We start from the raw sequence: 88,353 nt of genomic DNA on the forward strand, positions 1-88,353 counted from the left end.
ATGGTATCAGAAAAATTTACGATGCCAGCCATCAAACATCCACCCGGTTGAGCCTGGGATGGGCATGGCGATCTTGAGATTTCCCGACGCTGACGGAAATTTCCCTGGAGCAGGACTAAGGCAAACGGTGCCTGCCTTGTTTCTGCTTCAGTCAGGGCCGGAAGGCGGCCGGTTAGGTTTTTCATGGACACAGGATGAAGGTAAACGTCATGCAGTCGGGTGTTTCATTACTCCGCGGATCCAGGAACTTTTCGAACGTTTCAAGGAAAATGGGGTGGACATTATCGGCGACATTCGGCAGACGTGCGGTCCAAACCTGCTGTTCGCCGATCCCGACGGCAACTTGTGGGAAGCGTGGCAGCCGTAGAGCTTTGCAGGGGAATGGGGCAGTTGTGGGGGCCAACTGTAACGGACCCCAGAGCCGTTATTTGCGGCAAAACGGCGGTTTCCGAGCTGTAACGGATTGAGGAGGCGCTATTTCGCAAAAAATGATTCAATCTTACCGCAAATACGCCAAATAACGGCTCTCGAGACCGTTATGATGCCGAAAGCCCGATATTTGGCCGAATAACGTCATCTCAGTCCGTTACGCAGCGCATCAGGTGGCATAAGCACTATACCTTGCGGCCAAGGAAAATCCAAAGCGCAAGTTTCATGCACTGTACGACAAGGTTCATCGTGTGCGATGGAATATGCTGAGCGTGGGGCGATTGAACAAAGTTAAGAAAAGTTCCTTGGTTCCGTAATAATGGGTCAAGGAACTTTGTTCATTTAACCTTTACGTACATACCCGCCCAGCCATCTTGAAACGACAAGACCGCAAAAAAAGTCAAAACAAGCTCATTGGATTTTGCTAAGCTAAAGTTGGAAAGGGGGTAATTTTGTGATGAAGTATGAACCGTCGATTCAAAAAACGTTGGACTTGATAGAATCTCAATTGCACGAAAAGATGTAGGCCGATGACATAGCGGAGCGCGCTGGTTTTTCAAAATACCACTTCCACCGAATTTTTCAAGCATCCGTCGGAATATCCGTTGCCGCTTATATTCGCATGAGGCGGCTTGCGAACGCGGCCGTTGCCCTTCTTCAATCCGACATACGAATCATCGACCTGGCAATGTATTACCATTTTGAATCACAAGAAGCGTTTACGCGCGCATTTAAAAAAATATACAATTTGCCGCCCGGACAATATCGAAGGCTCATGTCAAAGGTTGCAACCAAAAAGGAGGAAAAAGGGATGAAAACGGAGATTAAAGGGTGGATTTTGAGCGGAAGTCATCCGTTTCATTATGAAGTAGGGATTGACCGGGAGGTTGTCCATCAAGGAAGCGTGTCCGGTTATATCAAATCGAAGTCGGCGCAGGATGTTCCGCAACAATTCGGAACGATGATGCAAGAATTTAAGGCAGATCAATATAAAGGGCAAAGACTGAAGCTTTCATGTTTTATGAAAACAAAAGACGTCGATCAATTTGCGGGCTTATGGATGCGGGTGGACAGCGCGTCGGAGGAGGTCCTTCAATTCGATAATATGAGCGACCGGCCGATTGTCGGAACGAACCTTTGGAATCAATACGCCGTTGTTCTGGATGTGCCCGAGAACAGCGCCGTCATTTCGTTCGGAGTTCTATTGCACGGTACGGGGCATGTGTGGGTGGACCGGTTTTCATTCGAAAAGGTGGACAAAAGCGTGGAAACGACAAACGTGGAGCACCGCGCGGAACTTTTGGACGAGCCGACGAATTTATCGTTTGAAGAAACGTTGGATGAACCGCTCAATCGTTAAATAAGGGTTTAGGGGGTTGCGAACATGAGTTATATCAAAACGTTATTCACAAGTTTAATGGAAATCGGGGCGGTTTGGTATGCTCTGATACCGGGGGCGATCGTTGCGATGTATTATTTGTACCGCACACGGAAGAAAGCTAAACATACGGAGAAATAATTCGGGCAAAACAGTGGAGCAGCATGCCGTGGCAGCTGTTCCACAACTTCATCGACAATCTGACATTTTCGTAAATTTGCGGCCTATTTTTATGCGTTAATTCCTCTTATAATGATGCTGTCAACCAATGATTGCGGCATATTCTCCATTATTACTTTCATTCGTTTCACGCTTCCGTTCCTCTGAATTCCTTCTTCACTCTTCTAGCATTCCCGAATACTTATTCGTTTTAATACTCGCTTTTTCCTGTATGAAAATTTCGTACTTGGAGGTGAGTTTATTTGTTTTGCAAAATATTGACGAGAGGGGTGGTGTTTAGTCTCTAGATTCTCGAATTTTGTGTATCCGCTTTCATTAACGATAAGGAGGAATTTGTATGCCAAAGCGTCCTCTCATTTTTGGCTTGATGCTCTGCCTCATGTTGTTGATGATTTGGCCAACGACGTCGAATGGCGCGGGTTTGACCGAAGGCGAAAGGGCCCGGCTCACCGACAAACTCGATGCATTGGTGAACGCAACGAATCGCCCTCAGTTGAAACAATACCTGGAAAAGGTGCGCAATGAAGCAAGCCTGACGGCAACCGCTTCCGAAGTTTCGAAAGAAAGCGAAACGGAAATCGAAAAAGCGCTCTCCTATGCCGTTAAGCTCGGAACGGACATCCAGGCCGCCGGCAATTCGCTGTGGATGAATTCCCCGTTTATCGTGTACAACGTGCCGGCGCTCAGTCCCGAGAAACGGCTGCCGGACATTGTTCCAAGCGATGGCAAAATCAGCGATCAAGTTGCGGTCGTTTCGGCGCAAAACGAATACGAGGCGGCTTCGTTCGTGCTTGTTCCGCTGGCCGACGTAAGTGCGGTAACCTTCACGGTACATAACCTGCAGGGAGATTCAGGCACAATCCCGGCCAGCGCCGTTGATATGCATGTCGTCAAGACGTGGTACCAAGGCGGTACGGCTTGGCAGAGCTATTTCTTCGATGATACCAAGGATGTACTCACGCCTGAACTCCTGTTGCATGACGAAAACTTAATCCATGTTGATCACGTTCAGAAGAAAAATTTCCTGCGCGTCGATTATCCGGCAGGCTCACAATACGTGAATATATCCGGGAGCCCGCCCGCTGCGTTTAATTCCTATACGGCACCGGTCGAAGACAGCCCTTCTTTATTGCCGGTCGCCTTGAAACAAGGCGAATCGAAGCAGATGTGGATTACGACGAAAGTGCCGGCCGGAACGCCGGAAGGCGTGTATACCGGAACGATCAGCATTACCGCGGACGGAGCGCCTGCGGGTGAGCTTACGCTGAAGATTCGCGTGCTGCCGTTCGAGCTTCCGGCTCCGAAGACGTATTACGATTTGAATAAAGACTTTTATGTCATGATGTATCATGGCTCCACGATGAAAAATGCGTTGGCCGGAACGGGAGGCAATACGGCGCTGGCGGAAACGAGGCTTCTAAATCAATATCGCAACTTAGTCGAACATAATGTGATCAATTTGCCGCCAAACGCAGTCTACGAACTCAATTCACCGCAAACCTACCTTCGCCAGCTGCAGCTGATGCAACAAGCCGGCATGAATTTGAACCCGCTCTTTGGCGTAGGTCCGGCGTTTACGTCCAATGAATACTACAGCGTATATAGCAGTTACCTAGTAGCCAAGAAAGCTTATGAAGCCAACCCGACGGACGCGAACAGAATCACGATGGAAAATAAATATGCCGCTTATTTGGCAACGCTTGCGCCCGCGAAAAATTACATTCAAACGGCGTTCAACGATGTTTCGGCAGCCGTCGGCCATACGAACCTGTATTTTGACGGATGGGATGAAGCGGATTGGAATCGGCTCATGTGGCAGCAGGAACTATGGCGGTATGCCAAAGAAAACGTTGGAGCGAAGATTTTTGCGACGGGCAATGATACCCACCTGAACTTAGCGGTAAAAGAAAATTTTCTGAACTGGGCCGGCGAACCGACGCGCGCGAAAGCAGATGTCTGGCATGCGCAAGGCAGCGACAAGATCATCACCAACTATGCGTACCCGCACTCCGGACCCGAAAATCCGGATTTTATGCGCCAGCGCCACGGCATGTGGATGTATAAAGCGAATTATGATGCTGTGTACAACTACATCTGGTATTTCGAAAGCCAATACGTGAACGTTTGGAGCGAGTACATCGATGCAACGTTCCGAGCCTTCAACTTCGTATATCCGACGAAAACGGATGTCATCGATACGATGGCATACGAAGGGTTTCGCGAAGGCATCGACGATATTCGTTACGCGACGAAGCTGAAGCAGCTCGCCCAGGAAGCCATCGCCTCCGGCGTTTCCGCCCGCGTTGCAGCCGCGAACAAAGCATTAACTTGGCTCGAAGCCGTTAATGAGCGATCGGCCAATGCGAATCTTGTCAGGAACGAAATGATCGCCCATATTATGAAAATGATCGATTTGGCCGCATCGAACTAAGGAGGGGACGTCCATGCCGAATAAAGCGAAGCTTATCGTATCGATGCTGCTCACGTTTTTGCTTATTTTCACATGCCTCGAGCCCGTGTTCGGAGCGACGCCGGTAACCAAGCTCGAATATAAAGTGAAATATGCCGCCGAGCACTTGTCGACGCCGATGGAATGGTACAACAGCAGTTATTTCAACAATCCGGACTACAAGGAGAACCGGTTCGTGCAATATTGGACGGAGACAACGATCGCTCCCGGAGGCCCTCGCGATACGGGCTTTTATATGACGTACAACGAAGAAGGACTGCAAATCTTTTTTCAATCGAATGAGGCGGAAAGGGAAGCGAACGGCGTATTGAAGAACAGTTCGATCGAGATGTTCCTTCAGCCCGGACAGGGTGACAATACTTATCATCAGATGATTATTCAAACGAATGGCAGCCCGATCGAATATTACGAATGGCAAACGGAAAATCGTAATAACCTGCCGTTTCAGGGAAACGTAACCGTGGTCAACGAAGAAATCCCGACGGGGTGGGGGACGGCGGTTACTATCCCATGGGAAACGTACTATCAGTATGTGCCGCTGAATGGAGAAGACTGGGGTTTCATGATGATCCGTTGGGCACCCTCCAACTTTTCCCCGACATGGGGCGGTCATGTACATCAGATCGGACGGTTTAACGTGCTCGACTTTCAGGCGCCGACGGTAGAGCAGCGCACGGCCATTCAGAAGAACATCATCCATAAGGCATGGCAGAAGTTTAATCTGGCGGCTGCGCAATTAAACGCCACGTGGCTGAATGGCGATTCGGACGATGCCTACTTCTTCAACCAACGTATTCAGCCATTGATCGCCAGCGGTCAGGCAAGCGGGAGCCAGATTCCGAATCTGGACAGCTTGAGCGCGGCGGAAATCGCAGCTTTGTACACGCACGTCGGAGAATGGTTCGGATTGCCATATGATGCGGAGGATGCGCGAAATTCCTATTTGAACGATAAGTTCTTTTCGAACGAGTCGCCGGGCGCGATCAATCCCCCTTCGGGGTTCACCGCAAAAGGGGCGCCGAGCGGCGTGGATTTAACATGGGCAGCAAGCACGAGCCCCAATGTCGTTGGTTACAACATTTATGCAGACGGCTCGAAAATAAACACGGAGCCTGTCAGCGGCACTGCTTTTCATGCGAATGGACTCTCATTCGGCACAACGTACAACTTTCAGGTTGAGGCGGTAAGCGGGAGCGGCGGCGTCTCCGACAAAATTTCGGCGACGGGCACGCCTTCGCATTATTTGATCGAGCTCGACCGTTGGGGGATCCATAGCGACGGCACAGACGCTTTAAATACGGTGAACGGTTTGAATCAAGCCATTCAATGGGCGCACGGCCAAGGGATAACGGCGGTTTATTTGCCCGTGGGCACTTATTTGATTCCAGTGGCCGGCGAAGTTCATATTTTAAGCAATCTATTGTTTGAGATGGCGCCGAATGCCATTGTGAAGAAGGAAACAAACGGCAAAGAGTCTTATCGCGTCTTTTATGTCGGCTACGGGGACGATCAAGTGACCATCAAGGGAGGGCAGGTTGTCGGTGACCGGGATACCCATGATTATTCGAAGAAAGACACTCCGTATTCTTCCGGCACGCATGAAAACGGGCATGGCATTTTCATTGAAAGCGCCAAAAATACCGTTGTCGACAGAGTAAAAGCGTATAATTTCACCGGAGACGCTGTTGTCGTTGGCACGCAAGCCGTAATGGGAAGCGCCGTGAATGCCGGAAACTTCGAATCCGGAGCATTGGACGCGAATGGACAGAAGACGCCCGATGCCTCCAAAATTCGGACCAATAAAACATTCCCGCTGACGAATGCCCGTTTTCAAGCGGAACGTTGGTTTGAATTATCGAACTGGCGCAATGCGATAGTCCCGATTCATGTGTTTTTCTATGATAGCGCTATGAACTTTATTTCCAGCGCCGATGCCAATATTCGCGAACGCGTTTCGATTCCGAACGGAGCCACGCAGATGCGCCTCACGGTCGATCAAGCTTCAGCCGACGGAATATACGGCGAGTATTGGAATCGCGCACCTTCGACAAACACGATCATTCGCAATTCGGAGCTGGCTTCAAACCGGCGCCAGGGAGTTACGGTTAGCGGCGCAACGAACATGCTGATCGAGAACAATATCATTCATGACACGAATGGAATTGCGTCGATGTCCGGAGTTAACGTGACAGCTGCCAACGGGGCGAAGAATGAAGACGTGACGATCCGTGGAAACACGTTTTATGGAAACGTCCGGAACGATGTCTTGTTGTATGACGGCTACGGTGCATTAATTGAAAACAACCAATTCAACTCCATAGGGGCGTACGGGGTATTGGAGGGCGAAGCGTTCGCAGGCGGCGCAACCGTGCAAAACAATACGTTTGAACAAACGAACATCAAGGCGAGCAAAGACATCCAATTCGTTAACAATACGATGTCGGGAGGGGCGGCAACCTTCACGGGCAATCAGATTATCGTTGACGGCTTGAATGCGACAGACACCCGCATCAGCGTAACCAACAATGTGTACGGCGGGATCCAGCTTGCAAATGTAAACCTGAACATTACAAGTTCCGATCGGGACACAGGTCTGAGCATTTGGGGGGATGCCGGAACTAGCTTTAAGAACGTCACGATATCTGGCAGTCCTTCCCTTCGTTCCATAGGGGGCGGTGGTGCGGCATATCATGAATTCGACAACCTGCGGGTTGTCGGCTACAACCCGGTTCAAGGCATCAATCTGCTGGACGGCAATTATACCAACAGTTATTTCGAAGCCGGGGAGGGCGGCAAAGCTTGTGTTCTGTTAAAAACGGGCGGCAAATACGTCTTTGACCATGCGACTTTTGCAGGAAATACAAGCGGCGGCGGCGGGCTATGCGGGGAAAGTCCCAATCTCGACCTGACCGTCACGAATTCGAATTTTGCGATGAAAGGTCCCGGCTCGGCCATATCCATTCGTCAAGACAAAAAAGTGCTAATCGATGGCAACACGATTACGGCAACTGGGGCATCGGCCGCCGTTCCGATCGTTTATATCGGCTACTACTGGGACCGGATGAATCCGGCGAAAGTCGCAGACACAACGATCCGTAACAACCAGGTTACATCGGATATAGCGGGAATTACGGGGATTTCGACGGAGTACGCCGGCGTAGGCGCCGAACCGTTCACGATCACGAACAACACGTTAAATCATGCTGTCATGAAGCTCAAATCCAATGATATTTCAAGCGGCAATGTAATCAATCCATAAGTAAGCCGTTTTCCCGGCTCGGCATGTTCAGCCCCCAAACGTGCTCCGTATGAAGGAGTTCGTCTGCGAGGCTACATGTCATGGATTTTTTTGGTACTCCGTTCTCATGCGGAATTGTGCAATTATGGTATAATTTGATGGTTCGTCGCAATGATTCGCCGTAATTATCGAATGATCAAGTCCAAACAGATGAATGAGGATTTCCTATGCAGATGCTGAAACAAAGAATATTATACATGTTTCTGACCGGTACCGTCGCTGTCGTCATCGGGGGCTGCCAATCCGGGGCCGGAGAAAAACCTGTAATGCCGCAGGAGGAGGTAGCCTCGAGCACGGCGGCAGAGGGAACGGGCCAACCGGATTTGATCGATTCGGGAACGGGAGCGACTCAACCGGAATCGAAGGGAGTTGAATCGAAGGAGCCGGAGCCGGAGCCGGAGCCGGCAAAAACAGAGCCGTCTACATCCGCAACGCCGTCCTCGACTCCGCAAATCCCGACGGAATCGCCGGGCACCGAACAAAAGGCGCCTTCCGATTCTAAGGGGACGAACGCCTCGATTGCAATCGTCGAAGGTGTATACAAGGTTGCGGGCGATAGCCCGCTTTGGTTCGGGGAAGCCATCGTCACGAAGAAGAAGAAAGGCCTTTACCGGTTGGAGGTGAATATCATGACCGGGCTATCGCATCATATCGGCTCGATCGAGTCGGATTTCACCGTTCAGGGAGGCGTCGTCAAGCTGACCGACGAGCAGTATAAAGCCGTGACCGTTACCGTCGAGGATAATCGCCTTGAGATCGACTACCCTGAGTCGGAATCTTTTGGCGGGGCTAATGCCGAGCCTAAAGGCTATTTTTATTTGTTCCGGTCTGCCGCGGAGGATACTCCGTTTCAAAAGAAGCTGTACAATGCCGTTCAATTGGAAGAAACGTACCGCGAAGGCTTTACCGATATGCTGACGATCTATTCGGAGGAGGGCAAGCAGCTGCTTCTGCTGCAGTCGCACAGCACAATCCATCGCGACGTTATCGTTTCGGAATATCTCGTTCAATATGACGAGCGGAAGAAGTCGTTCTTGAACATAGGGGAGATTGGGCCTGGTGGGGAACGCACCAAGCTGAGCAAAGCGTTGAAGAGGCTTGGTTATGGCGATGACACCATATACGAAGCGACGCGCAAGGCGGAATTCGACCGGTACCAGGAAGTTTTGATGGAGCGGTTCGACGAGAACATGACGAACATGGATGCGCCGCTGACGGACGAGGAAGCTTTTTATGTCGCGATGGGCATCGATGGCAAGACTCGTGCCGAGAACAATACCCGCGACGAGCATAATATCGGCTCGATTTTTATCCAAGAGTTGGATTCGTCAAACGATAAAACCGTGACGATTCACATCTACGAGCTGGTTCGCAATAGCGATGACGACGAACATACGGCGACTGGCGCATGGCTTGAAGTGGATCGGGCGACGGGCAAGGTGACGGATATGCTGGATGACCTGTGAGCGGGAAGCAAGAGCGTCAATTAATAATAACGCCACACGATATAAGGAAGGTGATTGAAATTGGGTATGCTTTACGAAATCATTCATCGCGCTTTACATCAAAGCACGAACCAGAACAGCGACTGTGCGGCGGATGAGGCGGCGGAGAAGCTCATGCAGATCAGCCATCACGTAGCGGATCGGAAGCTGATGGAGTTTTATATGCAGGAAACGGACATTCGTTCGAAGACGGGGGTCTTAAGCGGAAAACGATAATATGGAGCTTAAGTAACAACATGCCGCACGGAAGGGACAACATGGTCCCCTCCGCGTGGTTTTTTGCGTTCCGACTGGCATTTACGGCAAACGGTAAAAAGCAAGCGGCTCCCCGCTGCGGAATGGCCGGCTCAGGTGCGCTAGCTGCTGCAGCGTATCCTCGTCAAGCGTTAAGGAGGCGCTGGGCAAATTGTCGGCCAGCTGCGCGACGCTTGTCGCGCCAACGATTACGGAAGACACCGCCGGCTGCCGAATGAGCCAAGCAAGCGAAAGGACGCCGGCCGAACAGCCGAGCTGATCGGCGAGCGCGCTCACGCCTTGACCCAGGGCGATCGTGCGATCGTTGATAAACTTGGCGAAATTCGGCTCTTTCTCGATTCGCGAACCGGCCGGAACGCTGCCCGGCGTGTTGTATTTGCCGGTCAATATGCCCCCGGCCAGCGGAAAATACGGGATGATGCCGACGCCTTGATCCAAGCACATCGGGACAAACTCTTGCTCCGGCGTCCGGTCCGCCAAGGAGTAGCTGATTTGCGTGGAAACGTAACGGTTCAGCCCCTTAAGCTCGCTTATGCCAATCGCCTTCATCAGCTCCCATGCGGCATAGTTCGAGGCGCCGATATAGCGCACTTTGCCCGATCGTACCATGTCGTCCAAAGCGCGAAGCGTTTCCTCCAGAGGCGTGTTCGGATCGAACGTATGGATTTGGTACAGGTCGACGTAATCGGTTTTGAGCCGCTTCAAGCTGCCTTCCAGCTCCAGCATGAGATGATAACGGGACGAGCCCCGTTCATTGATCCCCGGACCTTTCACCAAGCCGGCCTTCGTCGCCAATACGACATTGTGACGTTTTCCCGTCAATGCGTCGCCAATGATGCTCTCCGATTGGGAGCGGGTATAAATGTTGGCCGTATCGATAAAATTAATCCCCTGCTCGAGTGCAAAATGGATGATATCGGCCGAAGTTTGCGCGTCGGCGCGTCCGCCGAACGAATTCGTGCCCAAACCGAGCGCGGACACATGCAGCCCGCTGCCTCCAAGACGATGGTATTTCATCGTGAGCTTCCCCTCGCTTTGCTGCTGGAATAAGTACATACTTCGAGTGTATTGAATCGAAGGGCAAATGTCTAATCGAAATAGCCGCGCGTTGACGTGTGTGATGCTTTTTTATGGATAGAAGCTCTACTAGTAGTTCACGAATGTTTGATGGAATTTTCCATCGTAAAACTGCTCCTCATATCTATCATTTGTATATTCCGAAATGACATTACGCCAGAAAACTTGTGCCGGCATATTCTTTTCAATTTGGGTCACTTCCCACGATCCTCTATACATATCGAATATTTTTTTAGCAATATTTTTACCGTACCCATTTCGTCTATATCTCTTCGCAATAAAAAACTCTGCAATCTTGTTTATTTCCTTTCCATTCTTCTCTACTCTTTTAACCAGGACAAAACCTATTATTGTATCGTTTAATTTGACGATGAATGAAGAGTGATTGACTTGATCATCCCAGTATGGATCTAACGAATAAAATCCGAAATTCCCGTTTTCCGATAATTCAATGTCCAAGTACTCGCTAAAATCATACACATAGTATTCAATAAGATGTTCCAGTACTTGTCTTTCTTCAACCGGAACTTTATGCAGGTTGATATCCAGTAGAAACTCCCCCTTTTTTAATCCTAATTATATATTTGGAACCTTTTGACATGAAAGTGCGAGTTTCATTGAAGTCATATTCCCCATGGAAGCTTCATATATTCATTTTGAATTGTAATATTATGGTAATATCCATTGCTGCCCTTCTCCATCGGGACTATAATAATAGCGAAAATATGTAGCCGGAAGAAATGGACGGACATCCATTCGGCGTCAGGCAGAGGAGGCCGATCATGCGCGGGATATTGCCCTTTTTGAAACCGTACCGCCTTGCTATGGGCGTAGCCTTGTTTCTAATGCTCGTGGAGTTGGTCGTCGAGCTGCTCCAGCCGTTGTTCATGTCGAAGATGATTGACGACGGCATCTTGAAGGGAGATATCTCCGTCGTCCTGTTGTGGGGCGGTGTCATGGCCTTGTTCACGATCGTTTCATTCGCTTCGGGATTGATTAACTCGTTTTATGCAGCCCACGCGAGCCAAAGTTTCGGTGCGGATATCCGGGAAAAGCTGTACGGCAAAATACAATCGCTTACATTCGCGGCATTCAGCCGTTTTGCGACCTCATCTTTGATTACGCGATTGACGAACGATGTCACGCAAATTCAGAATACGTTGTTTATGGGCTTGCGTATCGCCATGCGCGCTCCGCTGCTCGTCATCGGCGGCGTGACGATGGCATTCGTCGTTCATGCCAAGCTTGCGTTTATCGTAGCGGTTATGATCCCGGTTGTTGTTCTGTTTCTGCTGCAAGTGATGAAGCTAACGGGCAAGCTGTTCCGCTCGGTTCAGGAGAAGCTCGATGGCGTGAACGGCGTCATGCAGGAAAATTTGTCGAGGATGCGGCTGATCAAAGCGTTTCTTCGGCGGAAGCACGAGGTGCAGCGGTTCACCCGGGCGAGCGGCGAGCTGATGGATCGGACCGTATCCGCGCTCCGCATCGTTGAATCGTCCATGCCGGTAGTCCTGCTCATTATGAACGTGAGCGTAATCGTCGTTTTATGGTACGGCAGACATCAGATCGACAGCGGCGGTGCCAGTGTCGGAGCCGTCGTCGCCGTCGTCAACTACGCGGTGCGCATTACGGCTGCGCTATCGATCGTGTCGATGATCATCATGGCTTTTGCCCGGGCCAAGGCTTCCGCCGCCCGCATCTCCGAAGTGCTGGAAACCGAGGACGTAACCGGAGTTGCCTTGCAGTCGAAGATCGGTGCGGTAAGCGGAAATAGGGGAGAGGGCGATGTTGAATTTGAGCGCGTTTCGTTCCGTTACCCGGGCAGCCGGGCTGAGGTGCTGGATGGCGTCAGCTTCCGGGCAAGAGGCGGGGAACGAATTGCGATCATGGGCGCGACGGGATCGGGCAAATCAACCCTGTTCCAGCTGCTGCTGCGGCTTTACGATATCGAGCAAGGAGCGATCCGAGTCGACGGCGTCGATATTCGCGACGTGAGCCCGGGCGAAGTGCGTCAAGCTATCGGGTATGTGCCGCAGGAGGCGATGCTGTTCAGCGGAACCGTAAGGGAGAATATCGCCTGGGGCAACGAATACGCGTCGGAGGACGAAATCGTCGAAGCGGCCAAGCGGGCGCAAATCCACGATACGATCGCGAAGCTGCCGCAAGGGTACGATACGGTTATCGGGCAGCGCGGCGTCAATTTGTCCGGCGGACAGAAACAGCGGTTATCCATTGCCCGCGCACTTGTTCGCAAGCCGGCGGTGCTGCTGCTCGACGACAGCACGAGCGCGCTTGACGTCAAGACCGAGGCGAAGCTTCTTCAAGAGCTGAAGGCGTTATCCTGCACGACGCTGATGATCACGCAAAAAATAAGCACGGCAACGGGCGCGGACCGTATCGTGCTGCTGGAGGACGGCGCCGTTCTTGCTGCGGGAAGCCATGACGAGCTCGTGCGTCACTCCTCCTTATATCAGCGCATATACCGTTCGCAGGTCGGAGAGGAGGGCGCTGAGGATGCTCAAGGAATTAAGCAAACCTTTTCAATATCCTAGAGGAAAGCAGCAGCCAAAAGGGAAACAAGCTATGGGCCAAACCGCTCCCCAAGCAGGGGACACGGCCAAGGGCAAACGGGGAGCCAAAGATTGGCGCGGCACGTTACAACGGATCTGGGCTTACCTTGCCGCAAGCAAAGGCAAGCTGGCAGCGGTTCTATGCATGGTGGTGGCAAGCTCGCTGCTGGCACTGCTAGGTCCGTTCCTGATCGGCCGCGCCATCGACGACTACATCGTAGACCGAAGCCACGACGGCCTGCTGCAGCTTCTCATCGGACTGGCCGGCGTATACGCCTTTTATTCGCTATCGCTCTGGCTGCAGAACGTATGGATGATTGGCATCGCGCAAAACACGGTATACCGGATGCGGACCGAGCTGTTCCGGCATTTGCACAAGCTGCCGATTTCGTTTTTCGACAAGCGCCGCCATGGCGAGCTGATGAGCCGCGTGACGAACGATATCGATAACGTGAGCTCTACGCTGAACAGCTCGTTCATTCAGGTGATCTCCAGCGTGCTGACCCTGCTCGGAACTTTGTCCGTCATGATTTGGCTGAGCCCGCAGCTCACCCTGCTGACCTTGATCGTCGTGCCGTTATTAATTTACGGCTTGCGCTGGATCACTTCTCGGACCGGCCGGTTATTCAAGGAGCAGCAGCGGAATTTGGGCGATATGAACGGATTTATCGAGGAAACGATGTCCGGGCAAATGATCGTCAAAAGCTTTTCGCTGGAAACCAAATTGATGGCCGAATTCCGCGGCAAAAACGAGCGGCTGAAGGTATCCGCCTTCTGGGCGCAAACATTCACGGGCTTCATTCCGAAGCTGATGAACGCATTGAACAACTTAAGCTTCGTGATCGTGGCGGGCATCGGAGGCGTGTTTGCGCTGAACGGCGCGATTACGATCGGAACGATCGTTATTTTCGCCGAATATTCGCGGCAGTTCACAAGACCGCTGAGCGACCTCGCGAACCAGTTCAACACCGTGCTGTCGGCGGTGGCCGGCGCGGAGCGGGTGTTCGAGCTACTGGACGAGGAAGAGGAGCGCAACGATGAACGAACGGCGGTATCGCTGGAACGTGTGGAAGGGCATGTACAATTCTCGGATGTTTGCTTCTCTTACGAGCAGGATGGCGAGACGATCGCCGATTTGAGCTTTGAAGCGAAGCCGGGGGAAACGATCGCTTTGGTCGGTCCGACCGGAGCGGGCAAAACGACGGTGATCAACCTGCTCTCGCGGTTTTACGACGCAGATAGCGGCGTGATCCGCATCGACGGCCACGACGTCAAGACGATCCGGCGCGAAAGCCTTCGCGCGCATATGGCCTTTGTGCTGCAGGATTCGTTCTTGTTCCGGGGAACGATTCGGGACAACATTCGTTACGGGCGGCTGGACGCAACCGACGAAGAGATCGCGGAAGCGGCGAAGGAAGCCAACGCCCATTCGTTTATTATGAAGCTGCCGGACGGCTACGACACGATGCTGAAGCACGAAGGCGCAGGCATCAGCCAAGGCCAGAAGCAGTTGATCTCGATCGCGAGGGCCATTGTGGCGAATCCTGCCGTTCTCATACTGGATGAGGCGACGAGCAGCATCGATACGATTACGGAGCTTCAAATCCAGGAAGCGTTGCAGCGTCTGATGCGTGGGCGAACTAGCTTCATTATAGCTCATCGCTTGAATACGGTTAGGAATGCCGACCGCATTATCGTTCTGAAGGAAGGAAGACTTCTCGAGCAAGGATCCCATGAAGAGCTGCTTCGTGAACATGGTTTTTACCATGAGCTTTTCACCCAGACGATGAAATGATTCAATTCCGTGGGTGATATTTGGAAGGATTATCCGTCGCCTTGTAGAATCCAATAAGTCGGAGGTGCTGCGGATGCCCATTCAATATCCATTGCGGGAAGAACCCGGCAAAACGATGTTTGTATTCGAGAAGCAAGGCAAGGTATACGGCCATATCGTCAAAAATCGGACGGATAAAGCGCCGGCCAAGTTTTTGTTCGAAACGCCGAAGTTCGATTCGATCGAGCAGCTCAAGGCGGAGTATCCCGAGGCGGAATAACCAGATTATGCATCTTTCACATCCCCGGGTTTCTATGCTATAGTACGGATAACTAAAGAAGAAATCCGGAACCGGCGAGCCTCCCGCTTGCCGTTTTCGGGAGAGGTTCGCGAACTCCCTCTATAAAAAACTAAGGAAAACGATATCGCGCAAGGTATCGTTTTCTTCCTTTAGGGTTTCTTTATAGCACGTTCCAAGAATCTCTTCTTCTCAAGTTCAACGATGAGAAAAAGAGGAGATTGACGATGAAACAAAACAAAGCGATCGTCGTATTCAGCGGCGGTCAAGACAGCACGACCTGCCTGTTCTGGGCGCGGGAACGATTCCAAGAAGTCGAAGCCATTACGTTTAATTACGGACAGCGCCACAAGATCGAGTTGGAATGCGCCGCAAGCATTGCCAAGGAATTAGGGATCAGACATCATGTGCTGGACATGTCCTTATTGAATCAGTTGGCTCCCAACGCGCTTACGCGGGATGATATCGCGATTGAGGAGGAGCCGGGAAAGCTTCCTACTACCTTCGTCGACGGCCGGAATTTGCTGTTCTTGTCATTCGCTGCCGTCTTGGCGAAGCAGATCGGGGCCCGGCATATCGTCACGGGCGTATGCGAAACGGATTTTAGCGGTTATCCGGACTGCCGGGACGTGTTCATCAAATCGCTGAACGTGACGTTGAATTTATCGATGGATTACCCTTTCGTTATTGAAACTCCGTTAATGTGGATCGATAAATCGGAAACCTGGGCGCTGGCGGATCGTCTTGGCGCTTTCGAATTTGTGCGCCATAAAACCGTCACCTGCTACAACGGAAGCATTGCCGACGGCTGCGGGGAATGTCCTGCTTGCCGGCTTCGCCGCAAAGGCTTGGACGAGTATCTGGCAACGCGAGGCGAGGTGGACAAGCGATGATTCAACAAATTTATCCTTCGATCCAGCATTCTTTCAAGTATGAATTGAACAAGGACATTCACTTCGCGGCGGCTCATTATATCCCAAGCGAAGATGCCGGCAAATGCCGTCAGATGCATGGACATACGTATTTCGCCAATATCACCATTGCCGGAAATGAACTGGATGCGTCGGGGTTCCTCGTTAATTTTGCGACGATCAAGCAGCTGATTCACGACCGTTTTGATCATACGCTTTTGAATGACGATATCGCCTGCTTCGACGACGGGGATTCCCGCCGATTTCCGACAACCGAGATCGTCGCGAGAACAATGGCCGACCTCATTCAGCGCCACTTGGACGATACGGCCAATCGGCCTGTTTGCCTGCAAGTTTTTTTGAGGGAAACGCCAACCAGCTATGTCGTATACCGTCCGAAAGCGGGGGATCGGCATGGAGAATAACCGCATTCCCGTTCTCGAAATATTTGGTCCCACCATCCAGGGAGAAGGCATGGTGATCGGGCAAAAAACGATGTTCGTCCGCACGGCCGGCTGTGATTATGCCTGCACTTGGTGCGACTCCAGCTTTACTTGGGACGGATCGGCGAAGCATGAAATCCAGTGGATGACGGCAGATGAGGTTGTGAATGAACTGCGCCGCTTGGGAGGAGCGGCTTTCGGCCATGTTACGATTTCCGGGGGCAATCCCGCTTTACTCAAGCAGGTCGGGGACTTGGTCGATGTACTGCATGAGCAGGGGATCGGCGTTGCGCTGGAAACGCAAGGAAGCCGGTGGCAGGATTGGTTTTTGGACATCGACGACTTAACGCTTTCGCCGAAGCCTCCAAGCTCTACGATGGAGACCGATTGGCAGAAGCTTGACGATATCGTGGATCGGCTCTTGAACCAGAAGCGGAACTTCAGCTTGAAGGTCGTTGTTTTTGACGAGGGAGATTTAGAATACGCGGTAAATGTGCATCTCCGTTATCCTAAGGTACCTATGTATCTGCAGGCGGGTAACGACGATGTCGCGGAAGCGGACTGCGATGTGCTGCGGAACCGCCTTATCACGCGTTACGAATGGCTGATCGCAAAGGTCATGGCATCCGAGCAATTGAAGCAGGTCAGGGTACTGCCGCAGCTTCATACGTGGGTTTGGGGGAACAAACGCTGCGTATGACCGGGAGATAGAACTAGGAAGTCCATACGACGCTAACATAAAGAAGCTTCAGGTCAGTCGAAATATTTTCGGCAGCCTGAAGCTTTTTATATTAATGCGATTGCAGCTTACGTTTTGCAATGAGGCCTTTCTTCACTTCAAGCTCTCGCGCGCGGCGCGGCAGAAACGTTCCAGCGCTTCCTCCACGATTGCCCGCGGACAAGCCAAATTGATTCGCAGGTAGCCTTCGCTGCCGAATACCGACCCTTCGCTGAACGCGACTTTTGCTTGCTGGAACATGAGCTCCTTCAAGCCTTTCACGTCTTTGCCGAGTCCGCGGCAGTCAACCCATAACAGGTATGTGCCTTCCGGCCGCATCGGCTTCACTTCCGGCAAATGCTCCGCCAAATACGAGATGGCGTAGTCGACGTTGCCTTGAATATAAACGAGCAGTTCGTCCAGCCAGCCTTCGCTTTCGTTGTAGGCGGCGATTACGGCATCCGGGAAGAAATAGTGCATCATATGCAGGCTGAGCGCTTTGATCCGGGAGTCGAGCTTGCGTTTCAGCTCCGGATTCGGCGTTACGACATAGGATGCTTGCAGGCCCGGAAGGTTGAACGTTTTCGTCGGTGCGAGGCAAGTAAGCGTCCGGTTCGCATGGTCTTCCGACAACGACGCGAACGGATAGTGCGTATGACCCGGCAGCGCAAGGTCGCAGTGAATTTCGTCGGATACGACGATGACGTCGTATTTGCGGCACAGCTCGCCGAGGCGAAGCAGCTCTTCTTTCTCCCATACGCGTCCGCCCGGGTTGTGCGGGCTGCACAGCAGCATCAGCTTCGCTCCGCCGCGCATCCATTCTTCCAGGTTGTCATAGTCCATCTCGAATCGCCCGTTGCGTTCGATAAGCGGGCTTTTGGCCACCTCGCGCCCGTTCAACTTAATGACATCGTAGAATGGGTAATATACAGGCGATTGCAAGATGACTTTGCTCCCCGGCTCGCTGAATTGCTCAACGGCCAAGCTTAACGCAGGCACGATGCCCGGCGTATCGGACAGCCAATTCGGATCGATCACCCAGTTGTGGCGTTTCCGAAACCACTTGACGATCGCATCCACGAAATCTTCCGTCCGGATCGTATACCCGTACGTGCTTTGCGAGGCCCGTTTCATAATCGCTTCGCGAACGGCGGGCGGGCTTTCGAAATCCATGTCGGCAACCCATAGCGGAAGAATGTCCTTCTCCCCGAACAGCTTCTCCGACTGGTCCCATTTATACGAGCGCGTATTGCGCCTGTCGATCGAGCGGTCAAAATCATAACGTTTCGTGCTCATATGATCCATTCCTCCGTCCTCAATTTACGTCAGCTAGTCGCGACTTTCATCTCCTAGTTTACCTCAGAGCGGAGGGCAGGTCTACTGCTTGGGGGAACGCATTTTCATCCAGCGACAGCCGCTCAATTTTCTTGACCGCGAACCGCGCGCTCCTTGATTATCGGCTTAGGCTTTACGCCGGATTTGCTGCCTCCGAGCTTATTCGCCCCCACGACGCCCGCAATAATCAGCACAGAGCCGACGACATGATAACCCGTAATGCTTTCGCCGAGGAACAAAGCCCCCGCCAGCATGGAAACAATGGTCGACAGGTTGGAGAATACGCTCATTTTCGAAGCTTCCATCTTGGACAGTATATAGTTGCTCGTCAATGCGGTGACGAGAGACGACGCGATGCCTAGGAACAGAATCGCAACAAGAAAAGTGCCGCTTGCGAGCGGGACGAAGAAACGGTCCATTGTATTCAACGATGCGTGTTCGGCAAGAGATACGACCAGAAAAGTGACAAATCCGAGACCGAGCATGAAATAGCTGATTTCAGGCGGACTGAACTGCTTCGACAGCGAGCGGGCAAGCACGCCGTAGCTTGCGAAAGCGACGCAGGTCAAGAACAGCAGCGAAATGCCGAGCATATTCGACAGGTCCAGGCGTCCCCCTTTCATGACGAAAATAAACACCACGCCGAACACCGAAAGGAAAATCGATAGCTTCTGCAAAAGTGTGGTCGTTTCCTTCAAAAATAACGCGGCGAACAGCATCGTGACGACAGGCGTAAATGCATACAGAATGCCGCCTTCGGCAGAGGAGGCGTGCTGCAGTCCGAACGCCTGCAGCGTGAAGAAAGCGAGCGGATACGTCAGCGACAGCAGCATCAGTTTATGCAGCGGCTTGCCGCGATAGCGGAGCTTCACCCAGCCGAATGCTACGGGAATCGACATGACCAGAAACGATGCGGCGAAGCGAAAGGTCAAGGTGTCGAGCGGCGAGCCGTGCTCCAGCGCCGTCTTCGCGAACAGAAACGAAAAGCCGATAATGACGGCATTCAGTACGGCAAGCAAATAAGCAAGCTTTAGTCCGTTGTTGGTGTTGGTACTCATAAGACAACATCCTTTCCTTAAAGCAAATTTCGGGAGTTGTGCCGGCGAACGACGTTCTCCATTAGGATCAATGTAAGGCAGTACGGAACTGCTAACAATAACGAAAATCGAGTACTGTATCGATACAGTTGAGAGAAGCACGCAACGAAAGTGCCCTTTTATGGTATATAATAAAACTACCACTTAACGAATCAGGAGAACGCTATGAAAACAAATGCCGCCCGCATGCTGGATGCCGCCCGCGTGGCCTACCGGCTCATGCAATATGAAATCGATGAAGACAATTTTAATGCCGCAACCGCCGCGGATAAGCTCGGTTTGCCCGCAGCGTCGGTGTTCAAGACATTGGTCCTCAAGGGCGATCGCACAGGTCCACTCGTCGTATGCCTGCCCGGCGATCTGGAGCTGAACCTGAAAAGCGCCGCCGCCGTTAGCGGCAACAAGAGCGTAGCGATGGTTCCGGTAAGCGAAATCTTGGCGTTGACGGGTTATGTTCGCGGAGGCGTATCACCGCTTGGGATGAAGAAGAAGTTTCCGACTTTCATCCACCTGACGGCGCTTGAATTGGACGAAGTGGGCATTAGCGGAGGCAAATGGGGGCTGGAAATCGTATTAAGCGGCACCGATCTGATCGCCGTCACGCAAGCGAAAACAGCCGACCTCGGCATGCCTAAGCCATGAGAAAATACGACCTGATCCTGACGGACATGGAGCGCCGGATGAACGAGGGGGCCTACCGCCCCGGGCAGAAGCTGCCTTCGGTCCGCTCCGCCGCAGCGTCGTACGGATGCAGCGTCAGCACGATATCCCGCGCTTATTCGGAATTGGAACGGCGCCATCTCATTTATTCCATCCCGCAAAGCGGATACTACGTTGTGGGGAAACCGGAGCGGCCGCTGGACCAGGAGCATGCGAAGATTGACTTCACATCGGCGTCGCCGGATTTGCACGCTTTTCCTTATATTGATTTCCAGCATTGCTTGAACAAGGCGATCGATATATACAAATACGAGCTGTTCACATACGGTGACGCGCTGGGGCTCGAATCGCTGCGGCATACCCTTGTGTCTCACCTCGCGAATGACCAGGTTTTTGCAAAGGTTGATCAAATCATCATAACATCCAGCGTCCAGCAGGCTTTAACGATTTTGGCCAAAATGCCGTTTCCGAACGGCAAGCAAACGATCCTCGTCGAACAGCCGACCTATGATCTATATTTGCGATTTTTGGAAGAGGAAGGCGTCCCGGTAGCCGGCCTTTCCAGAACGGCGGCAGGGATCGATTTGCAGGAGCTGGAATATCGATTCAAGCATGATGGGATCAAATTTTTTTACACGATGTCGCGTTACCATAATCCACTGGGAACTTCGTACTCGGAAGAGACGCGCAAAGCGATTGCGAAGCTGGCCGGCAAATACGACGTTTACGTCGTGGAAGACGATTATATGGCCGATCTTGGGGAGGAACGCGGATTCGAGCCGATTCACGCTTATGACCGGACTTCGCATGTCGTTTATTTAAAAAGCTTTTCCAAAATCGTGTTCCCCGGCTTGCGTTTAGGCGCCGCAGTGTTGCCCGATCAACTGATACAGCCGTTCCATCGCCACAAATCATACGTCGATACTTCATTACTGTCCCAAGCGGCGCTGGAGATTTACATCAAGAACGGCATGTACGATCGCCATAAGCACCGGATCAGAGACATATATGCCCAGCGAATTCGCGCTTTTTACGAGGCCATATCGGATTATAACAACGACGGTTTGCTGGAGGTCCCTCAGGGGGCATCCGGCGTTCATATGCATGTTAAAGTTCCGCGGACCGCAAATTTGGACCAACTGGTAGCCAGGCTGGCACGAAGGGGAATTATTATGGTACATGGCGGTCGCTTCTATTTGTCCGATTATTTGGACCGGGAAAAGTTTCTGCGAATCAGCATCTCCAGGACGACGCCGGAGCAAATCGCCATCGGGGTGAACGCCATTGTAGAGGAAATTAGAGGAAACAAGCTCGACTACGGATACACGAAATAGGGACTTATGGCACATAGGCCGTAAGTCTCTTTTTTTGTCGATTTTGTTCTTTTGCCGTGATATCATTCCAATATTGTCCACATATATGTTGCTAGATGGGAGAGAGTTACAGGGATGAAAAAGCTAGTGTTTGGGCTCGTTTTGGCTATGATGGTCCATGTGTTGGCGGCCTACGCGTCTTCTGCGGAGACTGCGGTGGGAGGCAAGTCCAAGATCGTTTCGGTTCTCGACAAAGAAACGTTCCTGATGGACGACGGTTCGATGTGGGGGCAAACTTCGATCAGGGCGTCTAGCACGCCAATCAAGATATCGTTTCGATTGCAAGCGACGGGCATGACGGCTGTGCGTTGACCCGATCAGGCAAAGTATACGGCTGGTCCGTGGTTGGGAAGCTGCAGGAAGAGAAAGACATGACCGATGTCGGCAAAATTTTCAACGGCGGCTAGGGGGCGGGCCGCTAGTTCAGGAGCGAGTTTGAGCTTTTGTCGGTATCCCGCTTGCTCAGGAGCAGGCTGAGCTATGTCGATATCCCACTTGCTCAGGGACGAGTTAGAGCTTTTGTCGATATCCCGCTTGCTCAGGTACGAGTTAGAGCTTTTGTCGATATCCTGTTTGCTCAGGTACGAGTTAGAGCTTTTGTCGGTATCCCGCTTGCTGAGGAGCGAGTTAAAAGCTTTTGTCGATATCCCGCTTGCTCAGGAGCGAGTTAGAGCTTTTGTCGATATCCCGCTTGCTCAGGAGCTTGAGCTTTTGTCGATATCCCGCTTGCTCAGGAGTGAGTTTGAGCTTTTGTCGATATACCGCTTGCTCAGGAGTGAGTTTGAGCTTTTGTCGATATCCTGCTTGCTCAGGAGCGAGTTAGAGCTTTTGTCGATATCCCGCTTGCTCAGGAGCAAGTTGAGCTTTTGTCGATATCCCGCTAGTTCAGGAGCCAGTTGAGCTTTTGCCGATATCCCGCTAGTTCAGGAAATAGTGGGATTTTTGTGACCGTTCGCTAAGTTAGAAAGGTCCCGTTTTCAAGGCTCGCATTCATTTAGGATTCAATCATTGTTAAAGACATGGCAGCGTGATTCGATGAAGTCAAAACAGTTCGATGGTTTCATCCAAGCTTTTTCTTCCTGAGCCAACGGGATATCGACATAAGGACGGCATCAAGCGGAGATTGCTGCATGCTGCCAGGAAGGTGCTTCGTCTTCAAATCCCGCGTTCCCTCGTCATGCGAATTGGAAGGAGGGACCTGAGTGAAAGGGATATCGACAAAAGGGATGGTTTTTAAAAGGTTGGTTTTTCTATGAGGAATATTTATCCAAAATACTCCTGCCGACAAATATCCCGGATTCCTTCGTGATCCGAATGCTGCCGGTTTCTTTCATAACAGCCTCGACGAAGCTTTTGAATTCCTCCGCGCGTTCCGGGGCAAGAACGATCTCGTCCTCTTGGAGTCCGTTGCAGGATAAGACATAATTCACGATGGCGTCGGCTTCCGTGACAATTAATCCGTCTTCGTAGTAACGTACCTCAACGGAGTCGAAATAACGTTCCAACTGCGCCTGCCCGTTATCAAGGGAGAAGTTGGCTTCGATGGACCCGAGCACGCGGTCGTATTTCGTATCGGGGTCGAATTGCCTCATCAGCTGCTTCATCTCCAGCATGTTATTCGATCCGATGGTTGTTGCGTAGAACGAGCCCCCCGGCTTCAGAATGCGGGCTATCTCCGACAAACCTTTAGGCCGGTCGGACAAATGGTAGAGCATATGGTTGGCGATGACGGTATCGAATGTATGATCCGGGTAATGAATGCTGTGGGCGTCGATCGCTTCGTATGTGAAGTCATGGGAGACTTGCTCCAAGCTCTTCCGGGTTGCATCCAGCATGCCTTCGGAATAATCGGAAAGGGTGATGTTCCAGTGGGCGGGGATTCTGCCCGCATTCGCCATCCACAAGAGTCCGTTGCCGCAGCCCAGCTCCAGAACGTTGGCATGATCTCCCGCATGGATTTGGTCGAACACCCATAGCGGCCATGGATATTTGTTCGTGCTGAAGTTTGCGTGGAGGTAGATTCGCGCCTTGAATTTATCGGCGGTGGCGTATTGCTGCCTGCTAAACGTTGCGGCATCGCTTGGTTTTTCGGTCATTTGGGTATTCTCCCTCGTTTGGTTTTTTCGGCTTGTACCGCCTGCGTCCGAGATTGTCTCCATTGTTTCATCGTTTCCCCGTACCGCAGCAGCATCGACGCGAGGCCCTGCACATCTTCTCCGCTCCAATCCTTTAAGATCCCCGCAAGTCCTTCAATACTTCGCTCAAGAAAAATGGTGAGCTGGTCTTCGCCGTCCGGCGTTATCCGGATCAGGCTGGAGCGCTGATCGGCAGGATCGGTCGTCACGGCGACTTGACCGGCTGCCTCGAGTGTTTGAATCCGCCGCGTTACGGAGGAAGGATTGAACTGAAGCTCCTCGGCGATATCCGAAGGTCGCAACTGACCGCGAATTTTGAGCTGCATCAAAATTTCGAACGTGATCCGGTCCAGATCGGACCGCATGTCTTGCGCTTTCTTGAACTCCTGGATGAGAAGCAGCGTCCCGTGGGCCAGCTTCTGCAAGTCGTCTCGTTCTATCGTCATTACGGTTTCCTCCTTATGGAAATGAGTATACGAAATTTATTTGCTTCGTGCAAGCAAATAAAAGTACAGGAGATGATAAATTATTTCATCGTTTCACTTGACAAATATTTTTATAATGTCATAATGATAATATCAAAACGAATCAAAAGGGGGTGCCTACCATGACGACGGATGAAAGCAAAACGTATTCCGCCGCAAACTACCGGACGCCGGACGGCGCGCCAGCGGATATCGTTATTTTCACGATTACGTCGGAAGCGCAAAAGAAAGGAACCAAAGCGCTGCCGAAGCGGGAGCTTAAGGTGCTGCTGATCCAGCGTAAAGTGTGGCCCTTCGCGGGCATGTGGGCGCTGCCGGGCGGATTTTCAAGGGATACCGAATCGATGCACGAAACGGCAAGGCGGGAGCTGCAAGAAGAAACGGGCGTTGACGGCGTTCATATCGAGCATTTTAACGTATATTCCGCTCCGGGTCGGGACCCTCGTGGCTGGATTATTTCGAACGCCTACCTGGCACTCGTGAATGAACGGTTTCTCAAGGATCGCCGGGCATCGGACGATGCGGCCGACGTCGGATTGTTTACGGTGGAGGAGGCATTAAACGAGCTGGAGCTTGCTTTTGACCATAAGCAAATCATTCAAGATGCGCTTGCGAGGATCAAGGAGAAAATGCTCGTCACCCCGATCGCCAAAGAATTTCTGCCGGAAACGTTCACGCTGAGCGAGCTGTACCAGGTCATCCAGACCGTCGTGCCGGAATTCGAGGAGGCGAACTTCATCCGCAAATTGAAGTCGACGCAAAGCCGCAGCGGTTTGCTGGAGGAAGTCATCGACACTCAAGGAAATCCGTTAAAATCAAACGAATATTCGCAGCGGGCCGCGCAGCTGTATCGGTTCAGCGGGGAAGTGCCTACGTTGTCTTTGTATAGCTAAATTTTTTTAAACATTGATATTGTCGTAATGATATTATCGATTTGAAATTCAGGAGGAGATTCCGATGAACAAATGGTACACGATGCCGATTCTAATGATCGCGATGCTGGCCGTCGCTTATTACACGTCTTCGACGCCGCTTGAAATTGTCGCAACGACAACGGGGATGTTAAGCGTATGGCTTACGGCGCGGGAAAATATTTGGAGCTGGCCGATCGGCTTAGTCAACGTAGCATGTTTCTTTTACATGTTCTATGAAGTGAAGCTTTACGCGGATATGACGCTGCAGGTGTTCTTTTTCTTCTTGAGTGTGTACGGCTGGATCATTTGGCTGACGAAACGCGGCGGCGGCAAAGTTCGTCCGACGAGACGAATTTCGCTTCGGCTTGCGGTTACGCTGGCGATCGTGCTTGTGGCCGCGACCAGCGGCTGGGGATACGTGCTGGAACGATTTACGGATGCTTCGATCCCGTACGTGGATGCTTTTATTGCGACGTTAAGCATCATTGCGCAGTACCTGCTGTCGAGCAAGGTGCTGGAGAGCTGGTACGGCTGGATCGCCGTCGACGTGCTGTCGATCGGGATGTACGCCTACAAAGGACTGGGCGCGCTGGCCTTCTTGTATATGATTTTTCTCGGCATCGCCATTGCCGGCCTGCTGGGTTGGAAACGACAATTCGAACGGAGTGAAACGACATGGGCGACAAAAAGATCGGTTTGACATTAGGCAAATTCGCGCCGCTGCACCGAGGCCATCAATTTATGATTGAAACGGCGATTAAGGAAACCGACGAAACAATCGTCATCATCTACGATTGTCCCGAAACGACGAACGTGCCGCTTTCTGTACGCTCAGGTTGGATTAAGTCGCTGTATCCGGACGTGGAAGTGATCGAGGCTTGGGACGGTCCGACCGAAATGGGCGATACGCCGGAAATCAAGCGAAAGCAGGAGGATTATATTCTCGGTCTGTTGAAAGGCAGGAAGATCACGCATTTTTATTCCAGCGAATTTTACGGCGAGCATATGAGCGAGGCGCTTGGCGCGGTGAATCGTCAGGTTGACCCGGATCGGGAGACGTTTCCCGTCTCCGGCACGGCGGTTCGGCAGAACCCTTACGCGAACAAAGCGTTCGTGCATCCCTTGGTGTATCGGGGTCTCGTGACGACCGTCGTCTTGCTCGGCGCGCCGTCCACCGGCAAAACAACGCTCGCCGCGGCGCTAGCCGCAAATTTCGATACGGCATGGATGCCGGAATACGGCCGGGAATATTGGGAGAAGCACCAGTCGGAACGGCGATTGACGCCGGAGCAGCTCGTCGAGATTGCGGAAGGCCATGTCGAGCGAGAGGATAAGCTTGTTTGCGATGCGAACGGTTATCTTTTTGTCGACACGAATGCCATCACAACGTACATGTTCGCCTTGGATTATCACGGCGAGGCGCTGCCTCGGCTCGTCGAGTTGGCGGATCAGGCCGCCAGCCGCTACGATCTCGTATTTCTATGCGGCGACGATATACCGTATGACTATACGTGGGACCGATCGGGCGACGTACACCGGCACATTTTTCAGAAGAAGTTCAAGGCGGACTTAATCTCGCGGAAGATTCCGTTTATCTCGTTGCATGGCAATCTGGAAGAACGCATCGGCACCGTGATGGCCGTTTTGGCGCAATATGAGAAGTATCGCAGCTTGGGAGAGCTGTTCATTAGGAGGTAGTGAAGATGAATCGGGAACAAAGAGTCAGGATTGCGAAAGAAACGGTTGAAATTTTGGAAAAAAGTTTTTATGCGAATCGGGCAGGTCAAACGATTGATCTCAAAAATACGCTGACAGCGTCGATTGAACAGTCGATGTTGTACACGCCGGGCATGGTCGAGTCCTTGCGGCGAGAGGCTTTGGCAGCCGTCCGTCATCCTGAGGAAACCATAATCGAAGTGACGAACGAAACGACGCTGCACGCTGCCAGGCGATGCATTGATGCAGGGGACGGCAAAACCGTTTGCTTGAACTTCGCTTCCGCCAAAAATCCAGGCGGCGGGTTCCTGAACGGGAGTCAAGCGCAAGAAGAAAGCCTGGCCAGGGCGAGCGGTTTATACCCCTGCATCGCGCAGATGAAGGAGATGTATGAACATAATCGAGGCTTAAAGACGTGCCTTTACTCGGATTATTTGATCTATTCTCCCGATGTGCCGGTATTCCGTGACGATCGCGACGAGCTTCTTGACGTTTCGTATCCGGTTTCTTTTATTACGGCACCGGCCGTGAACGCAGGCGTTGTCAGAGAGAGGGAACCGGAGAACGTCGGTTTGATTCGATCCGTCATGAGGAACCGGATGGATAACATTTTGTCAGTTGCGTGGCGTCACGGATATGAAACGGTTGTATTAGGGGCTTACGGATGCGGAGTGTTTCGCAATGGGCCGGTCGATGTAGCGGAGGATTTTCAAGCTTTGATGTACGGGAAATTCAACAATGTATTCAAGCGAATCGTATTTGCCGTTTATGATCAATCCGTTCGGCAGGAGACCTTTCATGCTTTCGAGTCGGTTTTACGAAGGAGATAAAATGGCATTCTCCTGCGCTGCAAGCTGGATGAACCGTCGGATAAGCTGTTAACAATGCGGTGCAATCAATTTTAGACACAAACCTGATAATGCCAGCCATTGTTCGATGCAGGTTCCGGATGTATCGTTGTCGTATAGATAATTATTCGATATGGCAAAAGGAGATGCACGCGGGTGAAGACGGCAACTGAATTGTTAAAGCCTTTAACGGAAGATCAGGTTCGGTTTTATGAAGAAAACGGATATGTCATTTTGCCTGGAGGATGCAGCGGCGATTTGATCGATGCCTTTAACGGACACATCTATGATGTGCGAAATCAGCATCCGATGCCGGAATGGGCGGCATGCGAGGAGAGCAAGAAGTATTCGCTTCGGTTATTTAACCCGCACAAGCACGACAGCTTTTCCCGTCAGGTGATGAAGCTTCCGGCGATCCGCGGCGGCTTGGCCCAGCTGATGGGCAAAGAGGCGGTTTGCGTGCAAAGCATGTATTTCTACAAGGAGCCGGGTTCGCCGGGCCAAGCTTCGCACCAGGATTATTATTATATTAAAAACGATCCGATGACGATGATCGCGGCCTGGATTGCGATGGAGGACAAGGTTGACGAGGAGAACGGCTGTTTATGGGTCATTCCGGGCACGCATAAGCTCGGCCTTCTGCCGCATGGCGCCGTCAAAAATCTGGAGGAGCATGAGTCGTGGACCGATGAAACGGAAGGCACGGATCTAAGCAAGCAAATTCCCGTGATCATGGAAAAGGGCGATATTTTGTTTTTCCACGAGCTGCTCATCCATTCCTCGAACAAAAACCGGAGCGCGAACCGTTGGCGAAGATCATACGTCTGCCATTACATCCGCGAGGACGCGAACATCACGTTCCGCGAAGACTTGCGGGTGAAGTACCCGCTGTATTGATGGCGGACTCGGCGTTTGGCGAAATAGACCGTCTTGACATCAATTGCAGGGTTCCGTATAATCCCAATAACTAGAATATTCAGATAATAGCAATGAAGAGAAAGAGTACGGCGGCGATGTCTTCTCCAGAGAGCTCCGGTTGGTGAAAAGGAGCGAAGAATACCTGCCCGAACATGGTCTCCGAGCTGCGCACCGAAACCTCATCCGGTTGTAGGCTGCGCCGGTTCCCGCACCCGTTAACGTGCTAGGGTATAACCGCGCTAGCGGCGTACCTGAAGAGGCGAGCATCGCGAGATGTTCATGAAAATTGGGTGGTACCGCGTGAGTATAGGCTCTCGTCCCTTGTGGATGAGAGCTTTTTTGCGTCCAAAAAAAGGAGGAAAATGTGTATGGACAACATTTTTATCGGCGGCGCTTGGCCGTATGCGAACGGTTCTTTGCACTTGGGGCGGGTAGCCAGCCTGCTGCCCGGGGACGTTCTGGCGCGTTATTTTCGCGCGAAAGGAAACCGGGTGTTGTACGTATCGGGCAGCGACTGCCACGGTACGCCGGTTGCCGTTCAGGCTGCGCAAGAGGGTGTTGCCCCCGGAGATATCGCTGACCGGTTTCATCGCGAATTCGTCGATTGCTTCGAGAGGCTCGGCTTTAGCTACGATCTGTACACCCGAACCGACCAGCCCGTTCACCATCGGGTCGTACGGCAATTGTTTTTGAAGCTGCTGGACAACGGCTTCTTGTATAAGAAAACGATCTTGCAGACGTATTGCGAAACGGATCAGCGTTTTTTGCCCGACCGGTACGTGGAAGGAACATGCCCCGTCTGCGGCAAGAGGGCGCGCGGCGACCAATGCGACTATTGCTCGACGCTGCTGGATCCGGCCGATCTAGCCGACAAAACGTGCAAGCTCTGCGGCAATCCGCCGGTCGAGCGCCCGACCGAGCATTTTTACCTGGCTTTGTCCAAGTTTCAGGAGGAGCTGTCGTCGTATGAGGACAAGGCGCAGGGCTGGCGGGAGAATGCCGTGCATTTGACGAAGCGGTACTTGGAGGAAGGGTTACAAGATCGCGCCGTCACGCGAGATTTGAGCTGGGGCGTCGACGTGCCCGTCGAAGGCTTCGAGGAGAAGAAAATATATGTGTGGATCGAAGCAGTGGCGGGGTATTTGTCCGCAAGCCAGCAATGGGCGGAAGAGAACGGTGGCCGCTGGGAGGATTTTTGGCTGGACGGTCGGGATGAAGGGCAAGGGCAGGAGCAGGAGCAGGGACAAGGGCAAGGGCTGGTGCGGGGGCAAGGGCAGGAGCAGGAGCAAAGACTAGGGCGGATCACTGCGTATTACGTGCATGGTAAGGACAACGTACCGTTTCATACTCTAATTTGGCCAGCACTGCTACTAGGCGCGGGGGGCTTGCATTTGCCCGATCGGATCGTGTCTTGCGAGTATATGACGCTCGAAGGGAAAAAGTTTTCGACCAGCCGGAATTGGGCGGTCTGGGTGCCGTATTTACTGAGCCGGTACGAGCCGGACTCGATTCGCTATTTCCTGATTGCGAACGGCCCGGAGAAACGGGATACCGACTTCTCCTGGAGGGAGTTCATTCATAGCCATAACGGCGAGCTTCTAGGCGCGTTCGGCAACTTCGTCAATCGGACGCTCGCTTTTATTAACAAATCGTTTGACGGCCGGGTTCCGGAAGGAAGCGGGGATGCGGAGTGGGAGAGGCTGCTTGCGAGCCTGTACGCCGAGGCGGGAGAGATGATCGAAAAGGGCGATTTGAAGGAAGCGCTCGAAACGATATTTGCCGCGATTCGCAGCGCGAATAAATACTTTGACGAACGCAAGCCTTGGGTGCAGGTCAAGCAAGATCGCGCGGCATGCGGTGAAACGCTGTTTACTTACGTGCAGATCATCGCCAATTTGGCGAATCTGCTGGCACCGTTCCTGCCCTTTGCCTGCGAACGCATCAGGAAGTTTCTTGCCTTGGAGCAGCCGGCTTGGAAGCTCGTATCGGTACCGTGCCATCGCCCGGTGCAGGAGCTGGAACTCTTGTTTCAGCGCATCGACGTTGAGCGGATCGAGGAGGAGACGCGGCTGCTTGCGCAGGGCCAGCAGTGAACCGGTACGAAGAAAGGAATGCCGGCAAAGTACGGAAAGGATTAACGATGTAGTGAGGTAAAGGAGAAAATGCGAGCGTGTTGGGCGGTGTGGTGGAAAGTAACATGACTGATGTTGCAGCTATGAGAATGACCGGCGTAGAGAATACTGGAGTACCGTTCAGCGAAAGTGTTGGGAAGGGGGAGAGGTGATGAAGATGGTGCTAGTATGCGAGAGTGCCGGGTGGTGTGGAGAAATAACTAGGAAAATGCAGTTATTTTACGGACTCCCGGAGGGGGGGAAAAATAACTGCGAAACTGCATGTATTTTTCGGTCAAAATCCGAAAATCAGGGGGATTGTCAAAAATAGCTGCAGGTTTGCACCTAATGGTTCAAAAACGGGCAAGAGGGCAGAAATTAACTGTAGGATTTACAGTTATTCCTGTTCCTACAGTAGTCGGGATCCGCGGAGGCAGTTGCGACTACCGGACCACTATATCGCGCCACTATACCACTATGCCGCTAGGCGATTGCGCCGGAACCGTCGCTCCTTGCATGCCGCCCTTCATCCGATCAGGGCAGCAGTTCAAGGAACTTTTTGGACGCCGCCGACAACGGGACGTCCCGCAACGTGGCGATGCCGATATGACGCTCTGGGACGTGAGGCGCAAGCGGGATTTCGAGCAGCTGCCCGGCCGCGAGCTCTTCGGCGACGAAGTTGCGGACGGCAAAGGCGAGCCCGAACCCGCTTCGTGCGAACTGGGCGAGCAAATCCATGCTGCCCAGCTCGAATTCCGGCGTCAGCTGCACGCCATGGGATAATGCGTATTCGTCGAGGTAACGCCGCGTATTGCTTCCTTGCTCGAGCAAGAGCAGCGGATAGCGGCTCAGCTCTTCGAGCGGCAACGCTTTTGCCGCAAGCGCAGCATAAGCTTGCCCGCCGACAAGGCAATCTTGCTGCGACGAGCTTTGGCGGAACTCGACTTTGCGGTCTTCCGCGGGCAGGTTGACGATGCCGAAGTCGATTCGGCCTTCTTTCAGCAGCACGATCGTTTCCGGCGTCGTCCGGTTCGTGACGCGGATCCGGATGTCCGGGTATTGGCGATGAAACTGCTCCAGATAAGGGAGCAAATAATGCTTGCACAACGTATCGCTTGCGCCAATGTTGATTTCCCCTGCGAGCAGGCTGTGCATTTCGACGATTTTTTTCTCGCCGGTTTCCATAAAGCTGAATGCTTGTTCGATATAACGATACAAAACTTCGCCTTCCGTCGTCAGGCTGACGCCTTTGGCCGTCCGGAAAAAAAGCTGTCCGCCCAGCTTCGTTTCGAGCTGCCGGATCGTTTGGCTAACGGCGGGCTGCGTAATGTGAAGCTGCTCCGCGGCTTTTGTCAAAGAGCCGGTTCGTGCCGTCATGTAGAAGACGCGATACCATTCTGCGCTAATGTCCATGTCATCACCCTGTCTTATGTCTCGTATTAGTAATATCAATTATTCTAATGTAGTTAACGACATTATAATAATCGATGTAAGGCGAATACAAGTACGGAGGCGAAAAAAATGACAGTTACGGCGATCGTTGGCGCCAATTGGGGAGACGAAGGGAAAGGGAAAATGACGGACGTGTTGGCGTCGGAGTCTGCTTATGTCGTGCGGTATCAAGGCGGAAGCAACGCGGGGCATACGATAATTAACGATTACGGCAAATTTGCTTTGCATATGCTGCCTTCGGGGGTTTTTTACCCTCATGTGACGAACGTGATCGGCCCGGGGACGGCGCTTGACGTCGATATGCTGCTGAAAGAGCTGGATACGCTTATCGCTAGGGGTGTACCTGCGCCGAAGCTGCTCGTATCGGATCGGGCGCAGATCGTATTGCCGGTACACCGGTTGTTCGACGAGTTGGAGGAAGCACGGCTTGGGGCACGGGGCTTTGGATCGACGAAGCGGGGAATCGCGCCGTTTTATGCCGACAAATATGCTAAGCTAGGTATTCAGGTCGCCGACCTGTATGACGGTGAACGGCTGCGGGGACGCCTGGAGCAATCGCTGGCGGCCAAGAACATCCTGCTTCAGCATCTATATGAAAGCAATCCCGTTCAAGTTGACGAATTACTGCCGCCGCTTCTGGAGCAAGGCGAGAAGCTTCGGCCGTTCGTCGGCGATACGACGGCAGTGCTGCACGATGCTTATGCCCAAGGAGACGCCATTTTGCTGGAAGGCCAGCTGGGAGCGCTTCGCGATCCCGATCATGGCATCTATCCGTTTTCGACGTCGTCGTCGACGCTGGCCGGTTTCGCGCCGGTTGGGGCGGGGCTGCCTCCTTATGCGATAACTCGCATCATGGCTGTCGTCAAAGCCTACTCGAGCTGCGTCGGAGCAGGCCCTTTTGTTACGGAGCTGCAAGGGGACGAAGCGGACGAACTGCGCAGCCGCGGGGGCGACGCCGGTGAGTACGGGGCTTTGACGGGCCGTCCGCGCCGCGTAGGATGGTTCGACGTTGTTGCGACCCGGTACGGCTGCAGGCTGCAAGGTGCGACGGAAGTTGCGTTGACGAACTTAGACGTATTAGGCTACTTGGACGAAATTCCTGTATGCGTCGGCTACGATTTGGGGGACGGCTGCGTGCCAGACCGCTTCCCCGTAACGGCGAAACTGGATGCCGCGAAGCCGGTCTGGCACCGGCTGCAAGGATGGAAATGCGACATCTCCGGCATTCGTTCATTCGGAGATTTGCCCGAAGCGGCGCGGCGTTACGTCGAATTCGTGGAAGCGTCAACCGGTGTTCGCGTGGCGACCGTTTCGGTTGGACCCCGCCGTGAACAATGGTTTGAGCGTTGAGGCGGAATATCGCCGTATTTAAAAATTGGATAATATTGAAATGTATACGTGATAATGTTATATTAAAGGAAAAATATAACGTGTAACCGAAAGGGCATGAGTGAAAAAGCAACGCTTTTTTACTTGTGCCCTTTTTTGTTATATCCAAGGGAGTGATGCATATAGAAACTTAACCCAATAGAGTCCAATTTTCAGGGCAAGTAAAAATATTGAATGGAGGTTATTTGTTTATGAAAACGCTTTACAATGTCCGTAAATGGATCAGACGGTCTTTCACCGCAGCACTCATTGTATCCATTATCATCTCGTCCATCGGTATAACTGCCGCCCATCCGGTTTACGCCGATTCATCAAGTGGCGAGCTTGCGTCGAATATGGTTGAAGTTCCTCCCATAACGCCGAAGCCGCAAACCTTGCAGGTCACGGGTAACGGTTTTGTGATCGGCGCGGACGTGGCTCTAATTACCGGAGCGGGTACCGAACAAGATACGGTCGATTCGCTGAAAGTGCATTTGCAGAGCATCGGCGTAACGAACATTGCAGTAGGAATGGATGATCAAGAACCCGAACCGCAATCGCCTGTACTGATATACGTCGGGGGCCCGTCCGAAAACGCGGCTTCCGAAGCCCAATTGCAATTGCTGGGTAGCGAGTGGCCGAACATGCTTAACGATGAAGGTTATGTGCTTGCATCCGGTTATGACGGTGTTGTCGGCCAAAACAAAATCGTACTCGCGGGACAAACGCCGAAAGGTACCTTTTATGCGCTCCAAAGCTTTAAGCAATTAACGGTGCGAAGCGATAGCGGCTACGCTTTTCCAAGCGTACAGATTACGGACTGGCCGACAATGGCCTATCGCGGCGTGGTAGAAGGGTTTTACGGGAAGCCTTGGTCGCACCAAGACCGGATGAGCCTCTTGGATTTTTATGGAACACGCAAATTAAATACGTATATTTACGCTCCAAAAGACGATGCATACCATCGGGAAAAATGGCGGGAACCCTACCCGGCGGCCGATTACGAACGGCTCCGCGAGCTGGTCCAGAAGGCGAATCAAAATCGTGTGGACTTCGTGTTTGCGATTTCGCCCGGCGGGGACATGGTGTTTTCGAGTAATGAAGATTTCGGGCTGCTCGTTCAAAAAGCGCAGGCAGCTTGGGATCTGGGAGTTCGTTCCTTTGCCATTTATATGGATGACATCGATCCGAATTTGCGCCGTCAAGCCGACAAGGATAAATTTGGAAACGATATCAATCCGTCGGCGGCTGCCCAAACTTATGTATTGAACAAGTTTAATCAGGAATTTATCAAGACGCATAATGGCGCAAAGCGGCTGATCACGGTTCCGACGGATTATTTTGGATTAACGGAAACGCCGTACATCTCCCGTTTCGCGGAGCTGCTGGATGCCGATATTCTCGTTCACTGGACGGGAAAAGGCGTATTTGCCGATACGGTAACAACCACCGAGGCAGATATAGCAAGAGCATTTTACAAGCATGACATCTTATTCTGGGACAATTTTCCCGTTAATGACACGTCTCGAGATAAATTGTATTTAGCGCCATTGCAAGGCAGAGATGGGAAGCTGTATGAGCACGGTATCGCAGGTTTTGTCTCGAATCCTTCGGAAGATGCGGAGCTTTCCAAGCTGGCGATCTATAACTATGGCGACTATACATGGAATCCAGATGAATATAATTACGAGCAATCTTGGCAGCAAAGCCTGCAGTGGATGGGCGGAGAGCTGTACGAAGCTTTAAAAACGGTTGCGGAGAATAACTACAGCACGCCCGTAACGCCAAACAACGAATCGTTAACGATCAAACCGCTCATCGACCAATTCTGGCAGCAGTATGATTCCGGGCAAGACATTCATCAAGCGGCCGATCGGTTGCATGCAGAAATTATAAAATTGCAGAAGGCGATTTATACCGTTCAGCATGAAATGGGTAATCCGAAGTTTGTTCAGGAAATCAATACACATCTTGCGAAATTGGATTTGCAAACGAAGGTGGCGTCCGAAGCGATTCTAATGCTGGTAGCGCAAAAAAACAACTACAGCCAAAGTGTCATCATCGAACACCGCACGAATCTAATGAAGCATTACGATCTTGCGAACAACATGCCGCAGGTCAGAAACAATCAGCCGCTATATGATTTTATTAACAGAGCAATTGCCGAGAACGACAAGCTGTGGGAAAGAGAGACCCCACTTCCGCGGGAGACGTTGTCTTCTCTTGTTACTTACCAGGACTATTCCATCGATCGGATGGTCGATAACAATCCGGCTACTTTTTATTGGGCTCACGGCCAAGTGCACGGGATGGATGTCGGCGAGTTTTTCGGCATTGATCTGAAGGAAATCAAAACGATCCACGGCGTGCAAGTCGTTATGGATGCAGGCGATTATTTGAATGCGGCGGACATCGAGATTTCCCTGGACGGTGTAAAATGGATCAAGGTCGGAAGCTCTTACGGCAAATCGGCAATTCAAATGTCCTTAAACAATTATAACGCCCGATATGTGCGCGTCGTGGCTGCGGCTCGAAACGACAAATGGGTGAAAGTGTTCGACTTCAATGTCGGGTTGTCCCGAAGCGACGTGAACGTGACGACGAATTTGAGCTACGATCAATTTGTTCCGGCGAATATCGTCGACAATAACCCAAACACGTATTTTTGGAGCGGACAATCGCCGAAGGCGGGCGACGAAATCCGGCTCAATTTTACCGACCCGAATACAATCAATCACATTGCTTTGTTAATGGATTATATGTACAACGTCAAAAAAGGCGTCGTAGAGTACACAACGGATGGGGCCGCATGGAACAAACTGTTTGATTTGAATGGCGAAGGATATAAAATCGTCTCTTTTCCGGAAATAACGGCAAAAGCGCTACGCATTCGCATCACCGAAAATCAGCCTGTATGGCTAATGGTAGGCGAACTCATGTTCAGCAAGTCGGACGCTTCCGACCAAGGGTTTCCAACGCTCGTGCTGGATCGCGAGGCGCTCAGCTTGACCAAAGGAGCGTCGCAGCCGCTGAAATTATCGGCCTCCTATGCTGACGGCACGACGAGGGATGTAACGGGGGAGGCAACTTTCGTCTCCACGAATCCAACGGTCGCCGGTGTCACTGCCCAAGGAACGGTAACGGGTACGGTCTTTGGCGTATCCGAAATTATCGTTGCATATCAAGGGCAGTATAAGGTCGCCAAAGTTGCGGTCGTACCGGAGTCCGGCGGGGAAGCGGTTACGAATCTGGCGTTGGACAGCAAGGCGTATACTTTGAAAATCAAACAAACGCACGCCACCGTCGTCGAAGCGGTTTACGCAAACGGGGATAGACGAACCGTCACCCAAGACGCCGTCTACGTATCGTCCGATCCAGCCGTTGCGAGCGTGAATGCAGCCGGCGAAGTGCTTGGTGTTACCCCGGGAATCACGATTGTGACCGTTACATATGGAGCTTTTGCAGAGCATATTCAAGTGAAGGTCATAGCGGATGACGGACAGGAACCTACGATGGAACGAATCCAATTCCAAACGCCGTCGGTCGAGCTGAAAACCGGGCAATACCATCAAAGCGTCGTTCAGGCAGTATACACGAATGGAGAGATCGTACGGATTAACGAATCGGTGCAGTTTAGATCAACTCATCCGAATATTGCATCGGTAGACAGTCAAGGGATCATTAGAGGATTAACAACCGGAACGGCAAGCATCATAGTGTCCTATAACGGTTTGGAGGCCGTTGCGCAAGTCATCGTCAATCAGGCGGATAACACTTCGCCAGGCGGCAATCCAGTCGGTGGAGGAAGCCCTAACGTACCCGTACAAGTGACCGGCATCGAGTTGACCGCGAAAAATGCGTCGATGAAGGCGGGGGAGAAGCAGCAGCTAACCGTTCGTGCAAAATATAGCGACGGCACCGCAGCAACCGTATCTTCGCGTGTGATCTATACAAGCTCCGATGTGCTTGTAGCCGCCGTCGACCGCCAAGGCCTCGTTCAAGCAAACGCAGCCGGGCGGGCTATCATGACGGCTTATTACGATACGTATTCCGCCTCCGTTACGTTAACGGTGACGAAGGAGGAGGACGATCCTTCATCTCGGACAATCGAAGCGGGGAAAGGGGCTGTATTAAAGATTGGCGAGGAGTTTATTGTACAGGTTTCCGAGTTAACTTTTGCCCGGCCTGTTGCATTGAGCTTATCCAAAATAGAGACTCCCGAATCATTGTTGAAGCTTGGGAAATTATTAATCAGTTCTGTATTTAAGGTAACGATGGATGGGAATCAGAAACCGGCTAAAGCTATAAATCTGCAATTTACAATAGATGTAGAGAAGGCGCATGGCAAAAAAATGGCCTTGTATCGTTATGACGAACAGACACAGCAATGGGATAAGCTTCAAAGCCAATACGATCAGGGACGCGTAACAGCTCAAACGGAAGCCGCGGGAATGTTTGCGGTGCTGTCGGAGGAGGCGCCGCAACCGGTGGACTTCAACGATATGGCAGGGCATTGGGCCGATAATGTGGTGCGTAAAGCTGTTGAACTTGGATTTGTTCAAGGCTTCGAGGACGGCAGTTTTAAACCGAACGCTCCGGTTACCCGGGGCGAGTTCGCGACAATGCTGGGCCGTGCACTGAAGTCGAATGCGGAGGAAGCGCAGCTATCTTTTTCCGATGCAACGCAAATTCCCGCATGGGCCAGAAGTTATGTCGCCGCTGCCGTGCAGGAAGGATGGATTACCGGCTACACTGACAAGTCGTTCCGCGCTGGCCAGCCGATTTCCCGCCAGGAAATGGCGGCGATGATCGTTCGCGCGAGCGGAGAGACCGTCGATCCGGATGCAGCTTTGCCATTTACGGATGAAGGCGGCATTGCCGGCTGGGCGAAACCGTTTGTTGCCAAAGCGTCGCAGCTCGGGTGGGTGCAAGGCAAAGGAGGCGGTGCTTTCGCGCCTGCGGACAAAGCGACTCGCGCCGAGGCGGTTAAAGTGATTCTGGCTTTGCTGCAGCATCAAGATGATGTGAACGGCGGTTGATGTTAAAGCAATCCGAATAGTAAGCAAGAAAGCAAGAAAGCAAGTAGGAACGATATATTCATGGCGGAACACCAGGTACTGTAAAATGGCCTGGTGTTTTTGCATGCCTGCGTTTCCTTAGCTTCGCTAGTCCCACTAAGCGGCTTTTCCCCCATATCGGTTCGAAGAAGCGAGCTCCCGGCTTCATGCTTCGTTAGGGCGGCAAGTGCTGTAACCGGCGGAAATGTGCTGGAGAGGAGCTGTTTTGGCTTAGGGAAGATAGCTAGGGTGCTCTACAAATAATCCCTAATCACTAGGCTACTTTGAAACTTTACTCTCTATTTTTGGAAAATAAACCATGCCATAATCGATTCAAACGTCGACGTTATCGTACAACCATATAAGAAATGAGGGATGCAAATGTTCCGCTGGAGTCATCAAATTCTTGTTCATTTTCGTGTTGCCATGATTGCTTGTTTGTTATGTTCGATTAGTTTATCGTCATGGATCACGCCAATCTCGGGCGCATCGGCGCCGGGCAATATCGACTTCATTGAACCTTCTCCCAATTCACTTGTCGGGGATTATCTCTTCTTGGGGTTTAATGTTAACACTCAAATCCCACTAGCAAGCTTACAAGCTTCCGTCGGCGATCTACAGACGTCGCTGAACCCTGAGTCCGGCTGCGGCAGGTCTTGCGATAGCGAGTATAGCGTAAGGTTTGATCTCCGTTCGTTGCCTGTGGGGGAGGCGGCTGTAGTCGTAAAAGCCGTCGATGTGGACGGAGGCATCATTACGGGTTCGCTGCCTTTTATTCATGATGCCCCACCTAAAATCGATATCGTGTCGCCGGTTCCTTTTGCCGTTGCAGAACCCGGCCTTGAATTGGACCTGTCTTGTACGGATGACGGCGCCGCAGGCTGTATGTCGCTCGAGGTTTCTGTCGAAAAGAAGACGATCGCCACGGGCCAGAACCGCATTGGGCAAACGGTCTCGCTTGCAGAGTACGAGGGACAACAAGTGACGCTGTTCGTAAGGGCGCAGGATGACCGAGGGCAAAGTGGGGTTCGAACAATACCGGTTTATATAGACGAGCACCCTTTGCTGCAAAAGACGGATACGGTGCGCGGGTTGATCTTGGACAGCGATGAGGATCGGATCCTTTATTTCGATGCTAATGCGCATGCCATCCGTATCGCTCATCGAGGGCTAAAAACCGAGGAAGAGCTTCCGGTAAAAGTCGGCGAGACTCCCAGTGTAGTTTATTTAACCTCGCACGGAGCAACCGTCGAAGCACGCGACGAAACCTCAGGCAAGCTATCGCTGATGGAATGGCGTAACGGCTCCATGATCCGGCACGAGAGAAGCTTTCGCAGTGCCGGGGCGTATGCGGTTTACAATCTGGCCAACAATCCGGATCAAGCCAGTACGACATACCGCAAAGTGCTGGAGAAAACGGACAGCGGAGAGACAACCGTTATCGAATCGAGCCTTAAAGGGAACTGGGACCACGTCGTCAATGAAGACGGGGTAGTCGTATACAGCAAAACGATTAGCAATTTTGTCCAGTTGTTCAAGTTTGCCGGCGGTTCGGGACCAATAAAGGTAACGACCGATCCTAATGCAAACTATCGGGGCGTGATGATCGATGGTGACCGTATCATTGCGCTGAAGACAGATAAGCAAGGAACGGTCATAGGACTTGTCCTGTTGGAGAACGGAACGGAAACGGTGCTTCCGGGCACGCAGCGTTCGAAGCAGCCGGGAACCGATTATCTCGTCTGCGGAGGCTGGACGGCATACAAGAAATTGACGGCGCAGGGGCAAGTACAGCTCTGGGTGCGCTCCCCGGAAGGGGAAGAAGTCCAGTTAACTCCGACGAGTACGGCGAACAGCAAATTCAATGCGCTGGGGCCGAACGGTGATGTTGCTTATACGTATAACGGCCGCCTTCTGTTCAGCAAGAACGAGTCGGCAGGACGGAGCGAGCCGGTTGACCTGTCGCAAGAGAAAGCGAAGGCGTTCTGGTCGGGGGGAGCCTGGCACATCCGGTTAGGCGGGTCACTGTACGATGTACTCGGATCGAAACCGGAAGAGCCGCAGCTGGAACGGATCGCCGTTGAACCGTCATCGCTTGAGCTCGCTGCCGGTGCGACGGAGACGCTCCAAGTCTCTGCTCAATACACCGATGGCTCGTCTCGGGACGTGACTGTGGAGAGTGTATTCGAATCAGCTGACCCGGAGATCGCAACCGTCTCGGCCGACGGCCACGTTGATGCCGTTAGAGAAGGCTCCACCGTTATTGCGGTGCGATACGAGTCGATGGAGGCAATCGTTCCGATGCAAGTCATTCAAGACAACCCGACTGATCCAGGCGATCCGGGCAATCCGAATCCCGAGACGGACATGTTTAAGGAGCTACTGAAGAAGCTTCTGAGAACGATGCTGTCATTTATCTTGGCATCCGATCTGTGGAGAGAATTCATGGACTCGTTTTCCCCGGCGGGGCATCCGGGTGCTCTGAACGAATTCAACTGGGAATAGTCTTCCTATTGCGAACGGGAGCAGAGGCCATTGCGGCGTCTGCTCTTTTTGCATTTTCGGTATCAAACTGAAGTCGCTATTTATTCATAGGATTCCGGTTGCCCAGACTTTGTCAAATGTTGTTGTATAGGAACGGATTCCTGGGTCGAAAGGAGGATAAATAAGGAATGCATGGTGATATGAAATTGTCACAATTTCGTTCACAATGAAATTGCTATGACCAAGGAATCGAACGAATTTAGGGGATGAAAGCCGGGGCTGCGAGCTTTCCAAGCTCCGTAACGGGAAACGATACTCGTTTTTGGCGGTGCGGTTACATGACGAAGGGACTTAAGGGGGCGGCCTATGTCGGAGACATTGATGGATCAATACGTGATCGTAACGTTGGAAGGTGAGAAGTTTGCGCTGCGCATCGAGGATATTCACGAAATAATCCGGATGCAGGAAATTACCGAGGTTCCCAATTGCAAGCACTATATTGAAGGCGTCATTAATTTGCGCGGCAAAATCCTTTCCGTCATTTGCTTGCGCAAACGATTCGGCATGCCAAAAATCGCTTATACGAAAGCGACACGCATCGTTGTCGTCAACTACGGCGGCGAAGTCATCGGCATTATCGTCGATGGCGTCGACCAGGTAAAGCGGTTCAACGACATCCAGCCTCCACCCGATCTTGCTTCCCTTGCTTCCGGCATGGGAGAAGCGTGGCTTGAAGGTATCGGATATTTGGATGACGGTCTTGCCTGTATTTTGAAAATGGATCGGTTGCTATACGAATAAAGAATAAGGCGATAAACGGCAAGGAGGTGGAGAACATGTTCAATCGCGAAGACATGATGGACGCATTCATGGATGAAGTCGAGGAACAGCTCCAATTGCTGGATCAGCAAATTTTGCTGCTCGAGCGGGATGGAGAACATCCCGAGCGGATTCAGACCATATTCCGGGTCGCCCACACGCTCAAGGGCTCGTCTGCGGCGATGGGATTCGAAGAAATGGCCGGCGTTACCCATGAAATGGAAAGCGTTTTCGACTTGATCCGCCAAGGCAAACTGTCGGTGACGGATGCCGTCGTTAACGTTCTGTTCGAATGCCTGGATTATTTGCGAAAGCTGAAAGGCGAATTTAGCGCAGGCGCCTTGCGAACGGACGTCGGACCGCTGGTCGCCCAGCTGAAGCATGTGCTGCAGCACGGCTCGCTGCCGGCTGACGAACCGGAAATACGGGGAGCCGGTACGGCAGGATCGAGTCCGGAGAGGAAAAGGCAGACGATCCGGTGCGAGGTGGAGCTGGAAAATAGCTGCACGATGCGATGGGCGCGGGCGCATGTCATCTTATGCCGTCTCCAGCAGCTGGGCGACGTCATACATACCGTTCCGAAGCTGAACGAAGAGCCGGAAGACGAAGAATGCCTTGCCAAAATAACGTATGTCCTGCATACGGAGGAGCTTGCCCGGCATATTGAGGAGGAGCTCCGCGGAACGTCGGACGTTGCCGGTGTTCATCTGGCTTTGGTTGCCGAAGCGGAAGCGGAGTCTTATGGCGATACGCCGCTGAAGCCTGCAAGCGAAAAGCCGCGTGACGGGGCCGGCTCGTCCGAATCGGTCAAATCGCCGCTGGCCAAAACCGTTCGGGTCGATGTCGAACGGATCGAGAAGCTGATGGATCTTGTCGGCGAGCTGGTGATCGATCAAACGCGGATCGCGATGGTCGGCGACCTGCTCAAAATGAAGTATGCCGCCGAATCCGAGATCGAGGAACTGCAGCAAATATCAAGCCATATCGCGCAGGTTGTCGGCGAGCTGCAGGAAAGCGTCATGAAAGCAAGAATGCTGCCCGTCGAGCAGCTGTTCAACCGGTTTCCGCGCATGGTCCGTGATCTGGCTCGCTCGCTGGGCAAAGAGGTCGATTTCATCATGGAAGGCAGGGAAACGGAGCTGGACCGGACGGTCGTCGAGGAAATCGGCGATCCGCTCATCCATTTGCTCCGCAATGCCCTCGATCATGGCATCGAAGATGCTGACACCCGGGAGCGGGCAGGCAAACCGCGCAAAGGCACGCTGAAGCTGAAGGCGGCGCACGAGGAAAATCAGGTCGTGCTGACGGTCGAGGAGGACGGCGCGGGCATCGACCCGGACAAGATCAAGCAATCGGCGATCCGCAAGAAGCTGATTACGGAGCAGCAGGCCAAGGCGATGTCACCGCACGATCTGATCCAGCTTATTTTCGAGGCCGGATTTTCCACCGCGCAGACGGTAAGCGACGTTTCCGGCCGCGGGGTCGGCATGGACATCGTGCGCAACCATATCGAGAAGCTGAACGGACTGATCGATGTCGAAACGAAGCTAGGGGAAGGCACTCGCTTTACGATCAAACTGCCGCTTACGCTTGCGATATTGAACGGACTGCTGATCAAGCTGAACGGTCGCACGTACGCGCTGCCTATGGGCAGCGTCGTGGAGATCGTGCGAAAGCCGGTAACGGACATTCACGCGTTAACCGGACAGCCGGTCGTTATCATCCGCGACAAAGCGATTCCGCTCGTTTGGCTGAACGATTGGTTCGGATTTTCACGCAGCGCGGCCGAGCGGAAGCATGCGCATATCGTCATCGTCGGCGTTGCCGAGAAACGGTTCGGCCTTGTCGTCGACGAGCTGATCGGCAATCAGGAGATCGTAGTTAAATCTGTAGGCTCATATATCGGCAAGGTAGAAGGGATTTCCGGCGCGACGATACTTGGAAACGGAAATGTAGCCCTCATTCTCGATGTTATCGGCATTTCAAAAATGGTGCAGGGGAGACGGTCCATATGAAAATATCCGTATTGCTGAAATGGACGGGAGTATCGTTTGTCGTATTATCGCTGCTGCTTGTCAGCGGGGTATTGCTGCTGCAATCGAATTTCCGGCATGTGCATGAAGCGAAATTAAGGCAAGCGGAATTCAAGCAGCTTGGCATCGATTTGGCGGATAGCTCCAAATTGTTGACGAACGAGGCGCGGCAGTACGTTCAGTTCGGCGACAAAATTCACTACGACAACTATTGGCGCGAGGTCAACGAGACGAAAACGCGTGACCGCGTCGTCGCCCGCCTGAAGGAGCTGGGCGCACCGCAGCAGGAGCTTGACCTGATCGAGCAGGCGAAGCAAAACTCGGATAAGCTCGTAGCGACGGAAGACGCGGCGATGAAAGCGGTGGAGAGCAAAGATTTCGACCAAGCGCGCAAGCTGATGTTCGGCCAAGAGTACAACGATGAAGTCAAACGGATTATGGCGCCGATCGACCAGTTTCAGACGATGATGAATGACCGCGCGGAGAGCGACACGGCCGCTGCCGAAAGCCAATTCGACACCGTGCTGTATTTGCTGATCGTTATCGTGGCCGTCGTTTCCGTCTCCATGATTTTGTTCGTCGTCTTGTTGTTCCGCAAATTAATGCCGCTCCGCCTTGTCGTTGATAAGCTCGGCCAGCTTGCGGAGAACGAAGGCGACTTAACAGCCCGGCTGCCGGTGACGAGCAAGGACGAAATCGGCGAATTGTCCGGTTCGTTCAACCGGATGCTCGGCAACTACCAGCAATTCGTCCGCGATATTATGAGCTCCGCGCAAAGCGTATCCGCGGCGGCTACGCAAATCTCCGCGACGACCGAGGAAATGGCGAGCGGCACGCAAAGCCAGTCGCACGCGGCGATCACGATCAACGAGCTATTCCGGGAGCTGACCGCCGGAATGGACACGGTTGCGCGGAATGCCGAACAGGCCGCAAGCTTGTCGGAGCAAGCGACGAAGATCGCGCAGGAGGGCGGCTCGGTCATATTCGCTTCGATCGAAGGCATGACGGCGCTGAATGCGCAAATGTCGCTGCTCGCGCAGGATTCAGAGCGGATCGGCGAAATCATCGAGGTGATCGACGAAATCGCTGACCAGACGAATCTGCTCGCGCTGAATGCTGCAATCGAAGCGGCGCGCGCCGGCGAGCAAGGCCGCGGCTTCGCGGTTGTCGCCGACGAGGTGCGCAAGCTAGCCGAACGAAGCAGCGCGGCGACGAAGCAAATTACCGAGATTATTAAGGGAATGCAGCGTAACACGAAATTAAGCGTCGCGGCGGTGGAAAACGGGGTCGTTTCCTCGCAGCAAAGCGGCCAAGCATTCGATCAAATCATGTCGATCGTCAAGGACACCTCGTACAAGATCACGGAAATTGCCGCCGCCACGGAAGAGCAGACGGCGCAATCATCGGATGTGCTCGGCTCCGTCGAAGCGATCGCCGCGACAAGCGAGCAGTCGGCGGCAGCGGCGCAGGAAACGGCATCGTCCACGCAATCGCTCGCGCATATGGCGGAAAAACTGCAGACCTACGTCGGCGCGTTCAAGGTTTAGCCCCGAAGTCGCTTGCCGCCTGAACCAATAGAGCAATACGTTCAAAGAACGTCCAATCCAATGTGACGTTCTTTGTTGCGTTTACGGTTCTCTCGCATTTATTTTGTGCCGCTCTAGGATGTCCAAAAACGCCGCGGCTGCGAGCGACGGCGTCGTATCGCGGCGGCAGGCGATCCCAAGGGAGCTTGCCGGAATCGGCACAATCGTCGGCAGCTCGAACAGCAGTGCTTCCGCCAGCTCCTTGCGGACGTAAGAGCGCGCGACAAAGGCGGAGCCATACCCGCGCCGGGCGAATTCGACCAGCATATCGACGCTGCTCAGTTCCATGTCGACCTCGGCTGCCAGTCCTTGCGCGGACAACCATTGCTCCAGCAACAGCCGGGTATGGCTGCCGGGCGATAGAAGAAGCAAAGGAATTCGCAGCAGATGCTCGGTGGAGAGCGGTTGCTCCGCTTTATCGCGGAAAGACTCGCCGACAACAAAGACATTCTGGACGGTCATGAACGGCTTGACGTCGAGCTCGGGATCGGCGAGCGGCAAATGCACGAAACCTACGTCCATGCTGCCGTCTTTGAGCTTCCCGGCGATCTCCGAAGTTTTCCCTTGCGATAATTTGATTCGGATTTCAGGATGCTCGGCATGGAACAGGTCCAGAATCGGAAGCAGAATATGCTTGATGACCGCGCCGCTTGCTCCGATGCGGATTTCGCCCGCATGGAGCTGTTTCATCGATAGGAGCTTGTGCTCCCCGTCGATCAACGTTTGAAAAGCTTTCTCTACATGGCCTAGCAGCACTCGGCCTTCATGCGTCAGATCAACCCCTTTCGATCGCCGATCGAACAGCTTAACGCCTAATGTTTCTTCCAGCTGTTTAATCGCATAGCTGACCGAAGGCTGCGTCACGTGGAGCTTCTGCGCCGCTTTGGTTAGATTGCCCAATTGGGCGGTGTACATGAACATACGGTACCATTCCATCTGAATCGGATTCATGATATAAATCCTCTCTATGGCAAACGTTTAGTATTGTGATTTCATTTATTTCAATATAGTCACTATACTGAATGTATCGACAAAATACAATCGGATCAGGGAGAGATGCACGATGGCAGGAAGCACGTACGGAGAACAATTTCGAATGACGACCTTTGGCGAATCGCACGGGGCGGCGGTTGGCGTCATCATCGACGGGGTGACGCCGGGCGTCGAAATCGACGAGCCTTACATTCAGCGTCAAATGGATCGCAGGAAACCGGGCCAGTCCTCGGTTACCACACAGCGTAAGGAATATGACAAAATATCGATTCTGTCGGGCATCTTCGAAGGGAAAACAACCGGTACGCCGATGCTCGTCATGTTGTGGAATACGGACATGAAGTCTCATGACTATGACGATATCAAAAATTCTTTTCGGCCCGGACATGCGGATTTTACGTATTTGCAAAAATACGGCATTCGCGATTACCGCGGGAGCGGAAGGGCGTCCGGCCGGGAAACGGCTGCCCGCGTAGCGGCCGGAGCTGTGGCAAGGAAGATGCTCGAGCGTCGCGGCGTAGAGCTGGTTGCTTATACGGTTGCGATCGGCGGCATTCGCTGCGAGACGTTCGACGAGAGCATTATAGAGAGCAACGCCGTCAGAGCTTGCGATCCCGAAGCGGCCGTTCGCATGATCGACAAGATCGAGTCGCTTGCAGCGGTCGGCGACAGCTGCGGCGGCATCGTAGAGTGCCGCATCCGCGGCGTGAAGCCGGGCATCGGAGAGCCGGTCTTCGACAAGCTCGACGCGGAACTGGCGAAGGCGATGCTGTCGATCGGAGCGATCAAAGGGATTGAATTCGGGGCGGGTTTTGCGGCGGCTGACATGCTCGGCAGCGAGCATAACGACCCAATGGATGCAAGCGGGTTTCTGAGCAATAATGCCGGCGGCATCATCGGGGGGATCAGCACGGGCGAGGAGATCGTATTCCGCGTGGCGGTCAAGCCGACGTCGTCGATTTCCGTCCCGCAGCGTACAATTCGCACGAACGGGGAGGAGCAGATCATCGTCACCGAAGGCCGGCACGATCCGTGCATCTGCCCGCGCGTTGTGCCCGTCGTTGAAGCGATGGCTTGCGTCGTTCTAGAAGATTTGTACAAGCGCCAGGCGGCTTTGCACGATTAGTGGAAGGATTCGCATATAACGTTACGATGCGGGCGTTCGTTTGATGTCATTTACCTTCGCTAATTTCCCGATAAGTAGTTAGCGCGATGGCACGTTGCTTGTCGGAAGGTTGAGATCGCGGGAGGTGTTTTGAAACATGACCGTCATCGCGATCAACCTGCGTTCGTATAACTGGAAAACATGCAGTTATTTTTTGCGATTTTTCCTTTTGTTGATCCATTACATGGAAAACCTACAGTTATTTTTGCCGTTTTCACCTATTTTTTGAGTTTGGACAAAATTTAAATGGAGGTTTTCCAGTTATTTCGCTAAAAGCACCTGACCCTCTCGAATTAACATCATGTTTTCCAGTTATTTGCGGCATTTTCGTGTAAACTTGCTTAGCTGGCACTTGCGATGTCGCGTCATGCTTCACATCTTATAAACGAAGGACCTCTAACTCCACTGTTTTGTGGGGAATGAGGTCCTTTTTATAAGCGAAATTTATACTCCAAGCGGGGATCATATCAAAATCATAAATTAACTTCTGGGACAGCCCGTTCGGCAAAAAGCGCGGAAACGCTCGTGTTAACGAGTGAATGCTTAAGCGCCCGCCAGCTTGGACTGGACAAAATTCTGGATGTCGAGCACGCGCTGCGAAATGGTCGATTCCGATACGTCGTATTTTTGCGCAAGCGCTTTGCGGGTAATATCTGTCCGTTCGTATTGCTGGGCAATTACGAGCTCGATTGCGGCCGGATACACGCCCGCTTTCCGAATGAGCGGCTGAACGCTGCCGGCATATTCGTTCCACAGCGTGACGGCTTCCGCGACTTGCGGCGCCTCGTAAACGTCGGTCATCTGTTCCACAATAGCTTCTGCGGTAATCTTATATTGAGGTTGACCCCATTCGACACTTTCAATGAGAGCAACGACCGATTGTTGGTTTGGCTCCGGTGCCTGAACGGCCGCAGCAACTTCGGAAACCGCTGCTTGCGCTTGTTCCTCCGCACCATTTGTTACACGTACGACCTTGTTTGCTTTGTCCTTGTCCAGGCAGCATTTTTTGTACTTGAGTCCGCTTCCGCACGGACAAGGCTCGTTTCTTCCGATTTTCTTCATCACTTACCTCCTATATCTTATCCCTAGTATTATATCGTTGTTTGTCCCGCTTGCCTATCAATAGAAAAAATTAATATAGTCAATAAATAATGTTTATTTTCCGATTGACAAACAATCCCTGCCGCCCTTATGATAGCAATATCTTGAATTTGGAAAGGAGGCCAACGACATGATCCGGCTTAATCAGTTCGAAGATCAGAATGTAACTACGCCTGACAACTGCATAACGTATATTGTCCCATTGGCCTCTACGGGCCTTATTGCACAAGACCTCGGACATCCCGGCGGAAGCTGAAGCGGATGCGATCCGGGTGTATTCGGCATAGTTAACCATTGCATGACGATACGACCGTAGGCTCTTAGGGCTTACGGTTTTTTGCTTTTTTTTGGATTCAAGACGAAACGGAATATAGAGAGGGATTACGTATTTATGGAAACATTGGCACGGGAAAAAGGTGAATTTTACCGAAAAATGCAGCTGCCCGCGGGCGACCTGCATGTGTATGCGAGCGAGGCTTTATTCGCGTCGCTCGATTATAAAGTGTTCGATATGGCGAACAACAACTTGCAAATTCCGAACCGGCACTATATGAGCTATACGCCGGACGTCCACGTCGGCGTCGGAACTTGCATCGGCACGACGGCCATTTGGCGGATGGAGGACGGGTTCGTATCGCCGTCGATCGTAGGCAGCGACATCGGCTGCGGCATGCGGGTCCATGTGACGAACCTGCATCGCGACGATTTGCGGGACGTGAAGCTGCGCCGGAAGCTGGTGAAGACGATCGAGAAATTTTTGCCGGTCGAGGAGCATGCCCGGGGGCATTATTCCGATATCCGGGTGGAGCATGTGCTGAGGAAAGGACTGTTCGGCTTGCCGAAAAAATATGTCCCGGACGGTTACACGCCACGCAAAGCAACTTCGCTGACCCATGTGGAGCATGCCAAGTTCTCGTTCGACGAGTCGTACCTGGATCGGATGCCGGAGCCGGTATGGCACCGGTCGCACCGTCAGCTTGGAACACTCGGGAATGGCAACCATTTCGCCGAAATTCAGGCGCTGGAAATTCCCGAGCCGCATCGCGATATTGCGGAGCAATGGGGGCTGACTGACGGGCAAATCGTCATCATGATCCATTCGGGCTCGCGAGCGTGGGGCGCGGCGGTCAGCCAGATCGGCACAAGCGCCATGGTGAAGGCGATGCATCAACATGGTCATGGCACAGCCGATCCGAAGCTCGTGTACGCACCGCTCGACAGCGCCGAAGGTCAGGCGTACGTTCAGCTGATGTATTCAGCGCTGAGTTATGCGGTCGTCAATCGGCATCTCATCGCTTACAGTGTAAGGGAAGCTTGCCGCGACGTATTCGGCGGGAAATTCGAGATGACGACGCTGTACGACTTGATGCACAACTATGCGTGGGAGGAACGCCATGACGGCAAGCCGTTGTTCGTGCACCGCAAAGGGGCGACAAGAGCGCTGCCGCCGGGCCATCCGGACAATCCCGAGCCGTATGCGGCCACGGGCCATCCCGCGCTCATACCGGGCTCGATGGGAACGGCCTCGTACATCATGGTTGGCCGGCCCGAGGGACGGCAAAACTATTATTCGATTTGCCACGGCGCCGGCCGGGTTCGCTCGCGGTCCGCGACGAAACGGCTCGTGACGCTGAACGAATTCGAGGCATCCCTGCGCGTCGGCGAGGAAGACGAAATCGTCGTTAACCAGCGGATGCTGGAGTCGATAATCGACGAGTCGCCGCAGGCGTACAAGGACGTCGATCAGATCATCGACAGCGTCGTGGGCGCAGGGCTGGCCGACGTCGTCGCCAAATGCAAGCCGCTCGCCGCGGTGAAAGGAGCCTGAGATGAAGACGATGGAAACTAGACCATGTATTGAGCCTTTGGACAGTGGAGGTTTATGAAAATGAGCGAAATCAACGATAAAATCTTAAGCGAGCTGGAGCGCATCGAGCGGGAAGAACAGGTACGCATCCTGTACTCGTGCGAGTCAGGGAGCAGAGCATGGGGATTCCCGTCGCGCGACAGCGATTATGACGTTCGGTTTATCTACATCCGGAAGCCGGAATGGTATTTGTCGATCTTCGACAAGCGAGACGTCATCGAACGGCCGATCAGCGATATGCTTGATATCAATGGCTGGGATTTGCGCAAGGCACTGCTGCTGTTCCGCAAATCGAATCCGCCGTTGCTGGAGTGGCTGCAGTCGCCGATCCGGTACATGGAGCGGTTTACGGTTGCCGGGCAAATTCGGGAGCTGTCGCCGCTCACGTTTTCGCCGAGGTCGTGCGTCTATCATTATTTGCATATGGCGAAAGGCAACTTTCGGGAGTACCTGCAAGGGGACCGGGTAAAAATCAAAAAATATTTTTACGTGCTGCGCCCGGTGCTGGCTTGCATGTGGATCGAGCGCAACGGCACGATGCCGCCGATGGAATTCGACCGGCTGCTGAAGGAGCTGCTGCCTTCGGAAAGTGCGTTGAACTTTGAAATTAGCAGGCTGCTCGACCGCAAAATATCCGGCGAGGAACTGGACTATGAGCCGAAGATTACGGCAATTCATGATTTTCTGAATGAACAAATCGATTATTTCGAACAGGCGGCGGCGGGTGTTCCGGCATCGGGCACGGAGCAGGACGAACGGCTGGATGCTTTGTTCCGTTCGGCGCTGCAGGAAGTTTGGGGATAGCAGCGAGTGAAGGTTCGGGAAAGTGGAGATTACAGTTCGATTTCGACCTGTACTTCCGGTTTGGACAGATTTTGTACGGGGATAGGAGTAGATCAAAGATGGCATTTCAAATAATAGACGGCGTTCGGGTATGGGGTAATCCCGATTACGGGGCGCTTGAGCAAGCAATCACTTGTTCCAAAACGGGTCATGTCGTGCAAACGCTCATGATGGCGGATCATCATAAAGGCTACAGCCAGCCGATCGGCGGCGTGGTGGTGTACGACGGGCAATTGTCGCCGTCCGGCGTCGGCTACGATATCGCCTGCGGCAACAAGGCGGTGCGGACGAATGTGATGGCGAAGGACGTGATGCCGCGGATCGGGCGGCTGATGGACGACATCGCGCGAAGCATTTCTTTTGGCGTCGGCCGTGTTAATAATACGAAAGTAGACCACGACTTGTTCGACGATCCGGATTGGGCCGTTTATGCGGCGGTTGGCAAGCAGGAGCACGACAAGCTGAAGGCGCTCGCCCGCGATCAGCTGGGAACGGTCGGCAGCGGCAATCATTTTGTCGATTTATTCGAGGATTTGGAGTCGGGACGGCTCTGGATCGGCAACCATTTCGGCAGCCGCGGCTTCGGCCACAAGACGGCAAGCGGGTTCATCAATCTCGCCGCGGGAAGGGATTTTCTCGCGAACGCGCCGGGTGAGAAGATGGATCAGCCGCCCGTGCTGCTGGATTTGGACAGCGAGCTTGGCGACATGTATTACCGCGCGATGAAGCTGGCCGGCCGTTACGCTTACGCGGGTCGCGATTATGTCATTCGCCAGGTGCTGGCGATTGTTGGCGCGGAAGCGGACTTCGAGGTGCATAATCATCATAATTTCGCGTGGAAAGAGACGCATGGCGGGCGCGAGGTGATGGTCGTCCGCAAAGGCGCGACGCCTTCCGCGCCGGGGCAGCTTGGTTTTATCGGCGGCAGCATGGGCGACATCTCCGTTATCGTTCGAGGCAAGGATACGGAGGAGAACCGGGATGCCTACTACAGCACCGTACACGGGGCGGGGCGGGTCATGAGCCGGACGCAAGCGGCGGGCAAAATGAACTGGAAGAAGCGCACCCGTACCGGGGGGCAAATTACGCCCGAGCAAATGCAAGCCGCCGTAAAGGCGTATGGGGTGGAGCTGCGCGGGGCAGGCACGGACGAAAGCCCTTTCGTGTACCGCAAGCTGCAGGACGTATTGGACGCGCACCACGAAACGATCGACGTGCTGCACGTGCTGAAGCCGATCGGCGTCTGCATGGCCGGCGCGGACGAATTCGATCCTTATAAAGATTAACGAGAGAGAAGGGAAAACGGATGCTGAAAGAACAGGAACATCGGCTTAGCAAGCTGATGACGAAAATATTGCGGCACACGCCGGAGTCGTTCGGCATTCGCCTTGATCCGTCCGACGGATCGTGCGAGCTGGACGTTCTGCTGCGGACGATTCAGAGGTTGCCGAAATTAAACGGGGTAACGAAGGCGCAAATCGAGCAAGTGGTCGCGAATTCGGATAAGCAGCGCTTCGAAATCGCCGATGGGCGGATTCGCGCCAGATACGGCCACAGCAGCGTGCGTGTGGCTTATGTGCCGGGCACGCCGCCGAAGGTGCTGTATCACGGCACGAATCGGATGGTTGCGCCGGATATTTTGCGGGAAGGCATCAAGCCGTTGCACCGGCAATACGTCCATATGTCGGAAGGGCTGGACTTCGCATCGCTTGCGGGCAGCCGCAGGGGCGATCTGGAGATTTTGGCCGTCGATACGGTGCTCGCGAGCGAGCTGGGAGTTACGTTTTATTTTGCCGGCAACGAGGTATGGCTTGCGGACTTCGTCCCGGCGGCATGCTGCCGGGTGCACGAGGGAAGATAGCCGGATGCTGCGGGGATGAAAGAATGAAAGAATGGAAGATTGAAAGAATGAAAGTAGATTGTTAGATTGATTGATAGGAAGGGACTAGTTCATGATGAACCATTCATTTATTCAACATATCGATATCGGCGTCAACTTGATGCATCGCTCGTTTGCTTCCGACCGGGAGCGGGTGCTGGAACGTGCGGATGCCGCGGGAGTCGGGGCGATCGTCATCACGGGGACGAGCGTACGCAGCAGCGAGGAAGCGGCGAACTACGCGGCACGGTATCCGGGGCGGCTGTACTCGACAGCCGGGGTGCATCCGCATGATGCCAGATCCTGCAACGGCGACACACTTCGCAAGCTGCGCCGGTTGGCGGAGCAGCCGCAAGTGGTGGCGATCGGCGAGTGCGGGCTAGACTTCAACCGCGACTTCTCGCCGCGCGACGTACAGGAGCGATGGTTTGACGCGCAGCTTCAACTGGCTTGCGAGCAGGAACTGCCGCTATTCCTGCATGAGCGGGACGCTTTTCGCGATTTTGTCCGAATCATGGACGGGTACGCGGGGCGGCTCCCGGACGCGGTTGTCCACTGCTTCACCGGAACAGCCGAAGAGCTCGACGCGTATCTAAGCCGCGGCCATTACATCGGCATCACCGGCTGGATTTGCGACGAGCGCCGCGGGCTCGCATTGCGCGAGCTCGTGAAGCGCATTCCGCTCGACCGGCTGATGATCGAGACGGACGCGCCGTTCCTTACGCCGCGGGACCTGCGGCCAAGGCCTGCTGACGGGCGGAACGAGCCCGCGTTCCTGCCGCATGTCGTGCAGGCGATCGCGCGCTATATGAACAAACCTGCACAAGAAGTCGCGGAAGCGGCAGCGAATAATGCCAAACGATTTTTTCGTTTGTCCTGAATGTAAGAGGCCTCTGACCGCAGTTCGACTGCGATTGCAGAGGCTTTTTAAATTTGCTTTTTTGATCGCATCAAAAATTCATAAAAAAAGATTTTTTTCCGATATATGACTTGGTAGGCGATCATTCCTGCAACAGCCGCGTGGAACACGATCGCAAGACAACGGTCCGGGTAAAGTCCAGACCACAATTTTTTATGTAGAAAAGGTGGATTTTTCGATGAGAACTTTAAGTATTTATTTGCTGATTATTGGGCTTGGTTCGTTTATCCTGCCGATGATGGGGTATCAATTCAAAGTCATTCAAATTTTCGGCGAAGGCAACGAGTCGATGTTCGGCATTATTCTGATGGCTATCGGAGCAATTCTTCTTGTATTGTCGTTCTTAAAAGGCAAGAAGCAGGCCGCTTGACCGGCTTCAACCGTTATCGATAACAAGGAAGCTCCCCCTGCCGAACTGTGGATTCAGGGGGAGCTTTTGCTTGAAACCACTTTTACTTGTACTCGACGCTCGAAAGGTGGCATGAAAAAGGATAAACGGGAAATTCGTCGAATTTTGAAATGTATGAAAAACATTCGAACAGCAACCGTATTGAAGTATGCGGTAACGATTATTACTTTGTTAATGTTCCTGCTTGGCGTGAGGTGGTTTTGGAAAACGATCGGCAACGCGCCGGAGCACCCGCCCGCAGTTCAAGGCGTTATCGACTTGCGCGGCCTAAATTTCGAGGGCATGCATTCGGTCACGCTGGACGGCGAATGGGAATTTTACCCGGGGGCGCTGTTGTCGCACAAGGACATCGCGCAGCGACAAAACACGCCCGATTCGCGTTTCATCCGGGTACCGGGCGACTGGCGGGGCGCTCTGGGCAGTGCGGCCGAGTCTTCCTTGGGTTACGGGACGTACCGTCTGCGAATCCTCGTCGATCAACCGCTCGACCAGCCGTATGCCTTCTGGATCGAGAAGATTCAGGCATCCTCCGTAGTTGAAATCAACGGCAAAACGAAGGCCGTTTTTGGCAAACCCGCGGAGCAGGCTGACAAATATAAGCCCAAGATGCTTTCTTACCCTGCGTATTACGATGCAGATGATGCGAAAGAATTTGAAGTGCTCATACGCGTGGCCAATTTTGATTCCCCGCTTGACGGCGGCATCGCCAAATCGATTCTTTTCGGTTCACAGGCCGCAATCGACACCGAGCGGATGTACTCCGTCGGCTTTCAGCTCGTCGTTTTCGTCATTTTGCTGCTGCACGGTTTGTATGCTTGCCTGCTCTATTTGTTCAACCCGCGCAATATGGCGTTCCTTGCGTTTTGCTGTCTGATGCTGACGGCGGGCGTTTCGGTCATCTCCGATCATGACAGCCTGCTGCAGATGTGGCTGCCGTTAAATTATACATGGGCGATAAAAATCAGGCTGCTTTCCTATATGTGGATCTCCTTCTTTTTGCTGCTGATGGCCAGATTTTTCTCCGATCGGGAAAAAGGACGGAAGCTGTTTTACACATATTTGACCTTGCTCGGCCTTTACTCGGCGTTTATCGCGGCTGCTCCCGCATCGGCCGTTTATTACTCGGTCTCATTCCGCTTGTTCGCTTTATTTTATTTGCTGCCGCTTCTTGCGTTTGTGATTCGTATCGGCCGGATGGTCGCGGGCAATCAGAAAGATGCCGTATTTTTGCTCATTTCGGCCACGAGCGTCGCATCCAGTGTTTTCGGCGGGGCGTTTTTTTTCAGATCGGAATCGATCAGTTCCTATTATCCGGTCGATATTATCGTTGCTCTCATTTTTTTCTCGGCGTATTGGTTCAGAAGGTATTTCCGCAATGCCGAGGAAAACGCCAAGCTCAACGAACAGCTGCGCATTTCCGACAAGCTGAAGGACCAGTTTCTCGCGAACACGTCGCATGAGCTGAGAACGCCGCTGCACGGCATCATGAACATCGCCCGGACCGTATTGTCCAAAGAAAGGAACGTGATGGACGGCAAAAGCTCGCGGGATATGGAGCTGCTCGTCATTATCAGCCGCCGGATGTCGCATATGATCGACGAACTGCTCGACGTTGCGCGGCTTCAGGAAAAACGGGTCGTCTTGCGCAAGGAAGCGCTGCATGTCCCGTCGCTCATCTCCGGCGTATTCGACATGCTCGATTTTATGACGGAAGGGAAGCCGGTGAAGCTGAAGCTGGATATGGGGCCGATGCCGGCCGTCATGGCGGATGAAAAAAAGCTGGTGCAAATTTTGTTCAATCTGGTGCACAATGCGCTCAAGTTTACGGACGAAGGTTCGGTGACCGTGTCCGCCGAGGTGCGAAACGGGCAGGCCGTCATTCATATCGCGGACACCGGGGCGGGCATGGACGAGGAAACGCAGCTTCGCGTGTTCAAGCCTTACGAACAAGGAGCGAGCGGGGTGAACGGCGGCGGAGGAATCGGCCTGGGCCTGACGATCAGCAAGCAGCTGGTCGAACTGCACGGCGGCGAACTGACCGTTTCTTCCAAGCCGGGAAAAGGCTCGGTGTTCAGCTTCACGCTGCCGCTAGCCACCCCGGCGGAGCTCGCTTCCGCTAGCCCGGGCTCGTCGAGTCCCGCGGCCCAAGGAAATGAAGATGCGTGGAGCTCATGGAGCTTCCCCGCCCCCGCCGCGGTCGAATGGGCCGCGGCAATAGAGCCGTCGGCGCCTTCCGCTGCGCACGGAAAGGTGAACATTATCGCCGTCGACGACGATCCTGTCAATTTGAAGGTGCTCGGCAGCATTCTTTCGTCGGAGCAATACAACTTGAGGCTGGTGGCGTCGGCCCAGGAAGCACTGGAATTACTTGCGGCAGAACAATGGGATTTGCTGATCGCCGACGTGATGATGCCGCATATGTCCGGGTATGAATTGACGAGGAAGGTCAGGGAAAACTTCTCGCTGTCGGAGCTTCCCGTGCTGCTGTTGACCGCGCGCAGCCAGCCCGAGGACATTTATACCGGATTTTTGGCGGGAGCGAACGACTATGTGACGAAGCCGGTCGACGCACTGGAGCTGAGATACCGGATTTGGTCGCTGACAACGCTAAAGCATTCGATCGACGAGCGCCTACAGATGGAGGCCGCCTATTTGCAGGCGCAAATTCATCCTCACTTTTTGTTCAACACGCTGAACTCGATACTGGCGCTAAGCGATATCGATACGGAGAAAATGCGCAAGCTCGGCGATGCTTTCGCGTCGTATTTGCGGGTCAGCTTCGACTTCCTGAGTGCCGGGAAGCGGGTGCCGCTGTTCCGCGAGCTGGAGCTTGTTCGCGCCTACTTGTACATTGAGAAGGAGCGGTTCGGAGAGCGGTTGTCCATCGAATGGGAGGTTGACCCGGCGACGGATATCCTTCTGCCGCCGCTTACGCTGCAGCCGCTCGTCGAGAATGCGGTCCGGCACGGCTTAACCCGCCAAGTGCAAGGAGGTACGGTACGCATCCGCATCGTCCGCCAGAATAGCTCCGTGCTGTTCGAAATCAGCGACGACGGGGTCGGGATGGAGCAAGCCAAAGTTCGCCGGTTGCTGGATCAGGCAGCCAAAGGCCAAAGCGGTATCGGTCTGTCGAACACGAATCGACGGCTGACGCAAATGTACGGGAAGGGCTTATTCGTTCAAAGCGAGCCGGGCAAAGGCACGACGATATCGTTCGCGATCCCGCATTAGCATCGAAATAGCGGAAGCAGCGTCGGATCTCAGGTGGATTCGGCGCTGCTTTCGTTTGAAATCAAAGTCTTTCCGACAATGTAAACCAGTAAGTATCGCGAAAAATATTTTTCTCGGCAACCCTATTGACAGCGGTTTCAAGATCATGTAATTTATTATCAAAATCGTTTTTGTAAAAACGTTTTTGCAAAAACGATTTGCAACTTGTTTTTTCACGATTGCCCTTCATTTTATTACAAATTGCACCTCATTTTATTATTGTTGGCAAGGAGATTCGAAATGGCCGTAACCATTAAAGATGTTGCAAGAGAAGCCGGGGTCGCGGTTTGCACGGTTTCGTTTGCGATGAACGGTTCCGCTCACGTTGCAGAGGACACGAAAAAACGAATATTCGAGGCGATCGAACGTCTGAACTACCGGCCCAATCAATCCGCCCGGGGACTTGTGACGAAGAAGACGAGCAACATCGGACTCGCGATTCCGGAGACGGCGGACGCCTTGGAGAACGGCATTCTGCTCGATGTGATCAAAGGGCTGGGAAAGGCCGCAGGCCAGAAAAACTATGATTTGCTCCTTTCTTTCCAGAAGACGCAATCGGAGAAGCTGGACGATCATCTGCTCGACATCTACCGGAAGCAATCGGCGGACGGTTTGATCCTGATGGGCACGAAGATGAGCGAGCGTCCTTACAAAGAACTCGTGACGAAGCGCTTCCCGTTCGTCCTGCTGGGCCGCCCCTATAAGGAAAAGTTGTGCCACAGCGTCAATGCGGACAATGAACAAGGCGCATACTTGGCCGTTCAATACTTAATCGACAAGGGCCACCGCCGGATCGGATTTATTACGCCATGCTCCATTGAAGTGGATGCATCGCTGGATCGTCTGAACGGCTACAAAAAAGCGCTGAACGATTTCGACATCGGCGTAGACGATAAATTGATCGCGTACGGCAGCTTCGAGCCGGACAGCGGGTACAAGGAAACGGATTTGTTGCTCAGCCTGAAAAACCGGCCTACCGCGATCATCGCCGGCCGGGACGTCATCGCCTCGCGCGTCATTGAGCGGGCGCAGCTGCTCGGTTACCATGTCCCCGACGATTTGGCCGTCGTCGGCTTCGACAATACGGCGGTTTCCCAGGTTTCCCGCCCCTCGATCACCAGCGTGGAGCTGCCGATGCCGAACATGGGCTATGAGGCCGGCAAGCTGCTGATCAGCCTGATTGAAGGCGAAATCAACTACGATGACATTCAAACGATTACGTTGCCTTGCAGCATGTACGAGCGAGAGTCATCCTGAAATCTCGGGAAGATGCGGCAACAGCCCGGTAGTGCCCCAACAACCCGGCAACATACCAACAACGACCCACAGTACCCGACACGACAACTTTGATTCTTCTGCATATAAATTCGGTTTCACCGGCTTGTTCCAAAAGCATGTTGCATTTTCTTTTTGGTTCAAGCTTTTTTTATCCACATTACAAAAACGTTTTTGTACCTCGTTATCATGCGGGAGGTGATGCATCCGGCGAGCTTGTCTGCTTCATGTGCAAGATAAAAATGAAACCATAATGGAGAGAAACAGATGCAGATACATGATCAAAAAATCGATCCGGATTTGATGCCGAGCTGGATTTGGCATCCGGAGCGAGCCAGGCGGAAACAACTCGTGCTGAGCAAATCGTTTACGCTGGAACGCGACATGATCGGACTCGAGATGAGTATTGCCTGCACCGGCGAAGCCGAGGTGGAACTGGACGGAATGCCGATGGGCGTCATCAAGGAACATCCGCGTCATGTAACGATGTTTACGAAGCTGCCGGCTTGGACTTCCTTGCTGCGGCAAGGCCGCCATACGGTACGCATCGTCATCCGCTGCGGCGAACCGATGCCGTTAAGTCCCGTCAGCATTCATTTGGCCGAACGGACTGTTGGCTGCATCGCGTACATCGAGGGCGGAGACGGATTCTGGCTCGTAACCGACGAGTCGTGGGAAGCCGACGAGGGCAGGGCCGAAATCGTATGCCGACTGGGCGAGGAACCGTACGGCGATCTCGACAACGGACCGGAATGGTTCGTAGCCGGAGGCTATGGCGATATAACGACGGAAACGATCCGGCACGCCAAAGTTATTTCATCCGGCAGGATTACGATTACCGCCCACGAGCACCTGCTCCATCTTATCGGTTCGGCGACCCGGAATATTCGTTTCGATACGAAACGGGACGACCGGCACCTGTTCTACCACCTGCTCAAACAGAACGAATGGAAGCTTCTTCGCTCCATGCAGAACGAAACCGATCTAACGACGGTGCCTCAAGCCGTTATCGATCTTCAGCAGGAGATGAACATCCGTTTTCGCGTTCGAAACAACGGCATTCATGAAGCGACGATACTCTGGAACGGCGCGGAATCGCTGCAAGAGCTGCGGCATTACGACGCTTGCATTACCGAATGCATCACGATCCCCGGGAAAAGCGAATTCGTAACACTGCCGCAAGGAATGCGTTATTTGCAATTTTTTATCGGTTCGGCAGGAGCAGACCCGTTCCATCTCGAAATCGAATTCGAATCGGTTGGCATTTCGTTGGAGCAAATTGGAAATATCCGTACCGACTTGCCGCTGCTCGATCAAATTTATAACGTATCCGTACATACGAACAAAGTTTGCCATCAAATCGGATTATGGGACGGCATCAAACGGGACCGGCTGAATTGGGCATACGATTTTTACATGGCCGGCAAGGCGGATTACGTATTGTGGAACGATTTTACGGTGCTGAAGCGGGCGATCGCCGAGCTGGGGCAAACGCCTTACGGACACTGGATGAACTCGATCCCGTCTTACACGTTATGGTGGGTCATCGGGCTATGGGAGTATTATTTTCATACGGGGGACCGTCAATTTGTCCTCGACATGAAATCCGATTTGCGCAAGCATCTTGCCTGGGTCGAAGAAAACGTAGATCGGCAAACGGGGTTTTTGCTGAACCCGCATCAAGCTTTTATCGAATGGGTTCCGATGCGTCAGGAAGAGTCGTGGGCTTGTCTTAACGCGATCCTGAAAATGATGAAGGATCATATTCGTTCTCTTGTTGCTTATATTCCGGAATTGGAGCTCGAGACCGACTGGCCCGATCCGCAAATCGCGCAATCGGAATTTCTGGAAAGCGCTTCCGCGCTCATTACGCCTTTAATCGGGATCATGAGCGGTTATGTGAGCGGTGACAAAGCGGTCGAATTTTTGGCCGGTTATAAGCTTCAGGATCCAATAACGCCTTTATCCGCCTATTGGCTTGCCGAATGTTATTCCAATTACGGAATGCACGACAAAGCTTGGGAAGTGATCTCCATCGTATGGGGCACGATGCTTGACGAGGGCGCGACGACATTCTGGGAAAGCGTCGTATTGTCGCCGCAGCCGTCAACCGATTTTCATGATTCGCAAACGACATATACCGCGTACGATTCTTATCGGATGAGCTTATGCCACAGCTGGGCCAGCACGCCGGTGCAGTGGATCAGCAAATATATTCTTGGCGTGCGGCCGCTGGAACCGGGCTACAAGCAAGTGCATTTCGACCCGCATGCGATTGCGGGATTAACCGAATGCCGGGGAGCCGTCAGCACGCCGAACGGTCCGCTCTTTATCGAGTGGAGCATCAAGGATGGAATGATGCGCAAATCGATGAGCGGTCGCAATGAAGTGGTGTCCACATGACCCGTGAAGGAGGTGGTGGGCGCCACCAGCCATAAACGGACATCGTTGCTTGCGACATCAAGGAGTAAATAGGAGTTTCGATCACAAAATTATTCCTGTCGAGGGGGAGCAGTATGGTGAAACACGTAGTTTTGCGAAAGTTAGCCATGTTGACAATGATTATTACGCTTGTATTCGTTTCAGCGGCCTGCGGCAGCGGCGGCGATTCGGCCAAAGAAGACCCAAAGCCTACGGAGAAGCAGACGACGGACACGCCGCAAGCGGCGGACGATCCGAAGCCGGAGGCGAATACGGACAATAAGCCTAAGGAAAAAGTGAAGCTGAAAATCGCCGCATGGGTGGATCCGAATTCGGCCTTCAAAAAAATTGGCGACGCTTTTACTGCCAAAAACCCGAACATCGAGGTCGAAATCGTCAACATCGGCGACGGGCAAAAAATGATCGACGGCTTGACCCAAGCGGTTGCCGCAAACGAACCGATCGACCTATTCTGGCACAATACGTTTATGACGCCGATCATCCAAGGCTTCGCCGAAAATTTGACGCCGTTCATCGAGAAGGACCCGGACTTCAAAAATTACGAATTCAGCCCGGGCCGGCTGGAGCAATTCCAGTGGAAAGGCCAGCAATACGCCTTGTCCCGCGGCAACGACTCCTTCCTCATCTTCTACAACAAAGATTTGCTGAACAAATACGGACTTACGGCGCCTAGCAACGAGTGGACCTTCGACGAAATGGTCGACATGGCCAAAAAAGCGACCAAACCGGCGGAGAAAAACTGGGGCTTCGATTCCAGCGCCTACTTCCTGCAGTTTTTCGCGACAGCGCTGCCCGTGGCAAACGGCCATGCCCCGCATACGGTTATGATGAACGAAGACTACACGAAGTTTCTCGGCGACGATCCGGCGGTGCTGGACGACCTGCAGTCGGTTGCCGACTGGATTACGAAAGACGGCACGATGCTGAACGGCAAAGGGAAAGTGGAACAAGGCCTGAAAGAAGATTACGATTTGTGGTCGAACGGCCAAGCGTTGTTCACCATCCACGTGTCCCCGCTCATTCCGGGCTGGAAAGGCTCGCTCAAATTCAAATGGGACGTCGCGCCGTTCCCGAAAGGCACCGCGAAGCAAGTCGGCATGGTGTTCGACAACCCGATGTTCATGAGCAAAGCGGGCACGCATAAGCAAGAAGCTTGGGAATTCATGAAGTTCTGGGCCGCATCGGTCGAAGGGCAAAAAATTCTGATCGATATCGGCGGCACGTTCCCGAATACGCCGAATGCGGAAATCGTCGACTATTTCAAAAATGCCGAGGTGTATAAAGGCTTAAACGTCGATGCGCTGGCGCATGCATCCAAAATCGGCGAAATTCACGGCATTATTCCGATGATCGGCGGCAATCTGGTGGACGAATTCGTCAGTGGATGGACCTTCGGCAAAGGAATGAACGAAGGCGTAAGCGCCCACGATTATTTCCCGAGCGGCACGGAATCGTTAAACGCCAAGCTGAAAGAGCTGCAGGATCAGTACAAGTAGCGATGCCACAGCAGTTAGCCCCGGGGGAAGCCTGGGGCTAACAAGATTGTTTGTCCAATTGCCGGGAGAGGGGTACTGATCTAATGGGAAGCGTATCATTCCAGCATGTCAAGAAAAAGTATGCCGGAGAACGCCGTTATTCCGTCGATGATTTTCATTTGGAGGTGGAGGACGGGGAATTTCTCGTGCTCGTCGGGCCTTCGGGCTGCGGCAAGTCGACCCTGCTCCGGATGCTGGCCGGCCTGGAGGAGATTTCGGAAGGGGAAATTTATATCGGCGACCGGATGGTCAATTACGTATCGTCCAAAGACCGCAACATCGCCATGGTGTTCCAGAACTATGCCCTCTATCCGCATATGTCGGTTTACGAAAATATCGCTTTCGGGCTAAGGCTGCGAAAGCTGGCCAAGCATGAGGTGCACGAGCGCGTCATCCGTGCTGCCAAAGTGCTCGAAATCGAAGCGCATCTGGAGAAGCAGCCGAAGCAAATGTCCGGCGGGCAGCGCCAGCGCGTAGCGCTCGGCCGGGCGATCGTCCGCGAGCCGGACGTCTTCCTGATGGACGAACCGCTGTCGAACTTGGACGCCAAGCTGCGGGTGCAGATGCGAGAGGAAATATCCCAGCTTCACCGCAAGCTGAAAACGACGATGATCTATGTAACGCACGATCAGATTGAAGCGATGACGATGGGAACGCGGATTGTCGTCATGCGGGGAGGCGTCATCCAGCAGGTCGGGACGCCTAAAGAAATTTACAATGCGCCGAGAAATATGTTCGTCGCCGGATTTATCGGCACTCCCCCGATGAATTTCATTCACGGGACGATTCAACGTCATGCGGACGGCGTTTATTTCGATACGCGCCGGTATCGATTGCTTCTTCCGGATACGAAAGCTAAAGTGCTGATCGAGCGGCACTTTCACGATAAACCGGTCGTTCTTGGGGTACGGGCGGAAAAAATCGACTACAAGGAAATGTCCGACGCCGAAGAAAGTCCGATGCAGAATGGATTCGTCGCCAAGGTGGAGTTAATGGAGTTCATGGGCTCCGATACGTTCGTTCATTTGAACAACTCCGATCATAAGCTGATCGTTCGGGTGGATCCGCTAGGGCTCGACGCCAGGGAAGGGGATACGCTGACCGTTGCGTTCCATATGAACAACGTGCATTTCTTCGATCCGGGCACGGAGGTTTTGATATGTTAAGAAGATTCCGAACCATCGTGGCGATGGCCGTTGCCGTCAGTTTGCTTCTGCTCGCGATTGGACCGACAGCCGCTTCGGACGGTGGCGGCAAGCCGGGGGCGAAAGCGCAAACGGCGGGGGCGGAAGCGGGTCGCATGGATGCCGCGCCGAACGCTGCGAAAAGGGAGCAGTCCTCATACCGGCAAGTGATGAAGCAGCTCGAATCGGAGCTGCAAGCGGCCTCTCCGGAGCTGCCCGATATAACGGTGCAGGGCTCGGCTTATGCAGCCGTGTCCGACTCCGCCCTATTCGAGCGGAGCGGCGACGAGCTGATGTGGAACTCCGATCGGGGCTGGGCGGAATGGAACGTGACCGTGCCCGAGGACGGATTGTACCAAATCGGCATCGTGTACGATTCGGCGAACGATTTTGCCGTCGATATCGTGCGGGGCGTACAGATTGACGGGGCGTATCCGTTCCAGGAAGCGGAGCGCATTCGCTTGAAGCGGGCCTATTCGCATAACCCTTACCCGCCGGAGCGCGATGCGTTCGGTAACGATAGAAGACCGCAATCCGTCGAGCAGAAAGGCTGGAAAACCGAGCTGCTTGCCGATTACGACGTCGACGAGGGACCGCTTCTTTGGCCGCTCGCGAAAGGGGAGCATACGATTCGGCTTGTCGCCGAATACCAACCGGTGAAGATCAAACAAATCTACGTCTCGGCCCCGAAGACATTGCCATCGTACGCGGAAGCCTCCGCGCAGAACGGCGGCGGCGGAACTGCCGGGGAGGCGGCAACCGGGACGGAGGAGCCGTGGATCACCGTCATCGAAGCGGAGAAGATCAGCCGCAAATCGGATGCGTCGATTCAGCTGCAATCTTCGGATTATCCGCTCATCTTGCCGGAAACGGGCGGTTTGATCCGCTACAACTCGCTTGGCGGGGAGCAGTTTCGGCAAAGCGGCCAGTGGGCGGAATGGGACTTCGAGGTGCCGAAGGACGGCGTTTATCAGATCGGCTTTAAATATTTGCAGACGTATTTGAACAATTTTTCGGCTTACCGCACGGTATCGATCGACGGTGCGCCGCTGTACCGGGACATGGAGCAGGTCGCTTTTCCGTACGATACGAGCTGGCACAATTTGACCTTGTCCGATTCGTCGGGGAAACCGATGAACCTGCCGCTGTCCAAAGGCAAGCATACGCTGCGCATGACGGCGACGGCCGCGCCGATCAAACCGGTATACGACGGCATCCTGCGCAGCATGGACCGGATTTCCGAACTTGAGTCGGCCATTCGCAAAGTGACCGGAAACTTCGACAAATCGTATACCGACAACGGCAATATCGATTTGAACCGCGACTGGGAGCTGGACAAATATATGCCCGATTTGGCGGACCGGATGAACGTAATCATCGACGATTTGTCGGCGTTGTCCGATCTGCTCGGCACGTTGTCCACCGGAGGGAAATCCGACGTGGAGAACGCCTTGCGCATCGCAGCAGACGACTTGGCCGACATGCGCGATCATTCGCGCGATATTCCGAACGAGCTCGGCAAATTTTCGAAAATGCAAAGCAGCCTGAGCACGTGGCTGTTCCGGATGCTGGATCAGCCGGTCTTGTTCGACTATCTGTACATCGCCGAACCTGGCGCCGACATTCCGCGGGCGACCGCGAACTTCTTCGAAAGCTTGGGGCATTCGATCGTTTCGTTCTTTCGCACGTTTACGATCGATTACGATTTTCGCCGCAAAGAGCCTGGAGCGATCGACGTATGGGTCAATCGCGGCCGCGATTACGTCAACCTGATCCAGCAGCTGGCCGACGAAACGTTCACGCCGGAAACGGGCATCACGGTTAACGTCAACATCGTGCCCGATCCGCAAATGTTCATCCTCGGCAACGCCGCAGGCATCCAGCCGGACGTGGCGCTTGGCATCGACAGCGCAATGCCGGCCGATTTCGCGATGCGCGGAGCGCTGCTCGACCTGTCCTCGTTCGCCGACTACGGCGAAGTGGCAAGTCAATTCCATCCCGGTGCGCTGCGCGTGTTCCATTATGACCGCGGGGATTATGCGCTGCCGGAAATTCAAGGCTTCAACGTGCTCGCCTACCGGACCGACATCATGGAGCAGCTCGGCTTAAAGCCGCCGGAGACGTGGGAGGACATGTACAACATGCTCTCCACGCTGCAGCAGAACGGGTACGACTTCTATTTGCTGCCGAAGGACTTCATGACGTTCCTGTTCCAGAACGGAGCCGAGCTGTATACCGAGGACGGGCTGAAATCGGCGCTCGACAGCGAGAAGGCGTACCAGGGCTTCCGCCAGCTTACGGAAATGTTCACCTTGTACCAGCTGCCGCGCGACGTGCCGAGCTTCTTCAATCATTTCCGGCTTGGCGACATGCCGATCGGCATTATCGATTTCAACAGCTATTTGCAAACCGAGTTCGCCGCGCCGGAAATCGCCGGCAAATGGGCGATCGCGCCGATGCCCGGCATCCGCGATGCGAAAGGCGTCGTGGAACGATGGTCCGGCGGCGCGATGCAAGCGGGCGTCATTTTCAAAAATACGGACAAACGCGACGATGCGTGGAAATTTCTGAAATGGTGGACCTCCGAAGCGACACAGGCTAGGTTCGGCACCGATATCGAAGCGATCTTCGGGCCGGAATACCGCTGGAATACGGCGAATATGAAAGCGTTCACCCGACTTCCTTGGCCGGCAGAGGATTTGAAGGTTATTCAAGAGCAGCGCAAATGGTTCAAGGAAGCGCCGCAGGTGCCCGGAGGATATTTTACGGCAAGGCAGCTCGAATTCGCATGGAACAAAACGGTCGTGGAGAAGAAAAACGCCAGGGAAGCGCTGGAGCAAGCGGTCATCGACACGAACCGGGAGATGTACCGCAAGCAGATCGAGTTCGGTTTGCGGGAGAAAAAAGGCAGCGTCCTGCATCAACTCGATGTGCCGAATGTAACGGAGCCTTGGGACGGGGAGGAGAGTCCATGAGCACTTTAACCGAAACGGCCGGACCGCGCGCGGAGTCCGCGAAGCCTCTCAAACCGAAGCGTCCCGGCCTGCTTGCCCGGATCTGGGAGCATCGAGTCTCGTATTTGTTTATCGCGCCGTTCATCATTACGTTCGTGCTGTTTATTCTGATTCCGGTGCTGGTCGCGATCGGGTTGTCGTTTTTTTCGTTTAACGCGATATCGATGCCGAAATTCATCGGCTGGGACAATTTTCTCGCGATTGTGACACAAGACCGGATTTTCCTGCAATATGCCATTCCGAATACGTTCAAATTCGCTTTGATCGTTGGCCCCGGCGGTTATATGCTGTCGTTTTTTCTCGCCTGGCTCATACACCAGCTGCCTAAGGCGGTGCGCGATTGGTTCACGCTGGCGATTTACGCGCCCTCGCTTGCATCGGGCGTAGCCTTCGCCGTCGTATGGCCGGTTATTTTCAGCGGCGACCGCGTCGGGTATTTGAACAATCTGCTCCTGTCATGGGGCGTCATCAACCAGCCGGTGCTGTGGCTGCAAGATCCGAAATATTTCATGGCGATCATGATCGGCATCTCGTTATGGGCGAGCATGGGCGTCGGGTTTCTGGCGATGCTCGCCGGACTGCAAACCGTGAACAAGGAGTTATACGAAGCGGGTGCGATTGACGGTATCTCCAACCGGTTGCAGGAAATCTTCTACTTGACGATCCCGGCCATCAAACCGCAAATGTTGTTCGGGGCCGTCATGGCCGTCGTCGGCACGCTGAAAGCGGGTCAAATCGGGGCCATTCTCGCCGGAGCGCCGATCACGCCGCAATATTCGGGGCATTTGATCATCAACCATATCGACGATTTCGCCGTCATCCGCTATGAGCTCGGTTACGCGGCCGCTTTGTCCGTGCTGCTGCTGCTTCTCGTGTACGGGGCGACGAAGTTTTCATTCCAATTGTTCGGCAACAAGGGGGATGAATAAATGAAATCGCTCACGATTCGAGGCTGGCTGCGCTGGAGGAACGTCGACTTGTTTCAGAAAATCACGCTGGCCGCTTTGGTGCTGCTGGCTCTGTTCATGGCTTTGCCGATCGTCTTTATCGTGAACCATGCGTTTAAGCCGATCAATGAGCTGTTCCTGTATCCGCCGCGTTTTCTCGTCCAGGAACCGACGCTCGAAAACTTCAGAACGTTGTTTATGAAAACGCAAACGCTTGTTATTCCGTTCACCCGTTATTTGTTCAACAGCTTGCTGACAACAACGCTGACGATGATCTGCGTAATCATGATCAGCTCCATGGCGGCGTACGCCTTCTCGAAGCATCGGTTTCCGGGGAGCAAATTTCTCTTCGGGATGACGATTTTCGCGCTGATGTTCGCGCCGGAAGCCGTTGCCATTCCACGGTACCTTGTCATTGCCAATATCGGCATCATGAATACGTACCTGGCGCACATTATTCCGCTCGTTGCCGCGCCGACCAGCGTTTTTCTAATGAAGCAGTTCGTCGATCAAATTCCGGGCGAGCTGATTGAAGCGGCCAAGATGGACGGCGCCCGGGAGTGGACGATTTTCATGCGCATCGTGCTGCCGGTTTGCGTCCCGGCGATCGCGACGGTTGCGATCCTGACGTTCCAGGGCTCCTGGTCGCAGACGGAAACGTCGAACCTATACACACAGGTCGAATCGATGAAAACATTGCCCTATTACGTCATGACACTGACGAACGGACTCGCCAACAACGTGGTCGGGCAAGGGATGGCCGCCGCGGTAGGCTTGATCATGTTCGTGCCGAACTTGATCATCTTCCTGATTTCGCAAAGGAAAGTGCTGGCGACCATGGCGCATTCCGGCATCAAATGAGGGAGGAGAGTCCGAGATGAAACGTTGGATTGCCAAATGGGCTGCTTGTGCCGTCATTGCGGCGATTTTGCTGGCGGCGCTGCCTTCGCCGATCGCGGAAGCCAAGCTGCCGTATTATACGTCTTCGACCGATGCAAACGGGCGCTGGATTCCTTCCCCGAATGCGTTCGTGCCGTGGAACATCTGGGAAGGGTTCAAAAATCCCGAAGACCTGTTCATCCTGCCGAACGATGAAATTTATGTCGCCGACCGCGGCAACGACCGGATCGTCCACCTTCGTCCCGACGGCGGCGTGATTCGGACGATTCCGGCGGAAGGCACGGAGGACAAGGAGAAGAAGCTGCGTTCCCCCGAAGGGGTGTTCGTGGCGGAGAACGGGGACATTTATGTCGCGGATACCGGCAACAAACGGATTGCCGTCTTCGACCGTGAAGGACAATACGTGAAACAAATCGTCGCCCCGAAGTCGGATTACATTCCGAAAAATTATTTGTTCATTCCGGTCAAAGTGGTGGTCGACCATCGCGGGTATATTTATATCGCTAACAAAGGCGGCTATCAAGGGCTGTTGCAGCTTTCGCCGGACGGGGCGTTCGCCGGATTTTTCGGCGCGAACAAAGTGCCGTCCGACTGGCTGGAGACGCTCAAACGGAAGTTTTACACGGAGGAGCAGCTGGCGGAGGAACAAAAGAACTTGCCCGGCGCCATTACGAACATGACGATGGACAGCCGTGGATTTATTTACACCGTAAACCGCAATATGAAGACCGGCCAGCTGAAACGGCTGAACGCCGGCGGCAACGACCTGCTCGGCGACAAAAACTTCGCCCCTTGGGTCGGCCCGATGGACCGCTTCTCGTTCCAGGATGTCGCGGTGGACAATAACGACGTTATGACGGTGATCGAATCGTCGGGAGGCCGGGTGTACCAATACGACTGGCAGGGCAAAATGCTGTTCCGGTTCGGCAACGACTCGGCGTTATCGCCGCGCTTCGGATTGTTCAAGCGGCCGACCAGCGTTGTGGTGAACTCCAGAGGGGACATCTTCGTCGCCGACGGCGAACAAAATGTCATCCAGAGCTTCAAGCGGACTGAATTCGGCACGATGGTCCATCAGGCGCTGGCGCTGTACAAGGACGGCAAATACGAGGAAGGTGCGAAGCTGTGGCAGCAAATCCTCGTGCTGGACGGCACGTTCGACCGGGCTTACCAGGCGATCGCAAAAGCCGAGTACAAGGAGGAGAACTACGCCTCGGCGATGGAGCATTTCGAGCAGGCATACGACAAAACCGGATATTCCGAATCGTTCTGGCAAATCCGGATGAACGTCCTGCTCGATTATTTCGGCATCGTCATGAGCGTGCTCGTCGGCGCATGGCTGCTCGCGTCCGTCTGGTTCTATTACCGACGCAAGCGCGGGCGAGGCCGGACGGGGAGCGGCCGCAAACAATACGGACCGTGGGCCGAATCGCTGCGTGCGGTATGGACGGTGCTGCGGCATCCGATGAACGGGATGTACGACATCGCGAACAGCCGGGACATCCGGTTCTGGTTCGCGGCCTTGCTGGTCGTCCTCGGCTACGTCGTGACGATGGCCGGCAAAGCGACCGTGAGCTTCGTGTTTGCCGCCGAGCGGTTTAACGAGCTCAATCTGTGGATGGAGGCGGGAAAATATTTTCTGCTGTGGCTCGCTTGGTTTATGGCCAACTATTTGATCGGGTCGGTCATGAAAGGCGAAGGCACGATGAAAAAAGTGTTTATCGTGAACGCTTATGCGCTTGTCCCGCTTGTCTTGTTCACGCTGCCGGTGCAGCTGCTGTCCAACGTCCTCACGCTGCAGGAATCGGTCATTTACGATTCGGCGATGGGCGCGATTTATATTTGGGTCGTTGTCCTGATCTTCATCGGCACGCAGAACGTGCACAACTACAACTTGAAAGAAACGATTGGCATGTCGATCGTTTCGTTATTCACGCTAGGCTGCATCGGCTTGTTCGGGTTCGTGGCGGTCGGGCTGCTGTATCAGGCGGCGGACTTCTTCATCCAGCTGGGAAGGGAGTTGATGAATCGTGCTTAAGAAGCTTTTGCGCAAGCTCATCTTCCCGGCGGCGCTCGTTGCCGTGCTCGGTCTGCTCGCCTTGTACATCGTCCTTTCCGGCGATAGCCGCAAGGCGACCGTCGGCCAATATACCCCGGAACACGCAGCCGCATTCTTCGGGCAGCTGGCGTTCGAGCAAGGCAACCCGGCAGGCGTGACGATGCAGGCCGGCGGCAAAACGTGGTATCGCGTCGCGGAGAGAGAGTCAGTGTCGTTGTGGCTGGAGCCGGGCACCGGGCAAATTGCGGTCAAGGGCAGGGATGGGCATCTCTGGTTAAGCAATCCGACAGACACGGAGCTTGCCGCCGACAATACGAAAGGGCTGTGGAAATCGAATTTGTCATCGCCGTTCCTGTTCCGATACTTGAAGGAAAAAGAAACGATGCCGTCGCTCTCCAATACGGTCGACCAGAAAACGACAGTCGCCTGGCGCAGCATCAAGGACGGCGTCGGCGTCAAGTATACGATCGAGGAGCTTGGCTTCGCGTTTTATTTCGAATACAGCTTGAACGAAGACGGATTCCAGGTGAATCTGCCCGAGCTCGGGATTTCGGAAACGAAGACGAACAAGCTCGTAACGGTCGAGGCGTTGCCTTTCTTCGGCGCGGCTCCGGCCGGGTCGGACGGGTATTTGCTCGTGCCGGACGGGCCGGGAGGGCTGATTCGGTTCGATAAACCGAGATCGGACCTGATATCGGCTTACGATTTTCCCGTTTATGGAGAAGACGAGGCGATTCCGACCGGAACGCCCTTCTTCCCGCGGGACAATATCGCGTTCCCGGTATACGGGATGAATCGCGGCGACGGCGGTTTCGTCGCCGTCATCGAGCAAGGCGAGTTCAAAGCGAACATCTACGCCTCGCCTTCCGGCGTCAATACCGGGTTCAGCGCCGTCTTCGCCAAATTCAATCTTCGTCGGCCGTACTTGCAGCCGACCGGTCTGAAAAAAACGGTCGATACGTACGAATCGAAGCTGATCGTCGAGCCGGTGCAAGTCCGCTACATGCTGCTTAGGCGGGGGGAATCGGATTATGTGGGGATGGCCAAAACGTACAGGCAGTACCTTCAGAAGCATGCCGGGGCCGCGAAAATGAAAGAGACATCCGGCAAGCCGCCGTTGTTTCTCGACTTTATCATGGCGGCGACGGAGCCAACGCCGGTTGCGGACAAAATGGTCGTGACCACGACGTTCGCGCAAGCGGGCGAAATCGCGGGCAAGCTGTACAATCAAGGAATCGAGCGGCTGGAGCTTGGGTTTGGCGGCTGGAATCCCGGCGGCTTCCAAGGCACTCTGCCGAAGCGGTTTCCGATCGAGGAAGCGGTAGGCGGCCTAAGCGGACTCACCGATTTGTCCGCCGAGCTGAAGAAGAAAGGAATCGGACTTCACTTGCAGGACGTATACACCCAAGCGACCAGCAAGCTCGGCAACGGCTTCTCGCCGCTTGGCGACGCCGCCCGCCTCATCGACGGGACGGCGCTCAAGCTGAAGAATGCCGGTGACTGGTACAGCGAGCAAACGTATTTCTACAGACCGCGCGCGGTCTACATGAAGGATGCTTTGACTGATGCGCTGGAGCAATTTCGCTCGATGCCGATCGAAGGCGTCGGTTTGGTCGAGCTCGGCAGCGCCGTGTATAGCGATTTCACCAGCGAAGAGCCGTACGACCGGAAAATGGCGGCGGGCGTTTACCACCAAATGCTTGACGAAGCCCGCCGAACGTTCGGAACGGTCATGACCTCCGGCGCGAACGCTTATGTGCTCGGGCATGTCGATCATATACAGGACTTTCCGTCCGTGTACAATTACGATTTGATCGTCGACGAGCAGGTTCCGTTTTACCCGATCGCCGTGCATGGTCTATTGACGTATTCAACGAAGGCGGGCAATAACCGGATCGATCCCGTGAACGAATATTTGCGGGCGATCGAATACGGCGCGCAGCCGTACTTCGTCGTGACGAACGCCGATCCGCGCGAGCTGAAGCGGACGACCTACGCTTCTTTATTCAGCTCCAAATTCAGTGTGCTGGAGCCGGGCATCGTAAAGGAATACGACGCTTTCGCCAACGCCTCCGAGGGTGTATGGGGAAGCTTCATCGACAATCACCGCACCGTAGCCAAAGGCGTGTATGAGACAACGTACGAGAACGGACGGAAACTATGGGTGAATTACAATACGGTACCTTATAGCGCGGACGGACATACGGTGGATGCACAGTCGTTCGCCGTCATCGAACAGGGGGGAACGACATGAGCGGTTTGGAACAACAACCGGCGGTCGGTGCGATGAGCCAGAAGGAGCATGCTCGACATAAGCGGGCGGAGTCGGCAAGGGCCGCGCTGACCGGCTACCTGTTTTTGCTGCCATGGCTGATCGGCGTTCTCTGCTTCATGGCTTATCCGCTGCTGTATTCGCTATATTTGAGCTTTCACAAAATGCAGGTGTCACCGGACGGAAGCGGGCTGCAGTACATTTATGTCGGCTGGGACAATTTCAAATACGCTTTCCTGCGCGACAACGTATTTCCGATGGAAATGTTCCTGTTCTGGCGAGAAACGGTGCTGATCATTCCGATAACCGTATTGTTCGCGCTGCTCGTATCGATTTTGCTGAACCAGAAATTCCGGGGCCGGATGCTGTTCCGCGCCATCTTCTTCCTGCCGGTTATTTTCGCCACGGGCAAAGTGCTGATGGAGCTGTTCGCCCAAGGGCAAGGGGATTTGCCGTTCGCCGAGCAATATGACCTCACCGGTATGATCTACGATACGTTTCCACCGGCCCTCGCCGAACCGATCGTCGGCGTGCTTGGCAAAATCGTGATCGTGCTCTGGTATTCGGGCGTGCAGGTCATCATTTTCCTGGCTGCGTTCAAGACGATCCCGCCGTCGACGTACGAAGCGGCTCAAATCGACGGCGTGACGCCATGGGAATCGTTTTGGAAAATAACGTTCCCGTCGCTCGTCCCGTTTATTTTCCTGAACCTGATTTATACGCTCGTCGACTTGTCGACGTATTCGTTTAACCCGATCATCAACCACATTCTCGGCAACATGGGCAACGTCAAAACGGGATACGGTTACGCAAGCGCGCTCGGCTGGATCTATTTCATGATTATTTTTGTACTGGTCGCCCTGTTGGCGAAGTTTTCCGTATCCATGAACCAGAGGAAGGGGTGAGTCCATCGATGGCAAAACGTCAGCTCGAAATCGGCATGCCGCGCAAGCTCGGATTGTCCGGGCGGAAGCAGGATAAGGTCAAGCTGCTGTTCGTCGGCCAAAGGCTGAACGACGGGATTTTGTTCAAAACATTGACGTACATCATGCTGATCTCGATTTCGGTATTGTACTTGTCCCCGCTGTTTTACATGCTGTCGACGTCGTTCAAGGACATCAGCGATTTGATCGACCCGGCGGTGCACTGGATTCCGCGGACGCTCAAGCTGGAAAACTACGCGGATGCATTCAAAGGCTTGTTGTACTTCAAGTCGCTGGGCCACACGCTGTTCATGGCGCTGTCGGCAGCGATCGCGCAGATGCTGTCGTGCGCGATTACCGGTTATGCGTTTGCCCGGCTTCATTTTCCGCTCAAGAACGTGCTGTTCGTCATCGTGTTATTGGCTTTCATTATCCCGACGCAGACGATGGCGATTCCGCTGTACGTGATGTTCGCCAACCTCGGCTGGCTGAACACGCCGCTGCCGATCGTTGTGCCGGCGCTGTTCGCCCAAGGGATCAAGGGCGCGCTGTTCATTATTATTTTCCGCCAGTTCTTCTCAACGCTTCCGAAGGAGATGGAGGAATCGGCCCGAATGGACGGCGCCGGGGCGTTCCGCACGTATTGGAAAATCATGCTCCCGCTGGCCAGGCCTGCGCTGTTGATCGTTTTTCTGTTTTCGTTCGTGTGGCATTGGAACGCTTATTTCGAACCGGCTTTGTATTTGAAGAACGAAAACTTCCTCGCCATGGCGCTGCAGCTGGATTGGATGCAGGGCAGGCTGAACGACTTGTCGCTGAGCTCGAACGGACTGCTCGCCGGACAATTCGACATGAACGAACCGATCCGGATGGCCGGGGCGCTGCTTATCATTTTGCCGCCGCTTGTGCTGTATATGTTCGCGCAGCGGTATTTCGTCGAAGGGATCGAACGGACCGGATTGGTTGAATAACGGAGCGCGGAAGACCGGCGGTTGAGGAACGATCCGCGTTCCGGCCGCTTCCGATTCTGATTCGCACTTAGGAGGAGCTGCGATGGTTTCAGGTCAAATTGAACAATTATTTCGACATCCGACGAACGCGTTTCGCGGAAAGCCGTTTTGGTCGTGGAACGGCAAGCTGGATCAAGAGGAATTGATCCGGCAAATTCATGTGATCAAGGAGATGGGCTTCGGCGGTTTTTTCATGCATTCGCGGACCGGCCTTGCGACCGAATATCTCGGAGAAGAGTGGTTCCGGCTGATCAACGTTTGCGCCGAGGAGGCGGAGAAGCTTGGCCTTGAGGCTTGGCTGTACGATGAAGACCGCTGGCCGAGCGGTACGGCGGGCGGACTTGTGACCCAAGATCCGCGCTATCGCAAGCGGTATATCCGTCTCTCCGTTATCCCTGCGGAGTCGTTTCAATGGGATAGCATATTCATCGCATTTGCGTGCCGGCTGGAGGGAATGGCTTTCTACGAGGCAAACCCGCTTGCGGAAGGGGAATTGCCGGCTGCCGGCGAGGGCTTGAGCGTGCTTGCGTTTACGATCGAGGAGATGGAGACGGAAAGCTTCTACAACGGGTACACGTATGTCGATACGCTGAACCGGGGGGCGACGGATGCGTTCCTTGAACTGACGCATGAGCGCTACTTGCGTCATAGCAGCCGCTATTTCGGCGGGGCGATCAAAGGGATCTTCACCGACGAGCCGCACCGCGGCACGCTGTTCGACGGCTTCGGCGTCAGGAACCGGGATGCGCACTGGCTTGCGCCGTGGACGCCGGCGTTGTTCGATACGTTCCTGGAGACGTACGGGTACGACCTGTCGGAGAAGCTGCCGGAGCTGTTCCTGCAGCCGGAAGGCCGAACCGTATCCCAGGTGAAATGGCATTACGTGGAGCTGCTGCAGCAACTGTTTCTCGACAATTTCGCCAGACCGATCAACGCATGGTGTGAGCGCAACAACCTGATTCTGACCGGACACGTCCTGCACGAAGACAGCCTTACGGCGCAAACGGCGATGTGCGGGTCGATGATGCGGTTTTACGAGCATATGGGTTATCCCGGCGTGGATGTTCTGACCGAAGGGAACCGTGCCTATTGGATCGTCAAGCAGCTTGCATCCGCAGCACGGCAGCTCGGCCGTCAATGGCTGCTGTCGGAGCTGTACGGCTGCACCGGCTGGCAAATGCCGTTCGAAGGGCATAAGGCGGTCGGCGATTGGCAGGCGTTGTTCGGCATCAACGTCCGCTGCCATCATTTGTCCTGGTATACGATGGAGGGCGAGGCAAAACGCGATTATCCGGCCAGCATCTTCCACCAATCGGCTTGGTGGCGGGAGTACGAGGCGGTGGAGACGTATTTCTCCCGGCTCGGCGTCGTGCTCAGCCAAGGGAAACCCGTCTGCGATGTACTTGTCGTGAACCCGGTGGAGAGCGTTTGGTGCCAGGTGTACCCGGGCTGGTCACGGTATTTGGGACCGCAGTCCCCGGATGTGCAGCATCTAGAGCGGATGTACGCGGATTTGTTCCATTGGCTCGCCGGAGCGCAGATCGACTTCGATTACGGCGACGAAGAGATGATGAGCCGCCTCGCCCGAGTGGAGCAGGACAATGAAGGCCGTCCGCTGCTGAAGGTGGGCGAGGCGGCGTACCGAACCGTCGTTGTCGCCGGGATGACGACGATTCGCCGGTCGACTGTCGAGCTGCTGCGGCGGTTCGCCCGTGCGGGCGGGCATGTCGTATTCGCCGGAGAGCCGCCGGCTTATGTCGATGCGCGCGAATCCGGCGAAGCCGCGATTTTATCGCAAGAGGTGGGTGCCGTGCTGATTCCGTTCGCCGCCGATGCGATTATTGCCGCCTGCGTGCTGCAAGGCGATGGGCGGGTAACAGTGACGGACGCCGTGACGGGTGAGCGGCTGGAGCACATCTATTGCCAGGCGCGGACAGACGGGGATACGTGTTACGTCGTGCTGCTGAACGTCAATCGCGAAGCTTGGTACCGTAGCGCCATCGTTAAGATTGAGTGGTCCGGCGCTGTGCAGGAGTGGAACTGCCTTACGGGGGAACGCACCTCCGTTCCCGGCGCCGTCTTCGGCGATGGATTCGTGCAAATTCGCACGTCGTTCCCGCCAAGCGGCGAAAAGGTGTATTCGATCACTCGCGGAAGCCGGGACGAATCGAGCGGAATGATGCTTGGCCACTCTAATGCCTCAATAGATTCTAACGGACCGGTTCCGGCTGCGCCATCATCGTTCCCGGATGAGTGCCCGGACGATGTGGCGGTCGTGCTGGAAGGGCCGTTCCGGTACGCGTTGTCCGAGTCTAATGTCCTCGTACTCGATCAGGCCGCGTACCGGATCGATGACGGGGAATGGCAAGCCGATACGGAAATTTTGAAGGTGGATCGCGCCGTCCGAAAGTCGTTTGGCTTGCCGTATCGGAGCGGGGACATGATCCAGCCATGGTATGCCGGTCAACAAAAATTCGAAACGAAAGGGAAAGTTGCGCTTCGATTCGATTTTTACATGAAGGATCGGCCTTCGGGAGAATTGTCTTTGGTCATGGAACGGCCCGAACGGTTCGACGTTCGCTTGAATGGCGGAAAAGTGCATGTGACAGGTACGGACTCTTGGTGGGTTGACCGCAGCATGATCCGAATTCCGCTGGAGCCGGAATCGCTGCGAGAGGGGATCAATTCGCTGCAGCTCGAAACGATGTTCCATCAAGGCGTTGAGCTTGAGGCGGTTTATTTGATCGGCTCGTTCGGCGTCACGCTGGAAGGCAGTCGGAAGACATTGACCTCGCTGCCGGAAACGTTGGCTGTCGGGGATGTCACGCGGCAAGGCTTGCCGTTTTATTCCGGCGCGATCACCTATTTACTGGAGAGTGCGGGGGTAAGAGAGGATAACGATGCAACCGGAGATAAAGATGAAAATGCCCAGCCTCGCGGAGAATGGTTCGTCTCCTTCCCGTCGTTCGAAGGGGCTTGCATCCAAGTGAGTTCGGCGGTTGGTGAGAGGCGTTTGATCGGCTGGCAGCCGTATGAGGCTAACATTACGCGCGAACTGGAAGCCGGCGTTCCGGTCGAAGTCCGTGTTACGCTCACCCGCCGCAATACTTTCGGGCCGCTGCATCTCGTTTCCGTATATAGCCCGGCTTACGGCCCGGACCTGTTCCTGACCGAAGGGGACGGCTTCACCGATTCGTATACGCTTGTTCCGTCCGGACTTACGGACGCGCCGAGGATCGTATATCGACGATTCTGAGAGGGGGTGATGGCGCAACAGGATTCATGACATTTCGATCGCAACCAGAGCGGCAACATGGACGTTATCTGCACAGATAAATACAAGGAGGTATTTATGTTGAAGAGGCGAAAGTGGTTCATGCACTTGATGGTCGTTGTGATGCTGTTGGCTTCATTTCCTTACGGTCCCGCCGCCGCAATGGCGGCAAACGCTTCCTCCGCTGCGTTCGAGTTCAACACGGACGGAGATGCCGAAGGCTGGATGGCTTTCCGCAACGGCGTTGAAAGCTACGATGTCAGCGGCGGCGCGCTGCATGTCCGTTTAAACGGAATCGATCCGAACTGGTTCGCTCCGAAATTGAACTTGCAGACGACCAAGGACCAGTCGCTCGTCATTCGGATGAAAGCGGACAACGGAAGCACGGTGGCGTTTTATTACGAAACCGATCTACACCCCGGCTTGTCCGAAAGCAAACGGATCGTATTCGGCATTACGCCGGACGGACAATACCATGAATATCAGATCAATTTAGGTTCCATTCCGCAATGGGAAGGGGTTGTCGGCAATTTCCGGATGGACTTGGAGCCGGCGACGAGCGTACCGGCTAACGTAAGCATCGACTACATACGGATTGCCGAAAAGTCCTCGTTCAGCTTCGAGTTCAACGGTTCAACCGATGGCTGGAGCTCAGCGTACGGTTTGACGCCTTTGTCGGCAGGACCGAACGCGATTACGGCAACGGTTACAGGGGAGGATCCGCAAATGGTATCCCAATCGATCGGGAAACCGAGTGGACAGCTCGGCATCATGAAGCTGCGCGCCCGGGTGACGGCCGGTTCGAGCTTCACGTTTTATTTTACGACGGACAGTTCACCGCAATTTTCGGAAAATCAAGCAATCCGCGTTCCGGCACAGGCCGACGGGCAGTTCCACGAATACATCGTCAACTTCTGGGAACATCCGTCGTTTGAAGGCGAAATCGGCATGCTCCGCATGGATGTAGATTCACCCGACGACATGACCGGCGCGGAATGGGAAATCGACTATATGCGTTTTACGGGCGTTATTCCGCCGGTCTTCGACTGGAGCGAAGACGGCAATGCCCAAGGTTGGGCGCCGTACCACAGCTTTTCGCCTTTTGTCGTTTCCGGAGGTGAATTGCAAACCCAAGTGACCGGCGGCGATCCGTATTTGGGCGTATCGAACATCGAGGGCGTGATCGGCGAAAGAGACAAAACGTTGAATGTCCGCATGCGCTCGACCGGTGGTAAGTTCGTTTCGATCTTCTTTACGACGGACACGGCTCCCGGTTTTTCGGAAGCTCGCCGGATCGATTTTACGATCGAATCGGACGGTACGCTTAAGGATTATTCCATAGCCGCAGGCGATCATCCGGAATGGAAAGGAAAAATTACCGGCATTCGGTTCGATTTGGAGGGCGATGCGCAAAACGCTTCCTTTGCGCTGGACGACGTGCGGTTTGTGTCGAGTCCGGCCGGCGCCGAAATTTCCGTGAAGCGGACGCGTCCTTCCTTGAACGTTGGGGAGGAAGCCGAAATTTCGGCTGAGTTCAACAATACCGGCGGAAAAGCGATGTTCAACCCGCAAGCCGAATTGGTGCTGTCCCCGGGACTGGAGCTTGTTGCCGGAACGGCGGCAACGCCGCTGACGGACATCCTCCCTGGACAGACGCAGCATTTGACTTGGAAGGTGCGCGGAACAGGCGCGGCACCGTCGCAGGTGGATGTCCGGCTAAGCGCGTCAGGCGTTGCTTACGGCAGATCGGTTCCGCTGCCTGTCTTCGATCCGGTTCCGGCAGCTAGTCCGAACCGGCCGACGGACGCCAGAGCCGTCGTGGATGCCGCAACCGGACAGGCGATGGTGGAGAATGCCAACGTTCGCGTCGTATTCCCGCATGCTTCGTTCGGTTATGGACAATATCAGGTGTACATGTGGGCGGACGGCGGCTGGCAGCTGATGGCGACGACCCAGCCTTTTGCAAGCGCCATAGTCCGTCAGAGCGACGGCGGCGACGAGACGGTCGGATTTTATCCGGATTCGGCGCGTGTCGTCACCGGCGAAGAAACGGAAAGCGGCCAGGCCGGCATAGCGTTCCAAGGCCAATCCGTCGATCGGGAAGGGAGAACTTGGGACTACCGCTTCACCTTCAAATTGAAAGCGGATGATGAATTCGTGCGGGTTATTCAGCAAGTGACCGCGGACCGAGCGGCCAATTTGTTGAATATGACCGGACCGGTGCTTACGGTTGGCGAAGGCAGCTTCGGTTCGGCGAAAGACGAAGCGCTGTTCCCGGGCCTCGAGTGGCTGACGGGCAACGAATCGTCGTCCAATAAGCTGGATACGATTACGCCGGAATATTTGCGCCTCGTTCCGCATCCTTACAAAATAACGATTCCGCTGATGGCCGTGCGAAGCGGGAATAAAGTGGTCAGCCTGATGTGGGACCCGCTTCAGCTGTGGGATGGCACGAACAGCTTGCCTGCCGCGAAATTCGCGTCCCCGAACTGGGTGGAGAACCAGAATAATCACGTGCTCGGGCTGTCGGCGCTTAGCGTTCCGACATGGGTGAAGGAGAACAAAGAGGTTGCCGAGCATCCGTATCCGCTCCAGGCCGGGCAACCGATCGAGCTGCAGGCGCAAATCGCTGCGATTAAGGGAGATTCGGTCACCAAAGCAGTCGAATCGTACATGAAAGCCAATGGATTGCCGAAGCCGCCGGAGGTGAACGATTTTGCCGGGCAGGTCGACTTGGGACTGGATGCGTTCCTGCGTACGTATTGGGTGCCTGAGGAAAAAGGCTGGCGCCATGTGAACATTGAATCATGGGGCTCCGCCAAATTTACGTCCAACCTCGTCATCCTGCGGCTGCTCGGCATGAGCGATCCTAACCGGAAGCAAGTGGCCGAAGACCGCATTCAGGAAGTGCTGGACGATATGCCGAACAAAGGGCAGCTCGGAAACCCCGACGGGCATGTGCTGCAGTGGCCTGCTCCGTTTTATTTCGGCTACATGAACGAATCGCTGGATACGCTGCATGCCTACATGCAGGCGCGGATCAACAGCCAGGATGCTTCGGGAGCATGGTTGTTCCATAACGGGGCGACGCCGAACAATCCGCCGCTCGGCCAAGACGGCGAGCCGATGATGGGGGCGACGGCGTTGAATGCGAAGAATCTGTTGAAATATGCCGGCATGACCGGGGATCAGGCTGCCAAGGAAGCGGGCATGAAAGGCTTGAATGCATTGGAGACGATGGGCGATATCCCGCGTGCAGGGCAAACCTGGGAAGTGCCCGTGCATACGCCGGACATCTTGGCGGCAGCCAATGCGGTCGGCGCTTATGTCGAGGCTTACAAGCTGACGGGCGACGAGCAATATATTCATAAAGCGGTTAAGTGGGCCAAAGCAGGCTTGCCATTCGTGTACACCTGGTCCGTTCCGGAGCGTCCGGTCATGCTGTACGGCTCAATCGCCGTATTCGGTTCGTCGGCCTATATTAACCCATGGTTCGGCCGACCGGTACAGTGGAACGGTTTGGTTTACGCTTATGAGCTGCTGGAGTTGGCCCGCTACGATCAGTCGATGCCGTGGGAGAAGGTCGCCGAAGGCATTGTCTCGAGCGGCGAACGCCAGCAAGCTTCCGATGCGTCCGATCCGTGGCGCGGCGGTTATCCCGACTCTTGGAAGCTCGTTTCCAATAGCAGATCCGATCAAGTAATGCTCAATCCGGAGGAGATCGTCAAAAATATTTTCAAACAACGCGCATTGGACGGCAAAGGGCCGGAGGTCGACTTCTCGGCGATTGCGATCCCGGGATGCCCGAGTTCAAGCCAAGGCAATGCGTCCTGCAAGGAAACGCGGGTGGCATCGCTTGCTGCAATTGTCGATACGTCGCCGTCCAACACGGAGCATCTCGTTTCGTTCAAGCTGAATTATCCGGCGGGCGAAACGACGTACGTGCTCGTATCGCAGAGGGAAAAGCCGAAGCGCATTGAAGTGAACGGTGCCGGGCTGAATGAAGCATCGGATTTGAGCACGGTTCAGACGGGCTGGAATTATTCCGCCACAAATGGGTTCCTCGTATTGAAGGTGAAGCATGCGTCCCAGGATAAGGTCAAAATCCACTATTGAGGCGGATGGAACAGCGCGTATCGTTGAGGTTTGCCGGTATGATTGCCTGCGGCGAGACGGGTACACGCATTCAATGGCTTAGACGTTGCGGCGGAGGGCTTGGCGAAAGCGAATTTGCGTCAAGTCTTCCGTCCGACCCGCTTTGTGTTTTTTTCGCGAGAGCTCCCGTCAGTATGGGAATGTCCGTCGCCGGTTTCATCCTATGTTCCGCGTCGATATGAATAAACACGTCTTAGAGGTCGAATAGGTGCAGTCACTTCATTCTCCAACGGAGGTTATACGATGAGAGGTTTTAACAAGACCATGTCGATTACGCTAACCACGATTCTTTCATTCGGGTTCCTAATGAGCCCTACACCGGGGCGGCAAGTTTACGCCGATGCCATTCCCGCTCCGACCGCGAACACGCGAACGGTCGATGAATTCCGGCCGGCGGCGATCGTCGATGATTTCGAAACGCCGTTGTCTTCCGAATGGCAGGCAGGCGACAATGTGATGGGTATCTCTATCGAGAGCAGCGCGCCCAATACCCGTACCTCCTATGACGGATCGGGGATGCTCAATGCGATGAGCGTGCGCAATTTGCAAAACAACGTATGGCGCACCGTGTATCGGCAATTTGCAGCTCCGGCCGATTGGAGCGCGTCGCGTTATGTCATGATGGCCTTCAATCATTACGGCTATTTGCCGAACAACGATCCGTTCCTTGTCCGCATCAAGCTTTACAGCGGCAGTGACTCGGTCGAAGGCATCGTCCGAACGTATGAGAATAAATGGAACAAAATTGGGTTGTTTATCGGCGATTGGGCGGGACGAAGCGCCGTAGACAAAATCGAGATCAGCTGGCAGCACGCATACGACCGCGCCAATTACCCGGACGATCCGTATCCGAACTGGCCGGATCCGCAGTTCCAGATCGATTATTTGCATTTGGCGAACGATTTGGGCTGGCAGTTCTCGCACGACGGCGATGCCGAAGGCTGGACGTTCGACAACGGCATCGTGAACCCGATCGTTGCAGGCGGCATGCTGGCTTTTGATATAACCGGCAACGATCCTTATATGGTTTCGGCGCCGGTTCGATGGGATGCCGAAGCGAACAACACCTTGACAATCAAGATGCGTAACGAAACGGCGAATACGGTCGGCAAAATCTATTGGACGACGGATGCAGAACCGGGCTTTAGCGAATCGAAGTCCCGCACCTTCGCGCTTCGTCCGAACGATGCCGGCTTTACCGAATATACGGTCAATATGATCGGACATCCGCTGTGGACGGGGACGATTACTCGGCTGCGCCTCGATCCGGCGGAAAACGCAACGTCGGCGGGCACGATCCACATCGATGGCATCAGCACAAGCAAGGAGACGTACGCACAGGTCGAGCATATCGGCGTCGTCAGCAAAGTTCGGGCAACGGACGCGATGATCGAGGTAGACGGTTTCGTTCCGGAAACGGTTGACGTTGCGGGCCGAAGCTGGGCGCTTTACGAAGTGGCGCCGTATCAGTACGAGCTGGATACCGAGCAGCTGACTCCCGTTGCCACGGAAGCGGGGCCGCTTGCAGGCAGGCAGTTCCGGTTCGAAATTCCGCGCCTCGACGGCGCGCGCGACCGCTACTACTCCAAATACGTCGTTGCGCTCACCGACGATAGCGGCGGTGATCCGCAATACGTCGATGCGCCGAAATACGTCACCGACANCTACTACTCCAAATACGTCGTTGCGCTCACCGACGATAGCGGCGGTGATCCGCAATACGTCGATGCGCCGAAATACGTCACCGACATCGCTTTTGCCGCCGAGCATCAGTTTCCGTACCCGACGGCCCGTTCGAAGAAAGGGCTGCAGGTGCAGATGGTCGACGATGCCGAAGAACTGGGCATCAGCCACGCGGCGATTAACGTCAATTACGGCACCCTCATGTACAAAACGAACAGCAACCCGGCGGATACGATCGAATATGTGATGGACGGCGAAACGTTTTATTTCAAAAAAGGCGCCGTCGAAGAACTCGATCGGCAAATCAAACCGTTGTCCGACAACGACATGATCGTCAACTTGATCCTGCTTATGTATGATTTGGTCGATCCCGGCACGCCGAACGAATATTTGATCCATCCGGAAGCGGCGCGCGGCAAAGGCATTGTGTATGCGTTCAACTTGACCAATGAAATCGGCGTCAAATATTTCAAAGCGGCGACTGAATTCCTGATGGACCGTTATACGCGGGAGGACGAAAAATACGGGCGAGCCGTCGGTTACATCGTCGGCAATGAGGTAGACGCCCAATGGGATTGGGCGAACATGGGCGAGAAGACGCTCAGTCAGTTCATGGATCAATACGAGCGCACCGTTCGGGTTGTTTACGAGGCGGCACGCAAAAAATACAGCGACCCGCGCGTATATATTTCGCTGACGCACGCTTGGACGCAGCCTAACGCGGAACCGACCCGTTATTACAAAGGGCGCGACGTCATCGACAAAATGAACGCGTTGTCCAAAAAATACGGGGATTTCCCATGGCATGTCGCTTACCATCCGTACCCGGAAAACCTTTTTAATCCCGCGACATGGAACGATCAATTGGCTATCGACAGCATCGATACGCCAAAAGTGACCTTTAAAAACTTGCATATTATTGACCAGTATATGGGCAAGCCGGAGATGGCTTACAACGGGGAACGCCGCCGGATTATTTTGTCCGAGCAGGGCTTTCATTCGAGCGACTACTCGGAGGATGCGATGAAGCTGCAGGCAGCCGCTTATGCGTATGCCTACTACAAAACGCAATTTTTGGATGGCATCGATGCGTTTATTTTGCATCGACACGTTGACCATAAGCTGGAATACGGCTTGCGCCTCGGTTTATGGACATGGGATGACGGCAGGGAGGGAGTGGGTTGGCCGGGCGAGAAAAAATACATCTACAACGTGTTCCGTGACATCGATACCGAGAAATCGCTGCAAGTGACCGAATTTGCTAAGCCGATCATCGGCATTGCCGACTGGGGCGAAATTGCTCCGGGCTTCGATCCAACAGTATTGGCGCAGCGGGTGGCGCCGGTTTCGCTGCCTGTCGAGATCAACCAGAAGCCGGTGAAGGAGAAGGATATCGCCGGCGGCGATCGCTTCGAGGACGGCACGGACGGGTGGCAGATCGCGGACAACGCGTATGCGCTGGATGCGGTTGCGGCGGGCGCATATAATGGCAGCGGCGCGATCGAAGTGAAATTCAACGCGGAAGCGAAAAATTGGCGCGGGGCGTTCAAGCAGCTTGCCTCACCGTTTGACGCCGGGAACGCTCCTTATTTGAACGTTGCCGTCAAGCTGAATAACATGGCCCAGGGCGATCCGTATTACGTGAAGATCAAGGCGTACAGCGGGCTTGAAGTCGCCGAAGGCATCGCGCAGGTCGATCCGCAGTACGGCTGGGCGAACGTATCGCTTGATTTGAGCGGCTGGTCTGGCAAAAACGCCGTCGACAAAATCAAAGTGTGGGCGCAATCGCCGACGAACCGTAACTGGAACGGCTCGATGCTGCTTGACGATGTCGTGTTCAGTGCGAAGAACGGCTCGACCGGCGGCTTGAAAAACTTCGAAATCGCCGGTTCGCTGAACAGTGCGGAGCTGGCCGTCGGCAGCATCGTGACGATCGATGTCACGAATCGCGATGCGGATGCGATGAAAGGCAAGATTGAGCTCGGGCCTGTCGGCGATATTACGTTTTCGACCGATAAACTGGACGTTAAGGGTTTGGCATTCGGCCAATCGAAACGATTTACGGTTACCGTTACCGGGTACACGCCGCCTGCCGTTCAAGGCGTGACCGGCATTCGGTTCGTGTATAGGGATATGGAAAGCACCTTGAAACTCGCCGAGCAAAAATATAACGGCGAAGACCAAGTACCCGCGAACGTGAAGCTGCTGTACAACTTCGAAAAGTCGGCGAACGGCTGGACAGCCGGCGAGAACGCGGTGAGCGTCGCTAGGGTGGAGTCGTTCCTGAACGGTCCCGGCAGCCCGTCGCTCGGCTCGTATGCGCTTGCCGTCAACATGGCGTCGGTCGCGGCGAACCAGTGGCACTCGGCATCGGTGACGCCATCCGCCGCGCTCGATTTGTCGGATGCGGCAGCGTTCCGGTACGACGTTAACGGCTATGGCGGAGTAGGCTCGGCCTATGAAACGCGGCTGCGCCTGTACAGCGGCAGCGAAGTGTTCGAGCAGATCGTTCCGATCCAAGCCGATCATTGGAACACGGTTCACGCCGATATTTCCGGTTGGGCCTACAAAAACAACGTAACCCGAATCGAAATTTCGTTCCGGGCACCCGAAAGCACGCTCAACTGGGGCGCGCAGTATCAGATCGACTATGTCGGTTATGTCAAGCAATAACGATCTCGTTCCGGGAGGCAACATGGAATGGCGTGGAACGGAATGGCGTGGAACGAAACGGAATGGCATGGAACGCAACGGGATGGCATGGAACGGAACGGAATGGAATGGAATGTCATGGCATGGAATGGAATCGAATCGAATCGAATCGAATGGGATTGATCGGATAGTAGCAGACATGTCAACGTAGATCAGATTGAACGGCGCGCCCTTCTGCTGTTGCAGCACAGGAAGCGGCGCGCCCAACTAAACCCCAGCCGCTTTAGCCAACAAAGCCGCCTTAACCAACACAGCGGCATCAGTCAAACAGCCTCCTCAGCCAACACGGCAGCCTTAGCCAACAAAGCCGCCTTAGTCAACACAGCCGCCTTAGCCAACACAGCCGCCTTAGTCAACACAGCCGCCTCAGTCAAACAACCGCATTCGTCAAACAGCCGCCTCTTCAACACACACGCCACAGCCAACACAACCGCCTCAATCGGCCGAACTCGCTCGAAGACAGTTTCCCGCTGATTTAACTGGATTTCATGTAGTTAAATTGTGGGGTTTTGGCTAAAAAACAAAAAATAAATGGAAAACATGCATTTAATGTTACGGCTTTCTTGAGATATGGCTTAATCGAGCCGATTTAACTACATGTTTTCCAGTTGTTTGTTTCGAAGTAGGCGTTTCATTAAAATTAACTACATGATTTCCAGTTGTTTCTCCATGCGGCAATCCAACAAACCAATTCGCCTTGAAATCTAACTCTCAACTGGACCTCTGTCAAGAAAGTGGACACCCAAAACCAATTAACCTACGCGTTTGTAGTACATCGACTCGAACTGAGTGGGCGATACGTACCCCAAAGCTCCGTGAATTCGT

At 53.9% G+C, this 88,353-nt stretch carries 60 protein-coding genes, 1 pseudogene, 1 riboswitch and 1 other annotated feature (1 of these 63 only partly in view); of the genes and pseudogenes, 52 read left to right on the forward strand and 9 right to left on the reverse strand.

From position 1 onward, the window contains the following. The 7 genes and pseudogenes from AC0LWM_RS14140 to AC0LWM_RS14170 form a co-directional block, all read left to right on the forward strand. Positions 1 to 367: the 3' portion of a VOC family protein gene (locus AC0LWM_RS14140; RefSeq protein ID WP_474675592.1), read on the forward strand. Its footprint begins 101 nt before the window's first position; only the last 367 of its 468 coding nucleotides appear in the window; its start codon lies beyond the left edge, outside the window; its stop codon occupies positions 365 to 367. A gap of 519 nt (positions 368 to 886) precedes the next feature. Then, a pseudogene (locus AC0LWM_RS14145) lies at positions 887 to 1,789 on the forward strand (helix-turn-helix domain-containing protein). 24 nt (positions 1,790 to 1,813) lie between these two features. Next, a complete protein-coding gene (locus AC0LWM_RS14150; protein WP_474675593.1) occupies positions 1,814 to 1,948 on the forward strand; it encodes a hypothetical protein in 135 nt (44 codons plus the stop codon). A gap of 376 nt (positions 1,949 to 2,324) precedes the next feature. Next, a complete protein-coding gene (locus AC0LWM_RS14155; protein ID WP_474675594.1) occupies positions 2,325 to 4,418 on the forward strand; it encodes a hypothetical protein in 2,094 nt (697 codons plus the stop codon). A 13-nt stretch (positions 4,419 to 4,431) separates the two neighbouring features. After that, complete coding sequence (locus AC0LWM_RS14160; protein ID WP_474675595.1) at positions 4,432 to 7,716, forward strand: right-handed parallel beta-helix repeat-containing protein; 3,285 nt, start codon at positions 4,432 to 4,434, stop codon at positions 7,714 to 7,716. Positions 7,717 to 7,922: 206 nt separating this feature from the next. Beyond that, entirely contained in the window at positions 7,923 to 9,221 is a 1,299-nt protein-coding gene (locus AC0LWM_RS14165) for a hypothetical protein (RefSeq protein ID WP_474675596.1), read from the forward strand. Positions 9,222 to 9,281: 60 nt separating this feature from the next. After that, a complete protein-coding gene (locus tag AC0LWM_RS14170) occupies positions 9,282 to 9,476 on the forward strand; it encodes a hypothetical protein (protein WP_474675597.1) in 195 nt (64 codons plus the stop codon). 81 nt (positions 9,477 to 9,557) lie between these two features. Here the strand turns inward: AC0LWM_RS14170 and AC0LWM_RS14175 are convergent, their stop codons facing one another. Beyond that, complete coding sequence (locus AC0LWM_RS14175; RefSeq protein WP_474675598.1) at positions 9,558 to 10,532, reverse strand: aldo/keto reductase; 975 nt, start codon at positions 10,530 to 10,532, stop codon at positions 9,558 to 9,560. Between the two features lie 129 nt (positions 10,533 to 10,661). Further along, positions 10,662 to 11,051, reverse strand: a complete 390-nt coding sequence (locus AC0LWM_RS14180; RefSeq protein ID WP_474675599.1) for a GNAT family N-acetyltransferase — start codon at positions 11,049 to 11,051, stop codon at positions 10,662 to 10,664. Positions 11,052 to 11,374: 323 nt separating this feature from the next. Here AC0LWM_RS14180 and AC0LWM_RS14185 point away from each other — a divergent pair, with 323 nt between their 5' ends. The 6 genes from AC0LWM_RS14185 (at position 11,375) to queE (ending at position 17,288) form a co-directional block, all read left to right on the forward strand. Then, complete coding sequence (locus tag AC0LWM_RS14185; RefSeq protein ID WP_474675600.1) at positions 11,375 to 13,144, forward strand: ABC transporter ATP-binding protein; 1,770 nt, start codon at positions 11,375 to 11,377, stop codon at positions 13,142 to 13,144. After that, entirely contained in the window at positions 13,107 to 14,957 is a 1,851-nt protein-coding gene (locus tag AC0LWM_RS14190) for an ABC transporter ATP-binding protein (protein ID WP_474675601.1), read from the forward strand. The genes AC0LWM_RS14185 and AC0LWM_RS14190 overlap by 38 nt, the downstream gene beginning before the upstream one ends. Before the next feature lie 73 nt (positions 14,958 to 15,030). Continuing rightward, positions 15,031 to 15,216 carry a hypothetical protein gene (locus tag AC0LWM_RS14195; RefSeq protein WP_474675602.1) on the forward strand — a complete coding sequence of 62 codons (186 nt, stop codon included), beginning with the start codon at positions 15,031 to 15,033 and terminating at the stop codon, positions 15,214 to 15,216. Between the two features lie 96 nt (positions 15,217 to 15,312). Beyond that, positions 15,313 to 15,356: riboswitch (PreQ1 riboswitch) on the forward strand. A 105-nt stretch (positions 15,357 to 15,461) separates the two neighbouring features. Beyond that, the gene (gene queC / locus AC0LWM_RS14200) at positions 15,462 to 16,127 is read left to right on the forward strand and encodes a 7-cyano-7-deazaguanine synthase QueC (RefSeq protein WP_474675603.1); all 666 of its coding nucleotides are present in this window, start codon (positions 15,462 to 15,464) and stop codon (positions 16,125 to 16,127) included. Then, complete coding sequence (locus tag AC0LWM_RS14205; protein ID WP_474675604.1) at positions 16,124 to 16,570, forward strand: 6-pyruvoyl trahydropterin synthase family protein; 447 nt, start codon at positions 16,124 to 16,126, stop codon at positions 16,568 to 16,570. The genes queC and AC0LWM_RS14205 overlap by 4 nt, the downstream gene beginning before the upstream one ends. Beyond that, positions 16,560 to 17,288 (forward strand): 7-carboxy-7-deazaguanine synthase QueE, encoded by a 729-nt coding sequence (queE, locus tag AC0LWM_RS14210; RefSeq protein WP_474675605.1) that lies wholly within the window; start codon positions 16,560 to 16,562, stop codon positions 17,286 to 17,288. The genes AC0LWM_RS14205 and queE overlap by 11 nt, the downstream gene beginning before the upstream one ends. Positions 17,289 to 17,420: 132 nt before the next feature. On the opposite strand, the gene AC0LWM_RS14215 is transcribed toward queE, so the two are convergent. Further along, complete coding sequence (locus AC0LWM_RS14215; RefSeq protein ID WP_474675606.1) at positions 17,421 to 18,602, reverse strand: MalY/PatB family protein; 1,182 nt, start codon at positions 18,600 to 18,602, stop codon at positions 17,421 to 17,423. Positions 18,603 to 18,724: 122 nt separating this feature from the next. After that, positions 18,725 to 19,699, reverse strand: a complete 975-nt coding sequence (locus AC0LWM_RS14220; protein WP_474675607.1) for a DMT family transporter — start codon at positions 19,697 to 19,699, stop codon at positions 18,725 to 18,727. A 204-nt stretch (positions 19,700 to 19,903) separates the two neighbouring features. Between AC0LWM_RS14220 and ybaK the strand changes: the two genes are divergently transcribed. The 3 genes from ybaK to AC0LWM_RS14235 all read left to right on the forward strand — a co-directional run bounded on the left by ybaK (position 19,904) and on the right by AC0LWM_RS14235 (position 22,083). Continuing rightward, positions 19,904 to 20,380 carry a Cys-tRNA(Pro) deacylase gene (ybaK, locus tag AC0LWM_RS14225; protein WP_474675608.1) on the forward strand — a complete coding sequence of 159 codons (477 nt, stop codon included), beginning with the start codon at positions 19,904 to 19,906 and terminating at the stop codon, positions 20,378 to 20,380. Then, positions 20,377 to 21,732 carry an aminotransferase-like domain-containing protein gene (locus AC0LWM_RS14230; protein WP_474675609.1) on the forward strand — a complete coding sequence of 452 codons (1,356 nt, stop codon included), beginning with the start codon at positions 20,377 to 20,379 and terminating at the stop codon, positions 21,730 to 21,732. The genes ybaK and AC0LWM_RS14230 overlap by 4 nt, the downstream gene beginning before the upstream one ends. A 114-nt stretch (positions 21,733 to 21,846) precedes the next feature. After that, positions 21,847 to 22,083 carry a hypothetical protein gene (locus tag AC0LWM_RS14235; protein ID WP_474675610.1) on the forward strand — a complete coding sequence of 79 codons (237 nt, stop codon included), beginning with the start codon at positions 21,847 to 21,849 and terminating at the stop codon, positions 22,081 to 22,083. Positions 22,084 to 23,021: 938 nt separating this feature from the next. On the opposite strand, the gene AC0LWM_RS14240 is transcribed toward AC0LWM_RS14235, so the two are convergent. Both AC0LWM_RS14240 and AC0LWM_RS14245 read right to left on the reverse strand, forming a co-directional pair. Then, a complete protein-coding gene (locus AC0LWM_RS14240; RefSeq protein ID WP_474675611.1) occupies positions 23,022 to 23,867 on the reverse strand; it encodes a class I SAM-dependent methyltransferase in 846 nt (281 codons plus the stop codon). Further along, positions 23,864 to 24,352 carry a MarR family winged helix-turn-helix transcriptional regulator gene (locus AC0LWM_RS14245; protein WP_474675612.1) on the reverse strand — a complete coding sequence of 163 codons (489 nt, stop codon included), beginning with the start codon at positions 24,350 to 24,352 and terminating at the stop codon, positions 23,864 to 23,866. The genes AC0LWM_RS14240 and AC0LWM_RS14245 overlap by 4 nt, the downstream gene beginning before the upstream one ends. Before the next feature lie 161 nt (positions 24,353 to 24,513). Between AC0LWM_RS14245 and AC0LWM_RS14250 the strand changes: the two genes are divergently transcribed. From AC0LWM_RS14250 to metG, 6 genes are all read left to right on the forward strand, one after another. Beyond that, positions 24,514 to 25,284 (forward strand): NUDIX domain-containing protein, encoded by a 771-nt coding sequence (locus tag AC0LWM_RS14250; protein ID WP_474675613.1) that lies wholly within the window; start codon positions 24,514 to 24,516, stop codon positions 25,282 to 25,284. A gap of 64 nt (positions 25,285 to 25,348) precedes the next feature. Continuing rightward, on the forward strand, positions 25,349 to 26,005 hold the full coding sequence (pnuC, locus tag AC0LWM_RS14255; RefSeq protein ID WP_474675614.1) for a nicotinamide riboside transporter PnuC: 657 nt from the start codon (positions 25,349 to 25,351) through the stop codon (positions 26,003 to 26,005). After that, positions 25,981 to 27,003: an AAA family ATPase gene (locus AC0LWM_RS14260; protein WP_474675615.1), complete on the forward strand. Its 1,023-nt coding sequence runs from the start codon at positions 25,981 to 25,983 to the stop codon at positions 27,001 to 27,003. Before pnuC ends, AC0LWM_RS14260 begins: the two co-directional genes overlap by 25 nt. A 5-nt stretch (positions 27,004 to 27,008) precedes the next feature. Further along, entirely contained in the window at positions 27,009 to 27,851 is an 843-nt protein-coding gene (locus AC0LWM_RS14265; RefSeq protein ID WP_474675616.1) for a TIGR02452 family protein, read from the forward strand. A gap of 174 nt (positions 27,852 to 28,025) precedes the next feature. Beyond that, the gene (locus AC0LWM_RS14270) at positions 28,026 to 28,766 is read left to right on the forward strand and encodes a phytanoyl-CoA dioxygenase family protein (RefSeq protein WP_474675617.1); all 741 of its coding nucleotides are present in this window, start codon (positions 28,026 to 28,028) and stop codon (positions 28,764 to 28,766) included. An 83-nt stretch (positions 28,767 to 28,849) separates the two neighbouring features. Beyond that, positions 28,850 to 29,112: a binding site (T-box leader), on the forward strand. 43 nt (positions 29,113 to 29,155) lie between these two features. Beyond that, positions 29,156 to 30,880 carry a methionine--tRNA ligase gene (metG, locus tag AC0LWM_RS14275; RefSeq protein ID WP_474675618.1) on the forward strand — a complete coding sequence of 575 codons (1,725 nt, stop codon included), beginning with the start codon at positions 29,156 to 29,158 and terminating at the stop codon, positions 30,878 to 30,880. Positions 30,881 to 31,432: 552 nt separating this feature from the next. Here the strand turns inward: metG and AC0LWM_RS14280 are convergent. Beyond that, positions 31,433 to 32,311 (reverse strand): LysR family transcriptional regulator, encoded by an 879-nt coding sequence (locus tag AC0LWM_RS14280; protein WP_474675619.1) that lies wholly within the window; start codon positions 32,309 to 32,311, stop codon positions 31,433 to 31,435. Positions 32,312 to 32,419: 108 nt separating this feature from the next. Here AC0LWM_RS14280 and AC0LWM_RS14285 point away from each other — a divergent pair, with 108 nt between their 5' ends. The 6 genes from AC0LWM_RS14285 to AC0LWM_RS14310 all read left to right on the forward strand — a co-directional run bounded on the left by AC0LWM_RS14285 (position 32,420) and on the right by AC0LWM_RS14310 (position 45,658). Beyond that, positions 32,420 to 33,700, forward strand: coding sequence for an adenylosuccinate synthase (locus AC0LWM_RS14285; RefSeq protein WP_474675620.1), 1,281 nt, complete (start codon positions 32,420 to 32,422; stop codon positions 33,698 to 33,700). A 230-nt stretch (positions 33,701 to 33,930) separates the two neighbouring features. Further along, positions 33,931 to 38,757, forward strand: coding sequence for a beta-N-acetylglucosaminidase domain-containing protein (locus AC0LWM_RS14290; RefSeq protein WP_474675621.1), 4,827 nt, complete (start codon positions 33,931 to 33,933; stop codon positions 38,755 to 38,757). 573 nt (positions 38,758 to 39,330) lie between these two features. Then, a complete protein-coding gene (locus tag AC0LWM_RS14295) occupies positions 39,331 to 41,280 on the forward strand; it encodes an Ig-like domain-containing protein (protein WP_474675622.1) in 1,950 nt (649 codons plus the stop codon). A 345-nt stretch (positions 41,281 to 41,625) separates the two neighbouring features. Beyond that, complete coding sequence (locus tag AC0LWM_RS14300) at positions 41,626 to 42,060, forward strand: chemotaxis protein CheW (protein ID WP_474675623.1); 435 nt, start codon at positions 41,626 to 41,628, stop codon at positions 42,058 to 42,060. 35 nt (positions 42,061 to 42,095) lie between these two features. Beyond that, positions 42,096 to 44,093 carry a chemotaxis protein CheW gene (locus AC0LWM_RS14305; RefSeq protein WP_474675624.1) on the forward strand — a complete coding sequence of 666 codons (1,998 nt, stop codon included), beginning with the start codon at positions 42,096 to 42,098 and terminating at the stop codon, positions 44,091 to 44,093. Next, positions 44,090 to 45,658 (forward strand): methyl-accepting chemotaxis protein, encoded by a 1,569-nt coding sequence (locus AC0LWM_RS14310; RefSeq protein ID WP_474675625.1) that lies wholly within the window; start codon positions 44,090 to 44,092, stop codon positions 45,656 to 45,658. Before AC0LWM_RS14305 ends, AC0LWM_RS14310 begins: the two co-directional genes overlap by 4 nt. Positions 45,659 to 45,739: 81 nt before the next feature. Here AC0LWM_RS14310 and AC0LWM_RS14315 read toward each other — a convergent pair whose 3' ends face one another. Continuing rightward, positions 45,740 to 46,648, reverse strand: a complete 909-nt coding sequence (locus tag AC0LWM_RS14315; RefSeq protein ID WP_474675626.1) for a LysR family transcriptional regulator — start codon at positions 46,646 to 46,648, stop codon at positions 45,740 to 45,742. Between the two features lie 112 nt (positions 46,649 to 46,760). Here AC0LWM_RS14315 and aroC point away from each other — a divergent pair, with 112 nt between their 5' ends. Further along, positions 46,761 to 47,816 carry a chorismate synthase gene (gene aroC, locus AC0LWM_RS14320; RefSeq protein WP_474675627.1) on the forward strand — a complete coding sequence of 352 codons (1,056 nt, stop codon included), beginning with the start codon at positions 46,761 to 46,763 and terminating at the stop codon, positions 47,814 to 47,816. Between the two features lie 582 nt (positions 47,817 to 48,398). Here the strand turns inward: aroC and AC0LWM_RS14325 are convergent. After that, positions 48,399 to 48,917 (reverse strand): YecA family protein, encoded by a 519-nt coding sequence (locus tag AC0LWM_RS14325; RefSeq protein ID WP_474675628.1) that lies wholly within the window; start codon positions 48,915 to 48,917, stop codon positions 48,399 to 48,401. A gap of 169 nt (positions 48,918 to 49,086) precedes the next feature. Here AC0LWM_RS14325 and AC0LWM_RS14330 point away from each other — a divergent pair, with 169 nt between their 5' ends. From AC0LWM_RS14330 to AC0LWM_RS14440, 23 genes are all read left to right on the forward strand, one after another. Then, positions 49,087 to 49,212 (forward strand): hypothetical protein, encoded by a 126-nt coding sequence (locus AC0LWM_RS14330; RefSeq protein WP_474675629.1) that lies wholly within the window; start codon positions 49,087 to 49,089, stop codon positions 49,210 to 49,212. A gap of 135 nt (positions 49,213 to 49,347) precedes the next feature. After that, positions 49,348 to 50,784, forward strand: a complete 1,437-nt coding sequence (locus AC0LWM_RS14335; protein WP_474675630.1) for an RtcB family protein — start codon at positions 49,348 to 49,350, stop codon at positions 50,782 to 50,784. A gap of 60 nt (positions 50,785 to 50,844) precedes the next feature. Further along, entirely contained in the window at positions 50,845 to 51,627 is a 783-nt protein-coding gene (locus tag AC0LWM_RS14340) for a nucleotidyltransferase domain-containing protein (protein WP_474675631.1), read from the forward strand. A gap of 98 nt (positions 51,628 to 51,725) precedes the next feature. Continuing rightward, positions 51,726 to 52,952, forward strand: coding sequence for an RtcB family protein (locus AC0LWM_RS14345; protein WP_474675632.1), 1,227 nt, complete (start codon positions 51,726 to 51,728; stop codon positions 52,950 to 52,952). 20 nt (positions 52,953 to 52,972) lie between these two features. After that, positions 52,973 to 53,527 carry an RNA 2'-phosphotransferase gene (locus AC0LWM_RS14350; RefSeq protein ID WP_474675633.1) on the forward strand — a complete coding sequence of 185 codons (555 nt, stop codon included), beginning with the start codon at positions 52,973 to 52,975 and terminating at the stop codon, positions 53,525 to 53,527. 91 nt (positions 53,528 to 53,618) lie between these two features. Beyond that, positions 53,619 to 54,425 (forward strand): TatD family hydrolase, encoded by an 807-nt coding sequence (locus tag AC0LWM_RS14355; RefSeq protein WP_474675634.1) that lies wholly within the window; start codon positions 53,619 to 53,621, stop codon positions 54,423 to 54,425. A gap of 217 nt (positions 54,426 to 54,642) precedes the next feature. Next, the gene (locus AC0LWM_RS14360) at positions 54,643 to 54,834 is read left to right on the forward strand and encodes a hypothetical protein (protein ID WP_474675635.1); all 192 of its coding nucleotides are present in this window, start codon (positions 54,643 to 54,645) and stop codon (positions 54,832 to 54,834) included. A 111-nt stretch (positions 54,835 to 54,945) separates the two neighbouring features. Then, complete coding sequence (locus AC0LWM_RS14365) at positions 54,946 to 58,104, forward strand: hybrid sensor histidine kinase/response regulator (RefSeq protein WP_474675636.1); 3,159 nt, start codon at positions 54,946 to 54,948, stop codon at positions 58,102 to 58,104. A gap of 279 nt (positions 58,105 to 58,383) precedes the next feature. Then, a complete protein-coding gene (locus AC0LWM_RS14370) occupies positions 58,384 to 59,400 on the forward strand; it encodes a LacI family DNA-binding transcriptional regulator (protein ID WP_474675637.1) in 1,017 nt (338 codons plus the stop codon). Positions 59,401 to 59,685: 285 nt separating this feature from the next. Then, positions 59,686 to 61,821, forward strand: a complete 2,136-nt coding sequence (locus tag AC0LWM_RS14375) for an alpha-L-rhamnosidase C-terminal domain-containing protein (protein ID WP_474675638.1) — start codon at positions 59,686 to 59,688, stop codon at positions 61,819 to 61,821. A 113-nt stretch (positions 61,822 to 61,934) separates the two neighbouring features. Then, positions 61,935 to 63,356 carry an extracellular solute-binding protein gene (locus tag AC0LWM_RS14380; RefSeq protein ID WP_474675639.1) on the forward strand — a complete coding sequence of 474 codons (1,422 nt, stop codon included), beginning with the start codon at positions 61,935 to 61,937 and terminating at the stop codon, positions 63,354 to 63,356. An 83-nt stretch (positions 63,357 to 63,439) separates the two neighbouring features. Next, positions 63,440 to 64,561: an ABC transporter ATP-binding protein gene (locus tag AC0LWM_RS14385; protein ID WP_474675640.1), complete on the forward strand. Its 1,122-nt coding sequence runs from the start codon at positions 63,440 to 63,442 to the stop codon at positions 64,559 to 64,561. Next, positions 64,555 to 67,554: an extracellular solute-binding protein gene (locus AC0LWM_RS14390; RefSeq protein WP_474675641.1), complete on the forward strand. Its 3,000-nt coding sequence runs from the start codon at positions 64,555 to 64,557 to the stop codon at positions 67,552 to 67,554. Before AC0LWM_RS14385 ends, AC0LWM_RS14390 begins: the two co-directional genes overlap by 7 nt. Beyond that, positions 67,551 to 68,522 (forward strand): carbohydrate ABC transporter permease, encoded by a 972-nt coding sequence (locus AC0LWM_RS14395; protein ID WP_474675642.1) that lies wholly within the window; start codon positions 67,551 to 67,553, stop codon positions 68,520 to 68,522. Before AC0LWM_RS14390 ends, AC0LWM_RS14395 begins: the two co-directional genes overlap by 4 nt. Further along, positions 68,523 to 69,401 carry a carbohydrate ABC transporter permease gene (locus AC0LWM_RS14400; RefSeq protein WP_474675643.1) on the forward strand — a complete coding sequence of 293 codons (879 nt, stop codon included), beginning with the start codon at positions 68,523 to 68,525 and terminating at the stop codon, positions 69,399 to 69,401. A 16-nt stretch (positions 69,402 to 69,417) separates the two neighbouring features. Further along, complete coding sequence (locus AC0LWM_RS14405) at positions 69,418 to 71,478, forward strand: YIP1 family protein (RefSeq protein WP_474675644.1); 2,061 nt, start codon at positions 69,418 to 69,420, stop codon at positions 71,476 to 71,478. Continuing rightward, positions 71,471 to 73,753: a DUF5696 domain-containing protein gene (locus AC0LWM_RS14410; RefSeq protein ID WP_474675645.1), complete on the forward strand. Its 2,283-nt coding sequence runs from the start codon at positions 71,471 to 71,473 to the stop codon at positions 73,751 to 73,753. Before AC0LWM_RS14405 ends, AC0LWM_RS14410 begins: the two co-directional genes overlap by 8 nt. Next, on the forward strand, positions 73,750 to 74,676 hold the full coding sequence (locus AC0LWM_RS14415; RefSeq protein ID WP_474675646.1) for a carbohydrate ABC transporter permease: 927 nt from the start codon (positions 73,750 to 73,752) through the stop codon (positions 74,674 to 74,676). The genes AC0LWM_RS14410 and AC0LWM_RS14415 overlap by 4 nt, the downstream gene beginning before the upstream one ends. An 8-nt stretch (positions 74,677 to 74,684) precedes the next feature. After that, complete coding sequence (locus AC0LWM_RS14420) at positions 74,685 to 75,665, forward strand: carbohydrate ABC transporter permease (RefSeq protein ID WP_474675647.1); 981 nt, start codon at positions 74,685 to 74,687, stop codon at positions 75,663 to 75,665. Positions 75,666 to 75,747: 82 nt separating this feature from the next. After that, the gene (locus tag AC0LWM_RS14425) at positions 75,748 to 78,960 is read left to right on the forward strand and encodes a type 1 glutamine amidotransferase family protein (protein ID WP_474675648.1); all 3,213 of its coding nucleotides are present in this window, start codon (positions 75,748 to 75,750) and stop codon (positions 78,958 to 78,960) included. Positions 78,961 to 79,056: 96 nt separating this feature from the next. Beyond that, positions 79,057 to 83,094 carry a COG1470 family protein gene (locus AC0LWM_RS14430; protein WP_474675649.1) on the forward strand — a complete coding sequence of 1,346 codons (4,038 nt, stop codon included), beginning with the start codon at positions 79,057 to 79,059 and terminating at the stop codon, positions 83,092 to 83,094. Between the two features lie 1,425 nt (positions 83,095 to 84,519). Next, positions 84,520 to 87,489 carry a DUF5722 domain-containing protein gene (locus AC0LWM_RS14435; protein ID WP_474675657.1) on the forward strand — a complete coding sequence of 990 codons (2,970 nt, stop codon included), beginning with the start codon at positions 84,520 to 84,522 and terminating at the stop codon, positions 87,487 to 87,489. A gap of 27 nt (positions 87,490 to 87,516) precedes the next feature. Beyond that, the gene (locus tag AC0LWM_RS14440) at positions 87,517 to 87,651 is read left to right on the forward strand and encodes a hypothetical protein (RefSeq protein WP_474675650.1); all 135 of its coding nucleotides are present in this window, start codon (positions 87,517 to 87,519) and stop codon (positions 87,649 to 87,651) included. The last annotated feature ends 702 nt before the right edge of the window (positions 87,652 to 88,353 follow it).

The organism is Paenibacillus sp. sgz302148, from assembly GCF_056120465.1.

Coding starts and splice junctions, on each gene's coding strand:
- AC0LWM_RS14385 (WP_474675640.1), top strand. CDS start 63,440: ATGGGAAGCGTATCATTCCAGCATGTCAAGAAAAAGTATGCCGGAGAA.
- AC0LWM_RS14220 (WP_474675607.1), bottom strand. CDS start 19,699: ATGAGTACCAACACCAACAACGGACTAAAGCTTGCTTATTTGCTTGCC.
- AC0LWM_RS14350 (WP_474675633.1), top strand. CDS start 52,973: ATGCTGAAAGAACAGGAACATCGGCTTAGCAAGCTGATGACGAAAATA.
- AC0LWM_RS14360 (WP_474675635.1), top strand. CDS start 54,643: ATGAGAACTTTAAGTATTTATTTGCTGATTATTGGGCTTGGTTCGTTT.
- AC0LWM_RS14230 (WP_474675609.1), top strand. CDS start 20,377: ATGAGAAAATACGACCTGATCCTGACGGACATGGAGCGCCGGATGAAC.
- AC0LWM_RS14260 (WP_474675615.1), top strand. CDS start 25,981: ATGGGCGACAAAAAGATCGGTTTGACATTAGGCAAATTCGCGCCGCTG.
- AC0LWM_RS14355 (WP_474675634.1), top strand. CDS start 53,619: ATGATGAACCATTCATTTATTCAACATATCGATATCGGCGTCAACTTG.
- AC0LWM_RS14265 (WP_474675616.1), top strand. CDS start 27,009: ATGAATCGGGAACAAAGAGTCAGGATTGCGAAAGAAACGGTTGAAATT.
- AC0LWM_RS14160 (WP_474675595.1), top strand. CDS start 4,432: ATGCCGAATAAAGCGAAGCTTATCGTATCGATGCTGCTCACGTTTTTG.
- AC0LWM_RS14195 (WP_474675602.1), top strand. CDS start 15,031: ATGCCCATTCAATATCCATTGCGGGAAGAACCCGGCAAAACGATGTTT.
- AC0LWM_RS14165 (WP_474675596.1), top strand. CDS start 7,923: ATGCAGATGCTGAAACAAAGAATATTATACATGTTTCTGACCGGTACC.
- AC0LWM_RS14415 (WP_474675646.1), top strand. CDS start 73,750: ATGAGCGGTTTGGAACAACAACCGGCGGTCGGTGCGATGAGCCAGAAG.
- AC0LWM_RS14335 (WP_474675630.1), top strand. CDS start 49,348: ATGGAAACATTGGCACGGGAAAAAGGTGAATTTTACCGAAAAATGCAG.
- AC0LWM_RS14345 (WP_474675632.1), top strand. CDS start 51,726: ATGGCATTTCAAATAATAGACGGCGTTCGGGTATGGGGTAATCCCGAT.
- metG (WP_474675618.1), top strand. CDS start 29,156: ATGGACAACATTTTTATCGGCGGCGCTTGGCCGTATGCGAACGGTTCT.
- AC0LWM_RS14310 (WP_474675625.1), top strand. CDS start 44,090: ATGAAAATATCCGTATTGCTGAAATGGACGGGAGTATCGTTTGTCGTA.
- queE (WP_474675605.1), top strand. CDS start 16,560: ATGGAGAATAACCGCATTCCCGTTCTCGAAATATTTGGTCCCACCATC.
- AC0LWM_RS14315 (WP_474675626.1), bottom strand. CDS start 46,648: ATGAATCCGATTCAGATGGAATGGTACCGTATGTTCATGTACACCGCC.
- AC0LWM_RS14375 (WP_474675638.1), top strand. CDS start 59,686: ATGCAGATACATGATCAAAAAATCGATCCGGATTTGATGCCGAGCTGG.
- AC0LWM_RS14245 (WP_474675612.1), bottom strand. CDS start 24,352: ATGACGATAGAACGAGACGACTTGCAGAAGCTGGCCCACGGGACGCTG.
- AC0LWM_RS14420 (WP_474675647.1), top strand. CDS start 74,685: ATGGCAAAACGTCAGCTCGAAATCGGCATGCCGCGCAAGCTCGGATTG.
- AC0LWM_RS14150 (WP_474675593.1), top strand. CDS start 1,814: ATGAGTTATATCAAAACGTTATTCACAAGTTTAATGGAAATCGGGGCG.
- aroC (WP_474675627.1), top strand. CDS start 46,761: ATGGCAGGAAGCACGTACGGAGAACAATTTCGAATGACGACCTTTGGC.
- AC0LWM_RS14440 (WP_474675650.1), top strand. CDS start 87,517: ATGGCGTGGAACGGAATGGCGTGGAACGAAACGGAATGGCATGGAACG.
- AC0LWM_RS14300 (WP_474675623.1), top strand. CDS start 41,626: ATGTCGGAGACATTGATGGATCAATACGTGATCGTAACGTTGGAAGGT.
- AC0LWM_RS14370 (WP_474675637.1), top strand. CDS start 58,384: ATGGCCGTAACCATTAAAGATGTTGCAAGAGAAGCCGGGGTCGCGGTT.
- AC0LWM_RS14390 (WP_474675641.1), top strand. CDS start 64,555: ATGTTAAGAAGATTCCGAACCATCGTGGCGATGGCCGTTGCCGTCAGT.
- AC0LWM_RS14205 (WP_474675604.1), top strand. CDS start 16,124: ATGATTCAACAAATTTATCCTTCGATCCAGCATTCTTTCAAGTATGAA.
- AC0LWM_RS14190 (WP_474675601.1), top strand. CDS start 13,107: ATGCTCAAGGAATTAAGCAAACCTTTTCAATATCCTAGAGGAAAGCAG.
- AC0LWM_RS14325 (WP_474675628.1), bottom strand. CDS start 48,917: ATGAAGAAAATCGGAAGAAACGAGCCTTGTCCGTGCGGAAGCGGACTC.
- ybaK (WP_474675608.1), top strand. CDS start 19,904: ATGAAAACAAATGCCGCCCGCATGCTGGATGCCGCCCGCGTGGCCTAC.
- AC0LWM_RS14425 (WP_474675648.1), top strand. CDS start 75,748: ATGGTTTCAGGTCAAATTGAACAATTATTTCGACATCCGACGAACGCG.
- pnuC (WP_474675614.1), top strand. CDS start 25,349: ATGAACAAATGGTACACGATGCCGATTCTAATGATCGCGATGCTGGCC.
- AC0LWM_RS14155 (WP_474675594.1), top strand. CDS start 2,325: ATGCCAAAGCGTCCTCTCATTTTTGGCTTGATGCTCTGCCTCATGTTG.
- AC0LWM_RS14330 (WP_474675629.1), top strand. CDS start 49,087: ATGATCCGGCTTAATCAGTTCGAAGATCAGAATGTAACTACGCCTGAC.
- AC0LWM_RS14215 (WP_474675606.1), bottom strand. CDS start 18,602: ATGAGCACGAAACGTTATGATTTTGACCGCTCGATCGACAGGCGCAAT.
- AC0LWM_RS14380 (WP_474675639.1), top strand. CDS start 61,935: ATGGTGAAACACGTAGTTTTGCGAAAGTTAGCCATGTTGACAATGATT.
- AC0LWM_RS14290 (WP_474675621.1), top strand. CDS start 33,931: ATGAAAACGCTTTACAATGTCCGTAAATGGATCAGACGGTCTTTCACC.
- AC0LWM_RS14250 (WP_474675613.1), top strand. CDS start 24,514: ATGACGACGGATGAAAGCAAAACGTATTCCGCCGCAAACTACCGGACG.
- AC0LWM_RS14400 (WP_474675643.1), top strand. CDS start 68,523: ATGAAATCGCTCACGATTCGAGGCTGGCTGCGCTGGAGGAACGTCGAC.
- AC0LWM_RS14430 (WP_474675649.1), top strand. CDS start 79,057: ATGTTGAAGAGGCGAAAGTGGTTCATGCACTTGATGGTCGTTGTGATG.
- AC0LWM_RS14285 (WP_474675620.1), top strand. CDS start 32,420: ATGACAGTTACGGCGATCGTTGGCGCCAATTGGGGAGACGAAGGGAAA.
- queC (WP_474675603.1), top strand. CDS start 15,462: ATGAAACAAAACAAAGCGATCGTCGTATTCAGCGGCGGTCAAGACAGC.
- AC0LWM_RS14185 (WP_474675600.1), top strand. CDS start 11,375: ATGCGCGGGATATTGCCCTTTTTGAAACCGTACCGCCTTGCTATGGGC.
- AC0LWM_RS14305 (WP_474675624.1), top strand. CDS start 42,096: ATGTTCAATCGCGAAGACATGATGGACGCATTCATGGATGAAGTCGAG.
- AC0LWM_RS14280 (WP_474675619.1), bottom strand. CDS start 32,311: ATGGACATTAGCGCAGAATGGTATCGCGTCTTCTACATGACGGCACGA.
- AC0LWM_RS14365 (WP_474675636.1), top strand. CDS start 54,946: ATGAAAAAGGATAAACGGGAAATTCGTCGAATTTTGAAATGTATGAAA.
- AC0LWM_RS14340 (WP_474675631.1), top strand. CDS start 50,845: ATGAGCGAAATCAACGATAAAATCTTAAGCGAGCTGGAGCGCATCGAG.
- AC0LWM_RS14235 (WP_474675610.1), top strand. CDS start 21,847: ATGAAAAAGCTAGTGTTTGGGCTCGTTTTGGCTATGATGGTCCATGTG.
- AC0LWM_RS14395 (WP_474675642.1), top strand. CDS start 67,551: ATGAGCACTTTAACCGAAACGGCCGGACCGCGCGCGGAGTCCGCGAAG.
- AC0LWM_RS14405 (WP_474675644.1), top strand. CDS start 69,418: ATGAAACGTTGGATTGCCAAATGGGCTGCTTGTGCCGTCATTGCGGCG.
- AC0LWM_RS14240 (WP_474675611.1), bottom strand. CDS start 23,867: ATGACCGAAAAACCAAGCGATGCCGCAACGTTTAGCAGGCAGCAATAC.
- AC0LWM_RS14175 (WP_474675598.1), bottom strand. CDS start 10,532: ATGAAATACCATCGTCTTGGAGGCAGCGGGCTGCATGTGTCCGCGCTC.